Origin of the sequence: Phocaeicola vulgatus ATCC 8482, from assembly GCF_000012825.1 — a bacterium.
In the GTDB taxonomy this organism is placed as follows: Bacteria; Bacteroidota; Bacteroidia; order Bacteroidales; family Bacteroidaceae; genus Phocaeicola; species Phocaeicola vulgatus.
Window position 1 is genome coordinate 1,672,467 of sequence record NC_009614.1, and the last position, 115,343, is coordinate 1,787,809.

Genomic DNA, 115,343 nt, shown 5'->3' on the forward strand with positions numbered 1-115,343 from the left:
CGAATACTGTATCCGTAACACGCCTTATAAAGACGGAAAAGGGGATATAGTGCGTGATCTTTCGGAAGCTTGCAAGAAGTATGGTATAAAATTCGCTGTCTATCTCTCACCGTGGGACAGGCATCAGGCCAATTATGGAACTCCGGAATATGTGGATTATTTCTATCGACAGTTGTACGAGTTGCTGACCAATTATGGTCCGGTGTTTGAAATCTGGTTTGACGGGGCCAATGGCGGTGATGGCTGGTATGGCGGAGCAAAAGATTCCCGTACCATAGACCGGAAGACTTACTATGACTATGCGCGTGCCTATGAAATGATTGACAAGTTTCAGCCGCAGGCTGTTGTATTCTCGGATGGCGGTCCCGGATGCCGCTGGGTAGGTAACGAGAATGGATTTGCCGGAGCGACAAACTGGTCTTTCTTGCGTGCCGGAGAGGTTTATCCGGGATATCCTAAGTATAGGGAACTGCAATACGGACATGCGGACGGCAATCAGTGGACGGCTGCCGAGTGTGATGTGTCTATCCGTCCGGGCTGGTTTTATCATCCGGAGGAGGACGACCGGGTGAAGACGGTGGAGCAATTGACAGACCTTTATTACCGCAGTGTGGGGCATAATGCGACTTTATTGCTTAATTTCCCCGTAAACCGGGATGGATTGATTCACCCTACAGATTCGGCGAATGCTGTTGATTTTTATAAGAATGTACAGAAACAGTTGGCAAACAATCTGTTGAAAGGTGTTCTTCCGGTAGTTTCCAATGAACGGGGTGGAAAATATACGGCAAAGGCGGTGACGGATGGAGAGTATGATACATATTGGGCTACGGAGGATAGCGTCACATCGGCTGTTATCGAGTTTGAATGGCCGGCCCCGCAGAAGGTAAACCGTATGCTGTTGCAGGAATACATTCCGTTGGGACAGCGTGTACAGTCCTTTGTGGTGGAATATAATAAGGAAGGGGAGTGGCTGCCTGTGAAACTGAATGAAGAGACTACTACAATCGGTTATAAACGTTTGCTTCGTTTTGAGACTGTCACTACGGACAAACTTCGCGTGAACTTTGAGAAATCACGCGCCTGCCTGTGTATCAATAATATAGAGGCTTATTATGCAGGAGAAACCCTTGATGTGTTTACAGCAAAAGCGGAGGAACTGAAAACATATCCGTTTACATTGCCGAAGGTAGATGAAGCGGAAGCCGGAAAATGTGCGGATAAAGATGCCGCCACTACTTGCTTTGTGGACGGCAATACGCTTCTGGTGGATTTAGGTACGGAACAGACTGTTTCTTCTTTCCATTATTTACCCGACCAGAGCGAGTATAACAAAGGACTGATAGCTGCCTATGAGATTTCAGTCGGCACGGAAGCCGGTGCGGTGAACCAGGTGGTGAGCAGCGGGGAATTCTCGAACATCAAGAACAATCCGATTCTCCAATCGGTCTACTTCAGTCCGGTAACAGCCAGATATGTGCTGTTGAAAGCAGTGCGGATGGTGGAAAATGACGGACCGATGGGCTTTGCCGAACTAGGAGTGCAATAACCATGCATCAATATACTCATGTACCCGTTCACGGTACAGCTACCGTATGTCAATGGGTATATGAGTATCTTGATACATGGTTACATTATTAACCGGTACACTCCTCCTGCCAGTGCTCGTATCACCCCTTTCATTTCTAATTCAAACAGTAATGCACTCATTCGGTTTACAGGTATGTTGGTGTCTATCACCAATGTGTTGATTTGTAATCCTTCCGACATTTTGCCGAGTCGTTTTACTATTCGTTCCTCTTCCTCGCTTAAATCAGGGAACAATTCCCGTTGTACTGTTTTCTCGGTTTTGGGGCTGCTTTCCCATCCCATGGCCTTCACTAAATCTTCGGCCGATGTGATAAGCACTGCCTGGTTTTTTCTTATCAGATTGTTGCAGCCTATGGAATATTCGTCGTTGCATCGTCCCGGAAAGGCAAAACAGTCCCGGTGATAACTTTCCGCCAGTTCGGCGGTGATGAGGGCTCCCCCTTTGGCGGCGGATTCGATAACGACGGTGGCGTCACTCATACCTGCCACAATGCGGTTTCGTTTCACGAAATTCTGCCTGTCGGGATTGGTTCCGCTTGTAAATTCGGTCAGCAAACCTCCCTGTTCCAACATGCTGACGGCTGTCTTCCGATGTTCGGCAGGATAAATACGGTCCAGTCCGTGTGCCAGCACGCCTATGGTCTTGAAATGATTCTGCAGGGCGGCGCGATGCGCATGGATATCAATGCCATAAGCCAGCCCGCTCACTATCAAGGCGTTTGGGCACAACACCGACAAGTCGGCAAGGAAACGAGTGCAGATATCCTGTCCGTAGGGGGTGGCATGACGGGTTCCTACCATATTGATGACATGCAGTGCATTCAGATCGGCATTTCCCCGGTAAAATAAAGCTAGCGGAGCATCATCACATTCACGCAAACGGCCGGGATAACCTTCATCATTTAAGGTGAGGCAGCGGATATGATTTTTCTCACAGAAAGTTAGTTCCTGCTCTGCACGCCGGAAAGCTTCGGAGTTATTCAACGCAGTAATGATCTTTTCGCTTACTCCGGGGACCAGTTGTGACAGCTCTTTGCGGTGTTCGAAAACACGGGTGGCGCTTCCCAGACTGCTCACCAGTCTGAATGCGCCTGTCGGTCCCAATCCCGGTATCCGGGTCAGGGCCAGGCTGCAAATTTGTTCGTCTTGTGTCATTCGCTCAGATAGGGGGCGAAAGTCTCGTCAAATAGAGCGCTGTCCCCTAATCTGCCGTTTACCACGCATACTGATTCTACAGTGGCCTTGACAGTCACTTTCATGTCGGGCAGACGGAAAATGTCCTGATAGAACACATATTTAATACCTTCTTTTTTCAGATAGAGCTTGGACACGAATTCGTCACCGCTGCGCAGCGGAGTTTTGAACGCCATGGTGAGCCTCGCCACTACCGGGTCCACTCCTTCTTCGTGCAAGCGTGCGAAACTGATGCCCACCGATGTGAGAAACTCATGGCGCGTATGTTCCAGATAATGTTGATAGTTGGCATTGTTCACAATACCCTGCAGGTCGCATTCATAATCGCGTACCTTCATCTTCAGTTCATAAATATACTTTTCCATAAGGCAAAGGTATAAGAAAAATGTGTTACTTTGCAGATAAACTTAAAAAAAGAAACAAATGAAACTGTACGCTGCCCCTTTGCAAGGTTTTACGGAAGCCCCCTGGAGAAATCTTCATCAGGAAGTTTTTGGTGGGATAGATGCTTATTATACCCCCTTTGTGCGGATGGAGAAAGGAGAGTTCCGTAACAAGGATGTACGGGAGATCGCTTCTGAAAACAATACTGTGTCCCGGCTGATTCCCCAGCTTATCGCTTCCACTCCTGCCGAACTGGAACGGCTGGCCGGTTTGTTTATAGAGAAAGGGTACAAGGAAGCGGATATCAATATGGGTTGTCCTTTTCCCCTGATGACAGGGAAACATAAGGGTTCGGGCATATTGCCGTATCCGGCCGAGGTGGAAGCTTTATTGAAAGAGCTGGTGCACTATCCGGAACTGGGTTTCTCCGTCAAGATGAGATTGGGATGGGAGTGTGCGGATGAATGGCGGCCGTTGTTGCCTTTGTTGAACGCTGCCCCCTTGCGGCGGATCGTTCTGCATCCTCGTATCGGGAAGCAACAGTACAAGGGAGAGGTGGACTTGGCTGCGTTCACCGCTTTCTATGAGGAGTGCGCCCATCCGTTGGTGTATAACGGTGACTTGCTGACGGTGGAAGATATCCGGAAGGTGGACGAGGAGTTTCCCCGCCTGGAGGGGGTCATGCTGGGACGCGGGTTGCTGGCCAATCCTGCTTTGGCTTGGGAATATGCAAACGGAACCGTTTTTTCTCCCGATGAGCTGCATGAAAAGGTGAAGGCGCTTCACGCACGCCTTCTTCAATATTATGAAGCCCATTTACAGGGAGAGGCGCAATTGCTGAGTAAAATGAAGCCTTATTGGGAATACCTGCTGCCCGATGCGGACCGGAAGATAAAAAAAGCGATAAAGAAGGCTACAACGATGGATAAGTATTTGACAGCGGTGAACCAGCTGTAATGATGGAAAAGGGGCTTCGGTACATGAAAACCGGAGTGTTTCTTCAGTTCATTCAGCCGGTCTAACAGCTTGTAAAATAGAGAGGTATCCTGATAGGAGAACCTTCAGTTTCCTGTCAGTTACTTCCAGCCCATATTTTTGTTCCTACCTGTTAGATGAGAGGTATGTCCGTCATGCCTGTATTTTAAGAAATACTTAGCTGTCTTTTCTTGGAGCATATCCTTTATCTTCCTTGTTATGCATCCAGTTGCTTCCTGATAAGTTTATCGTTTCACTAAAGTGATGAAACCTTATCACCCTAGTGATGAGCTTGTACCACTTGGGTGATGAAACTTCATCACTTAAGTGAAACACTGTACTTGTCAAGAAGAGAACACGAACTTGTCCTGATGAAAACCCTTTTACATAAGGATGTTTACGCTTAGTCACTTTTCATCCCGAAACGCCGGAAATCCCTTGACAAAGGCTTTTCAATGTGCTATCTTTGTGGAAACAACAACTAAAAAAAACAATAAAATCATGATGAAAGAAATGATTCGGAAGGTGATGGAATGGTGCAAGTTATGGAACGGTGAAACTGCAACGGCGAAACAGGCGGACCCTTCTTCGGATAAAAGGGAAAAAGAACAGGCTGCGGATAACCGGGAGGTGCAAGACCGTCTGGAGAACTACTTGTGGAAACACTATGAGTTCCGTTTCAACGTGTTGACGGAACAACCCGAATATTGCGCGAAGGGGCAAGGGACGGACACACCTTATAAGATAGTGACTCAGCGTACCTTGAACACCTTGTGCCTGGAAGCGCACCGTCATCGCATCAATTGCTGGGATAAGGATGTGAGCCGCCTGCTCCATTCGGAACGCTTGGAAGACTATCACCCTTTCCTTACTTATATGGATACACTGCCCCAATGGGACGGGGTGGACCGCGTCACTCCGCTGGCGCAGCGTATCTCGAAAAAAGCCTTCTGGATAAACGGTTTCCACCGCTGGATGCTGGGAATGGCCGCCCAGTGGGCAGGACGCATGGACCGTTGCGCCAATGCAGTGGCCCCTATGTTGGTGAGCCGTATGCAGGGCAAGTGTAAATCTACTTTTTGTCAGTTGTTGATGCCCGACGGGTTGAGAGATTATTATACGGACAGTTTTGAGTTGACGGGGCAGTCGGGATGCGAACAGAAACTGGCGCAGTTCGGGCTGATTAACCTGGATGAGTACGACCGTCTTTCTCCTCAAAAACTGCCGTTGCTCAAGACACTGATGCAGATGAAGAAGTTGGATTTCCGTAAGTCGCACCGTTCATCCTACAGTCACCTGCCCCGCATGGCTTCGTTTATAGGAACCAGTAATCATAAGGATTTGCTGACCGACCCCACGGGCAGTCGCCGTTATCTTTGTGCCGAGGTGAAAGAGAAAATAGACTGCACGCCACTGGAGCACAAGCAATTGTTTGCCCAATTGAAGGCGGAGCTGGAGGGTGGCGAGCGTTATTGGTTTTCGGCCGAAGAGGAAGCGGAACTGCAATTGCGCAACCGCGAGTTCTATGCCATGCCCGTAGAGCAGGAGGTGTTCTACCGTTGTTTTCGTCTGCCTGAGGCGGGAGAGGAGTTCAAACTCTATTCGGCCTCGGTCATTTTCACCATTTTGCAGAGCCGTTATCCTGCGGCTATGCGCGGCATGACGGTGGTGCGTTTCGGCAAGATGATGAGCGCCATGGGGGCGGAACGGATGCATACGGAGAAAGGAAATCTGTACAAGGTGGTGCTGGCGGCATAATTCCCGTCCATCAGGCCGGCTGAAAGGACTGACAGGAGGCTGAAGGGACTTCTGTCAGTCTTATTTGTTGTGCGACAGCGTGTTAACCGTGCTGAATGGACTGAAGGCGGGGTGCATGAATGCCAAAAAACATACTATAAGAATCTTTTTAAAGAGCCGTTTTCTCAAGAATTTGTACTAAGTTTGCAACCAAACTACATAATTAAAAAAACTATGATTAACAGATTTGTATTGAACGAAGTATCTTACTTCGGTCCGGGTGCGCGTGAAGTGCTTCCACAAGAGATTAAACGTTTGGGCTTGCATAAGGCGTTTGTTGCTACAGACAAGGACTTGATTAAGTTCGGTGTGGCTGATAAAGTGTTGAAAGTCTTGGAGAATGCAGGTATTCCTTATGAAATATTCAGTGAAATCAAACCGAATCCTACTGTAAGCAATGTAAAGGCGGGAGTTGAAGCTTTTGCAAAATCAGGAGCGGACTTTATTCTGGCTATCGGCGGCGGTTCGTCTATCGATACTTCGAAAGCGATTGGTATCATCACTAATAATCCAGACTTCAGTGATGTGGTGTCACTGGAAGGTGTGGCTCCTACAAGGAAAAAGTCAGTGCCTATCATTGCACTGCCCACTACCGCCGGTACTGCCGCCGAGGTGACTATCAACTATGTCATCACGGATGAGGAAAACCATAAGAAGATGGTTTGTGTAGACCCGAACGATATCCCCGCCATCGCTATTGTGGATGCGGAACTGATGTACACTCTGCCTAAAGGGCTGACTGCTTCTACCGGTTTGGACGCACTGACCCACGCCATCGAAGGGTTGATAACCAAAGGCGCTTGGGAAATGAGTGATATGTTCGAGATCAAGGCGATCGAAATGATTGCCCGTTATCTGGAAACCGCTGTCTTCGAGCCTACCAATGCGGAAGCCCGTAACGGTATGGCTGTGGCACAGTACATTGCAGGTATGGCGTTCTCTAATGTAGGCTTGGGCGTGGTTCACGGTATGGCTCATCCGTTGGGAGCTATCTTCGATATTCCTCACGGTGTGGCTAATGCACTGTTGCTGCCTGTCATCATGGAGTTCAATGCTCCGGCTGCTTTGTCCAAATATGTAGATATCGCCAAGGCGATGAATGTGTACAAGGATGGCATGAGCCGGGAAGAGGCTGCGAAGGCTGCTGTTGAGGCGGTGAAGGCATTGTCTGTCAAGGTGGGTATCCCTCAGCATTTGTCTGAACTGGGTATTAAGGAAGAAGACTTGCCCCGTCTGGCCGCTTCGGCTATTGCCGATGTGTGTACGCCGGGCAATCCTCGTGAAGTGACGGAAGAAATTATTCTGGAACTTTACAAGAAGGCTTTCTAAGCGTAATTCTTTTGTAATAAAAGCATAGGTGGTGTGTGGATGTGCAGGGCATATCCACACACTTTTTTTATCTCCTTTCTGTTTTTTGAATTGTTATGTGAGTTTCATTTTTTTGTATTTGGATTGAAATGTGCAGTTCGTTTCTTTGCGGCAGAAAACAATAAACTTAAAGTTATGAAAAAGAAGTTCATTTTAACCGTTGCTTTTTTGAGTATCAGTTTGTTTGCCCAACAGATGTGGGCTATGCCGTTTTGTCCGGTGCGTGACAAAAAAGAGAATGTGAAAACGGATGCATCTTCGGCTAAGGTGGAAACATGGGAGTTTTACTCTACTGTTGAAACCCCTTCTTCCGAAGAGCTGGCTGCATTGGTTTCTAATCATAAATTAGGTAAGAAGGTAGCCTTCCTGTATGATTCATTTAAAGATACTTATGTGGTGAAGGAAGAGGTGGTACCCGGAGATCCGACGCGTCGTACGGTGATTCGTAAGCCGGAAATCTACAATGCGGTACGTACCATTGAAAAAGAACTGAACCGTCAGGTAAGGAAAGACCTGCTGCCGCAGGATAAGGCGGAGCAGGAGTTTACAGGGGTGCTGAAAGTGGCGTTGGCCGCTATCGACTCGGATACGGAGTCTTTTGAGACTGCTTTACAAGAGAATAAAAAGGACGTATCTCATTTGTTGGGTGTATTCCGCCGTGTCAGCCTTAAAAGTATCTATTGAATTCTTTCTTTTCAGGATAAACTAACAATTATATATAAATGAAAACTAAACAGTGCTTGGTCATTGTTATGACCTTGCTATGCCTTTGCGTGAAGGCGCAGAATCTCAGAGTGACCGGTGTGGTGCGGGATAAGTCGGATGTGATTATCGGTGCCAGCGTAATGGTTAAAAACTCAACAGTGGGTACGGTGACAGATATGGATGGGCGTTATTCAGTGGAAGTGCCCGCCAATGGTGTATTGATTTTTTCTTATATCGGATATACTCCGGTAGAGAAACAAGTAGATGGACAAACGGTGATTAACGTGACGATGAATGACGATGTGCAGGCCATTGACGAAGTAGTGGTAACTGCTATCGGTATCAAGCAGCAGAAAAAGAAGTTGGGATATACTACCCAACAAGTCAATACCGAGGCTTTAGACCAGCCGGGTACGGTGAATGTTGGTAATGCCCTGTCGGGTCAGGTAGCCGGTTTGACGGTAAATAATCCTACCGGTATTTTTCAGGCTCCTTCGTTTTCCTTACGTGGAAAGACTCCGTTGATGGTGATTGACGGTGTGCCTGTGGAGTCGGATCTTTTTGACGTATCTCCCGAAAATATAGAAAGTATTAATGTTTTGAAGGGAACTGCCGCCGCTGCTTTGTATGGTTCGCGGGGTAAAGACGGTGCTATTTTGATTACTACCAAACTGGCGAAAGAGGATGGATTGACTGTTACGGCCGGATTGTCCAGTATGGTTTCTGCCGGATTTACGGTCTTTCCTGAAACTCAGACAGAGTTTGGTTCGGGCTCTAATGGTCAGTATGCCTTTTGGGATGGAGCAGATGGTGGTATCTCGGATGGAGACATGACCTGGGGACCTCGTTTTGCCGGGCAGAAAATAGCACAGTGGAATAGTCCTATCCGTAATAAAGAAACAGGAGAAACGATTCCTTGGTGGGGGGATGTTTCCGGTACGATTTATGATGACCAGTCTAAGTACGAACGGGTGCCCATCGCATGGGAACCTCATGATAACCTGAGGGACTTTTTACGTACCGGAATTATTACAAAAGCGACTTTTTCAGTGGCAAGCAAAAGTAAAAAAGCTAACTATAATTTTAACGGTGATTTCTCCAATCAGCGCGGACAGGTTCCCAATACTTCGGTTTATACGGGGGGATTGAACTTTAACAGTATGTATAACCTTAGTAACTCGGTTACTTTATCAGCCAATCTTTCTTATAACAAGGTATATTCTCCCAATTATCCACGTTATGGATATGGACCGAAAAATCATATGTATACCATTTTGTTATGGATGGGAAATGATGTAAATGGAAAGGAGTTGGCCGAGCATTATTATCGTCCGGACTCTGAAGGTACACGTCAGGCCAACTACAACTATGCGTGGTATAATAATCCTTACTTTGCTGCCAATGAACTGACGCAAAAGCATGACCGTAATACAATGAATGGACAACTGAAACTGAACTGGGATGTAATACCGGGGCTGAGTTTGCAAGGACGGGCTGCGGGACGTTTGGAAAGCACATTTGAAGATATGTCTGTTCCTAAGTCTTATATGAACTATGGTGATTCGCGGAATGGCGACTACAAAACGTGGAATACTGATCAGCTGGACATCAATGCGGATTTTCTTGCTACTTACACACGTGCTTTCAGCAGGAATTTTACGTTGACTGTCAATGCCGGTACTTCACTGTATTACCGTCAGATTCGGAAGCAAAGCCAGTCTACAGACGGACTGATTGTGGCGAAAGTATATAATTTGGGTAATAGCCTGAATCCTGTAAGCGCTACCAACTCGATGAACGAAAAAGCTATCGAGAGTGTTTATGGTTCTGTGAATGTAGATTTGTTTGAGTCTTTGTTTCTTACATTTACCGGGCGTAATGACTGGTCTTCTACTTTGGCAAAAGGGAATAACTCCTATTTCTATCCTTCTGTGTCATTAAGTACATTGGTTAATGAATATGTGAAACTGCCTTCATGGATGGATTATCTGAAAGTAAATGGTGCATGGGCGCAAGTTTCCAGTGACCTTGATTCTTATTCTTTGTATGCTACTTATTCCAATGGCACACTGTATGGCAGTATTCCGTCCGTGACTTATCCGGGTACGTTACTCAATGCGAATATATTGCCGCAAAAAACAACCTCGTATGAGGTGGGGGTTTCTACTTCGTTTTTGCATAATCGCATTGGAATTGATCTGACCTACTATCATATGCTGGATGAGAACAGTATTATAGAACTGCCCATATCATCTGCCTCGGCATTTACCAAACGTTATGTGAATGGTAACGAATACACAACAAACGGTTTCGAGCTGATTGTTTCCGCCACTCCGGTAAAAAACAAAAACTTTACCTGGAATGTAGCTACCAATTGGAGTAGTAATATTCGTAAGCTGACCGGGATTTATGGAAACCAGGAGAAGTTCGGCGATTTGAAAAAAGGTGACCGGGCTGATGCTATGTATGCTACCGAGTGGGAAAAGACACCGGATGGCCGGTTGATATTGGATGCGAATACGGGTTTGCCCACTCAGAGCGCTTTTAAGACCAAAGTAGGAAACCAGTCTCCTGATGTTCGTTTCGGATTGCAGAATACTTTCAAGATAAAGGATTTTACTGTCAATATAGATATGGACGGAGCTATCGGAGGAACGTTGATATCTACTACCACGCAGAAAATGTGGTGGGGAGGAAAGCATCCCAAATCTACCATGTATCGTCAGGAAGAATATGATAATGGTGGCAAGCCTGTTTATGTGCCCGAAGGTGTCAATATAGTAAGCGGTGAGGTGACTTATGACGTGAATGGGAATATTGTTTCCGATACCCGTGTCTATAAAAAGAATGAAACAGCGGTAAACATACAGACTTGGGCCCAGAATTATCCTTATCGTGCCGTGGTGCGTACAGAAGAAAGCGAGTTGTTTGCTAATACGTTCAGCCGTTCTTTCCTAAAACTGAGACGTGTTGCAGTGACGTATGATTTGACTAAGTTCATTCAGTCACAGTTTATAAAAGGGCTGGATGTCACAGTGTTTGGAAACAATCTGGCCGTGCTGAAAAAGACTCCTTATTTGGATCCGGACTTTGGTGCCAGTGATGGAGATTTGCAGGATCCGTCGGCCCGTTATGTAGGAGTGAGTGCTAACATTAAATTTTAACGTTTATTCAAAATATGATGAAGAAGTATATCAAATACATGGCATCTCTTCTTGCCGTATCCTTTGCAATGAGTGCTTGCATTGATTTGGAAGAGATGAATGTGGATCCTAATAATGCCACTACTACCAATCCTTCCCTGTTGTTGACCGGAGTTGCTTATAGTGCTTTCAATCAAACCAGTTCGGATGCTTGCCATGCAGCCAAGATGCTGATTCTGACTTCGGGAGAAAGCAAGTATCAGGTTTATAAATGGACGCGTGGGGATTTTGATTATTATAGCAATTTGCGTGATGTGACCAAAATGTCAGAAGAGGCCGGAGAAGGAAGTGCTTATCAGGCTTTGGCTCATTTCTTCCGTGCCAATTATTTCTATCAGTTGACTCTGGACTTTGGAAGTATCCCCTATACGGATGCGCTTAAGGCAGAAACAGATGCGAATTACCAGCCGGCATACGATTCGCAGGAAGTTGTGCTGGCCGGCATTTTGAAGGAACTGGAAGAGGCCGATAAAATGCTTGAAGGCAGTGATGAGATTATTTCGGGAGATATTATCTACAATGGCAACTTGGTTAATTGGAGAAAATTGATTAATGCTTACCGCTTACGTATTTTGATGTCTTTGTCGGGAAAAGAGAAGGTAGGTGATATAGATGTTAAATCGGAGTTTTCAAAGATTGTAGCCGACGGACCTTTAATGGAAAGCTTGTCGGATAACGGGCAGTTGATCTATCTTGACCAGCAGGATAACCGTTATCCGTATTTTAATGACAGCGATTTCGGTTCGGGGCGTTTTATGGATTCCACTTATATTGCTGAATTGGCTACACGGCAGGATCCGCGTTTATTTGCTGTTGCCACGCAAACTCCGAATGCTGAAAAAGCCGGAAAAGCGATTAATGATTTCAGCTCTTATGACGGGGGTGATCCGGCTGTTCCTTATAGTTTGGTTAATGATAAGGCGGTGGCTGGAAACTGTTCCAAGCCTGCTCCCCGTTATTACCAGACTCCGACCAATGAGCCTATGGTCTTGTTAGGTTACGTTGAACAGCAGCTTATATTGGCTGAGGCTGTAGTAAGAGGATGGATTCAGGGAGATGACAAGATTTATTATGAATCGGCCGTCAAGGCGTCTTTTGAGTTTTATCAGAAATATGCTGTGTCGGTAGCTGATTATCTCACTCAGGATGCAGCGGCAGAATACCTTCGAAATGACAAGGTGGCTTATTCCTCTTCCCTTTCTACTGATGAGAAGATAGAGCGTATTATTATGCAAAAGTATTTGCCGACATTTTTGCAGGGAAGTGTATGGCTACCCTACTATGAGGCGCTTCGTACGGGGTATCCCGATTTCCGCCGTGCCGCAGGAGTTAGTCTGCCTTATCGCTGGATGTATCCGCAGGATGAATATAATAACAATGCCACTCATGTGGAGGCTGCTTTGAATGAGCAGTTTGGTGGAAGTGATAAAACCTCGGATAAGCCTTGGTGGTTGCAGTAATCAGTTTAAATAAATTTTTAGGATGATGAAAAAGATAAAAACATTATGTGGTGTGTTGGCTCTGCTTTGTGTAGGGATGATGCCGGTAAGCGCGCAAAATGTGCTGAAATTCAATGCAGACAAGAAGTTTAAGATTGTTCAGTTCACTGATGTTCATTGGGTACCGGGAGACTCTGCCTCGGAAGAAGCGGCGGAGCGAATGAATGAGGTCTTGGATGTTGAGAAACCGGATTTGGTGATTTATACAGGTGATTTGGTGTTTGGCAAGCCGGCGAGCGAGGCATTGTCTAAAGCTTTGGAACCTGTTGTTTCCCGCCGTTTGCCTTTTGCCGTGACTTGGGGAAACCATGATGATGAGCAAGATATGACCCGTATTGAGTTACTGGAATATATCAAAGATATGCCGGGTAATCTGACCTCTACCACGGCAGGGATTTCGGGAGTTACTAATTATGTACTTCCTTTGAAGTCGGAAGACGGAAAGAAGGATGCAGCTGTGCTTTATGTCTTCGATAGCAATGCGTATTCGTCTTTGAAACAGGTAAAAGGGTATGATTGGATAAGGCCGGATCAGATAAATTGGTATGTTGAGAGCAGTGTGGGATATACGGAACGTAATGGTGGCAAGCCACTGCCCTCGTTAGCTTTCTTTCATATTCCTTTTCCGGAATATAATGAAGCGGCGCAAGATGAAAATGCGTTATTGATAGGAACACGTAAGGAAAAGGCTTGTGCTCCGTTGATTAATACAGGTTTGTATGCTGCTATGCTGAATGCAGGAGACATAATGGCTACATTTGTGGGGCACGACCATGTGAATGATTATGTGGTTGATTGGAAAGGGATTTTGTTGTGCTATGGACGGTTTACCGGAGGGAATACCGTTTATCACGATATTCCGGGAGGAAATGGGGCACGGGTCATTGAACTGACACAAGGAGTGCGCTCTTTCAAGACATGGGAGCGTTTGGAGGGAGGAAAGATTATTAATGAAGTAAATTATCCGTCTGATTTCCAAAGAGAATAATAGTCAGTTGGGCAGGATAGGGGGATTCTCAGTACCTGTCCTTCCGGTGACAAGACTGTTTCGTCATTTGTTATACATAAATTATTGTCACAGCTTCATACATCCCTGTCGGCATTCTATGGATATAGTTAATAATGGCCGGCAGGGTGATAGAATATTATGACCGTTTCAGATATTCGTACCCTATCCGGCAATACAGGCATTTTTTCTTATCGCAATATTCTTTCTTTAATTGTATCAAAGCTTGGCTGTCGGCGGCATTGGAGGCTTTCATTCCGCATTGTTCCCACATGCGGGTGATATAATTGTTCTCCGCTTTCAATTCTTCCAGAAAACAGCCGGCACGTGCACAAAGTACACGATTCCCTTTATGCAGTCCGTAAGCATAGAGAAATGTCACTACCGTGTTGATAATGAGTAAATCCAGTGAGGTGTTACTTAGAGTCTTCGGACGGGAAGGGGAAGAACCGCCAAATGTATAATGAGTGAGCCAGTATTCTGACGTTCCTCCTTTCAGAATATCTCTGACACCTTGTAGTGTTTCCGTTTCCATGATGCGAGAGAGCAGTCCGTAGGCACGATGATAAAGACATGCCAACTGTGCAATCCGTATATGCGGAAAATTAGCAGGACGTAGCCGGAGAAAACGCCATAGGGAAGCATCCATCGGGATAAGTCCGAATTTATGCTGTAGATAGGTGTACTCTTTTTTTAGCCGGAGATAGTATCCGTCTCCATCAGAATCTTCCAGAATGCCGGCTTGTCCAAAGAAGATGGCTTCTATCTGGAAAAGGTCGTTCCGATGCTTGTCTACTGCCCGGAAGGGAAGCCGATGAGCCCAGGTTTCGAAAGCGTCTCCGTTCAGCCCGAAACCGAAATTACGTGCCAGTGTGATAAAAAAAGCATCTTCCCAATTGCCTTGACAACGTTTTAACCGTTCATTCAATAAGGTCGCTTTTTGCTCGAATCTTTCCATCTGTAAGGCAGTCATCCATGAGTGGGCGGTGAAAGGGGGGAGTGAAGGAATGATGCGGTAACAAGGGGGGTAGCTGTCTGTTTCCAACAGTTCCTTGTAGTTGGTGCGGACCGCTTCCGGGCAGATGAGTTGTATTTGGGGGATTCTTTCTCCATTGCTCCTGCTGATTTCCGTATCTATTTCGGAGGCTATATGCAGAATGACAGAGTTGTAACCGGCATCTGCATGATGTCCGTGTTTGAACCAGTCTGAAGATCTTTCATGTATCTCGATATTGCCTATCCAAAGCACACCGTCCAGCTTGAGCTTGGCATTAAAAAAATCGGGACCGGCGTCGGTATTCGCCAGTCCCGTATCTATAACTTCCACTTGTTGGCCGGTTGTTGTTTTCAGTTCTTTGAGAGGAAATATTTTATGTTTCCATACATAGTGTAATAGTTGTTCCATGTTAATGAGGTGTAAATGTTTGGCAAATGTAATGGTTTACAACGAAAAACGCTATCTTTGTGGCTGAAATAACATTCGTAATTATGAAAATAGCATTAATAGGATACGGAAAGATGGGCAAGGAGATTGAAAAGGTTGCAGTTGCCCGCGGACATGAGATTGTGAGTATTATAGATGTTGATAATCAAGATGATTTTAATTCGGAAGCATTTAAATCAGCAGATGTGGCTATTGAGTTTACTAACCCGATGGTGGCATATGATAACTATATGAAAACTTTTGCTGCCGGTGTCAAATTGGTATCGGGCAGTACCGGATGGATGGACAAACATGGTGATGAGGTGAAAGAATTATGCACGAAAGGTGGAAAAACCTTGTTCTGGTCGTCTAATTTCAGTCTGGGTGTCGCTATATTCTCTGCTGTAAATAAATACTTGGCTAAAATAATGAATAACTTTCCCGCTTACGAGGTTTCCATGACCGAAACTCATCATATTCATAAACTGGATGCGCCCAGCGGAACAGCCATCACGCTGGCCGAAGGAATTCTGGAAAATATGAACCGCAAGAGTAAATGGGTGAAAGGGACCATGGTGGCACCGGATGGAACCGTGTCGGGAACATCGGAATGTGCCGAGAATGAGTTTCCTGTAAATTCGATCCGTGAAGGGGAGGTGTTTGGTATTCATACTATCCGCTATGACTCTGAGGCGGACAGCATCTCAATTACCCATGATGCCAAGAATCGGAAGGGGTTTGCCTTGGGAGCTGTTTTGGCGGCGGAATATACATCCAGGCATGAAGGGTTATTAGGAATGAGTGATTTATTTCAGTTTTAAGATATGATAAGAGCAACACGTACACAGTGGATTAAGTTTGCCGTTGTTCTGGCGCTTTACCTGATATTTCTTGTCTGGTTGAGAAGCTGGCTGGGATTGGTGGTTGTACCGTTTATCTTCGATGCGTATATCACAAAGAAGATTCCATGGACTTGGTGGAGAGAGTCCAAGAACCGTCATGTAGTGACTGTCATGGGATGGGTGGATGCTATTGTATTCGCACTGGTGGCGGTATACTTTGTCAACCTCTATTTCTTCCAGAACTATGTGATTCCTTCTTCTTCGCTGGAAAAATCATTGCTGACGGGTGATTATCTGTTTGTGAGTAAAATGAGTTATGGGCCCCGTGTGCCTCAGACTCCGCTGCACATGCCGTTGGCACAACACACACTGCCGTTTTTTAATTGTAAATCATACCTTGAGCATCCACAATGGGATTATAAACGGGTGAAAGGTTTGGGGGATGTACAGTTGAATGATATCGTTGTCTTTAACTTTCCGGCCGGAGATACAGTTGCCACCGGTGTGCCCAATGATGATATTTACCGTCTGAGTTATGGCGCAGGCAAGGAGCTGGCAAAACCGGTGGATTTGGCTTCCATGACTCCGGAGCAGCAACGGGTGGTCTATGATTATTATTATCAGTTGGGACGGGAGTACCTGAAAGAGAATCCACAGAATTTCGGTGAGATAATCAGCCGTCCGGTAGACCGCCGTGAGAACTACGTGAAGCGGTGTGTGGGTTTGCCCGGACAAACGCTGGAGATAAAGGATCGTATTATTTATTTGGATGGTAAAGCTAATAAAGAGCCTGATAATGTGCAGTATCGTTATCTGGTGAAAACCAAGCGTCCTATTCCCGATGACCTGGCTCATGAACTGGGTATCAGCAAGGAGGATATGATGATGTATTATACGGATGCTTCTGTTTATAATATGCCTCTGACGGAAAAAGCGAAAGCGGGTTTGTTGGCGCGTAAGGATATTGTAGTCAGTATTGAGAATACACCGGCTGATGATGCGGGGGGCTTGTACCCGCTGAATATGTATAAGAACTGGACTACGGATAACTACGGACCTGTATGGATTCCCAAAAAGGGAGAGACGGTGAAACTCACGATAGAGAATCTTCCTGTTTATGAGCGTCCTATTCATGTTTACGAGGGTAATGAACTGGCGGTGAAAGATGGAAAGATTTATATTAACGGCAAGGAAACCGATGAGTATACTTTCAAGATGGATTATTATTGGATGATGGGAGATAACCGTCATAATTCGGCTGACTCCCGCTTTTGGGGATTTGTTCCTGAAGATCATGTGGTGGGAAAACCTATCTTTATCTGGTTGTCATTGGATAATGACCGTGGCTGGCTGGATGGAAAAATACGTTGGAACCGATTGTTTACCTTTGTAGATAACATTAAATAAATTGCGCATACCCTGTATTCCTGTATGGATAAAAGCAATGCTTACTGCTGTCATTCTGGTACTGTTGGTAAAGACATTTGCTTTCACCTCCTGCACCATTCCCTCTACCGGTATGGAGAATAGCCTTTATCAAGGGGAAAGGGTTTTGGTGAATAAGTGGAGTTATGGGTTTCGTGTGCCTTTTTCTATCTGGCGGTGGCTGGGAAAAACTGCCGGGAAAGGGGATATTGTGTTGTTCAACAATCCTAATCCACGGTCTCCTCAGACGTCGGTGGGCAATCGGGAAGTGTTTATAAGCCGTGTGGTAGGAGTACCCGGAGATACGTTGATGTTGAATGATGAACTGTGGGTGACCGACGAACAAGTGTTGAGCCCGGATAGTAAATCTTTGTATGTCTATTCTCATACGGAAGAAGAAACGATGCAGGCTGCCATGCAGCAAGTGAACATTCAGGGAAACAGGTTGGTGGGGTATGCCGAGGGGAAGTATATACGTACCTTCAGTCATTATGAATATTACCTGTTAAAACAAAAACTGGCGGGAAAAGTGGATTTGATTCCTCTTTATCATAAGGATATAAGCAAGAGCCATCCCTTTGTGATCCCGGAAAAAGGGAAACCTGTCAAGGTATATCCTTGGAATGTGACCTTGTTGTGCAATACTATTGTCCGCCATGAAGGGAGAGTGGCTTCTGTCAGGGGAGATACCCTGTATGTAGGGGAAAAACCTGTAGAAGCCTATACATTTAATAAAAATTATTACTGGATGGCATCCAATAATCCGGTGAATCTGTGTGATTCGCGTTTATTCGGCCTGGTGCCCGATGACCATTTGATCGGTAAAGCTTGGCGCATTTGGTTTTCATCCAGAAAAGGGCGCATTTTTCAACGAGTGCAATAATGGAGAATACGATATATTTAAGTTCGGCCTATCTGGCCCCGGTGGAATATTATACAAAACTGTTTGCCTGTGAGAAGGCCTATGTGGAACAGTATGACAATTATGTGAAACAGACTTATCGCAACCGTTGTGTCATTGCGGCAGCCGACGGTCCGCTGGCACTGACTATCCCTACGGAAAAAAGCGGTACACCTAAATGCCTGATGAAGGATGTCCGCATTTCGGATCATGGCAATTGGCGTCATATACATTGGAATGCTTTGGTGGCTGCATATAGAAACAGTCCTTTCTTTGAGTACTATGCTGATGATTTCCACGTCTTTTATGAAAAGAAATATGCCTTCTTGTGGGATTATAATCAGGAAATTTGTTCTTTAGTATGCGATTTGATCGATATTCATCCCCATATGGAAGGAACAACGGAATATTGCATGGAATTTGTTCCGGGTGAGGTTGATTTTCGTGAGACTATTCATCCGAAGCGTGACTGGCGTGAGGCGGATGCTGACTTTTGCCCTAAACCTTACTATCAAGTTTTTGATGCCAAATACGGTTTTCTGCCGAATTTGAGTATCGCCGATCTTTTGTTTAATATGGGGCCGGAGAGCCTGATTGTTTTGCGAGATAGTGTTAAAGGTATAAACCATAAAGAATAATATCATGAATAATTTGTTTAGTGTAAAAGACCAGGTGGTGGTAATCACCGGTGGAACAGGGGTTTTGGGAAAGGCTATTGCCGCCCATTTGGCAGAAGAAGGTGCCAAGGTTGTTATATTAGGTCGTAAGGCAGAAGTAGGAAATGCCATTGTAAACGAAATCAAGGCCAAAGGCGGGGAAGCCATGTTTCTTGTAACGAATGTGTTGGATGAGGCTATATTGGAGCAGAATCTGAAGGATATTCTCGCAGCATATGGTCGTGTAGATGCATTGCTGAATGCAGCAGGAGGTAATATGCCGGGTGCTACGATTGCTCCTACAGGAAATTTCTTTGATTTGAAAGTTGATGAGTTTCAGAAAGTGCTTAATCTGAATCTTACCGGAACCGTTCTGCCTACACAGGTATTTTTGAAGCCGATGGTGGAACAGAAGAAAGGGGCTATTGTGAACTTCTCTTCTATGGCGGCATTCCGTCCGATGACTCGTGTATGTGGTTATGCGGCTGCAAAGGCGGGAATCTCTAATTTCACTGCGTTCATGGCCAATGAAGTGGCTACGAAATTTGGTGAAGGCATCCGCGTGAATGCCATTGCTCCGGGATTCTTCCTGACCGAACAGAACCGTACTTTGTTGACAAACGAAGATGGTACATATACTCAGCGTGGTAATGATGTGATTCGCCAGACTCCGTTCAAACGTTTCGGTAAAGCAGAGGAATTGTGTGGAACCATCCAGTATCTCATCAGCGATGCCAGCAGCTTTGTAACCGGTACAGTAGCCGTAGTAGATGGTGGCTTCAATGCATTTGCCATGTAACAAGTCTTTAGTCTTTAATTCTCAATTTTTTTATTTGATATGATTTTATGTGAGCAAACATGGCGCTGGTACGGACCGAATGATCCCGTATCATTGTGGGACATCAAACAAGCCGGAGCAACCGGTATTGTCAATGCCTTACATCATATTCCCAACGGTGAAGTATGGACGGTAGAGGAAATAATGAAGCGCAAGAAATTGATTGAAGAAGCAGGATTAACTTGGAGTGTCGTAGAATCCGTGCCCGTACACGAACATATTAAGACACAGACAGGAGATTATCTGAGATATATCGAGAACTATAAACAGAGTTTGCGTAATCTGGCAGCATGTGGTATCTATATTGTGACTTATAATTTCATGCCTGTATTGGATTGGACCCGTACGGACCTGGCATATACGTTGCCCGATGGTTCCAAGGCATTGCGTTTTGAGCGGGCTGCTTTTGTAGCGTTCGATCTGTTCATCTTGAAACGTCCGGGAGCCGAAAAGGAATACTCGGCCGAAGAGATAGAAAAGGCAAAAGCGCGTCTGGCACAAATGGATGAGGAAGAAATTCATCGTCTGACACGAAATATGATTGCAGGATTGCCCGGTTCGGAGGAAAGTTTTACATTGGAGCAATTCCAAAATGAACTGGACCGTTACAAGGATATTGATGCGGACAAACTCCGCAATAACTTGATTTTCTTCTTGAAAGAAATTTGTCCGGTAGCCGATGAAGTGGGAGTAAAGCTCGTTATTCATCCGGACGATCCGCCTATGTCTATTCTGGGCTTGCCGCGCATTATGAGTACGGAGGCGGATTTCAAGCTGTTGGTGGAAGCTGTACCTAATCCGTCAAACGGACTTTGTCTGTGCTGTGGCTCATTTGGCGTATCTGCACAGAATGATTTGCCGGGTATCATGGAACGTTGGGGAGACCGTATCAATTTTGTTCATTTGCGCAGTACCCAACGTGATGCTGAAGGGAACTTTTATGAGGCGAATCATCTGGAGGGTGATGTGGACATGTATCATGTAGTTAAGAACCTGTTGAAAGTGCAGCAACGTCGTGGAATATCTATTCCTATGCGTCCGGATCATGGTCATCAGATGATAGATGATTTGAACAAGAAAACAAATCCGGGCTATTCTTGTTTGGGACGTATGCGTGGCCTTGCCGAGCTTCGTGGTTTGGAAAAAGGAATAGCGATGAGTATGGTGGCAGAGTAACTTCTTTTTAACATATAAAAATAAGACCTGAATGTCTTCCGGTATCCGGAGATCTTCAGGTCTTATTTTGTTTAAAGGCTGGATAATAGGGGCTTTCTAGACAAATACAGATATTAATTAGGGACATTCATTAAATATTACAAAATCAGCCAACTAATTCATACACAAAGTATTGCGAATTAGTTGGCTTTTTTGTATCTTTAGGTATTCCCCCGAAAATAAGATTTGACGGCCAAAACGGGGGAAATATCCAAACTAATAAGATATGGCAAAGATAGTGAATATTTCAGAAATTCACCCTACTTTGGGTTTTACAGAATTTGATATTCTGGAAAAATACCGCAAGAGTTTTAATGAGAGTGAGCTTGGCAAGCTTCATTCGGTCTTTCCGTTTGAATGTATGGCAAAAGCCGCCGGCCTGTCGGACCGGCGCCTGGGACGCAGGAACAGATTCAGTCCTTCCGCAAAGATCGCCCTTATGGTCCTGAAGGCATACACCGGATTCTCCGACAGGCAACTGGTGGAACATCTGAACGGGAACATACACTACCAGATTTTCTGTGGAATTATGATTCCCCCGTCCCTTCCCATAACCAACTTCAAGATAGTCAGTGCCATCCGTAATGAGATAGCATCCCGCCTTGACATTGATTCTTTCCAGGAGCTCCTGGCTTCACACTGGAAACCTTATCTTGATAACCTTCACGTCTGCATGACCGATGCCACATGCTATGAAAGCCACATGCGTTTTCCTACGGACATGAAACTCCTTTGGGAAAGCCTCGAATGGCTCTACAGGCATATATGCCGGCATTGCAGGGAGTTGGGCATAAGGCGTCCGCGCAACAAATACAGGAATGTGGCGGAATCCTATCTGTCCTACTGCAAGAAAAGAAAGAGGAGAGCTTCAAGGACAAGAATGCTTAAGCGCCGTATGATCAAGCTTCTTGAAAAGCTCCTCAGTCAAAGGGATGGGATCCATAGCGAGTACGGTGCTTTACTCCGATATACCCAGGATTATCATAAGCGTCTTTCCATCATCAGAAAGGTGCTTGTACAAGAAAAGGAAATGTTTGAAGGGCGGAAAGTCAGTGACCGCATCGTCAGCATTGACCGTCATTATGTACGTCCCATCGTCAGAGGCAAGGAAACCAAGTCCGTCGAGTTCGGTGCAAAGGTCAATAATATACAGATAGACGGCATATCGTTCATCGAACACCTCTCGTTCAAGGCATTCAATGAGGGTATACGCTTGAAGGACTGTATCCGTATGCAGCAGAAGCTTATGAATGTAAGGGTAAGATGTGTGGCTGCCGATTCCATATATGCCAATAATGCCAACAGAAAGTTCTGTACAAAATATGGGATATCCACATCCTTTGTGCGCAAGGGAAGGGCGGCCAAAGATGAGCCTTTGAGGAAGGTGCTTAGAAGCGAACTCTCAAAAGAAAGGGCAACACGGCTTGAAGGAAGCTTCGGCACTCAAAAGCAACATTACTCGCTCTCAAGGATAAAGGCCAGAAACAGGAAGACGGAAATACTGTGGATTTTCTTTGGAATACATACGGCAAATGCCATACTGATGATAGAAAAAATCAGAAACAAAACAGCTAAAGCAGCATGATATGATTTTACTCACAGAATCAGAAGAGGTCATCAGACTTCTTCCGGAACGTCATGTCCTGTCGGATAGAAGTATGTGAGAAAGCACGGAAAAATGACAATAAGAATGGCATATGAAATGGTCATGCCCTATCATCTTCATATGCCATCTTATTTTTTAGAGACATTTACTGAATATCCCTAATTAGACAAATAAAGAGGTGCTGGCGGAATGGGAACGCCTATATTTGCAACAGTTTTTAATCTAATTAATCCTTAAATTCTTTTATTATGAATAAAAAAATGAAACTGCTTTCAGTCCTTGGATTGGTGACAGCTATTCTGTTTTTGTTCTCGCCGATGGTGACAGCTCAATCCTTATCCATCAGTGGTAAGGTAATTGACAAAAACAGTCAGGAGCCTGTAATTGGGGCCAGTGTTTTAATTGAAGGAACCTCAAACGGTACGATAACCGATTTGGATGGTAATTTTATGCTTTCCAATGTTCCATCCAAAGGAAATCTAGTCGTGTCTTATATTGGTTATGCTACGCAAACTCTTCCAATCAATGGAAAAACTAGTTTCAGTATTGTCTTGGCTGAGGATACCGAAACGTTGGATGAAGTTGTTGTGGTAGGTTATGGTGTGCAGAAAAAAGTGAATCTTACCGGATCTGTCGCTTCTGTGAAAGGAGATGCGTTGGAACATCGTCCGGTAGTGGATGCAACACAGAGTTTGCAAGGTTTAGTTCCGGGTTTGTCAGTAAGCAATGGAGGATCGGGACGTCCTGGCGCTACCGGTTCGTTGAGTTTGCGTGGTCAAGGCAACTTGTCTGGAAATTCTGCTCCTTATGTATTGGTAGATGGTGTGGAAATGTCTCTTTCAGATGTAAACCCGAATGACATCGAGAATATTTCTGTATTAAAAGACGCGGCGGCTTGTGCTATTTATGGAGCACGTGCAGCTTACGGTGTGATTCTGGTGACAACTAAACAAGGTGAAGAAGGAAAGATGCGTGCCAGTTATCAAGGTACATTAGGATGGAGTGCTCCAACTGTGCTGCCGGATATGGTGAATTCACTTGACTTTGTGAAGTTTTGGAATGACGGTGTCAGCAATACAGGAGCTGCTAACCGTATGTATAGTGAGCAAAAAATAGCTGATTTGGAACAATATATGAGAGATCCGTCCAGTATTGACCCGTGGGGAGATTTGGCACCGGGTGAATCATTGAATGCCGCATTCGAAAACTCGGAACGCGGATTGGGAAATACGGATTATTTTGATCTGCACTATAAAAATTATAGCTTTAAGCATAACCATAATCTCAGTTTTAGCGGGGGTAGCAAGAAAGCACAATATTATGTTTCCGGAGGCTATTATAATGAGGACGGTATTTTGCGCTATGCTGATATGGACTATACACGCTATACGGTTAATGCCAATATCACTTCAGAATTGACTAAATGGTTGAAACTGAAATTCAACACTAAGTTTATGCATTCGGATAATAGGACTCCTTTTAATAATGAAGATCCGAAAACTGGACTTGACGGTGGTTTGAGTGAAGGATTTTATCATAGTTTGGCACGTTTCCGTCCTACGGTATCGGTTATTGACCCTAATGGACATTTTACGGAATTGTCTATGATTCCTTATTTGCAGAGTGGAACGTATACAGATACGCAACGTGACCGTTTTAATATCACTGCAGGTTTTGAATTGCAACCGCTGAAAGACTGGTTTATTTTCTTTGATTATACTTATAAGCAAATGAACTTGGAGTATGAAGCATTGAATGTGGCTCCCAGTATTTATGAGCAAGATGGGGTGACAATGACCAAAGTGGCGCGTTCTGAATTGGGAGTAGTGGAAGACGGTAAGTTTACACGTACTTATGGACGTACCCGTTATCAGACTATCAATCTTTATACAAACTACCAGTTCACTCTGAATGATCATCATAACTTTACATTAATGGGGGGGTATCAAGAAGAGGATAATGATTATAGCTATATGAAGAACTCTATTACAGGCTTGTATTCTACAAATAACCCTAATTTGGGTATGGGTACAGGTGATAAAGTGGTAGTGGATACTCGTAACGGATGGGCTACACGAGGCTTTTTTGGGCGTATCAATTATGACTACGACGGTCGCTATCTGTTGGAATTGAACGGCCGTTATGATGGGTCTTCTCGCTTTGCTAAAGGAAACCGCTGGGGATTCTTCCCTTCCGCATCTTTGGGATGGAATATTTATCGGGAGAAATTTATGGAACCGGCAGCCGATTTCCTTTCTAATTTGAAATTGCGTGTATCATATGGTTTGTTAGGTAATCAGGCAGATGCCGGTTTATATACTTTTGCTTCCAATATGTCACTGAATGGTGGTTTGGGAGGATATATATTTAGCGACGGTCGTCATATTTATACCAATCCCGCTCCTGTTATTGACCCGAATACTACTTGGGAGAAGGTGGAAAGCAAAAATATCGGATTGGATTTTGGTTTCTTTGGAAACGCTTTGACCGGAACCGTAGATATATTCCAGCGTGATACAAAAGATATGTTGGGACCGGGGCTGGAGTTTCCCGATATGTTTGGTGCGGTAGCTCCACAGGCTAATAACGCCCGTATGCGTAACCGTGGTTGGGAGTTGTCTTTGAATTATCGTGGAAAAATAGGTAACGATATTGATTATAGTGTCGGAGGGTCGGTTTCAGATGCTGTTTCCGAAGTGACGGAATATGCTAATGCTAAAAAGAATGATCCTTACGGAAGCTGGTATACAGGCCGTAAAGTAGGTGAAATATGGGGATATCGGGCCGAAGGTCTGATTCAGACACAAGAAGAAGCTGACGCTTACAATGCGGAGTATGATTTAAGCTATATCAGTGGAAAACTGTGGGAACCGGGAGATGTGAAGTATATAGATCTGGATGGCAATAAAGTCATTGACAGGGGAGACAATAGACTGGTGGATGGTGATATGGGAGACCAGACTATAATTGGTAATACAACCCCACGTTATCAGTACACTTTCAATGGATATATCAGTTGGAAAGGATTAAGTCTGAGTGTTATGTTCCAGGGTGTGGGCAAACGTGACTGGGTTGCCGGTGGCGCATATTTCTGGGGATTTGGACCTTATGCTCAAGTTACTGTTTTCAAGGAACATATGGATTATTGGAGACCGGACAATCCGGGAGCTTATTATCCGAAACCTTATATTAATTCTGCGGGTGGAGTAGCTCCTTATCAGGATAAAAATATACAGCGTACTGATTTGTATTTGCAGAATGCAGCTTATTGCCGGTTGAAGAATCTGACTTTAAGCTATGACCTGCCTAATGCATGGGTACACAAAGCTGGCTTGCAGAAAGTGCAGGTGTTCTTTTCCGGAGAGAATCTGTTGACATTTACCAAACTGAAAGGTATGTTTGATCCGGAAGCCATTTTTAGTTCCAACTCATATACAAGTGAGGGAGGAAAGAACTATCCGATGAACCGCGTATTGTCCTTAGGCTTTATTGTTAATTTATAATTTTGATATCTTATGAAAAAAAGAAATATATTATTGGGGCTGGCTTTGGCATTCTGTTTTACGGCTTGCTATGATTTGGATAAAATGCCCGAGGGAGTATTGTCTACGGCCGAACCGTTTCGCAGTACAGGCGAAATAAGAAACTATATAGACCGCTATTATGAATTTGGTGTCCGTACGCAAGGGTTCATGGCTGGTGGTGGAGGTGGTATTGCCGGTAATGATGTTAACAGTGATAATTTGGCATCTGCTGCTGTCAATTCGCGCCTGATGGGATTAACTTCGTTGAGCAATGCGGTGGCTTTAGATAATTATACACATATTCGTAACATTAATTTTTTGATAAATAATGCCGGTGACTGTCCGGAAAAAGGCAGTGTAGAGTATAATCATCTGATGGGTGAGGCCTATTATTTCCGTGCTTGGTTTTATTATTCCATGTTTTCAGACTATGGTCGGTTGGCATGGGTAGACACCCCGCTAGAACCAAATCTGGAAGTAATGATGTTGCCTCGCGAGAGCCGTACATTTATTGCCGATAAGATTTTGGCAGATTTGGATATGGCCATTTCACTGATGAAGGAGCAGAATAATTCGTCATCCATGCGTCTGCACAAGGATGTAGCCCGTGCGTTGAAGAGTGAAGTCGCTCTCTTTGAGGCTACATGGGAAAAATGGCATTATGCTAAGGAAAAAAACAAACCCGAAAAGTTTTATGATACGGAACTTGGAGAGGCAGAGTTAATGGCAAAGATAGACAACTATTTGGATCAGTCTATCGCTGCTGCTGAAGAAGTGCGTCAACGGGGAGTATGGAAAATATATAATACCGGAAATGTGGAGAATGATTATAGGAGCATTTTTGAAACTCCTGATCTGACTGCTAATCCTGAAATTCTTTGGTTTAAGATGTATGATGGAGATCAAGTGGGCAATAGTGTCACTCGTTATTTGAATACAGGTGGAGGTAATGTGGGGGTTACAGCATCTTTAGTAGATGATTATTTGACGATAGACGGCCGGCCTTTGGTTGGGAAAGAGCTTCTTGATGCCAAGCGTGTCTATCCTACGGAGTTGCTTCCTACTGTCCGAGACCCCCGTTTGTCGCAGACTGTGGCCTTGCCTGGACAGCGCATGCAACCTGCTGGGGCTGGTAATCCGTACGTTGTCGGTTTCCCCTCGTTGGCTGGCGATGGTTCAGCATTTGGAACGAACATGACCGGTTATGTGATGTTGAAACATGTACAGATAGATTATACTGGAGATTATATCTCGGAATATAAAGGCTCTACTCCTGCCATTCAGTTCCGTTACGCTGATGTTTTGTTGAATTATGCGGAAGCGCTGGCCGAGAAGAACGGGGCGGCTAATGCGGGCAAGATTATAGAGATATTGCATCCTTTGCGCGAGCGTGCCGGTATGCCGGATATTGATTTCGACCGTGAATATAATACTTCTGCGGAGTATCCGTTTAGAAATCTGGATAAATATATCCAAGCTGTACGCCGCGAACGCCGGGTGGAAAAAGCATTGGAAGGTCGTCGGGTATTTGATATCATGCGCTGGGCCGCTGCCGAGGAGTTGATTATAGGTAACCGCGCACATGGTGCTTTGTTTATAGGCAGTAACTTGCCGGAACAATACGGGCCAGAGTTGAAATATGACCAGGCATCTGGAAATAATATGTTTTTGACAGGCAGCCCTGATGATGCTGAACGTTACATATTACCGGTGCCTCCTTCTACAATGCCGAATGGATGGCAGTTTAAACCGAACCGGGATTATTTGTTGCCTATCCAGGAGCGTATGATTAATGTAATGGATGGCATGTGGGAACAGAATCCCGGTTGGTAAGGAAGTGATGAATGAATCCAAAGTTATATAAAAATGAATAGAATAACCAGTAGTGTATTGTATTCTTTGACGGGAGCAGCGATGTTGTCATCGCTGCCTTCCTGCAAGGTAAAGAAAGAGAGCGACGGGAATGAGAAAAAAAGCATGAATATTGTGTATATCATGTGTGATGACCATTCTTTTCAGACTATCAGTGCATATGACCAACGTTATATGCAGACACCCAATATTGACCGGATAGCCAATGAAGGGGTCCGTTTCACAAATAGTTTTGTGGCAAACTCCCTGAGTGGTCCCAGCCGTGCCTGTATGCTGACCGGTAAACATAGTCATGCCAATGGATTTACGGATAATACCACCACATTTGACGGTAACCAGCAGACTTTCCCGAAACTGCTTCAGGCTAATGGCTATCAGACTGCTATGATCGGTAAATGGCATCTGGTATCTGAACCTACCGGATTTAATTATTGGGACATCCTGATAGGACAAGGGGATTATTATAATCCGAAATTTATTAAAAATGGCGAACGGGTACAAAGGGAAGGCTATGCTACCAATATTGTGACAGATTTGGCAATAAATTGGATGGACAGCATCCGGGACAAGAGTAAACCATTCTGTCTTTTTATTCATCATAAGGCGCCTCATCGTACCTGGATGCCTGATCTTTGTGACCTTGACTTGTATGATGATGTAACTTATCCGATGCCAGAGAACTTCTATGATAAATATGAAGGCAGAATTCCTGCATCCAAGCAGGAAATGAGCATTATAAAGGATATGGATTTGGTGTATGACCTGAAGATGGCGGACAAGGAGAATGAGATCCATACCACAACGGGACTGGAAGAAGCGGGCAGAAATATGTATAATGCTCTGAATCCGGAACAGAAGGCTGTTTGGGACAAGCATTATGATCCTATCATTGCCAAATTCAAACAGGATAAGTTAACGGGTAAGGCTTTGGCTGAGTGGAAATATCAGCAATATATGCATGATTATATGCGGGTTATCCATTCCATAGACCGTAATGTGGGGCGTGTTTTGAAGTATTTGGAAGAGAACGGATTGATGGAAAATACGATGATTGTCTATACTTCCGACCAGGGATTCTATATGGGAGAACATGGTTGGTTTGACAAGCGTTTCATGTACGAAGAGTCTTTCCGTACCCCCTTGCTGGTCCGTTTGCCGGGAGGAAAGAAAGGTGATGTTGATGAAATGGTGCAAAATATTGATTATGGTCCTACTATATTGGACCTTGCAGGGGTGGAGGTACCGGCAGATATGCATGGAGTTTCTTTCTTGCCTTTGCTGAAGGGGGAGAAAGTGCCTGACTGGCGTAAATCATTGTATTATCATTTTTATGAATACCCGGCTGAACATGCTGTCCGCCGCCATTATGGTGTACGTACAGAACGTTATAAATTGATGCATTTTTATAATGACATAGACTGTTGGGAACTATATGATTTACAGGAAGATCCTATGGAGATGCATAATATCTACGGACAACCTGGAACGGAAGAGTTGGTTAAAGAATTGAAGACGGAATTATTACGTCTCCAAGTTCAGTATGATGACCCTATTCGTAACATTTACAAGGATTGACAACCTAATCTGACCTAAATTTAACATAGCATGAAGTATTCCCGGTCTTTCTGTTTTCAAGAAGGTCGGGAATCTTTTTTTCTATAATCGGACGGACTCATTCCCATTGCATTTTTGAATACAGTGCTGAAATTGCGTGAATGCTTGAATCCTGACTGTTCTGCTACTTCGCTTATGGACAGTGTGGTGGCATCTAGTAATTTACGGGCATATTCCAAACGGCATTTTATGATGTATTCACTGATGCCTATATCCATCATTCCTTTAGTCTTGTTGTAGAGTGACGCACGGCTCATTCCCATTTGCTTTGCTATGAAATTGACATCCATATCCACATTGCTGATATTTTCATTGACAATGCGGCTGAATTGAAGCATCAGCTGCTCATTGATGTGATTCAGATTTTCTTGTTTGGGTATAGGGATATCTATGGTGGCATAGTGCTTTTTCACGATGTTGTGATTATGCATGATATTCTGTATCTGGATAGAAAGTAAATCCATGTCAAACGGTTTGGTTATATAGGCTTCTGCTCCTGTTTTGTATCCTTCTTCTATACTGGCGTCATCGACACAGGAAGTAAGCAGTATCACAGGCATATAGTTTAAGTCTGGTTTTTGTTTGATATAGCGGCATAGTTCAAATCCGTTCATGCGGGGCATTTTGACATCACTTAATACAATTTGGGGGCGTTGTGACGTAAGGATAGGAAGAGCTTCCATGCCATCATGAGCTTCATACACTTCTTCAAACAGAACTTGTAGGTTGCAAATCAGGTAATTACATAAGTCGCGATCATCTTCCACTATTAGAATAGAATGAAATTTCTCTATGCTGTCTTGTTGAGGTTGTTTGTAATCGATGTCGGCTGATAGATGCAATGCATCATTCAAATAGGTTTGAGGTGTAGATTGAATGTCGGCGGCTTCCTGTCTATACGGTAATGTGAAAAAGAAAGTCGCTCCTTTGGTTTCATTATTTTGGGCTCCGATGATGCCTCCGTGCATTTCTACCAGTTGTTTGGCGTATGACAAGCCGATTCCGTTACCTTGAAAGCTATGTTTACCCTGATAGAAGCGAGTGAATAAATTGGCTATATCTTCTTCTTGAAGACCTATTCCCTCATCTTTTATAGTTACCCGTACACGGCTTCCATTACCTTCGAGGTAAGTGGAAACAGTGACAGTAGAATTTTCTTCGCTGAATTTATAGGCATTTGTCAATAGGTTGTTAACGACGATTTCACATTGACTGCGGTCAAAATACATAGTTTCTATGGTAGTGTCAGGAGTAAATGCCAATGAGATATTACGTAACGAAAGTTCATCCTTGAAATCATTTAGGATACTTTGCAACCATTCGTTGAAGGGCGTGGAAGACATGCGCAGGATATTTTTCTCTACTTCCATCTTGCGCATATTCAGAATCATGTCAATGATGTTTTTCATTTGTCGTGCTTGCTTGAACGCACCATATAGTTTGCCACGGAGTTCATAGGGGATTTGTTTGCTGTTTGTAAGTTGTTTCAACGGTGTATAAATTAAGGTTAAAGGGGTACGCAGTTCATGGTTGATATTGATCAAAGCTTTCACTTTTTCCTTGTAGATGGTACGTTCCTGTTCCTTGTATTTCCGTTTCAGTTGACGGTCGTGAGCTTTTATGATATAGATAATGAAAAGAATGATGATGACCGCACATAATAGGATGAACCAGGATTGTTGCCACCACGGAGGAAGGACAGTGAATTTCAGCAAAGTGAATTCAGGACTCCAGCTACCATCGTTCTGTGTACATTGAACCGTTATTTTATAGTCGCCCGGAGAAATGGTATGTAAAACAAGATGGGGACGGGATGTTTCTGTGTATTCTGTGTTCAGCCCTTTTATACGGAACCGGTAGATGCGCTTGTGAAATACATTTCCCCCTTCCAGTTGTGTATGTATTTTTAGGGAGGAGAAATTATAAGGAATTTCCATAGTTGATCGGGGGATGAAGTGAACTGTTGTGCCGTTCAATGCTATTTCTTGTAACTTAAGTGTGATGAGAGGTGGAGCCGAAGCTGGTTTTAAAGCTTTGTTGATTCGTACCAATCCCTCGGAGCCACCCATGTATATGTTGCCGTCACTTGCCACCAATGCAGGTTTGGCTAAAAAGTCGTTAGGTAATATGCCGTCCATCTCATTGTAGATGACAAAATGATTTTTATGTGGATTATAAGCGTATATGATTCCCAATGACCCCATCCATACGATGCCTTCATGGTCAATGACTAAAGAAGTGATTACGTCATTTCCATCGGGTAGCTTTAATGGCTCTTTACGGTTTGAGGGCAGGTGAATTCTGGTGACTCCATTAGGTTCGGCTATCCATAGAGTCCCTAAAGAATCAATGCTTGCAGCTAATATCTGGTTATTTTTCTCATAAGCTATGGTTTCGTATTCGTTTTTCTCTTTGTTGTATTGGAATACATTGTTTCGGTCATGAAAAAATGGATAAGTACGGTATTTTCCAATATAGATCCAGGAATATTGTAATTGTTTGTTCTTGAAGTGGATGGGAATAAGTTGTTGGCTTCCGGGAATATATCGGTAAAAAGCATTACCGTATAGTTCTATTTCGTTCCGATCATTAACTCGTATATTGGTGGGTGCACTGGAGCTTGCCAGCTTTGCTTCTGCATCTTTGTCCGGAAGAGAGAAGCGCTGGTAGTTTCCTGTCTTTTTATTGAAGCGGAAGATTCCTTTTGAAAAACTGGATGCTAGCAGTTCGGTTTCGGATAAAGGGCAAATGGATACTATTTTTTCTCCCAATGTTTGCGGATAGTGGGTAAAACGTTCCGTTTGCGGGTCAAAGCAGTTGATACCGCCTCCGTCCGTACCAATCCAGATCCGTCCGTCTTTATCTTCCCATAGGCATAAGGGGCATTTGTCGGACAAGCCTGAGGCTGGGTTTTGTGCAGCTTTGGTATAGGTAGTGATAAAACCTTTTTCTGCTCCTAGTACGCCTTCCCGCACCATACCTATCCACATGTGGTTGTTGCTGTGGCATAGGCATGTGACTGAATTGGCAGGGAATTGCCGGTTTTCTTTGTTTGATAAGATTTGAATATCATGAGTGTCCGGATAGATTATATTCACTCCGCCGCCATCTGTTGCCAGCCAAATGGCTTTATCCCATTCTGTTATATCAAGAACGATATCGTTGCTCAAGTTTGAATTACGGGTATTATAGGAGGTCAGCAGTTGTCCATCCTGATTATAACATTTTACTCCTTGCCCGTAGAAGGAAACCCAGTAACGTCCGGAGGAATCCTTATATAGATCGTATGCATTGGATGATTCACCGAATGGAGAATCAGTTATTTCTCCTGTATGTTTATTTAATAGCTTTATTTCCCATGCATTGTTTATTATCAGGTAATGAGTGGAGTTGAAAGGCTCCATCTTGATAATATGGATTCCTGTTGTTTTTAAAGGGATTGCTTTGGAATGTTTTAATTCTTTTTCATATACAAGCAATGTGTCGGTTACAGGTATCAGCAGCTTGCTTCCTTCAGTTGTTATAATGGAAGCTTTTACCGGCTGATTATGTCGCAGAAAAATTTGCAGGGAATCTTTCTCATATTCATAATAACTGATTCCTTGTGAGGTGACCGCCCATATCCGCTCTTCATTATCTCCGAAAATATCGTTGATGTAATGGCTGTTTTTACGTAATAAATACGGTAGATTATATTTCTTGATTTTTTCTCCATTGAAACGATATATTCCCTGAGTGGTTCCGACCCATAATGAACCGTTTTTGTCATCGTATAGGGATATAATAGAGGTTGGAAGCCCTTCTTTAATAGAAAGTTGTTTAAAATGATAATAAGGACGGTTGATGGAATAAGCTTTTATGATAAAACAACATAGAACCAGGATTACATAGACGGTTTTTCTCATTCAGATAAGGTCTTAAAAACAAATATTTGTACAAATATAAGAAATAGGTTTTGAAATTCAAAGCGAAAAGAGGATATTGATAACCGAATGGCTGTGATATTATATATAATTTGTCATTCTGAACAGATGTAAAAGATAACATAGTGTTCAGAATGACAAAATAGATTGAAAAATGAGGGGGGATTTGTCTGACTGTTTTTTGTTCTTATAAGGGGATTTTTTTCAGTTTTTCATTCTCAACCATTACTTTATATGTCTTTCCTTTAGTTGTCTTAAAGGTAAAAGTCAGGTTACCATATCTCAGATTGCAGGGCTCACCGGCTTTGGACAGAATGACGGCTTCTTTTAATTTCCCATCCTGCCAGATAATGTCAATTTCAAAGTTACCTTTGGCACAAAGCCCTTTGACAGAACCTTCTTTCCATGCGTCTGGCAAGGCTGGGAGTAATTGGATGAATCCCATGTGACTTTGCAACAACATTTCTGTGATACCGGCAGTTCCGCCAAAGTTACCGTCAATCTGGAAAGGCGGATGGGTATCCCATAAGTTGTCCAAAGTTCCATTTTTTAGTAAGTTGCCAAATAGTTTGTAGGCGTGGTTGCCGTCTTGCAGACGTGCCCATTGATTCAGTTTCCATCCCATGCTCCAGCCGGTAGCTCCGTCACCGCGGTGTTCTAAAACAACTTTGGCGGCATTGGTTAATTCGGGAGTAGTAATTGGTGAAAGGGTGTGGCCCGGATGCAGTCCGAATAAATGGTTGACGTGACGATGCTCGTCTTTGGGATCGTCTATGTCTGTTGACCATTCCATTAACTGACCATAACGTCCTATTTGATAGGGTACAAGATGTTTCAGTACATATTGCCATTGTTTACGGTCTTTGGAATCGACACCCAGTGCTTTGCTGGCATCAATGGCGTTGAGCAATATTTCGCGGACTACAGCGTGTACAAAAGTAGCTCCTTGGTCTACAGGTCCATGCTCGGGAGAAGTTGAAGGAGCAGCAGTGTAGGTCCCGTCCGGTTTATGCCATAAATAGTCTACAGCAAAGTTGGCACTGCTCTTGATAAGATCATAGCCTACTTCTTTCAGGAATTTTTTGTCTCGGGTGTAATCATAGTATTCCCAAATGTGAGTTGCCAGCCAGGGACCTGCCATCGGGTTAAAGTTCCAGGACATATTTTCATCGGTCAAAGGGGAGGTAAATCCGAAAATGTTTCCGGATATGGAGGCTGTCCATCCGCGTGCGCCGAAATAGGCTTGGGCTGTTTTTTCTCCCGGTTTTACCAAGGTACGGATGAAGTCTATCAAAGGCCATACACATTCGTTCAGATTGGTGGAGCAAGCAGGCCAGTAGTTCATCTGGATATTGATATTATTATGGTAATCTACATGCCATGGGCCATCTACCCCGTTGGCCCACATTCCTTGCAGGTTGGCCGGGAGATTGCCGGGGCGTGAACTGGCAATTAATAAGTATCGTCCGAACTGATAATAGATTTCTTCCAGCCGGTAGTCCGGATTTCCTTTGCGATAGCGTGCCAGACGTTGATGGGTGGGAAGATCTGTAACGGCAGGATATTGCAAGGTCATAGGAGCATGAGGGTTCAGTTGTAGTTTGACTCTGCCAAACAGTTGGGTATAGTCCGTTTTGTGTCGCTCGCATAATTCGTTGTAATTTTTGGCAGCGGCAGCGTCTAGCATGGCCAGGGTTGTTTGGTCCGGATCAGGACCGACATACGTCTTGGGGTCTTTGAAGTCTGGATTGAAGTTGAGTTTATAATCGGTATCTGCGGTCAGCAGAAAAATGACTTCATCCGCATTGCGGACAATGAATTTGCCATCAGTCGTGTTCAGGCTTCCTCCTTTGTTTATGGCTTGTATGCGGAGAGCAAATTTCATTTGGTTGTTTTTGAGGCGACCGGTATAGAGCAAACGATTGGGACCGTCTGTTTTGATATCACCTATGGCTTCAGGGTTGCTGCCATAGCTGAATATCAGGTTTTGCATGCCGGGACGGTCGGCTGTGAACTTCAGTACCATTACGCTGTCGGGGTAGGAAACGAAGTATTTACGCTCGTAGTTCACTTCATCTTTGCGAAAACTGACTATTGCCATGGCCGAGTCAAGAGACAGGATGCGTTTATAATCGGTCATACCGATTTCACTTAAACCGGTTTCGATGTAAGCTTCTCCCAATGTAGTAAAGGAGCCGAAGCGAAAAGGTGTTTCACGGCTTGGCTCATAATCGGCCAGTCCGTTGAAGTTTTTGCAGGTAAGTTCTTCTGCTTTTTTCTGGTTACCGTCTGTGAATGCTTGGCGGATTTCGGATAACAGGTGTGCCGACTCTTTATTTACGTTCCAATAATAAGCTGCTCCCTTTTCTGTGTTCGGCCCTCCGCGCCATAGTGTCTTTTCGTTTAAAGTGATTCGTTCTGCCGCTATAGATCCCATAACATTACCTCCCAAACTGCCGTTTCCTATGGGGAGTGAGTTGTTTTCCCATGCTTTGTCTGTTGCAGGAGAATACCAGGAAGCGCGTCCGTCCAAATTATTAGGGGTATCAAACCAGATGCTCAGTCCTTTGGTGTAATCTGTACTCTGTGCTTGTAAGGAAGCTGCGAATAAGCTTCCTAAAATGCATAGTTGAAGTTTCTTCATAAATTAATGATATTAGTTAAAGGTATTTTTACAAAAATACAATTAGATTTTTATTTGTGAGAAATGTAATGTTTGAAATTTAGGGTGATTTCCTGTTTTTATAGGTATATCAAGGTTGAAAGATAATTTTCATCGAACATTTCATTGGCGATATCCCACAGATGTTCTGCTGTCAGCATTTCTATCCGTTTGAATACTTCTTCCGGACCTTCAAATTTACCATAGTGCAAGAACGTTTTTCCCATATCCAATGCATTGTTCTCAAAATTGTCTCCGGCAACTCCTATTTGTCCGATGATCTGTTTTTTTGCTGCACTCAGTTGTGAGGAACTTAGTTTGCTGTCACGCAGTTTTTTCAATTCTTTATGAACTAGTCCGATGCAACGGTCTGCATCTTCCGGATCTGTTCCGAAATAGATGCAGAACACTCCTGTGTCTGTGTATGAGGTCAGATTGGCTTCTACGTTATAGACCAGCCCCCGGCGTTCGCGCAAGGAAACGTTCAGCCGGCTGTTCATACCGGGTCCTCCCAGCAGATTGTTCAGCAGGTAAAGTCCGGTTCGTTTTTCATTATATGCATTATATCCCCGGCTACCTATCATTACATGGGCTTGATGTGTTTCTTTATTCAGTGTCAATGTCTTAGGAATATAGAGAAAAGGTTCTGTCCGTTGGCGTTCGGTAATGGAAAAAGGGATGTCGGCTGTCACTTTCTCTATGGTGCGTATCACTTTCTTAAAGTCTATATTGCCTTGAATGAAAAAGATCATATTGGTAGCTTTGTAAAAACGGGAAGTAAAATTCAAGGCGTGTTCACTTTTGAAACTACGCAATAAGTCCGGTTTGCCCAAAATATTCCTTCCCAAAGGATGATTGGGAAAAATCAATTCCTCGAAATCATCAAAAATCAGTTCTGACGGACTGTCTTCATAACTTTGTATTTCATCAATAATCACTTCCACTTCTTTGTCAATCTCATGTTGTGGGAAGGTGCTGTGAAATACAATATCTGCCAGCAGTTCTGCTGCCCGTGAGAAGTGTTCTACCAGAAAAGCACTGTATATCACTGTTTCTTCCTTATTCGTATATGCATTTAAATCTCCGCCTACATTTTCCATGCGGTTCAGGATGTGCCATGCATGTCTTTTTTGTGTTCCTTTAAAGATAAGGTGTTCCACGAAATGGGCCATTCCCTGTTCCTGTTCGTTTTCATCACGGGTTCCGGCATCGACGGCAAAGCCGCAATAGGCTACATTAGACTGATTGGGAGCGTGAATAATGCGCAGTCCGTTAGGCAAGGTGAAAGTATTGTATGACATTGTTTTTTTGCTTCAAATAAGTTTCGGTTGGCAAAAATACAACAAAAGTTATTGCCGTTCTTCAAAAAATGCAGATATTTGTATTTACTAACAGAAAACAAGATGATGGATAAAATTGCTATTTTCTGTTCCGCATCCGAGAATATAGAGCCTGTGTTTTTTGAAAAAGCACGTGAGTTGGGCGTTTGGATGGGACAAAACAAGAAGACGTTAGTGTATGGAGGTGCTAATATCGGATTGATGGAATGTATTGCCAAGGCAGCCAAAGACAACGGTTCGATGATAATGGGAGTTATTCCGACCAAGCTGGAAGAACGTGGACGAGCCAGCGATTTGGTGGATGTGACTTTCCGTACGGATAATTTGAGTGACCGTAAAGATGTGATGTTGAATGAATCGGATGTAGTGATAGCTTTGCCGGGAGGAGTGGGTACACTGGATGAGGTTTTTCATGTAATGGCGGCCGCTACGCTGGACTATCATCGTAAAAAAGTAATTTTTTATAATATAAATGGCTTTTGGAATGGCATTATCGACTTTTTGGCCGGATTGGAGAGGCAGCATTTTGCCCATCATCCGTTGAACAGTTATTTTGCTGTTGCCAATGACTTGAGAGAACTAACCGAACTACTTAAATAATATTCATGTAACCTATTATGATGACATCTATACACGAATTGTTGCAGAAAGAGGCTCAGGCTGTTTTGAATATTCCTATAACTGATGCTTATGAGAAAGCAGTGGAATTGATAGTTGAGCAAATACACCGTAAAAAAGGAAAGCTGGTGACTACCGGTATGGGTAAGGCCGGACAGATAGCTATGAATATAGCTACGACTTTTTGCTCTACAGGTATTCCGGCAGTGTTTTTACATCCCAGCGAAGCCCAACATGGGGATTTGGGGATTTTGCAGGAGAATGATTTGCTGCTTCTGATTTCTAATTCAGGAAAAACCCGTGAAATTGTGGAACTGACACAACTTGCACATAATTTGAACCCAAATTTGAAATATATTGTTATTACCGGAAATGCGGATAGTCCATTGGCCCGGGAGTCTGATATTTGTTTATGCACCGGGCATCCTGATGAAGTGTGTGCTTTGGGTATGACCCCCACAACTTCAACTACAGTTATGACCGTGATAGGTGATATTTTGGTAGTGGAAACCATGAAAAAGACCGGTTTTACCATCGAAGAGTATAGCAAACGCCATCATGGAGGGTACTTAGGTGAGCGTTCACGCGAGTTAAGTAAGTAAAATAAAATAGAACCGGAACGCAAAGGACACAAATAATACAAATAAAATTTTATTAAAGGATTTGTGTCCTTTGTGTTCCGGTTCTATGTATATAAATTGTAAATATAAAAATGAGAAAAGTAATAGGTATAGGTGAAACCATTCTGGATATTCTTTTTAAAGATAGCCAACCTACGGCAGCTGTTCCCGGTGGCTCGGTTTTCAATGGAATTATTTCATTGGGGCGTTTGGGAGTCAATGTAACTTTTATCAGTGAAACGGGAAATGACAAAGTGGGCGATATCATTCTGAAGTTTATGCGAGAGAATGGAGTAAGCACAGATCATGTGAACGTGTTTCCTGAAGGAAAGTCACCTGTGTCTTTAGCTTTTCTGAATGAACAGAATGATGCTGAATATCTTTTTTATAAAGATTATCCACGGTTGAGGCTGGATGTGACAATGCCTGAAATACATCGGGATGACATTGTGATGATCGGCTCTTATTATGCTGTAACGCCTCAATTGCGTGATAAGGTGAAAGAACTGTTGGATAAAGCTCGTGAAAAAGGGGCTATCATTTATTATGACGTGAATTTCCGCAGTACTCACAAGAACGAGGCGATAAAGCTGCTTCCTGTTATTCTTGAGAATTTTGAATATGCTGATATCATTCGCGGCTCCGTTGAGGATTTTGAGAATATGTTTGGTTTGACAGATGCGGATAAGGTTTATAAAAGTAAGATTGAATTTTATTGTCCGCATTTTATTTGCACGCATGGTGGAAGAGGAATTCGCCTGTATACAAAGAATATAAAAAAGCATTATGAAGTGGATCCTTTGCAGACTGTCAGTACGGTGGGAGCCGGAGATAATTTTAACGCCGGAGTAGTTTTCGGATTGCTAAAATATCGTATCCGCCGGGATGATTTGGATGAACTGTCGGAAGATGACTGGGACCATGTGATTCGTTGTGGAAAGGATTTCAGTGCCGATGTTTGTATGAGTTTGAATAATTCGATTTCAAAAGAGTTTGCTGCCGGTTACAGATAAATCGGATAGCTCTCATTGTTTTAAACTCTTTTATTATGTATGAGAACCTTTAAATTAATAGCAGGTCTTTCCTTTTTGCTGCTGATGGTTGCCTGTCAGGACAAAAAGCGGTCTTCGCAGATTGAGGTAGCGGAGAATGAATCGAAATATGTGGTTTTGGCATATGTCACCTCATGGGGAGAAAGTACGCCTGATCCGGCATGTTTGACTCATATTAATTATGCGTTCGGGCATGTTACAGATAATTTCAAAGGAATACGTATAGATAATGAACCACGTTTGCAAATGGTAGTGGGGCTGCGTGAAAAAAAACCGTCTTTGAAAGTTTTGCTGTCCGTAGGCGGGTGGGGAAGCAGTCGGTTTAGTGAGATGGCACAGACAGATAGTACACGTATGGCGTTTGCCGCAGATTGTAAACGGGTGATAGACCAGTTTGATTTGGACGGAATTGATATAGATTGGGAATATCCCGGTATAGGAACTGCCGGTGTATCTTTTTCGCCGGAAGATACTGATAACTTTTCTTTGTTGATGAAGGATATACGCCATGCTATCGGTAAAGACAAACTGCTGACCATTGCTACACAGGCAGGTGCCAAATATTACAACTTAAAGGCTGTCGAACCTTATGTGGATTATGTCAATATCATGACATACGATATGGAGGAATCTCCTAATCACCATTCGGCCTTGTACCGTTCGGAAATGACTGAGGAATGGTCTTGCGAGGATGCGGTTGCCGCCCATGTTGCCGCAGGTTTTCCTGTCGGACGCTTGGTATTGGGTATTCCGTTCTATGGGCATGGGACTAATGAAGCTCCAGAATTATTGGATTATCGTCATATTATCGTTTTGGATTCTTTACAGAGTTGTTGGGATAGTGCGGCACAAGTTCCTTATATGATAAATTCGCAAGGACATGTGGTCGTTAATTATGAGAATGCCCAGTCCATCGCATTCAAGTGCCAGTTCCTGCATCAGAAAGGGATGCTGGGGGCTATGTACTGGGACTATGATAGCGATGATGAAAAGGGTACATTACGCCATGCTGTCTATCAAGGTGTAATGAATCCTTGATTCTTTCAGTTTATTTTTTCTTATCTGCATATTTTCTGTAAAGAGGATAAGCCGCTTGCAGTATTTTGTTTTTTAATAAAGGCGGATAGTCGGGATAAACCGATAAAAAAGCTTCTACTTCTTTGTAGGCCGCTTCGCTATCGTGATTCCTTAATAAAGCCCCGACCCAATTGCGAGGGAAAAAGATATCTCCGGTGCGTTGAACTTCTGTCAGTTTTTCCAATGCCGGACGGATATATTTCACCGCATAATCTTGTCTTGTAGGATGATTCAGATAGCTTAAGGTTGTAGCTGCCCAAGGCTCAATCCTTCTGTTTTCCGCTTGCAATAAAGATCGGAATAAACTGTCCAATTTTAAAGTATCGGCAGTCATCGCACGTGATATGAAATCGAATTGGCGTAGACGGTCCGGATTGTGGATGCGTTGGCGTTGTGTCTGAAGTATTTCTTTTCCTTGCTCAGGTATGCGCAAGGCCAGTTCGTAGGCCAATGCAGTGTAATCTCTTTCATTTAATTGTTGGACTCTTTCGGTTTCCCATAAGGAATAGAGGCACTGAATCATAGTCGGACTTGCTGCTTCTGTAATCAGAAGGCGTAATAACTGGATGCGACAAGAAGGAATCGGATGAGAATGGTTGAGTTTATAAAGCTCATTTTCTATTTTATCACGTTCTGCCGAAGATATCTCTTGCAGAGGAGAGGACAGGTAATTGGTTAATGTTGAAGCTATCAACGGGTTCTTTTCACAATGTATTCCGTTGAGTAATGCATTCATCCATGCAGTATTCGGAATTCCTTTTGCTTGATAATTTTCATGCATCATCATTAAAACTGCCTGTCGGGTTGTTTCATTGTCTATTTCTTGCCAATGTTCCAGCAGCCAATGGAGACTGTTGTTGTCAGGAACAAACAAACCATATCCTCTCCCGTCCGTATTGGGCAGAATACGGGTGGGGGTAAAGGGTAACGTAATACGGCATAAGCTGTCTGTCAGACTGGCTTCTATCGTTGTGTCCCTTGTTCCGCAAAGGGTGATATTGAATTTTTGAGGCCAGTTTAATCCTCTTTGATATGGATCTTGCTGATGTATGGTCAACTGTTTGTCTGATATTTCGAATTTGATTATCGGCATTCCTTTTTGGTTTACCCATACATCGCTGAAAGCGGCTAGATCTTGCTCTGTTTTACTGTCTAGAATTTGTATCAAGTCATCCCAAGTAGCGTTGGCGTAAGCGTAAGTTTTTAAATATTCTTGAATCCCTTCCCGAAATGCTTCTTTTCCCATTGATTCCACCAGTTTTACCATCATGACAGGAGCTTTGTTATAAATGATCTGTCCATAAATTAATCCTGCATTTTGAAGGTTATCTAGCGGTTGCCGGATAGCAGTGGTTCCGGGTGTACGGTCTTCTGACAAGGATGCGGCTGTATAAGTCTTCATCCAATTCAGCTGGTGATTGACTTGCGGGAATAATGGTTCGGTAATCAGAGCTGCAAAATAATTGGCGAATACCTCTTTAGTCCAGACATCATCAAACCAGTTCATCGTTACTAAATCTCCGAACCACATGTGGGCGGTTTCGTGGGCGATTAATTGGGTTCGGCGAAGTTCTTCATCCGGAGTGGGATTTTCGCTTAGGAACATTTGCGTGTCATTATATAAGGTGGCGCCTGTGTGCTCCATACCTCCATATTGGAATCCCGGCAAGATAATAAAATCGTATTTGGCAAAAGGATAGGGAACATTGGTATATTCTTCCAGCCAGTTCAGCGAAGCGGTCACTTGTTTGAAGATGGTATCTAATTGAGCTACTTTTTTAGAATCTGTTTCGCGGTAATATGCTGAGATTTTCCGGTTACCTTCTATATATTCTTGATGTTCTAATTTACCGGTGACAAAGGAAAAAAGATAAGTGCTTAATGGTTCAGTTGGGGCAAAAGTTACTGTTTTGCAGTTGCCTTTTGTTTCTTCTTTAGTAATATAGGTATTGGAAACAGCTTTCCATTCTGTTGGTATATCCAGTCGTAAGGAAAATGTGGCTTTCAGATTCGGCTGTTCGAAACAAGGGAATAAGGTACGGGCACGGTCTGGCACTAATAGCGTATACAGAAATTCATCATTTCTGTTTAGCGACTGGTTTCCGGCAATAAATTTGATCGTGATATTATTTTTTCCTTCTACTATGTTTTTTTCAGGTAGGATGATGTGCTCGTTATGGAATTCATAACGGGCAGTTTGTCCATTGACGGATACCGATTTTATTTTTTCAGGCTTTTCTCTGAAGTCGAGAATAATTTCTTGCGGTGCATCCAGATTAAATTCAATGGTAATCTCTCCATTTACCGGTACTGATTTCTGTTCAGGAATGGAGAAATATAGCTTATACTTCAACTCCTTAATCTCCTGTTTGCGCAGTGTTGCCAGTTCTTGCGATACGCCCTCGTCGTAGAAACGAGGATTGCTTGTGGTCTGTTGGCAACTGCATAATAATAAGCTGCACATGAAAATAAGATATCCGATATATGTTTTCATCATCTAAAATTTATCTTGGTTATCTGCGGCAATTTTTCGGATGCCGCGCTGTGAAGCTATGAATGCACCTCCCAATACTCGTTTCCCCTCGTAAAAAACGGCTGATTGTCCGGGAGCGATGGCGGATGCTTCGGAAAGGAAACGGACCAATAGTTGTTTTTCATCTAATACGAGCACTTGACACGGAATAGGCTTGCTGCGATAGCGGATACGTACTGACAAGTCCTTGCATTGCAGTAAATCCTGCATTTCTGTGATATGATAGTCCTCTACCAACATATATTCTGCTTTAAGTTCCTCGGCATCTCCTAACATGACTGTATTCTTTTCTGCATTGATGCGTAGTACGTATGCTGGATGCCCCAAAGCGATTTCCAATCCTTTCCGTTGGCCTATTGTATAATAAGGAAAGCCTTTGTGCTGACCTATCTTGACTCCTTTACTATTTACAAACCATCCCGGTCCTACTTGGGTGTCAATATCCGGGCATTGCGAACGCAGAAAGTTTCGGTAATCCCCTTCTATAAAGCAGATTTCCATACTTTCACCTCCACGGGCTTTCGCTTCGAATCCTTTTTGTCGGAGATATTCCCGTACCTCCTGCTTGGTATAAGTTCCCAGTGGAAAGAGAAAACGTTGAAGTATCTCCTGAGGAAGTTTCCATAGAAAATAGGATTGGTCTTTTGTCTGGTCATCTCCCGCTACTATATACAGTTTTCCCTTCCGTTCTTCCAGTCTGCAATAATGCCCGGTAGAGATATGGGCGCAATTCGTTTGGTCTGCCCATTCACAGAGAATTCGCTCTTTGAATAGCGGATTGCAAAGGACACAAGGATTGGGAGTTCTTCCTTGCATATACTCATCTATGAAGTGTTTTACAATAATCTGTTTGAACTCTTTCCTCACATCAGCTACATGGTGTTCTATTCCCAACCGTTCTGCCAAGGCCCTTGCTTCCAGTACATCATCAGGTTCATCTTGACCGGGGGTGGAAAAGCGGGAAGGGACATCCCACGTTCTCATGGTAACTCCTACCACTTCATATCCTTGTTCTTGCAGCATGATGCACGTGGCGGAGCTGTCTATTCCGCCACTCATTCCTACCAGGACTCTTTTATCTCTGTTATTCATTATATAAATAGTTCAGGTTCACGGCGTGCCGCACATTTTTGGTGTAGCATGGGGGTGTAAGGAGTATCAAAAACTCGTGCACCATTAGGGCATTCTTTTACGCAAGCGCAGCACTTGATGCATTTGGTAATCTCTGTTTCTATTTTTCCTTCATCGCTTAAAGCAATGGCATGAGTAGGACATACTTCGATGCATTCGCCACAGGCGAAGCATTCTTCAGTGCAGACTGGAGCGGCAGGAGTAGAGGGGCCAACAAAGCGATAAGGTATGTTTCCTTTTAGGTAAAAATCGGATAATGTTTCATCCTTCTCCAGTTTTGTCAGACAGTCTTTTCCAAATTGTTCCGCAATCTGTAAATCGGTAACATCCGGACGGCCTTCTGCAATGGGCATATTAGGACGGCTGTAGCTGTGTTCACCAATAAAGGCACCGGCAGCCAGTGGGGTGAATCCCAATTGAATAGTTTCATCTCTCAATTCGACCAGTGCATCTTCGTAATCGCGGTTACCATATACAGCGACTAAGATAGCCGGAGCATTGTTGCCTTTTAATCTTCGTAGCCGTTGCAATGCTATTGGGGCTACCCTGCCTGCATACACAGGAACTGCAATGATCGTGATAGAATCTTTGATTTCTATCGGGCTACTATTCTCATCCGTAGTGAGATCTATTTCTATTCTTCTGCCCATACCTATACTTTCTCCGATGGCACGGGCTATTTTCGCAGACGTATGTGTAGGCGAAAAAAATACGATGTGATTGCTTGTATATGTTTTCATAAACGCAAATATAGTGACTTTTGTCCAAAGGTAGCCAAATATATAGATAAGATGTGTAAAGGTGATAAAAATTGTCTTTATATGAATGTAAAAAATGATTATTAAATATCTTTTTTTCTATTTTAGTTAATAGAAGTGATACGGTAAGCTATATTAGTTAAAATGTATTTAGGGGTGAACAAAAAAAATCCCATGTTTAGGGAGTTTGAATAATTCTTAATTAGAAAATGAATGACATATTTATATTGGATTATTTTGTTCTTTTCTGGTTTGTTTTGTTGAATAAAGGGATAATTTACAAGTTCTGGATTCCGCTTTATAGAGACTAAGCTATATTTTGACTGTTATAAGTTTAACTTCTTCGGCGTACTTATGCTATTATATTAAGGTGTATAGTGAAAGTAATGTCTTGTTTTAATAGGTCTATGGGGCTTTCTATGGTTGTTTGTAAGGTAAAGAATATAGAGATATTCCTATTTCTTAAAATATTCCTGTATTTTATAAAGATTTTTAGTGGAAAGTCTTGCAGAATAGAGTAAAATGGGTACTTTTGTCCGATGAAATTATGGCTATTATAGAAACTGACTAAAATATGGATGCTCTATTTCAAACGCAAAGCAATGAGCTTTCTACTACAACGCAGAAAGAAAAGCTGTTTAAAGATGCAGAACGGCAGTGGAATACACTGTCTACCGAGAAAGGAGCGCCCGGAAGAAAAGTTGATTTTGAGATCTATAAAAGCATTTTGTATAACCTAGAAATCAGAAAAGTATATTTGGATTCAAAACTCTCTTTAGAAAAGTTTAGTTCAATAGTCGGCACGAATACGACCTACCTGAGTAATGCGGTGAACAACTACTTCGGATGCAATTTCAAGCAGCTCCTTAACAAGTATCGTGTTGAGTATGCAAAGTCCTTATTACTAGAGGGTACGTATTCAGCCAGTTCTCTTTTTAGGAAGTGTGGTTTTGCATCCCAAAGTGTTTTTTATGCCGCATTTCATAAAATTGTAGGCGCATCTCCCTTGCAGTTCCTATATAAAGCACCATCCGGACACAGAAAAAGATTTAAAGTCCTTTTATAACAATAACATTTTGAGTTTTTAAATTTATAAATTTAAAGTTTTTCTATTATGAACAAAAAATTTTTAAGTGCAATCCTGTTTGGAGCCCTTATGGTCACTTCAACAGGAACATTTGTATCTTGTAAGGATTACGATGACGACATCGACCGCTTGGATCAAGAAATATCCAATGTGAAAGATGCAATCAAGGCCCTTGAAGACAAAGTAGGCTCAGGCAAATATGTCGAAAGCTGTACTCCGTTCACTGATGGTAATGGTGGTTATGAAATCAAATTCAGTGATGGAGAGACCATTAAATTATACAATGGTGCAAAAGGAGAACAAGGTGAACCGGGCAAACCAGGTACTCCGGGTACTCCAGGTACTTCTGCTGATGATTATGTAGTATCAGTAGAAGAAGGTGAATCAGCTTATGAATTAGTTATTACTTATGCTGATGGCACTAAAAAGACTATCAGTATGCCTAAAGCTACTTCTGTAGTTAGCGGAGTTAAGTTTATCCCTACTTTCCTTTCTGAAGGTGAAGCTGCCAGAATCCATTTCCCTACCATCGTTACTGATAGTGTGGCAGGTAAAACAGAGATTACAGGTGCAGATTGGGGTACAAATAACTTTAGCACATTTAAAATCGTTTACTCAGGTAAGGCAGACGTGAAGTATCAGGTAAATCCTAACAGCGTATCATTCAAAGATATGGAAGTGGTAGGATTTGTTCGTGATACTGCTGAAATATGGAACTACAATACGAATAACAAGAATTGGGAATTGTTCAACGCTGGACAAAAACTGTACACTGATGGAAAAATTACCGTTGAATCTTATAAAGAAGGACATGGTATGTTAAACTTCCGTGTAAAGGACTGGGCTTTTGCTGAACAATCTAATCTGGACGAAAGAACAGTATATTCATTGAGAATTAAGAACAATGACCAAATCGTTCATTCTGATTTTGTTCCCGCCAAGCATGAAGTAATTTTGCAGAAAAACGTACATTTGGTTAAAGTAGCTGATGCATTTGACCAAACTAACGCTCCTGCTCAGATTAAAAATGCAATTGCTCCTAACAAGGTAAATTATAGAGAATTCATCAAAGATGAATATTATCTTAACACCTTGAATCCGACCGGTACTGAAGAGGCTAAATTGAAGGCTTATCAAGCAGATAAAGCTAAGTTCGAAGCCAATGCTGAAAACCAGTTATATAAAGGAGATGCTGAATCTAAAGATGATGCAGAACGTATTGTTGTAGAATTGAACTATACAGGTGATGGACATTCAAAAAATTTGAAGGACATCGTAACTTCATTCTTTGACAAACGTATGGGTAGAGCCCAAGACGCTCAGTATCCTTTGATGGAGAATGGTTTTGATGACTATTCATTGGTGTTTGAACCGGTTGACTTCTATTATGATGGCGTTAACCAGACAAAACGTTATTTGGATGTTACCAAAGATGGTGTTGCTACAGTAAAACAAACTCCGGACCCGATTTGGGGCGCAGAAACTGATGCCAGCCACACAGCTGCTATAGACAGAACTCCTATTGTTCGTGTGAAACTGGTAGCACCGGGTGAAGACAATGGTAATGTAGTTAAAACAGCAATCATCAAGATTCACATTGTACGCAAGACAGTTGTTCCTGAAATTAATATTACAGAAACAAAAGACGTCACTCTGAAACATATCAATCAAGTTCTTGACATGGATATGGATAAGATATTCAACCATAAAGATGTACAGTTGAGTAAAGACGAATTCCGTAAGACTTATGATTTCGTTCCTGAATTTGCAACAGCAGATGAGGCTAAACAACACGCTGTATATGCATGGGATGGAAAAGATAATGCAGACTATTCATTAGATCCGAACTTTAAACCTGAAGAATACAATCAGTTGTTCGTTACAGTGAAGAATACAGCATTCTCTCGTCATGACGATCACGACGTTTACACTGTTAAGGGTACATACAAGCCAAATGCTGATCATAAGGGATTATCTGACATCCATGTTACTTATACTATCAATGTGAAGTATCCGGATGTAGTTGCTCCTGAAAAGACTAAGTTGAACTGGGTAGATGATTCTTACTTCATTGCTCACGGTAGATACGATAACTTTGATGCTCCTACAACTTATGAAATGGTTGCAGTATTGAATGACGAGTTCGATTTGATCAACTATAATCCTTATAAGGGTCAGACTCATGATAAGGATTGGGCTAGAGCTACCTTGTCATTCGAATTGGTTGACCAGCATAATAACGCATCTAAGATAGTTGACGGTCACAATTCCGGCATCCGTTTGTATCAAGGTAAAGACAACAAGTGGTATATCGCTTTGGAGGCTACAGACGAAGGACGTGCTTGGATCAATGCTGCTGACGCTAAGGATTTGAAGAAGATCAAAATGCGTGCCGTAGTAAGCTTCAATGAAGATGTTGACGGATTGTATGGTACTTGCAACAAGGAAGCCAATGCTCATAACAAGTATGCTAAAGAAGATTACAATAACTTCTCTTGCGATACTATCAATATGGTAAACAATACTCCTTGGGCTAAAGATCATACTACTACTTATACTGGTGCTCCTGCTCCTGAAAATGGACGTTCTACAGTGGTTATCGATGAATTTGAAGTTGCATTTGTAACTCCGATGGTATTCCACGCTTACGAAGCAGGTCCTTTGTATGACAAGTATCAGGAAGCTGAAAATACAGTATCATTGAAGGATGCATTCTTCTTGTCAGATTATCTGTGGTCTGAAGGTGCTCAGGCACAATTCAATAACAACCATGTTATCTATGATCACAAAGATATGGCTAAGAATAATACTTTGGTTCAGACAGGTGATCAAGCTGGTTGGTCAAAGAAACTGGTAGTTGACCATAATGTATTCGATGTTAATACAACTGTTAACTTCAAGGTTTCTAAGGCATACTTTGCTGACGGAAGTGAACTGGATGCTGAAAACATGAAGAAGATCAAACTTGATAATGCTAAGCAGACTATCACATGGATCAACAATGGTGAAGATATTGCTCAACCATTTACTATTGATGTAGAAGTTTGTGTAAATCACAAGTGGGGCGGTATCTGCGACCATACTTGGAAGAATGATCGTGGACATTCTGTTGGAACTATCCAAATCCAAGTTAAGAAGCACAATGACAAGTAATTAATACGCTCATTGTTTATAAAAAAAGAGGGGGGCAAAATGTTCCCCTCTTTTAGTTTTTATAATCGTTTATCCAATTATATTGTGTATGAAGTATATATATGCTGTCTGTTTTCTGTTATTAGTATGTGGCTGTCATAAAGAAAATGACACCCCTGTTGTTTTACCTGCACGGACACTATTGGTTTATCTGGGAGGAGATAATAATCTTGATGCCGAAACCTATGACAAACTTGTTCAAATTAAAAATGGATGGGAAGACGGGACAGATGGAAATATAATAGTGTATCAGGATACACCATTTAAGGACTCTCCACGATTGATGGAAATTGATGGAAAAAGTGAGAAAGGCTATATTACCATACATACCTATGACCAAGAAAACTCAGCCTCCCCCCAAGTGCTTAAACGAGTTATAAACGACGTAACTCGGCTTTATCCTGCTAAAAGCTACGGTCTAATCGTGTTTTCCCATGGCAGTGGCTGGCTTCCTCCACATACATTGGTTAATGGCTCGCGGTCTATCATCATCGATAATGACAATGAAATGGAAATAACAGATTTTGCCATGGCCCTCCCGGACCATTTATTTGAATTCATAATCTTTGAAGCATGTAATATGGCAGGTATTGAGGTGGCTTATGAATTAAGAAATAAAGCAGCATATATCATGGCTTCCTCTGCCCCAGTAGTATCTCCGGGATTTACTCCTATCTATGCCGGCAGTATTTCCTGTCTGCTTGAAGAAAATGCTGATTTGCAAAAATTTGCAGAAAATTATTTTCATTATTGGAATTTGATGGAAGGCGATAAACGTTCTGCTACCATTAGCATAATAAAAACTGCCGGATTATCAAATTTAGCGAATTTGATACGACAGATCAATACAGAAGCATCCGGCTCTTTTCTCCCAGTCGGTAACCTTCAAAATTATGATGGAGTTTTAAAAGCCCCATTCTATTTTTTTGATTTCGCTCAATATTATCAATCATTATCAGATGAAAATACATACAATGCACTTCAAGAGTGTATCAGCCAATGTGTGGTTTACAAAAGAAATACTCCTTTTTATGCTACGGAAGAAGGAACATTCCCTATCACCGCCTTTTCAGGTATGACCACTTTTATCATGCAGAGAGAACTTAATGACTTGAATGAAGAATATACAAAACTACAATGGTATAAAGATATTAATACACATTAGAGAATATGTATAACACTGACAAACAATGATATAGCAAATTCAGTAGAAGAAGTATATCTTATTGCAGAATAGATAGATTCTAAATACTTTTCAAAGTATCCTTTAAAGGACAGAATGCCAATATATATGGACAGAAACAGGTGATTATCCATTAATAAGAAACGGAAAAACTTGTCATAAGCAGAAAAAACAAATCCTTTATTTGCTTTGTTTGTCATTTACTAATATCTTTGTTTTATCATTCATTCTAGAACCGCAACAAAATATGAAATACCCTATTGGAATACAGAGTTTTGACCAAATCCGTGAAGATGGCTATGTATATGTGGATAAGACCGGTTTGATTTACAACTTGGTAACACAAGGCAAGACTTATTTCTTGAGCCGTCCACGCCGTTTTGGCAAAAGCCTGCTGGTAAGTACCCTTGCCTGTTATTTCCAGGGACGCAAAGATTTGTTTGCCGGACTGGAAATCGACGGATTGGAAAAGGACTGGTATGAGTATCCTATCTTCCGTATAGACTTTAATGGAGGACTGTATACACAACCCGGAATTCTGGAGGCTACCATTGAAGGCTATTTAGGAAACTGGGAAGATATTTATGGCAAGAATCCCAATTATACAACCATAGGAACCCGTTTCATTGAAATACTTCGCCGGGCTTATGAACAGACAGGGCGGCGTGCGGTGGTTCTGATTGATGAATATGACAAACCTATTTTGGATGTATTAGATACGGAAGCTTGTTTTTATGATGATTATGGAAAGCAAGTTCTGTTGGAGAACCATAACCGGGAAATATTGAAATCCTTTTATTCTACCTTTAAAGGAGCCGATCAATACTTGAGATTCGTATTGTTGACCGGAGTAACAAAGTTTTCCCAAGTAAGTGTTTTCAGTGGATTTAACCAGCCTAAGGATATCAGTATGGATGAACGGTACGAAGCCTTGTGCGGTATCACCCAGAATGAGCTGGAAGCATTTTTCGAAGAACCCACCATACAGTTGGCTGCTAAATATCAGTACACAGTGAAAGAAATGAAGGAACTTCTCAGACGGCAATATGACGGATATCATTTTGGAGAGAGGATGACTGACATTTACAATCCGTTCAGCATTCTTAATGCTTTTGACAGTATGGCAATTCGTGATTACTGGTTCTCTACAGGTACTCCCACCTATTTGGTTCGTCTGCTGCAACACAGCCGCGAGCAGATAAACGAACTTGCCGGACGTTATTATGTTCCCTCTTTGTTTGTGGATTATAAGGCTGATGTGGAACAGCCTCTACCCATGATTTATCAGAGCGGATATCTCACTATTAAAGAATATAATAGACGTATGGGAACTTATCTGCTCGATTTTCCCAATAATGAGGTGCGTAAAGGGTTCTTGTCCGTATTGGCAGCACATTATTTGAAACCCGGAGGTGGAGAGGTCAACAGCTGGATTATCGATGCTGTTACTTGCCTTGAGCAAGGGAACACCTCCGCTTTTTGTGATTCTCTGACCGCCTTTCTTGCAAGCATCCCGTATGACTCTCACGCTTCCTTGAAGGAATTGGATATGACTGAGAAACATTTCCAATACACTTTTTATCTGATTCTCCGTTTGATAGGAGTTTATTGCCGTGCAATCCATTGTGAGAATCGCCAGAGCTTCGGACGAGTGGACTGCATATTGGAAATGGACGAATATGTTTACATTTTCGAATTCAAGATGGACGGAACAGCAGAGGAGGCTTTACAGCAAATAGCAGAGAAAGGCTATGCCCGATCTTATTTGACCGATGACCGTAAAATAGTCTGTATCGGGGTGAATTTTTCTTCCCTTACACGTACTGTGGAAGAATGGAAGGAAATAATTTACAGGTAAGATTTAGTCATAGTCAGCCTAAAGCGTTAAACAAAAGATTGCCTTCCACTATTTTTTATGGGAATATACCGGTAAGAATGTTCATGCTGTTGCCGGCATAACACATTTAATTTTCATCTTTTTATCATTTTGTTTTTCTTTTTGCTAAGAATGAATTATTTTCGCAGCCGAACACAAGTTTAATTTCTTACCGACAATAAGCAGACATGCTTTAATCCTCGACCAATTCAACTTGTCCTCATTTTAATTTTAACGGATAAGCTGATGTTTTGTCCCTCACTATTATAAAATAAAAGAATGAAAAGATCACTGTATGTATCGCTATTGACGATCATGTACTTCTCTGCCTGCCAAGGTAGTGAGGAACTAGAGCAATCACAAGAAAAAGAGTACACGGTATCCATTATGGCAAGAATCGGGAAAACAGTTTCCGGAGCACGCTACTTGCAAGATCATGAAAATGCCATCGCTAGTTTTAGTAAAACCGATGATATAGGTGTTTTTATGGACAATGACAGCGCCGTCCGCTGGATATTCGATGGAACTTCCTGGACTACAGAAAAGAGTGTCTTTTGGAAAGATAAAAACCAGGAACATACTTTTTACGCATATTATCCCCACTCCGGTTCCAAAGCCGAAAGTAAGGAAAATATAAAAATGCCTTCTCTCGACAGCCAGAACGGGACTTGGGAAAATATTGACCAATATGACTTTCTAGTAGCATCCAGGAAGCTTTCCTACGATACCGACCTTGGCAATGTGGCCTTTTCGGGCGATTATTCATTTAAGCACGTTTTGTCACTATTAAAGATAAACATAAAGGGTGAAGGAGATATGGCACAGGCCGTTATTGACAAAATCAGACTTGAAGGAAATGGGTTGACGACCCAAGGATACTACTCCTTTGAAACGAACAGCATCACCATCAGCGAAACTCCCAAGGAAACCTTCCAGATTACTCCGTCACACACCATGAACAATCAGGATGCTTCTTTTTATTTTATCCTGAACGGGGACGAGAATGACGGAAACATTGATCCGAAAGCCGTGAAAAACCATTCTGTTAATCTCACCATTGAATATACCCGTAACAACAAATATTACATAACACGACGAGACGACCTGTCTCCGGGCTTATTGTCCGGATGTATTCATAAATACAATATTGTAGTAAAAGACGGAAATGTAATTATAACGGGAGGAAGTATTTCGGGTTGGACTCCGGGAAATGAAGAAGAGGATATAGTTATAAATGGAGAAGAAATAAACCCACAAACAAATAATATGTTATGAATTATAGATTAACCGAATTAAAGGTGCTTCTGTTTCTATTGCTGCTGTCTGCTGTTTCTTGCCAACGCCCGATGTATGATGAAGAAGACGATGAAGACGGAGTCTCGCAAACAAATCTTCCTTTAAAGATATCTGCCAGGTCTAGCGGAGAATCCCAGATTAATTATCCGGCCTATATCTATGCGTTTGCAGAGGACGGCAGCTGTTCTGCCAGTCTGAAAATGACAGATAACGCCCAGATTGAAATGAAGTTACCTCCTGCCCGATATACTATTGTTGCAATAGCCGGTTTGGGAGAGGAATATATCGTTCCGAAAGATCCTAGCCTTGATGATGTAATTGTTATGAAAGAAAATAACAGAAGCTCACGCGCGCTAATGATGGGCACTTCAACTGTGACAATTGCCAATAAGAAAAATATATCTGTTTCTGTAACCCTCTATTATGCTGTATCTTTAGTTAATATCAGTTTGGAAGATATACCGGCAAACGTTAAAAAGGTGAGTTTGCAGATTTCGCCTTTATATTCTTCCCTGTCGTTTACAAGGGAGTATTCCGGCAAAGACAAGAGTACGGAAATTATTTGTGAGTCTGAGCCGGGTGGAATTTGGAGTGCAAAGCCTTTTTATATTTTTCCGGGGAGCGGCTCTCAGACCGTTTTTTCCATAACCTTGGAAGATAATAGTCAGACAAAGACGTTTGGATACACTTTCAAAGGAAAGCCGGAAGCGAACGTGCCATTGAATATCGGGGGCAGCTATTCGGGTGATGTCACGGTAGGAGGCAGTTTGATATCAGGTGAATGGAAGGCTCCGGTAGATATCAAATTCAATTTTGGCGGTGCTGATGAAGGTAATGGCGGTAGTGAGCCGCCTCCCATTAATCCGGATCTTTCCGGGCTACCCGAAATTGGCGGTATCTGGAACGGCGGTATTGTAGCTGGCATAGAGGATGCAAGTTCCACAGGGGCGGATATTTTGTTGATGAGTCTGGATGAGTGGAGTGGATTCGCTTCCGATGTGCGGAATATCATACAGGAGGAGGAAGCAGACGGATGGCATCTTCCGACTGAAGAGGAGGCAAAAATATTGCATAAGACGTTCAGCGGATCATCACTGGATGAACTGAATGAAACCATAGAGGGATTAAGAAACGGAGACCCGTTATTGGATATTGAGAAACGGTATGTATATGATCATAACGGGAGCATATATGCATTCGGATTTAAAACCTCATCCAAATTTTTACAGGCAGGGAGTACGGTGAAATACAAAATACGTTTGGTATGCAGCGCTCATTATGATGCCGGATGACCCATTCATATACTAGAAAAGGGCATTCACACTTCTTGACAATATATGCTTGAGAGTGTGAATGCGTCTAATCGACTTCCATACCGGGAATCTCATTTCCATAGATAAATTCTCAATTAATTGAAAGTTAACATTCTACCACCCGGTATACATTTCCCTTGGTGGTATGTACCCGTTCGCCCAGCTGGGGCAGGATACGGCTCAGGCTGTAGGCGGTCATCCCTCTCATGATCGAAGGATGAGCGGCCTTCATGCGTTCAAACAGTTGGGTGGCGGAGAGGCTAAGCACTTCCTGCGGATTGTCCTCTTCTGTAGCAAAGCGAAAGCAAAGGCGGAATACCTCTTCTTCGGGTACATGCTTGTAGAATAAGGCATTATGTTGCTGTATAGTCTGTTCCTCTTCTTTATTGAACCAGCTTCGTTCACCGGATAGAAGTTCTGTTTTAAGCTGGGCGTACAATTGCTTATGCTCTACGGACGTGGTGCAGTCTATGGCATGCTTCAGACTGACGCAAAGAAAGCGGCGTGAGCCGGTGCGGTCTACCAGCAAATCCTCCCGGTTGCTGGTGCCGATGAACGAGGCAATACGGGGAAGCGATGAAGCGCTGTGTTTGTAAGCCTTGCGGATATTCAGTGCGGAGGCTTGCATCAGGTTCTTCAGCAAAGGCATTTTGGACGCACCTAGTTTGTCGAATTCATCCAGGTTGATTAATCCGTAGGCAGCCAGCTTGGCTTCGGCGGATGTCGGGGAGCTTAGGTCGTAACTTTCCGTGTAGTAGGATTTCAGCCTATCGGGCATCAGCAGACGGCAGAACGTACTTTTCCCCAATCCCTGGCGACTGCTCACCAGCAGGGGAGCCACACTGTTGGCGCGGTTGTTATCCGGATTGAGCTGCATCCATTGGGCAGAGAGTCCCAGCATCCAACGGTGGAAACCGTTCACCCATACCGGGTCGTCGGACACCCTGCGTGCCAACGCGGACACCCGGTCCGTGCCGTCCCATTCGGGAAGCTGCTCAAAATAGGCAGTAAAGGGATGGTATTCACTGATGCGGCGTGAGCGCACAAAGCGTTGAATGTCCCTGTCCCAACAGTCTATGCCCGTTTCAATAGCCTCCAGACTTAGTGAGTTCATCCATCGTTCGTCCACCTTGGCGTAACGCAGATGAGTATCGGGAATGTTGTTTTCTACACTTGCCACTTCAGTTTCTTCAGTAAGCACATTGAACCGGAAGCGGTAGCGGGAGGTGAGGAAAGCGGTCACTTCCTGCATCAGGGTATGTGATTTCGCCTTCTTGCCAGTATCTTCTGGGGAGGTTGGTCCCGCTTTTTTCTGAACATCTTTTTTCAAGTGAGCGGAATCCTTCTCTGTCTTTTCAGTTGAGACTGTCGGATGTGTCCGAGAATCGTCCATACTCCCCGGCAGGTTATCCTTACCGTTTTCAGTGAGAAGAACCTGTGAGTCGGCCATCTCTCTTACTCCGTCTTCGTCCGACACGATGTAGTGGTAACTGCCCGTGGGAGCATTCCCGTCGGTGCGCGGAGTCCAGTTCAATGCCAGAACTACTTGACCCTCGCGGATATCCAGCGCCAGACGCACGCCGGGTATAGTCCGGCAAAGCGGCATCAGCCCGTTGAGAGCGGATACGAGATCACGACGCGGTGTTCCGTCAATAGGAACAGGGCTTGACAGGAATTTGCTTCCGAAGAAGACTGTTTTGAGAGTAGCGAATACATTCATGAGTTACTTTTTTAAGTTTGGCAAACTACAAATATACAACATAAAAAGGCGTTTGTCAAGAGGGGGCGGAAATATGGCAGATCTTGGTGCAGGATTCGATGAAACTTGGTGCAAGATTTAATGGAACTTGGGGCAAAATTCAATGGATACAGGGCGCAATACATACGTATGTGTGACCCGATGCTTATGTACGTGTGGGCTTACACGTTACTAACATACGAGCTGACACGTTACTAATGTTGGGGCTTATACGTTACTAATGTTATTGTTGAATACGCCTTTATGTTTTTAAAATACACCTTGAGCTTTAAAAAATACGTCTTCAACTTTTAAGAAAACATCTTCAGGCTTTTAAAAAACAACTATACGTTTTTAAAACACGCCAGCTTGTTCAGTGCACAGACTTAGCCTGTTCAGCTTACAGACCTAGTCTGTTCCGTGTATTACTCCCCCACTAATCCGATACGCTCCCTTTTCCCCTCATCCTGTCATCTTATGTAATATGCACAGAAAATCAGCCGGTTAAATCTGAAACCATTTCCCCTCACTTCCATTTCAGCCCGTATCGTTTTATTCCTTCACAAAAAATGTGAAAGAGCAGGCTGAAAGGAGGCTGACAGAGCAATGACAGGAGCCCCTTCATAGCCGGAACGCTTATGGGCAGGGAGTTTCAGCGATAGATGAAAGGAGAAAAGGAACAACCGGATTTTATCGCTGAGGCATTTAAAATGAAGATAATCTCAGCATTTCCACCTGCGAATGAACAGATGATCATCCATGTTTTGAGCCTGATTTATGATTGGTATGAAAGATTTATATCTTTCAGGCTATGTAACAATAATCCTCCCGGTATTTCTATACTCAAGATAAATTATATCACAATTCTTGCTGCTCCAAACAGAAGGTATATTTGCAAAATATACAAATGATGCTTCCGGCAACGGAGTAATTCTTTCTTCGCTTTCTTTTTAGGAATTCATCTAACGAACAATTTTATTATATGCAAAACAATTGCGAGGCCTGTTTATGAAACATGTGTTGATATTAAAATAGCAATTACTGTGGAAAATCAACTGTCATCCAACACATTAAAAACACATTAACCAATGCCACTATAATAGCATTACATGATTTCTATTATCTATATGTACTAAAACAATATATTCTGTTAGAAAATCTGACCAGTAAAAAAGAATATTCACACCTGAAAGCCGAGTTCTGTTCCAATTATTAAATAAAATATTAAGCTAATTCAATTTAATAGAAGGTGTGTCGTAATGCACGATGCACCTCTTTTTTGTTCATCACTATACAAATCTGTTCATTTTCTTTAAGCTGCGATCTTTTGAAGATTTCTTTGATTTATGTGTTCCCAGCATCTAAAAACAGCAGTTGTAAGCTTATAAAACAGTCTAATCAGCCAGTTCATACCTTCTTTTGTCAGTTTTGCACACATCTTTTTTATATTGAAGGCAATGGCTAGGAAGGCAAAGTCCATGAAGACCTTGTCCTTTCCAAAATGTCGGAAACGTTTGTAGTTCATATTGTTTTTAATTTGTCCGAACACGGCCTCCGGTTCTATGCATCTCTGCCCTCTGTGTTTCAGTCCTTTCTCAGAGCAGAGCAGTTCTTTGGCTCTCCGCTTGTATTGTCTAAGCCTATGATTCAGTTCTATCGTCCTGTTTCCTTTTGCTTTAAAACAGCGGCATCGCAGGGGACAGCCTTCACACCTGACAGCTCTGTACCGTGCATTTTCGCTGACATATCCGGATGCTGTTTTCACATTCCTGGTGCCTATCCTCCGCATCCTTTGCCCCATAGGGCAGATGCAGAAGTCATGTTCTTCATTGTAGTAGAAGTTTTCGGCCTTGAACGGGTCCGGTTTGAATCTCGGCCGCTGCTCCATGTGGAAATAGTTGTACTTTACGTAGGCTTCCATGCCGTTTTCGGACATGAAGCGGTAATTCTCTTCGGAGCCATAGCCGGAATCAGCAGCCACCGTATGGGCCATCCGGTCATACCTGTTTGAAAAAGATTGCAGGAAAGGAATCAGGGTCAGTGTATCCGTAGGGTTCGGGAAGAGTGCAAAATCGGTGATGAACTGATTTTCGGTGCCGATTTGAAGGTTGTAACCGGGCTTCGTCTGTCCGTTGCGCATGGCATCCTCCTTCATTCTCATAAAAGTAGCGTCCTTGTCCGTCTTGGAATAGGAATTCCTCTCTTGCAGCGTTTCCGGATGGCAGTCGTATTCCTGCAGTTTGTCCCTGTGTTCTTCCAGTTCCTTCAACTGTTTGCGTTTCTTTTTCAGTTCAGTCTTTTCCTCTTTCGCGGATGGCTCGGAAACCTGTTCCAGTGCATGACGCAATTCTCCTGCCATTTCAGTCAGCATGGCCGGAGTGAACCCAACCTCCTCATTGTTCTCTGATGACTTCTCCCGGGCAATGACATCGTCTATCTGCCCTAACAGGACATGTATCTTCTTCATCAGGCGTTCACGGTTCCGCTCAACCGTTTTTCGCCAGACGAAAGTGTACTTGTTGGCTTTGGATTCGATCTTTGTCCCGTCAATGTATTCCACATTCAGGCTGATGAAGCCTTTGGAAGAGAGAAGAAGTACGGTTTGCGTAAACACCTCGTTGATTTCCTTCTTCACCCGGTTGCGGAAACGGTTGATGGTAATGAAATCCGGTTTCTCATATCCGGCCAGCCAGATATAATGGATGTCACGGTGAAGGAGCTTTTCAATTTTCCGGCAGGAGTAGATGTTGTTCATATAGGCATACAGAATTACCTTGAGCATCATCCTGGGGTGGTAAGGGCTGCGGCCGCATTCCTTATACAGCTTTCTGAAACTTTCAAGATTCAAGCCCTCAACCAGGGCGTCAACCATGCGCACCGGATCGTTTTCTGCAATATCCTCATCAATTCTTTGAGGAAAAAGAACGGTTTGGTTGGGATTGTAAGGACGAAAATGTATCTTTGTCATAGTAAAGAACTTATGCTTAAAGATACAAAGTCTTTAGGTAATAACAAAGCCCCAGCTTGTGAAAGTCGGGGCTTTGTGCGTAAAAAACAGAAGGTGTGCATTTTGACACACCTTCGTTCTTTATAGAGTAATAGAAAGAATATACATTTAAAGCATAATCTATTCTTCTATGTTATCGTTTGTTAACAGTCATAGCAACTTTAATTATTACATCGTGACCATACATATCCTTGCACTTGATAGTCAATGTAGAAGGAACAGCAGCAGTCGGATTCGTTTCAGAAGACAAAGCAGTAGCCTTGAAACCTGTAATATGCTTATTATTATCTATAATTACATCAAAGTATTCTTCTTCACCATTTGCATCACTGGTCAAAGTCGCATCTGTAATAATCAGACTTGATTCATAAGGTGTACTTAACAGTTTGCTATATCTGCTATCTTTAGCACTTGTTCCAAAAATGAAGCTGTCAGCAGCAAAGTCAAGACGATCTGTACCATAAGTTAATTTTGTAGACGGCATTGCAGTGGTATAATTACCGTCGCTATCCTTATCTGTATACGGAGCGCCTAATTGTTCGCGAGTAGCCCATGCCCAAGTATAAGTGCTATTATAAATACAGTTGTAGATAGTTTCAAATCTTTCAGCTTCTCTAGTTACATCATCATAACCACCTTCAGAATTCTTCACTGAAGAAATCTTACCATAGTTGTAAACCACTGTAGTGGTATGTTTAACTGAGTTGTTGATGTAATCTTTAGCAACTTCTAATGTTTTGTCTCCGGCAACTACTACAGCAACATCTTTATTTCCATCTTTCTTAGATGTAGCGAATGTTATGTTATAGTTAGCGGCAGCACCTGTACCATAGTTGAATACTTCAGACATCTTCATAGAACCCTTTGTAGCTGTTTCAGCTGTCCAAGCGATATCATTGGCGTCATTCATAGGAATCATGTAACAATTATAGATGCCATCAGTAACCTGTGCAGTTTTAACAGAGAATCCCGCAGGAATAGTAGTAGGCAATACCTTAGTCATAGAAACTTTCATAGTGGCTAATACATGTCCTGAAGCATTCTTGATAGTCAATGTTCCATTATAAGTTTTGTTATCTTCATACTTGGTCCAGTCATCAACAGTCGGAACAGTATAAACTTTGGCAACCTTGCTGAAATCTGCCGGGAATGTATTTGGAGCAGCTGTATTGTACAGTACATTATTATTAGCATCAACAAAGATAGCATTGAATGCAGGATTTACATTATTAACCTTGTCTGTAGTCCAAGTAGCAGCAGTCGGAGCAGTTAACTTAGTCAAAGACACAGCAACCTTATCTGACTGAGTGTCAGTAACAGCTTTGTCAGTCGGATTAAGTGCAGTAACAGTAGTGGCAGTAGCATTCCAATCTGTAGCAGCATTACCTAACTGCACATAAAACGCTTTACCATCAGGATCAACTAAAGTACCATCAAAGTTTACAGCATATACACGGAAACCAATAACATCATTAATAGCCGTAGTGCTGTTGATGGTAATTTCTGTAGAAGTACCTTCAACCACTGTATTCAAACCAGAATAAGTATAGCTATTCCATGCATTCAATTCAGACGGTGCAGATTCTACCGCATTAGCCTTATCTAAAACTACATAAATACCACGGATATTTACCGGAGCTGTTACTTTATCATCGGCTGTAGACAAAGCAATTTTGATAGCCTCTCCTTGTACTGCAGGATATAATTTTTGAGTTTGACGGTCGTCTCCGTTATCTACTTTAACATTTGTATTAACCTTATCTAAAGGAATAATGGTAGTAGCCGCATCACTCTTCCAAGCTAATTCTTGATATGTTACATTAGTACCATCTTCTGCTTTAGTGAAACGATTATGAATATCCTTGACGTTTGTTGCATCAACAAAATAGTTTAAAGACTTTTCACCTACATATTCAGTCCAATCCAAAGTTAAGTCATAAGATGAAATAACTTCTCTTGTTTCAGCAGTAGACAAGGTGTTATTTACCTGTACAGCAAAGAGAATAGATTCAGTATCATTGCCAACTTTGGTTTCTGTTACAGCAGAAAAAGCTTTTTCATCATAATTCTTCAAAGCAACTGTAACTTCCCACAATCCGTTGTTTCCTGCCGCACGGCTTAATAATCCATTATATTTCTCAACTTTCTGAACAGATAAAAATTCATTCAAGTTCTGTCCTTGGCTATTAGTCAAAGAAATCATATCAGGAGTAAGAACCGCATTTGTCGGAGATACACGTACTACAAACTTGTCACCAGTCTGAACTTGTTTACCCTTAGTAAATGTTATAGCATTTGTAATACCTTCACTAAATACGTTTTCTTTTTCAATAGCAGTGGAGAAAATCAATTCATCGCCTGTAGGATTAGCAGAATACGAAGCCACCAGTTCTACACTAGTAACCATATCAGCAATCTTGCCTACAATGTCTTCTACTTTCTTAGTGGCAGCATCAACTTTTTCTGCCATTTCTTTCAATGCTGCGTCAGTGGATTCTTCTACTTCTTTTTTCAATGTCTCAATTTCTGCTTGTACAGCTTTGATTGCTTCTGCCTTTGCATCTGCAACAGCTTTGTCTGCAGCGGCTTTTGCAGCAGCGGCAGCATCACCAGCAGCTTTTGCAGCGGTTTCAGCGGCAGTTGCTTTAGCAAGAGCATCGCTTGCATCTTTTGCAGCAGTAGTTAAAGCAGCTTGCAAAGTAGCGATCTGAGAAGTCATGTCCTCCTTAGTCGCCAGTTTGTTAATTTGTTCCTGCAAATTGTCTATGTCATCATCATAGTCTTTACAAGATACAAATGTTCCTGTCGAAGAAACCATCAAGGCTCCGAACAGGATTGCACTTAAAAATTTTTTGTTCATAATAGAAAAACTTTAAATTTATAAATTTAAAAACTCAAAATGTTTATTGTTATAAAAGGACTTAATTGCGTTGAACCATAAAAGGATTCCGACTCTGCGATATATATTGCAGGGGAGTCATGCCAACCACTTTTCTGAACGCCACATAGAACACGCTCTTGGAGGCGAACCCGCAACGGCTGAAAAGCTCATTCACCGGGCAATCTTTACCGTCCAGCAACTCCTTCGCGCGAACCACCCTGTAAGAATTTATTAACCGCTTGAAATTGCATCCGAAGTAGTTGTTCACCGCATTACTCAGGTAGGTCGTATTCGTGCCGGATACTATACAGTAATACTAATTGTTTGAACACCAGTTATATGTGTGACAACTTTAATGATGCAAGGGCCGTTTCAGGTCCTTTTTTATTTATAATTGACAATAATATCCGGTAAACTATCTACTGCTTTTTGTTTGAGTTCATCTATGATATGAACATATTTTTCAGTGTGCCGGGTAGTAGAATGTCCTGCAAGGCTGGCGGCGGTCTTGATATTAGCTCCATTTGCCATAATGTTGGTGATAAATGAGTGCCGGGCACAGTGGAAGGTGATGTGCTTGTGTATATTAGCCCTTTTGACCCATTTGTTTAAAATTCTTAGTGTGTAAGAATAGGAGGGGAGCCCGAATACCAACTCCTCGTTAATGCCTTTATGTCTTTGCAGGAGCTTGATGGCAGTGTGGTTTAAGTTTAGATGCAAGATTGCGTTTTTGGAGTGTGACTGTACTTTCTGTTGTAGAATAGTAAGGCGGTTTGATGAGAAATCTATGTCTTTATATTGCAGTTGGTGCACATCACACCAGCGCAGCCCGCAATAGCAAGAGAACAAGAATGCCCTTTTTACTTCGTTGTTGGGGCATGGAGTGATAGCAAGTTTCTGAATCTCTTTTAAGCTGAGGATTGCTTTGGTTACCTCATCAAACTGCATCAGGCGGATACCATCTGTAGGGTTAGAGGTCATTAACTTTTTTTCTATACATTTATTGATGCACATTTTGAATTTCTTGAAATATCCGATGGGAGTGTTACCTCGGAGATGATCCCTGAGATACTCAAGAAAATTTATACAAAAATCTTTTGTGAGAAGGGTTATAGGTAAGCTTTTCTTTCTTGTAAACAGTCGCAGATGGGTGATACATGCCCTGACCATTTTCTTGTCTTTTTTGTGATAGGTATCCAGGTATTGTCCTATCAGAATATAGAAATCGGGAACATTGCTTTTATCTGTTGGAAGTATATCATCGAATGTATTTTCTATATCGTTCAGATGATATTCAACAGATAAGAATTCTAGTTCCTTCTTTGCTTTTATCTGCCTGGCAATTAGTACCTTGTTTCTGTTTTCCGCTCTTCGCTCTGCACTGGTAGGAGCGTCCAGGATGATGCCCAAATACTCTTTGCGGCGTTTCCCGTTATAACTGTAATTCAAATAAAGCGAAACTCTTCCTTTGTTCAATTGTTTCTTTCCTAATGTAATTCCCATAATGAATAATAATTAATACAATAATAATGTTGAAAAGAAGGACCAGAGAGGGACTGAAAATGAATTCCTCCATCTTTCTTTCTATAATAATAATATCTTTTGTACCTTTGTGTCATAAACAAAAAAATGGAAGAAAATTTTGATATACGCGAGCAACAGCTCACAACTAAAGAACGCGATTTTGAGAATGCCTTACGTCCGCTGAATTTTGAAGATTTCAGCGGGCAGGATAAGGTAGTGGATAATCTGCGCATCTTTGTCAAGGCGGCGCGTCTGCGGGCCGAGGCGTTAGACCATGTTCTTTTGCACGGACCTCCCGGCTTGGGCAAGACGACCTTAAGTAATATCATTGCCAATGAACTGGGAGTAGGTTTTAAAGTGACCTCAGGACCGGTGCTGGATAAACCGGGTGATTTGGCGGGAGTACTGACCAGCCTGGAACCCAATGATGTGCTTTTTATTGATGAAATACATCGGTTGAGCCCTGTGGTAGAAGAATATCTGTATTCTGCCATGGAGGATTATCGTATCGATATAATGATAGACAAGGGACCTTCGGCGCGTAGTATCCAGTTGGAGTTGAGCCCGTTTACTTTGGTTGGAGCCACTACCCGGAGTGGGTTGCTGACTGCGCCTTTGCGTGCCCGTTTTGGAATTAATCTTCATTTGGAGTATTATGACGATGATGTATTGACAAGCATTATCCGTCGTTCAGCTACTATATTGAATGTGCCTTGTGACGTGAAAGCGGCGGGTGAGATTGCTTCGCGCAGCCGTGGAACGCCCCGTATTGCAAATGCGCTGTTGAGGCGCGTCCGTGATTTTGCCCAGGTGAAAGGTTCCGGAAGGATTGATGTGGAAATTGCCCGGTTTGCTTTAGAAGCCTTGAACATTGACAGGTATGGACTGGATGAGATAGATAACAAGATTTTATGTACTATTATAGATAAGTTTAAGGGAGGCCCTGTGGGGCTGACTACTATTGCAACCGCTTTGGGTGAAGACGCCGGAACAATAGAGGAGGTTTATGAACCTTTTTTGATTAAAGAAGGTTTCTTAAAACGTACTCCGCGTGGACGTGAGGTCACGGAACTGGCCTATATGCACCTGGGACGGAGCATTTATAATAGTCAGAAGACATTATTTGATGATTAAAAGATGGCAGGATTAAAAGCATTAGCCAAGGAAACAGCCATATATGGGATGAGTAGTATCATCGGGCGGTTCCTGAATTATTTGTTAGTACCGATATATACCAACGCTTTGCCTGTGGAATCGGGGGGCTATGGTATCATTACCAATATGTATGCTATAACTGCCTTGCTGATGGTGCTTTTAACATATGGTATGGAAACCGGATTTTTCCGGTTTGCCAATAAGGGGGTGGATGATCCGATGCGCGTCTATTCCACTACTTTGCTTTCGGTAGGGGCGACTGCGCTCTTGTTTTTAATCGTTTGTCTTTCTTTTCTGCATCCCATAGCAGGTTTCTTGGGATATGGAGAGCATCCGTGGTATATGGGGATGATGCTGATTGTAGTCGCAATGGACGCTTTCCAAGCTATTCCTTTTGCTTATTTGCGATATAAGAAACGCCCTGTTAAGTTCGCTGCATTGAAATTGTTGTTCATTTTTGCCAGCATTGCCTTGAATATCGCTTATTTTGTAGGTATGAAAGGAGAGAATGTCGGAGTGGCTTTTGCTATAAATCTGGCTTGTACTTCTTTGGTGATGCTGTGTATGTGGAAAGAATTGGTGGGCTTCAGGTATGTGCTGGACAGGGAGTTGTTGCGGCGTATGCTGCATTATTCTTTCCCGATATTGATTCTGGGTATTGCCGGAATCTTAAATCAGGTAGCCGATAAAATTATTTTTCCGTTTGTTTATCCTGATAAGGCGGAGGCGACCATCCAGTTGGGTATTTATGGGGCTGCCAGTAAAATAGCTATGATAATGGCCATGCTGACACAGGCTTTCCGGTTTGCATACGAGCCGTTTGTTTTTAGTAAGAGTAAAGAAAAGGATAGTCGGGAAATGTATGCCAAAGCGATGAAGTTTTTCATTATCTTCACTTTGCTGGCCTTTTTGGCTGTTATGTTTTACCTTGATATATTGCGTTATATTTTAGGACGTGATTATTGGGTAGGGCTTAAAGTTGTACCTATTGTCATGGCTGCCGAAATGTTTATGGGTATTTATTTCAATCTTTCTTTTTGGTATAAGCTGATTGATGAAACAAAATGGGGAGCTTATTTTTCATTGGTGGGATGCAGTATCATTATCCTGATAAATATTTTCCTTATTCCGGTATTTGGCTATATGGCGTGTGCGTGGGCAGGTTTTGCCGGATATGGAGTAGCTATGCTTCTCTCTTATTTTGTAGGGCAGAAAAAATATCCTATTAATTATGATTTGAAAGCGATAGGTAACTATGTGGCGTTAGCGCTGGTACTTTACATTGTTTCAGTTTATCTTCCTATTCAAAATATATTCTTGTTGTTGGGTGTTCGTACATTACTGTTGTTATTGTTTGTGGCATATATTGTGAAAACGGACTTCCCCTTGCAGCAGATACCTGTTATAAACCGATACATAAAGAAATAGCTATGAGTGACCTGAAGAATGATTTGAAGAATGTGCCTTATATAAAGCAGTTCTTTGGTGAATATCTTGATTTGCGCAAGGATAAGGATAATGAAGCCTTGATTGTAGAAAGTATTCGTAACGGTGTTGAGTTCAAAGGAACTAATTTGTGGATTCTTATATTCGCAATTTTTATTGCTTCATTGGGCTTGAATGTGAATTCTACGGCAGTGATTATCGGTGCTATGTTGATATCTCCGCTGATGGGGCCGATTATGGGAGTGGGGCTGGCTATCGGACAGAATGATTTTGAACTGTTGAAACGTTCTCTGAAAAGTTATTTGGTGGCGACTGTATTTAGTGTGATTACATCCACGATTTATTTTTCGCTGACTCCGTTGGATGAAGTGCAATCGGAGTTGCTGGCACGTACTTCTCCTACTATATATGATGTGCTTATAGCTTTATGCGGTGGCTTGGCCGGTATTATCGCCTTGTCTACAAAGGAGAAGGGGAATGTTATTCCGGGGGTAGCTATTGCTACGGCTTTGATGCCGCCTTTGTGTACTGCCGGATTCGGGCTTGCTACCGGAAATTTACTTTATTTTTTAGGTGCGTTCTATTTGTATTTTATCAATTCAGTATTTATCAGTCTGGCTACTTTTATCGGGGTGCGTGTCATGCATTTCCAACGTAAGGAGTTTGTGGATAAGGAGCGTGAGAAATTGGTAAAGAAATATATTATTTTTATTACTTTGGCTACGATGTGTCCTGCTGTTTATCTGACTTATGGCATTGTAAAAAGTACTATTTATGAAGCTTCTGCCAACAACTTTATCAACGAGGAGCTGAATTTTAATAATACCCAAGTAATAGACCGGAAGATTTCTTTCGAGAAGAAGGAAATACGTGTTGTGCTAATAGGCAATGAGGTTTCGGAAACAGAAATAGCAACCGCAAGGGATAACTTGAAACTTTTTAATCTGGCAGGAACCAAACTGGTTGTTCTTCAAGGAATGAATAATGATGCGATGGATATTGGCAGTATAAAGGCGCAAGTGATGGAGGACTTTTATAAGAATAGTGAGAAACGTTTGCTGGAGCAGCAGGAAAAGATTAAGTCTTTGGAAAACGAACTTAATGTATATGCCGCATACAATACCGTAGATAAAAAGATAATTCCCGAACTTAAAGTACTTTATCCTGCAGCAGAAGCTATAGCCATGGCGAAGACTGTGGAATTGCAGGTAGACTCAACCCAAACGGACACATTGACAATAGTCTTGATGAAATTCAGTAAAAAACCTGTAGGAAAAGAACAGGAAAAGATTTCCGAATGGTTGAAGGCACGTGTCGGGGCGAAAAAACTTAAATTAATTGTAGAGTAAAACCATGAAAAAACTACTATTGCTGCTGTCTTTCCTGCCTTTATGTATATGGGGTAATGAGGGAATGTGGCTTCCTTGTTGCCTTAGCAAACAAACTCAACAAGTGATGAAAGAAATGGGATTGGAACTTTCATCTGAACAATTGTATAATCCCGGAGGAAAAGCATTGGCTAATGCTGTTGTTAGTTTTGGAGGTTTTTGCTCGGGGGTTGTTGTATCTCCGGATGGCTTGGTTTTTACTAACCACCATTGTGGGTATGATGCCATTCAGCAGCATAGTTCTGTGGAGCATGATTATTTGCGAGATGGTTTTGTAGCCGACTCCTTAAGTAAGGAGCTTCCTAATCCGGATTTATTTGTCAGTTTCCTGATACGCACAGAGGATGTGACGGAGCGTGTGTTGCAAGCTATTCCAGTCGGGACAAAGGAAAATGACCGTGCGCTGATTGTGGATTCTATTTCCACATTGCTTGCTCAGGAAGCTGTGGCGAATGATACGTTGCTGCGTGCTGAGATAACTCCTTTTTATGGTGGTAATGAGTTTTATCTGTCTGTGTATAAAGATTATTATGATGTTCGTCTGGTGTTTGCTCCTCCCTCTTCTGTAGGCAAGTTTGGCGGGGATACAGATAATTGGGTATGGCCCCGCCATACCGGGGATTTCTCTGTTTTTCGTATTTATGCTGATCAGAATAATCAACCGGCAGCTTATTCTCCGGAGAATGTGCCTTATCATCCGGATTATTTTGCTCCTGTTTCTTTGGGCGGGTATGAACAAGGTTCATTTTGCATGACTATGGGATATCCCGGTTCTACCAGCAGGTATTTGTCTTCATTTGGGATAGACGAAAGGATTAATACGGATAATGCCGCTATGATTAATGTCCGTACCATCAAGCAGGCTATCTGGAAAAATGCAATGGAAAAAAGTGATGATATCCGCATTAAATATGCTTCCAAGTATGCACAAAGCTCTAACTATTGGAAGAATAGTATAGGCATGAATCAAGCGGTAAAAGAGTTGAAAGTGATAGAGAAAAAACAAGCTTTGGAGCGCCAGTTGCAAGAATGGATCCGTCGGGAACCTGATAAGCGAAGCAAATATGCAAGGGTTCTGACTGAACTGGAGCTGAATTATCGTAATCGTAGAAATGCGGCGCGGGCTATGGCATATTTTGGAGAAACATTTGCTAATGGACCGGAGTTGATTACGGCAGCCTTGGCTGTACTGAATTTTGATTTTGAGGCAGAGGAGAGTGATTTGGAGCGTAATATGCGGCAATTGTTGGAGATTTATGCCAATATGGATATAAGTGTGGATAAACAAGTCTTTGTGGCTATGTTGAAAGAATATGCGGCTGAGGTAGGCAAGGAGTTTTTACCTGATGTTTATCCATTGATAGAGAAAGATTTTAAAGGTGATTACCAAGCTTATGTAGATGATTTGTATGCTCGTTCCTCTTTAAAGACACCGCATGGGTTTGAACAGGTGGTGAAGGGAGATACCACTTATGTCTTGTTTGATGACCCTGCGGCTTCTTTTGCTATTGATATGTTGGTGAAATTTTATGAATTCAATCAGTCGGTGGAAGAAGCTAGTATGAATATTGAGAAAAATGAACGTTTGCTGAATGAAGCAATGCGTGAGATGGAGGCAGATAGGGTGTTTTATCCGGATGCTAATTCTACTATGCGTCTGAGTTTTGGCATGGTGGGTGGTTACTCACCGAAAGATGCTATTGAATATTCTTACTTTACGACGACAAAAGGTATTTTTGACAAGATAAGGCAGTATAAGGGAGATAGTGATTTCGATGTGCTTCCTTCTGTAGTCGAATGCTTGAGAAGGAAGGATTTCGGACGTTATGCTACCGGAGATGGTAATATGAATGTTTGCTTTATTTCGGATAATGATATTACGGGAGGAAATTCCGGTAGTGGAATGTTTAATGGAAAAGGGGAATTAATAGGTCTTGCTTTTGACGGGAATTGGGAAGCAATGAGTGGAGATATTGTTTTTGAACCTAATTTGCAGCGTTGTATCGGGGTGGATATCCGCTATGTTCTTTACATGATTGAAAAATATGGGAAAGCTTCCCGTTTGGTCGATGAACTGAAATTGACAGACTAAAAGAAAAATATGAAATGACAGGAAGCTTGGGTATGTCAAAGTTCCGATAGTTTGTCATATAATCTTTCATCCGGAAAGATGGCAAAAAAACTGTTAATATTAATTCGATGTAAACAAGGATATTCGGCAAATCTTTTTTTGAATAATACGATAAATCCAACTGATTCATTATGAGTCAGTTGGATTTATCGTATTATTTGCGGAATGTCCTTGAAATGACAGGTTGTTTCAATTCTGCCTGCTCCGCTATTATTCGAGAGAAGTGGATGTTATTTGCATATTTCTACTATGCTCAATTCTCTTTCATGAAGTTGGCTTCCTCATTTCTTGGATTTCTTTTTCTTATTGTTATCGCTGTTAAAGAATTGTTTCCAGTCGTCTTTCGTTTTGGGACCGCGTTCTTCAATGTAGCCACGTTCCGCACGGCTGGGTCTTCCTTCTTTTGAGGTCGTTTTTTTATTGGACCTGTCACTTTTTTTGCCGAATGAAGCATTCCTTGCTGCACTGCTTCTGCGTTCGCCATTGTCGTTTTTGCCATTATTGTCACCGGCAACTTCTACTACAATTTTCCGGCCGCCATTCAGATTAACCTTGTTCAATGCTTTAATCACGTCCTGTGCCTGATTTTCTGCTACTTCGAAGAAAGAGAAATTCTGCATCAGGTCTATTCGTCCGATGGTAGTACGTTGCTTCTTCATGTTGCGGTTAATCAGTTCTATGATTTGGTTGGCATAGAAACCGTCTGTCTTTCCTACATTCAGGAATAGACGGGTGTATCCTTTTTCTGCTTTACGCTCTGTCTTTTCACGAGCACTGCCATGATCCTTGCGTTCTTTGGAGCCACGTTCGCTGCGACGGTCATTTGTGCTGGGAATTTCTATTTCCGGAGCGTTACTATAGTATTCCAAGAAGCGGTTAAATTCCATTGACACCACGCGCTTTATCAGATCTTCCTTTGAAAGCCATTCCAGTTTACGATAGATTCCGGGTAGGAAGGATTCAATTTCTTCATCGTTTACTTTTACCTTTTCTATGTCATCTATCAATTTAATCAATTGCTGCTCGCAAATTTGTTTACCACTGGGCATCTCACCCATGATAAATTTTTTGTTGATGATTCGTTCTATCTCACGCATCTTGCCTTTTTCGCGCAGGTTGATGATGGCAATAGAAATACCTGTTTTTCCGGCACGTCCTGTACGACCACTACGATGAGTATAGCTTTCTATATCATCGGGCAAGCCATAATTAATGACATGAGTAAGGTCATTTACATCTAGGCCACGGGCTGCTACGTCGGTAGCAACTAAAAGCTGTAAATGGCGTTGGCGGAATTTTTGCATCACTAAGTCGCGCTGGGCTTGTGAGAGCTCACCGTGCAAAGAGTCTGCGTTATAACCGTCTTGTATTAATTTATCTGCAATTTCCTGAGTTTCTTTACGGGTACGACAGAAAATGATGCCATAAATCTGTGGATAATAATCCGCGATACGTTTCAATGCGGCATATTTGTCTTTAGCGTGTACTAAATAGGCTATGTGATTGACGTTTTTACTGCCCTCATTTTTGGTACCGATAGTGATTTCTTTTGCGTCATGCAGATATTTTTTGGCGATGCGTGAGATTTCCGGACTCATGGTAGCCGAGAACATCAAGGTATTCCGATCTTCAGGAACTTTTTCAAGGATAGCATTTATGCTATCAGTAAATCCCATATTCAGCATTTCATCGGCTTCGTCCATTACTACATCTGTAATTGTTTCTAGTTTGGCAACCTTTCTTTCTATTAGATCAATCAGTCGTCCGGGAGTAGCCACAATAATATGTACGCCTGTTTTCAACATGCGTATTTGGCTTTCGATGGATGAACCACCATATACGGGAAGGATTTTCAGCCCGTCAATGTACTTGGAGTAATCGTTCAGATCGCCTGCAATCTGCAAGCACAATTCGCGTGTGGGGCATAAAATTAGTGCTTGAGGTGCACGGTGTTTTACGTCAACTTTTTGGATAAGCGGCAGACCAAATGCGGCTGTTTTTCCAGTCCCTGTTTGTGCTAGGGCTACTACATCGTTGCCGTTTCCCAATAAATACGGTATTACTTCTTCTTGTACCGGCATGGGATTCTCATATCCCATTTCTTTAATCGCTTTTAGTATTTCCGGGGAAACGCCTAACTCTTCAAATGTCTTCATTTATTTTCAAATATCTAATTCGCTGCAAAGATACGGATAATCATGGGATTATATGGTGCTTATGCAATATTTGTTTTTATCAGTAGTGTATTTTTAGGGAATATTGGCTAAAGCGTGTCGGGAAGTGATAAGAAAATTTTAGGTATAAGGTGAAAATACTCTGCCGGTATGGCAATTGAAATGCTTTATCGGTCAGAGTATCCGGATTAAAGATATGAGAATTTTATGGTATCAGAGTGTTTGTATATGTGGCTGTTTATATTATTCACCTTCTTCTCTATATTCTAAAATATCTCCGGGCTGGCAATTTAGTTCCCTGCAAATAGCCTCAAGGGTAGAGAAACGGATGGCTTTCGCTTTCCCGGTTTTCAATATGGAAAGGTTAGCAGGAGTCAGGTCTATCTTCTCGGCTAAATCTCCCAGCGAAATTTTTCGTTTCGCCATCATTACGTCTAAATTTACTATAATTGGCATAGATCAATTCATTTTGGGTTTATTCGGGTTCTCATCTACTGCGCGCCACCAAAGGGTGTGGCGTTGCGTCAGTTTCTTAAAGGCATACAGACAGAAGCAAGTCCATCCAATGTTGATCGATATCCTCACTATTTTGTTGTCCAACAATGGATGTAACACAAGGAAATAGATGAATGAACTTACAAACAGAGTAGCTATCAGGCAAAGTATCAAATAAAAGATGCTTTTTCTTTTTGAGGGGAAAGTATTTTTTTCTTTCATGGCATTTTTCTTAAATGGTTAAATCCTGTTCTTCTTTCATTTTTGCCCCGATAGCAAATATCTCGGCAAAAAGAATGGGAATTATCACAGCTACCCAGTCGGGAGAATAACCGGCGTAGCTGATGATTTTGTAGCCCGGCAGACTGATTTGCTCAACTGCTGCGTTTCCTACAATCCATTCGTCAACAGCTATGAGGATTTCCAAGCTTGCACTGGTGTATGCAAACCAACGGAGGCGCCGTACATTGGCAGATGTAAATACTTCGCGGCGTGAGATGGAAATGAGCAACCGGATCAATGAGCAGAAACCGATGAGAAAAAGGAATATTCCGGGTATGGCAAGTCCCATGACAAGGATGTGCCAGGCCGATGGCTTGGCATACGTTTCTATTTCAGTCACTGTGTAGGGGAGTGTCCAGTCCACGCGGTTGTTGCTCAGTGAATCGACAGTAGTTTCAGGTAACGGCTCTACATTCAGTTTGACTGAGGTTGCATGATGGGGTATAATGTGGCGTCCAGGCTCATATATTTCCATTGCACTGTTATGTCCATCTTCAAATCCTTTCTTGAAATCTCTCCAATTTTCATCCAATCCTCCAAAGAAGTTTGCAATGATGGCTATAATGGCTATGACACCTAATATTCTGAACTTGTTCATAGTCTGCTCTGTTTTTTTAAATGGTTAAATCTTGTTCTTCTTTCATCTTCAGTCCGATGGCAAATACTTCGGCTACCAGCAATGAAATGAATCCCAGAATGAGAGTCGCATCGGAAAAAGCAAAGGTATAGGAGAACTCGCATCCGTTGAGTTGCAACACTTGCGAAGCTTCATAATTTCCAATCACGATGGTAGCCAGCGTGCAGATAAACAAAAGTATCAATGCCCATCCTAACTTGCGCAGAAACTTCACATTCTTCCAGCTGAAGATATCACCGCGATTGATATTTCTGATCAAATAAAAGAACTGCAACAGGCAGAAAATTCCCGCTATCACCGAAATGAATGAGGCAATCCTGTTTAGTGCATGGAAGGTATCATTTTCTTTCGTTGGCGCCTCTACCATGCTTATAATCGGTATGATAGATGCCTGTTCTCCTGTCCTGACATTGGTTACACTTCCTGTCTTTTCAAGTAGATCGGTAGGAAGGGTGCAAATCATCTTATAATCGGAAATGTGGATATCCTTTCCTTTTTCTACACTTTCGTATCCGGCTTTAAAGGCACTTGTGAAAGAATGGAACATGATGCTCACTGTCGTTGAGGTGGAAAGGAGCAAGGCGATAAGTACGCAGACGCAAAAGAGGTTGAGTTTTGTTTTCATTGTTACATTTATGCTTGTGTGTTAGTAATTTCAGAGGGTGTTCCCGGCTGTGGCAAATGTTTGTTCAGATAGAAATACATGCCGACTAGGATGATTATGGCGGCTGCCAAAAGGATGTAAGTAGGTGTGGCGCCAATCATATCAACCGTTTTTTCATTCAACTCTTCTTGGGTTGATGTAGCCATGGCAATGGTAGCCAGGGAGTTATTTAGAAAATGCCCTATCATTCCCGGCATAATGCTTCCTGTGCGGTAATAAAGCCATCCGAATACCAATCCCAGACAGAAGGCGAAAGGTACTTGCGCCGGATTGACATGGATGAGACCGAAAATGAGTGCTGACAGGAGGATTGCCATACCGGGTCTTTTTCCGGTTTGCAGGAAATGCCCTTCAATGGCTCCACGGAACAGCAACTCTTCTACCAGAGGTGCCATGACGGCAATGGCGATGATGCCGAATACATTGCGGCTCATTCCTATGAATGTGTCTTCCACTAGGTTGGGCAGTTCTATGAATTCGCTGGCTACATTGCAGATGAACATGGCTGCTATAATGAAGGGAATACTCAATAAAATGGTTTTTGCAGGTACTTCAGTCCAGCTTGTCTTGTTGAATTGAACGTATTTAAAGTAGATCAGGTGCCAGATCATGGCTATTCCTGCCAGTACCATAACGAGTCCTGTCATAGAGGCTGTATTCTTACCTACGGCATAAGCCAGATTATCATTTTCTGAAATTTCGTTCATCACTTTAATAATTCCCGCCGGAAGTCCTACCAGGAAGGTGAAAGCTAACTGATAAGCGAAGTAATAAAGTACTAATTTAATTGCGCGTCCCATAATAGAATGTTTATTGGTTTAAAATGGATTTGAATTAAGGGGTAGGACGGACTTCCGTATCCGTCCTGAGGGTATCTGTTTCTTTAAGTAAGCATCCTTGGGTTTCTCCTTGGTGCGATCAAAATCATGGTTGTTTTCATCTGGTTGTCTTTTAAATTTGGTTGATTTGTTTTTAGTTCATCAAGTGAGCAATGGCATGTTTGCATGGAACGTACCAATGGTTCATGAATAGGATAAGAAATGCTAAAATAAGGATAATTGCGCTTTTTTGTTGTGCTCTTTGGGCCAGTGGGGTGTTGACAGGAATCTTGGTCAGGACCAGTCTTCCCAAAGCTATTCCCAAAAGCATACCCAAGCCTAATCCTATTTGCGGATATAAAAATCCGACCATCATTCCTATGTACATTCCTATGGTTTGCCACAGGCTGGTCGCATTCTTATTTTGGGTTTGTGTTTCATTCAAAGTTTCCATTACTTTTTGTTTTGTGTGTCGGCCAACAAGTTTGCGTTGTTGCCTTCACGGTAAATACTTTCTTGTTTGTTATGGTTGAAAGTGCTCTCTTTGGCGTTCCATTCAGCGTAGTTGAGTTTGATTTCATAGACTCCGGGAGTTACGGTAAGCAGATAGGCCGGCTTCCACAGTTCCCGGTAAGCATCCCAGCGATAAGCTTTTTTCTCAATTACCTGACCATTTTCATCGTGTTTGTACTCATACTTCAGTTTGCGTGTCAATGTTTTGCCGTCTTCATTCAGTGTGTACACGGTTGTGTTTGTGTCATTCTGACCGTAGATGTACTTTGTGTTTCCTGTTTGTGCGTTTGCTGTTGTTGTACAACTCATCATTACTACTGCAATTGCTGCTAAAACTGATTTTAATACTGACTTTTTCATTTTTACTTCGTGTTTTAATGTTTGTGTTTATTCTTTCTTGTTTCTCGATATTCATTTATCGTTTATCGATATGCAAATGTATATCTTATTTTGATACTACAAAAGAAAAACGAAAAAAAAATATCGAAAAACGATAAAAATATATCTTTTTTCGTGCTTTGTAGGATGGAAGTGTATGAAGAAACAGATTTTATGCAAGAAGTGACTGGTATCGGTGAATTAATTCTTCCGATAGCGTTTGCGTTCACTGGCAGGGGCGATTTTGTCTGCCCTAATACATGGAATGAACTGTTTTCGAGCAGGCAAAACTGACTGTAAACGAAGATGTGTAGAAAGAGTAGTTTGAAAGGGGGAAGGCTGTACAATGCTCCCTTGTATTTAGAGAAGAATTCTGGCCGTTTTTTCCCGGTCTTTATGCATTTGGGCAATGAGTGCATCTATAGTGTCATATTTTTCTTCAGGGCGAAGATACTTTACGAACTCAATGCGCATTTCTTTGTGGTAGATATTCTCCGAAAAATTGAGGATGTTCACTTCAATACTTAAATTGTTGCCGTTATTGATAGTAGGGCGGTGTCCTATGTTCAACATTCCTGCCCATTTTTTTCCTTCCACATATACATATACTGCATAAACTCCTTCCGAGGGAATTAACTTGTCGCTACAATCCACTTGCAGGTTAGCTGTAGGGAATCCTATTTTTCTGCCTACTTTGTAGCCATCTACCACTGTTCCATCCAGATAGTAGTTATACCCCAGGAATTTGGCAGCCTGACTTACTTCACCTTCTTTTAATAGTTGGCGGATGACTGAAGAGCTGATTTTGCCCTCTTTGTCTGTGTAAGCTCGCGCGCGTACTATATATATGTTCAGTTCCTCACCATAACGGCAATAATCTTCAAAATTTTCACTGCGGTTGTGACCGAAACGATGGTCGTAGCCTATAACTAATGTATGGATATTGAACTTGTTACGTAGCAACTGCATAAACTCTCGAGCCGAAAACAGTGAAAGTTCCTGTGTAAAAGGGAGAAGAAAGCAGTAATCTACTTGCATCGTTTCCAATAATTCGAGTTTCTCTGTTGGTGAAGAAAGTAATTGCGGACGATAAGCGGTTTGTATCACTTGTCTGGGATGTACAGGAAAAGTGATCAATGCAGAATATAACCCATCCTTGGCAGCGACCTCTTTTACTTGATTAATAAGAAAGCGGTGTCCGCGATGCACTCCATCGAAGAAGCCGATAGTGGCAACTGAAGGAGGCAATGTTTGATGGTTTATATCTGATATTATTTTCATTATTCAAAAAGTGAACTTAAATCTTCTCCAATATGGTAATGATAGGACTGTATGCCAAGCGATATTGCTGCCTGGCAATTGATTGCCGAGTCATCTATAAAAAACGTTTCTTCGGGCAAGATGTTTGCTTCTTTCATCATTTGCTCATAAATGTCTTTTTCCGGTTTGGCCTTGTGCATTTCAAAAGACAGAAAAATATCTTCAAAAAAGTCATTTACACGGAATCCCCGATAACAGAACATTTGCTCACAGGCATAATCCCAATGTATCCGGTTGGTATTACTAAGCAGGTAAACCATATAATGTTCGCGTAACTTTAGCAATAAGTCCAGCTTTTCACGAGGAATATCAAGTAGCATCAGGTTCCACATATCATCAATTTCATGGTCGGACAGGGCTTCGCTGACCTCCTTACGAATGGCTTTCCGGAATTCTTCCGGGCTGATTTCACCCAATTCAAATTGGGAAAAGAAACCTTTTCCCCTGAACTGGCATGCCTGTTTCTCTATATCTCGAAATCCTGCTTTACGAAAAGCATTCAGGCAATTGTCAAAATCCAGATTTATTAATACTCCTCCTAAATCAAAAACGACATTTTTAATCTTACTGTCCATAACTCTTTATGTGCTTTATTCTCTTTTTTAGTCTTTTTTCTGTATTCGTTTTATCCAACGGTAGATTTCACCAATCCACAATACGAATGACGTTCCTGCGATAATATAAACCCAAGTCATGAAATTCATAGGTTCGGTACGGAACACTTTACCTCCGAACTCGACAATCAGAATTTGTCCGACTAAAATAATGATAGCCACACTTAGCATGCCTAATGCATGACGGGAATCCTTGAATACAGAATGGTTGGTCCCGAAAACACTGGCATTAAATAGATTCCAGAATTGCAGCATCACGAAGATCGTGAAGAATTGCGTCAAAGCTTGTCCTACTAAATCTGCTGGCATCTGTTTGATAATGACAATTAATGTCATCAGTATGGCAAGGAAGCAGAAGCCTACACCTAGTATATTTTTACGCATGGCTTTAGTGATGATGAAATCATCGGTCTTGCGTGGCTTTTCATTCATGACGTCTGCACTGGGGGGAATAGATGCTAAGGCCATGGCGGCAAAAGTGTCCATAATAAGATTTACCCAAAGCATTTGTGTTACGGTCAGTGGTAGTTCTGTACCAAAGAAAGCCCCTAATAAAACACTGGCTAATGCGACTACGTTGATAGTCAGCTGGAATACGATGAAACGCTGAATGTTTTTGTAAAGAGAGCGTCCCCACATTACTGCGGTAGCGATACTGTGGAACGAGTCATCCAATAGGGTTATGTCACTTGCTTCCTTGGCTACTGACGTACCGGTTCCCATAGAAAGACCTACTTGAGCGTGATTCAGTGCAGGAGCATCGTTTGTTCCGTCTCCGGTTACTGCTACTACGGCTCCTTTTTGCTGTAACAGTTGGACCAGACGTTGCTTGTCCATAGGACGCGCACGACTCATTACTTTCAAGTCAAGTACGCGGTCCAGAGCTTCTTCATCGCTTAATGCAGCAAACTCTACCCCTGTTATGCGGTTCCGGTCTGTATCTTCAGGTTTCCATAGCCCTATTTGGCGGGCAATTTCGGTAGCTGTTCCCGGGGTGTCGCCTGTAACAATTTTCACACCGATACCTGCCGACTGACATTTCTGTACGGCTTCCGGTACATCCGGACGAATAGGGTCGCTGATAGCTACGATACCTAGGAAAATCATATTCCCTTCATTGACTAGTTCGGCACAATCGTTACCGGAGTCTTCGGGGATAAATTTATAAGCTAATCCTAAAGTACGCATTGCCTTGTTCTGATAGGCCAGCAGATCGGCATTGTAATGAGCCTGTTCCTCGGAAGAGAGGTTGCATTTTCTCATCACAATTTCGGGAGCTCCTTTTATATAGAGTACCTTTTTCTGCTGGATAGGTGAATCTACTAATGTAGCCATATACTTACGTTCTGTAGAGAAAGTAAGTTGATTGATAACTTTTGCATTTTCACGTAATTCCAAATAGTTCTTGCCCTGTTCATTTAGCCAAAGCAATAAGGCTATTTCAGTAGGATTACCTACTCCGGATGGTTTCTTGTTTTCTCCTGTTTCTTCAAGGAAAGCTGTGGAGTTGGCACTGATCCCTTCAGCTATTAAATCTGCTTTGGTGGCATCAAGTTTCGCTTCATGTACCTGCATCAGGTTTTGTGTCAATGTACCTGTTTTGTCGGTGCAGATCACAGTAATGGCCCCCATTGTTTCACAAGCATGCATTTTACGTACCAGATTATTGGTTTTCAGCATACGGCGCATATTTAGTGCAAGACTTAAGGTGACACTCATCGGTAAGCCTTCAGGAACGGCTACTACAATTAAAGTGACAGCCATCATGAAATATTTCAATACAATGCGGGCTATTGCCATCCACCCATGCCAGTCTGTTATTTCATTTACGCTGAGGTAGGAGTAAAGGTCTTTAGCTGTGAAAACGATAAAGGTAAGCGTGGCAATGGTAAAACCTATTTTTCCGATGAAACCCGCCAATTTTGTCAATTGGATATTCAATGGAGTCTCTTCTTCACTTTGTTCGGTGGCCTGACGTGCTACCTTACCTATTTCGGTGGAATCACCCACACGTTCTACCTTCATTATTCCATGTCCGTCAACTACTGTGGTGCCACGCATCACTTCATTGCTGGGATAAGTGGCTTCTTCATCAAATAGTTCTTCATGGATGGTTTTATTGACCATTAATTCTCCTGTCAAGTTGGATTCATTCACTTGCAGGGAAATAGCTTCCAGCAAGATTCCGTCGGCAGGAATCTCCTCACCGGTATTCAAAACTACGATATCACCTACTACAATCTCCTTACGGGGAATTTCCCGTACTTTCCCATTTCTGATTACTGTAACTGGTGTTTCTTCGCCTACAGCGTTCAGTAAGTCAAACTTCTTATTCGCATCGTATTCAAAGTAGAATCCGATACCGGTTGCCAGAAAAATAGCAAAGAAAATGCCGATTGTTTCCGCATACTCATTTTCAATAATGGCAATCACTAAGGAAAAGAATGCTGCGACTAAAAGAATACGTATAACCGGGTCGCGGAACTTTTCCAGATAAAGTTTCCACATGGAAGGACGTTTGGGAGGTGTCAAGAGGTTATTCCCATACTTCTCTCTACTGATAAGGACTTCTTTGTCCGAAAGCCCTGTTAGGGCTGTTTCCTGTTTTTTTTGTGCCATACGGCTTAGCAAAATTAATTAATGGTGCACAAAAATACAATTTATATCCTTACGAATAAGGGAATTAAATCTTTTTATCAAAATTTGGGCGATAAATCTTGCAAGTTTCAAGGGAATATACTACTTTTGCACCTGCTAACAGGAAATTGTGGCACGGACTTGTAGCTCAGTTGGTTAGAGCAACAGACTCATAATCTGGAGGTCCCTGGTTCAAGCCCAGGCTGGTCCACAAACTAAAAGGCTGATTCCTAACGGAATACAGCCTTTTTTGTTTGCAGACCCTCCAGATATAAATCTGTTGCTCTTGGTTGATTTACTCCTAATATATAGCTGTTGTTTCACTATTGTTTCTCTATCTGATACCATGCCACTTCCATTTTCTCTGTTTTAGAGGTACGCCATTTCATAAAGTCCAAGTCTTCACTTTGCCGAGTTCCCATTTGCAATGACAAGGCAGTGCCACCTACCAAGAGATAGGATTTGATGCAGTCCAACTTAGAAACAGCTTCAAAAACTTGCAGCGTGTGTGGAGCTAAACCTTTCATGCAAACATTTTAGTAAATTTACATAATAAATTCAGTGTTGATCTCAGAACTTACACAGAAATAATTAGCGTGTTGATAATGAGTTAGATTTACATTTGTTACTCTTGTTACAGGAATCATGAACAGAATTTCTTTCTCTTAGTATAAAATCATGAGCACATTATATACTCTAAAACTGAAAATGTGGATATTACCCTTAAAAAGTAGGATGAAAATTTGTACGAAACGGGAAGATGGCTTTATCTTTGAAGAATATTAAAGATAGCCGGACTTTTTATTTCGGTGGAATATAGAGGTTGTTAGTATAAAAATAAAAAATTAAATTTAGGTTGTATGGTTAAACGTTATGGTTGTGCAGGCATTTTATTGTTTGCAATGGGATTATTTCCTTTATTGGCACAGGACAATGCTGTGGCTAAAGAGATGGCTATAAAGATAGCCGATCGTATTGTTGCTTCTACGGTTTATGAATTCAAGGATGTAAAAACAGGTAAAGTATACACTTCTTTGGATAATGTTTCTTTAAACCCGGATATGCGTGTCAATAGTAAATATTTGAATTGGCATTACACAAACGGAGTAACAAATATGGCTTTGATGGAGTTGGGTGATAAAATACAGAACCGGAAATATGAGGATTATGTGCTGAAGAATATGAAGTTCATTTTTGATAAGACTAACCAGTCCTATTTTCATCGTTTGTATGATAAGACTTTCCGTGAAGGAGGATGGAGAGCGGTTCCCCGTCTTACTTGGCATATGATTTATAGAAACAAGCGTTTGGATGACAACGGTCCTATGGGGGCTAGTTTGATAACTTTGAACCAGCGTCATCCGGATGATGCTTTCCAAAAATATATTGAAACAACCAATCATCATATTATGGTTTCAGAACCTCGTTTGGCCGATGGAACCATAGCCCGTTTATGGCCTCATGAAAATACAATTTGGGCAGATGATGCGTTTATGGCGGTGTCTTTTATTTCCCGCATGGGAGAGGTTACTGGTGAAAAGAAGTATTTTGATGATGCTGCCAATCAGATATTGAATTATACACGATATTTGTGGTGTCCTGAAAAACAGATTTATTATCATTGCTATCATACAGATAATAAGGAACATGGAGTGGCGCATTGGTCCCGGGCCAATGGATGGATTTTTATGGCGACAGCCGATCTGTTGGCAAGAATGCCGGAAAATCATCCTATGCGTGGGGATGTGATAAAGAATTTCCAGATGCAGGCTAGTGGGGTAGCGCGGTATCAAGGGAAAAACGGTTTGTGGCATCAGTTGTTGGATAAAGAAGATTCTTATGAAGAAATTACCGGTAGTTCTATGTTTGTATTTGGCATAGCTAAAGGTGTGAAGGAAGGATGGTTGCATCCGGATTTCATTTATGTAGCATGGCAGGGATTCAAAGGAATGTTGTCAAAAATTTCAGAGAATGGTGATGTGACGGCTATTTGTGTCGGTACAGGTATTATGCCTTCCACCGTATTTTATTATAATCGTCCCACTCAGGAAAATGATCCGATGGGTGAAGGGCCTGTGTTACGCGCTTTGGTGGAAATGATTGATGCGCCTAAATACACGGAGATTAGTGCGAATGATCAGTATGATAAGATAAAATAAGAAAGAGATTAATTTACCCGTTGGCAAGCTGGGTCTAATTTGTCAACGGGTATATGTTAGAATGTTAAATCAAAACGCCCTTCTGTCACTCTTCCTCCTTCAAAAGTTCCGCTGATTATTCTGTTTTTCAAATCAAAGCGGGTAATATTGACAATGCCGTCTTCCAGTCTTTCTTCTTGTTTATTACCATCTTTGAATACGGCGTCGGTATAGATGGTCTGATCATTATTCATCCTTTCAAGAGCACTGTAAACAGTGATATTTTTTTCTTTCGGGTCAATGATATTGAAAGAAATAGACGTATTGTCATCTACCCAAACGTATACATGGACTGTTGCTTTTTCATCTTCATTATAAGCAGGATAGTAGGATGCTTTATGGTCCGGCCCATAGCGTTGTCCTGTATATATCCAGCCGTCTATCAGACAGCCAAAGGTATTGGCACCTGTCTGAGTGGCAGGCGGCATGAGAGTAGGATCTGCTGAAAAGTCTTCTCCATCGCAGGCACAGCATAACGCGACAGTTAATATTATTGTAATAAGATATTTAATCATAGTCTGAATCTTTTAAAAGTGATAGTTAATACCTGCCGAGAAAGATAATTGAGAAATGTCATCCGAACCGTTCATCGGATAATGTGGTTGTACCATCCATTCTTTATGATGATAGCGGACGGAATATTCACCGGAATACGCCAGGATATAGCTTATCCTTGCACTGATCCCCCAATGGGTGAAAAGGTGGTATTCTCCGCCTACTCCAAAGTTTGCCGCCCATTTGTTCATGGATACTTTTCGTGGTTTATCATATACCATACTGTCGTCTTTATATAACTGGTATCCGGTTCCGGTAGTAAAATACCAATCGAATTGTTGTTTCAGCCAATGCAGGGAGAACTGTGGAGCAAAATAATGTGTTTGAATCTTGTCTGTGGTATTTGTCGTGTTGCCTGTATATCGGCTGCCTTGATAAAGTATTCCGAATCCGGCTCTAATGGCAGGCTTGTTTCCTACCAGGTAAGTATAACTTCCTGACCAACCTATGCCGTTGCGCAAATTCGAGGAATATCCTGCTATTCCTATCAGCTTTCCGGTGTAGAGGGTAGGACCTGTCTGAAAGGATAGAACGGATCGTTTGTCAGTGCCGGATTGTGCATATAGCGATGTTGGACACAGCAGCGTGGCTACTATAATAAAATATAGTTTGTTTTTCATGGTCATTGTGTTTATCTAGGTGGGTACAAAAATAATAAATCATTGGAAATAACAGCATTAATAGTTTTCTTATTTTAAGTAATCCGTGAAAAATGTGATAGATTAACACTTTCCTGCCATCTTTATTCCATTCATTCTGTTTTCTTATGAAGATTATTCACTTTAAAACCTTATAGTTTATGAAACCAGTAGAATCAGACCGGTTGGATGCCGAAGAGCGTAGAGAACTGAGCAGTTCTGATTTCGGAATTCCTGAAGAGCGTGCTTTCCCGATGCCCGATGCGGCACATGTGCGGGCGGCGGAAGCCTATTTCCGTTATGCTAGTGATGATCAGAAGCCTGAGTTGGCGAGGAATATACTGGAAAAAGCGGCTGAATACGGAGTGCGTGTAGAGAGTCCTGTGGTGCTGTCTTGGGCCGGGAAATAGTTGTTGTATAATGATTTGACCTTTTGTGTTGCTGAATATTGTGTAAATGTAGGTGCCGAATCGTGAAGGAAAGTTATTATTTAAATATTTTCCTAAGGAAATTTGTTATATAGGAAAGTATGGAATATATTTGGAAAAAGTTTCCTGAGGAAATAATTAAAGGAGATAACATAACAGAGTCCGGTTTTAATTATGAAGAAGAGTATGAAAAAAGAGTTTATAAAAAGGTATGGATGGACATTGCTTGGTATTGTGGCAGGAATGGTAGGAGGATATTTGTATTGGCGGTATGTAGGTTGCACCACTGGGACTTGCCCTATCACTTCTTCTCCTGTCAACAGTTCCATTTGGGGGGCGGCAATGGGGGGATTGTTGCTCAGTTCATTTATGCCGGAGCATAAAAAGATAAAGAAGGAGGAATAAGTATGAATAAAACGATTTTATTTTTTTTAGCCCTTGTGCTGGCTGCCACAACAGCTTGCGGCAGAGGAAGCAGTAATAATAACCCTGTAAAAGAAGAAACTATGGCAACAGAAGGAAATGGAAAGGTCATACATTTGACTAAAGCTGAATTTTTGGCGAAAGTATATAATTTCGAGAAAAACCCGGAAGAGTGGAAATATGAAGGTGACAAACCGGCTATTGTGGATTTCTATGCTGACTGGTGTGGTCCTTGCAAAATGGTAGCTCCTATTTTGGACGAATTGGCAAAAGAATACGATGGCCAGATTGTGATTTATAAAGTGGACACGGAGAAAGAACAGGAACTGGCAGGCGCGTTTGGTATACGGAGTATTCCGTCCATTCTGTTCATCCCCATGGAAGGAAAGCCGGAGATGGCACAGGGGGCTATGCCCAAAGCGTCATTTAAAAAGGCTATTGATGAGTTTTTATTGAAAAAATAAGTACTTTTGTGCAATAGCATCAAGAAGAAAGAGCAATATGGAAACTTTATGTAAAATAAGAGATCTCTATCGCGCTATTGCAGAATTTGAAACACGGTTTGAAAAGGCGCACCACCTTTGTCTGAACGAAGGAATGTTGCTGTGCTGTCTCTCCAGAAAGAAACGCCTGTCCTCGGGAGAGATAGCAGAGCAATTGGGGCTTTCTAATTCGAATACTTCTAAGGTTATCAGATCTGTAGAGGATAAAGGCTATATAGAGCGTAATTTGGGAGATTGTGACAAACGCCAGATGTATTTCTCGCTTACGGCGGAAGGAAAGAAAATACTGAAGGAGATGGAATGCTGTAATATTGAGATTCCTGAGTTACTGAGGTCTGTATTATAATAGTAAGAAAGATACCGCCGTAGATGAAGTCTGTTTTTATTTTTATATCATTGCTGATAATGCTCTGTCCCGCTTTCTCGCAAAGCAGGATGGAGCATTATCTTGATTCTTTGGGATTGGTGAATGTAGGCCGGATGGACCCGACATTGAAAATAGATTTGATGTATACCCGTGCCGACAATTTTACCGGGAAAGTCCTTTATGAGGATTTGCAGGAGGCCTATCTTCATCCTGAGGCTGCCAAAGCCTTGTTGCAAGCGCAAAAGCGGTTGAAAGAGTTGTATCCCGGTTATTCTCTGATTATTTATGATGCCGCCCGTCCCATGTCCGTGCAGCAGAAAATGTGGAATGTGGTAAAAGGTACTTCCCAAAATATATATGTATCCAATCCGGCCCGGGGAGGAGGGTTGCATAATTATGGTTTGGCGGTGGATGTGAGTATTGCAGATGAAAAAGGAAATCCTTTGCCTATGGGGACCAAGGTGGATCATTTGGGCAAGGAAGCACACATAGATACCGAAGCGGCAATGGTACAGCAGGGAATCATTACAGCGCAGGAACGGAAAAACCGTTTGCTGCTGCGCCGGGTCATGACGGATGCGGGTTATAAACCTTTGCGCAGTGAGTGGTGGCATTTCAACTTCCGCAGTCGTGAAGAGGCAAAACGGAACTATAAAGTAATTAGATAAAGGATGGAAATATCAACAAAAACACTCCATTTCATCGAAGAACACAGAGAGGACGATACGCGTACACTTGCTTTGCAAAGTAAGAAATATCCCGATGTAGACATGGCGGCAGCTGTCACACAAATTGCCGGACGGCAGGTGGCGGCCCGCAAGATACCTTCATGGTATCCGGTTTCTGCATTATGGTATCCCCCTCATTTGTCTATGGAGCAATGTTCTTCCGAAGCAACTGCTTTGTATAAGGCCTCTTTGTTGGAAGGCGATACTTTTGCCGATTTAACCGGAGGTTTCGGTATTGATTGCAGCTTTATCTCCCGGAATTTCAAGCAGGCTGATTATGTGGAAAGGCAGTCAGGACTTTGTGAACTGGCTTTGCATAATTTCCCTTTGTTGGGGTTGGGGCACATTCGGATACACAACCGGGACGGGATATCCTATTTGCAGGAAATGCTTCCGGTAGATTGCTTGTTTTTAGACCCTGCCAGAAGAGACGGACACGGTGGAAAGACGGTTGCCATCTCTGATTGCGAGCCGGATGTTACTGTTTTGGAGCCTTTGCTGGTTGATAAGGCAAAGAAAGTGATGGTGAAATTATCGCCTATGCTGGATCTGTCATTGGCATTGAACGAGTTGAAAACAGTTCGTGCGGTACACATTGTCGCTGTGAATAACGAGTGCAAGGAGTTATTGCTGATACTGCAAAAAGAGTCCGTTTCATCGGAGGTAAGCATCCATTGCGAACATATTGCAGGCAACGGGGAGAGCCGGCATTACACCTTTACCTTGAAGCAGGAAAAAACATCGCCCTGTCTTTTGGCCGATGAAGTCGGAACTTATTTGTATGAACCGAATGCCGCTATACTGAAAGCCGGTGCTTTTCGTTCTCTCACACAAACCTATCCTGTGGCGAAACTTCACCTCAACAGCCATTTATATACCTCTGTTTCTTTGGTTCCGGATTTTCCGGGACGTCGTTTCCGGGTTGAGGCCGTATCGGGTTTTGGAAAAAAGGAACTGAAAGCGTTCTTGATGGATATGGATAAGGCGAATATTACGATCCGCAACTTTCCATTATCGGTTGCGGAACTTCGCAAACGTTTGAAACTGAAAGAGGGAGGAGATGATTATATCTTTGCCACTACCTTGTCCGGCGGGCAGAAAGTCTTGATTAGAGGGAAGAAGTGTTAGTTTATAATCAGTTTGTAACCTATTCCCCTTACATTCACAATCCGTATGCTTTGGTCTTTGGACAGTTTATGGCGTAATTTCGTAATAAATACATGCAGGCTGCGTGAATTGAAGAAGCTGTCATCTCCCCATAGCTCCAACAAGATGCTTTGGCTGTTCACCACTTCATTCCGGTTCTTACACAGGCGTTTTAGGATTTCCGATTCCCGGTGGGAGAGTTCTTGTATGTTCCCTGCAAAATCCAGTTGTTGGGTGACGGAGTTGAACTGATATCCTCCGATGGTGTAGGTATTGGTTATTTCTTTTTCCACAAAAGCTTTGTGCATCAAGGCTTTGAGGCGTACAATAAGCTCCTGCATACCGAATGGTTTTTTCAGATAGTCATTAGCTCCCAGTTCAAATCCTTTTACTACATCATTGATGGCAGACCGGGCGGTGAGGAATAATACCGGGGTTGCTTTATCCGATTGGCGGATGCGGCGTACCATTTCAAAGCCATCCATACGGGGCATCATGACATCGGCTACCAATACGTCCGGTTTCTGTTCGAAAAACTTTCTTAAGCCTTCTTCACCATCTCCGGCGGTAGTAATGATAAAATCCTGTTCTTCCAGTGTGTCCTTGATAATCATGGCAAGAGTCTGTTCATCCTCTACTAATAAAACGTGTATCTTTTCCATTTGCTTATTCGGGAATTTTAAGTGTAAAGGTACTGCCTTTTCCTGTGCTACTTTCCACGGAAACAGTTCCTTTATGCTGTTCTATCATTGTTTTTACATAATAAAGTCCTAATCCATATCCTTTTACATTATGCAGATTACCGGTCGGAACCCGATAAAACTTATCAAACAGATGTTTTTGTCTGTCGGCAGGAATACCTATTCCTTTGTCTTGTATCTTTAGCATCACATAAGCGTTACGGTCACCGTTGCATGGATTGTTGCAGCGTATTGCAGAAATGTAAATATATGCCTTTTCATCGGAATATTTTATAGCATTGTCTATCAGATTGCTGATCACGTTATACAGGTGCAAGCGGTCTGCACGTAGGGTTATGTTTTCTTCCATAATGAGTTTGAACTCAGTCGGCTTATCAGCTTTCAATCTATGTTGGCTGATCAGATTTTCCAACATAGGCCTCAGTTCGACAGGTTCATAGTTCAGACGGAAGTTCTTCCGTTGCTCCATACTCATGGAAAGGATCTGTTCCACCAGTCCGCTGAGCTGTTTCAGCTGGGTTTGGATAATCTGAAGATAGTTCTGTCGTTTCGTCAGGTTTTCTGCTCCGTTGAAGTTCAGTAATGCATCGTTGGCGGCGTAGGCTACGGCTATCGGAGTTTTCAGTTCGTGAGTAATGTTATGCGTGAAGTCCTCTTTCATTTCTTCTACACTTTTCTGCCTTAAGATGATACGGATAAGAAACCAGAATGATACCCCCAATATAATAATGATAAAGAAAGAGGTATAAAGTATCCCCTTCATTTGTTGCAAGACGATGGTATTTGTCGGTTCCACCCATAACCGGTATGCCATTTTGTTGTACAAGTCATAATTGTAATAGTAGCTCACTGCTTCTTTGCCCGGCCTGTATTTTTGAGGTGAGCTGAGTCCTTGTACGACCGTGCTGTCTTGACGTAAATTCACTATTTCGATGCGGTGAGGCAGGTAGATGATTCCGCGCATGGCAAGTGTCCTTGTAAAAAGGCTGTCGAAAGTGTGCAGGTTGATTTCCGTGAAAAGGTCCAGCTGGCTGTGGATACCCCGTTGGAAGTATTTGGTGAGCAGTTCCAGTGTACCGTTTTTGTCGATGGTAGTAGATACCGGTTCATTGATTTCCAGACCAAATCTTTTTTGCTGTTTGAAAGGCTCGGTTTCTATAACTTTGGTAATCAAAGCACTGCTGTCCAGATTGATACTGGATTCGATATAGCCATTTATGGTTTCGTTGCTTCGTTTCACGGAATCGCACCGTTCCATCATTTCATTGTAGTCACTCACCTGTAATGTTTCTATCAGGCAATTGTCCATATCCTTCTTCATCGAGGTGTATAATCCTGTCAACCAATATGCCTGATAGGCAAAGACGCCTATCAGCGAAAGGATAATCAATGCGGCTATGGCTTTAAACGGTATCTTCATGGTTTGGCAAAAATAGGCACAAAATAAGTATTTTCTTTCTTTTGATAACACTAAATAAGACTTCGTAAGCCGGTGGTAACACATACGGCACATTTTTCACCTTTACTTTGCATGGACACTAAAAATAAAACGATGATGAGGACAGTGATTATCTTTTGTTTATGCTTGTCGGCATTTGCGGCACAAGCGCAGAATGATGTGAATTATACCTATATGGACAGCCTTTTCCAACAATTGCCGGAGGTGTTGGTCAAAGGGGAGCGTCCGGTGGTAAAGGCCGAGCGGGGAAAGCTGGTCTATGACTTACCCCGTATGGTAGAGCGGCTTCCGGTGAATAACGCCTACGAGGCGGTAAAGGAACTGCCCGGCATCGTGGAACAAGATGGCAATCTCACTTTGGGGGGGCGCAGTATTACTTTGGTAGTAAATGGAAAAGTAAGTACACTGGACAAGGACGATTTGAAGTCCGTGCTTCAGAATACCCCTGTCAGTCGTCTGGAGAAAGCAGAAATCATGTATGCTGCTCCGGCACGTTACCGCATTCGTGGAGCCATGGTGAATGTTATTCTAAAATCGAATATAGGGCAGAAGCCTTCTTGGTCCGGTGAAGTGGCGGCTATGTATGAACAGTCCCGCAGGGAAGACATTGCAGGCCGTGGAAATTTGCTCTACACTTCCCGGCGCTTTTCGGCGGATGTGATGTATTCATACGGGTTCAAACATACCACTTTCGGATTGGACAAACAGTCATGGCACACTATGGCGGGGGACGTACACGAGTTGGATTTGAAAACAGAGGCTAAGGGGTATGGCGGCCGGCATAACCTCCGCTTGGGGGCGGATTATGATTTCGGGAAGAAGAACTTGTTGAGTGTGGTTTACAATACACAATACCGCTATGGGCAGGACTGTACAAAAATGCGTGGAACAGCCCACAGTGATAAAACGGATGACGGTGACCGCCAGTTACATAATGTGGCGGCCGATTATCAATCTTCTTTCGGCCTTTCGGCAGGAATGGATTTCCTTTTTTTCTCCAATCCGTCACAGACCTTTCTGGAGAAAGATATGCAGGATGTCAGCCGGACATTGAATTATGACAGCAACCAACGTATCAACCGCTGGTTATTCTATGCCAACCAGCTTCATTCCTTGCAAGGTGGAACCGAGATAAATTATGGTGTAAAGTACACTGCCACACACGATAACAGCTACCAGTTCTATCGGGATGGTGAAACAGGAGCCTTGATTCCCGATAATTCCGAGAAACTGCTTCGAAAAGAATATACTCTGAATATGTACACCGGCGCTTCACATAGTTTTGGGAAGAAGTTCTCTGCCGAAGTTTCCTTGGCCGCAGAGCTTTATCATGCCGGGGAACGTCATAGCTGGATGCTGTATCCCACTGTAAACACAACTTATACTCCGGCAGATGGCCATACCTTGCAAATGTCTTTCACCAGTAATCGTAAATATCCCGCTTACTGGCAGTTGCAACCTATTATACAGTATGTGGACAGCTATACCGAGGCTCATGGAAATCCCGACCTGAAGCCAAGTTCCAATTATTCGCTCGACTTGAATTATCTGTATAAGAATAGATATATGATAGGGGTGAATTACAATTACACACCCGATTACTTTGTGCAGCTCCCTTATCAATTGCCCGACCGTCTGGCGGAGGTGAATCAGTTTGTGAATTATGATTTTCAGAAAAGATGGACCATACAGACTATGGCTTCTTATAAAGTGAGTACATGGTGGAACGGGCGCATTTTTGCTTTCGGCCTGTTCTCTCATGACAAGAACAGCCATTTCCATGATATTGCATTCAACCGGCATAAATTCAGCGTCATTCTGAATACCACAAACACATTCATCTTATCGAAGAAACCGAATATCATAGGTACGTTGGCTGGTTTTTACCAATCACGTGCCATACAAGGGGTGTATAACTTAAGTCCTATTTGTAATGTTTCGACTTCACTTCAGTGGGCTTCTCCGGATGGAAAGACGAAGGTGATATTGAAAGGAAATGATATTCTTAATACATCGAATATGACCACCCGGCTGGCGTGGGGGCAGCAACGGAACCGGACAGAAATGAATTGGGACAATCGTAGCTTTACATTTTCATTCCTCTATAAATTCGGCGGATACAAAGAGAAGAAACGTACCGATGTCGATACCAAGCGGCTGGGACGATGATTTTTTAGTGGTTAGTAATCACTAACCACTAATCACTAGTTCGCCATTTTTGCCTTGAAAGCCAGCGCATACATACGCATCTGTTTTACCATTGCCAGCAAGCCATTGCTGCGGGTGGGCGACAGATGTTCTTTCAAACCTATCTTCTCTATAAAGTATAAATCACTGCTTAATATTTCATCCGGAGTATGTCCGCTGACTACTTTGATAAGCAGGGCAATGATACCTTTTACAATCAAGGCGTCACTTTCCGCCTGGAACACCACTTTGCCGTCTTCCATATCGGCTTGCAGCCATACGCGGCTCTGGCAACCGTCTATCAGGTTTTGTTCTGTTTTATATTCGGGGGCGAGTGGTTCCTGCTCGTTACCCAAATCTATGAGCAATTGATACTTGTCCATCCAGTCATCAAAATCACTGAACTCTTCTATCACTTCGTTCTGAAGTTCGTTTATTGTTTTCATTATTTTATCATTTATTTCTCATTATAAATCACATCCATCACTGTTTGTCCTACCGCTTTCAGCGTGTTACGGTCAATGTTTTCCATCGTATCGTTTACCGTATGCCAGAAAGAGCCGAAAGAACTTTGCGGATTACCGGCATCATAGTTAATGATGTCCACACACGGGATACGCGCCAACTTGTTGACATAGATATGGTCGTCCACCGTCTCACCGCCGTCTTCTTTTACAAAATATTTGCCATATCCCAACTCATGTGCCTTTTTCCAGATTTTCTTCATTTCGGAACGGGCGGTGCGGGCCGAGTAACCTTCATAATAGAACGTGGCATCTTTTCCTCCTACCATATCCAGCAAGATTCCATAGCGTGCATTATAGTTCTGAACATGTGGGGTACGTGCCCAGTATTGTGATCCAAGACACCAAGTGTCCTGTTTGTACTTGCCGTCATAAAATTCGGGAATTCCATAATCCTCCGAATCGAAAAATACGATATCTATACCTAGGGCAGGTTGTTCCTTCTGTATCTGACGGGCGATTTCCAGCAGCACCCCCACACCGCTGGCACCATCATTCACTCCCAGTATAGGAGTATGGTGATTCTTCGGGTCGGGATCATTGTCGGCATACGGGCGGCTGTCCCAATGGGCGCAAAGCAGGATACGTTTTTTACTTTCGGGCTTGTAAGCACCGATAATGTTGCGTGATTTCAGTATCGTACCGTCGTATGCTATCAGATCGGCATATTGATTGTATACCTTGGCGCCGAATTTTTCCAATTGTCCTGCCAGATATTCCCCACATTCTTTGTGCGCCTGTGTGTTGGGAACACGGGGACCGAAGTCTGCTTGTACCTGAATGTACTGGTAGGCGCTGTCTGCATCGAATTCGGGAGCCTTGATCACTTCTTTGTCTACGGTTTCTGTCCGGTCGTTTCTGCTTTTACTGTTTCCGCACGAAACGGCTGTCAATACAAGCAGCAAGAACGGGATTACTAAAACATTTCTTATCTTCATACTTATTCTTCTGTTATTTATTTGTGCATTATCCTTTATATGGAAGGGGGCTGCGCCGCAAAGTTACGTTATTTTCTTTGTACTTCTTCCATAACGCGCAGGAAGTTTCCACCCCAAATGAGGCGGATATTTTCTTCACTGTATCTTTCCAACAGCAGCCGGCGTGTAAAGTTTATCAATTCTGATGCCGAAGCGCAGCCTGTGATGCCGCCGTCACCGTCAAAATCGGTTCCTATCCCTACATGTTCTATGCCCATGACATTTACCATGTGGTTCAGATGCTCGATGGCATCCTTGATGGTAGCTTCTCCGTTCTTGCGCAGGAATCCGCCATACATACATACCTGTGCCACCCCCCCCTTGGCTGCCAATGCTTTCAATTGGTCATCCGTCAGATTGCGCGGATGGTCGCAAAGGGCACGGGCCGAAGAATGAGAGGCTACGATCGGTTTGCCGCTGATTGCCAGTGCATCATAGAAACTTTTCTCTCCGGCATGAGAAACATCTACCATCATTCCCACACGGTTCATTTCTTTTATCACCTGTTCACCGAATGTGCTTACGCCCAGTCCTTCCTCATTATAACGGGCAGAGCCGCAGATATCATTATTTCCGTTGTGGCAAAGTGTCATGTACACCACGCCACGATGGCGGAAACGTTCTACATTCGTGATATCCTTGCCAATGGCATATCCGTTTTCAATGCCCAGCATGACAGCCTTTTTCCCTGCTTTTTTCAAACGGCACAGATCAGCGGGAGTATATGCTATATCTACGGCTGTACAGTTCTTGGCAACCATCTCCTCTATTTCGTTCAGGATGCGGTCTGCTTTGGCAGTAGCGGCCGATAAGGCTTCATCGGTACGTTCCAATTGCTTCAGGTAAGCCACCATGATGGTTGCGTCCAGATGTCCTTCCGTCATCTTATGCAGGTCTACCAGGATTTTCTTGTCACGGGTGGCGAAGTTTATTCCTTGATCGAAGAACATGGGAGTGTCGCAATGTGAATCCAGCGTTATCATGCGGTTGTGAAGTTTTTTGGCTTCTCTGAAAGAAGTGGATTCCTGTATAAGCCAGTGGAATACCGGCATCATACAGGTATTGTTTTCCAGAATGAAACATTCCGGATGCCATTGCACTCCCATCATGGACTTGCATTCGGTAGATTCCATCGCTTCAATGACTCCGTCGGATGAGCGGGCAGTTACCCTGAAACCCGGCGCAACCTCCTTTACCGCCTGATGGTGAAACGAATTGACCGGCAATATTTCTGTTTCAAACAATTTATAGAGTAAGGAATCTTTCTCTATCCGGACCGTATGCGAGGCATATCCCCGTCCCAAATCCTGATCGTGTTTGATCCGTTCCCCTTCCATCTGTACGTGGATATCCTGATACAGGCTGCCTCCAAAAGCGGCGTTCATCACCTGTATGCCGCGGCATATTCCCAGAATCGGTATCTGCCGGTCGGCGGCCAGTTTGGCAAGCAATAACTCCTGACGATCCCTCCGGGGATTTATGCTGTGTAATTCCTTTATCGGTTCTTCTCCAAGGAACAAGGGATTGATATCCGCACCGCCGGTCAGTAGCAAGCCATCCAATGCATTCAGTGAGTTTATCAAACTGTTAGTTTCGTCAACAGGAGGAATAATGAAAGGAATACCTCCTGCTTTCAGAATGGAAGTGAAATATCCTTCCAGCAAAGTACATGCGCCTTCCTGGAAGTTTCCGGTAAGCCCTATGACTGGAGCATCTTTGTGGCAGGGAAAGGTGCGGTGTATGGCATCGTACTCGGCTGAAATGTCAAATGTTTGAAACGTTTTCATAAGTTAAATTATTCGTAGAAACTAAGCAAAGATAGGGATAAATTCAGATTTATTTTTCATATTTGCTAAAAATCTAATGACCATGGAACCTATACAAGACTTCGCCGGCCTGATATGCCGTTTGCGTTCGTTGAAGGAGCGGAAACGTGTGGTGGTTGTTTGCCCCAATGACCCTCATACCGAATACGTTATAACCCGCAGTTTGCACGAAGGCTTTGCCGATTTCTTATTGGTGGCGGATACGCCCCATTTGCTGAACTCGGAATATATCCGCCTTCAATATCCGGATCATGTGAAAGTATACGAGGCGACAAGTCCCGATAAAGCAGCCCAGGAAGCTGTTTCGCTGATACGTGAGGGACATGCGGACGTGTTGATGAAAGGGATTATCAATACGGATAATTTATTGCGGGCCGTGCTTAATAAGGAACATGGTATCCTGCCGAAAGGGAATGTGCTGAGCCATATCACGGTGGCACAGATCCCGATGTACAAGAAATTGCTGTTCTTCTCGGATGCGGCGGTCATTCCCCGTCCTACCTTGGAACAATTCGAGGCGATGCTGCGGTATGATCTGGAGGTATGCCGCCGCATGGGAATAGAAGCTCCCCGTGTGGCCTTGATTCATTGTACGGAAAAAGTAAACGAGAAATTCCCTCATACACTGGATTATGTGACTTTAAAGGAACGTGCCGCCGCCGGTGCTTACGGAAACATGTACTTGGACGGGCCCATGGATGTGAAGACGGCATGTGATGCGCATAGCGGTGAGGTGAAAGGAATCAGCTCGCCGGTGGTGGGACATGCGGATTTGTTGATCTTTCCCAATATCGAGTCGGGAAATACATTCTATAAAACGGTGTCATTGTTTGGTGACGCCAACATGGCAGGTATGTTGCGAGGTACGGCCTCTCCCGTAGTGGTTCCGTCGCGTGCCGATTCCGGTAATTCGAAATATTACAGTCTGGCATTGGCCTGTGTGGCCGGATAAATAATGTGGCAATGTGCCAATTTGCCGGTGTGTCAATTGGCTGTGCTGTGTTGCCGCATGGTTTTGGCTCATTCGCAAATTGATAAATTATTGAAACTATGAAAATATTTGTGATTAATCCGGGCTCTACTTCTACCAAAATAGCCCTTTTCATCGATGAAAAGCCGGTGTGGGCGGCAGGGGCCCATCATACTGCGGATGACTTGTCGGAGTTTCACCACGTCAACGAACAGTATGCGTACCGTAAGGACTTTGTATTGCGATTGCTTGCCGAGGCGGATATTCCGTTGGATTTTGATGCCGTCATTGCCCGTGGCGGTCTGCTGAAGCCTACGCCCGGCGGGGTGTATGCCATTAACGAACAGATGAAACACGATTTGCTCAACGCCCGGATGGAGCACGCCTGTAATTTGGGCGCGCTGATTGCCGATGAAATAGCCCGGGAATGCCATTGTCCCGCCTACATTGCCGATCCCGAAGTGGTAGACGAGCTGCAACCGGCCGCCCGCCTGACGGGAATACCGGAGATAGAGCGCATTTCCATCTTCCATGCCTTGAACAGTAAGGCGGTATCGCGTAAATATGCCGCTTCCATCGGGAAACATTATGAAGAGTTGAATCTGATTGTGGTGCATCTGGGGGGTGGCATATCGGTGGGTGCCCATTGCAAAGGACGGGTGATTGATGTTAACAATGCCTTGAACGGTGAGGGGCCGTTTTCTCCCGAACGTGCGGGAACCATTCCTGCCGACCAGTTAGCGGAATTGTGCTTCAGCGGTAAGTATACGTTAAAGCAGATCAAGAAGATGCTGAATGGCAAAGGGGGGCTGACTGCCCATCTGGGTATGAATGATGTGGTGACTATTGCCCGGAAAGCTTCCGAAGGCGAGGAGCCTTATAAAGGGGTATTGGATGCGATGCTCTATACGGTGGCGAAACAGGCAGGGGCCATGTATGTCACGCTCCGTGGGCAGGTGGATGCCATTATTCTGACGGGAGGCATTGCCCATAGTGATTACTGTGTAGGGATTCTCAAGGAACAGATTGATTATCTGGCGCCGGTTGTGCTGATGCCCGGTGAAGACGAGATGGGCTCGCTGGCTTATAATGCGTTGGGAGCCTTGAAAGGTGAGCTGCCTTTGCAGGTTTACCGGCCGGAATAAGAAGATGGTGGTACATCGGAATTAAAATAAGCGATAAAATTGTTCAAATCCTTCATGGAAGGGTAATGTGTTGATATACAGAAGGCTATTATGAAGGAATCATTATAAATTCCTTCATAATAGCTTCAGGGATGTTTTTACCCGGCCAGTGCTACCAGTTTATACATATTTCCTGTTGTGGTATGCATGCGTTCCGCTCCCAGGGAATTCATGATTCTTCCCATTTTGTTTATCGTGATGCCGCGCATGGCTGCCGGATATCGTTTCAGCAGGATATTGAACAAGCATACTGCCGAGTAAAGTTTGAAGTCTTCCCCTTTCTCCGGCAGTCTGAAACAATGGAGAATCATTTCCGCTTCGGTAGGCAAGGCATAATAGGCCTGGTTGCGCAGTTTCAGCTCGGATTCCTCCGCCGCCGAGAACCAGTAACGCTTTCCCTCGTCCAGTTCTGCTTTCAGCTGGGCGAAAAGCTGTTTGTGCTCCAGTGGCGAGCAGTCTATCTTCTCCTTTACCTCGGCAAAGAAATAACGGCGGCTTCCGCTGGGGTCGGTGAGCAGCGCTTTCCGGTTACTGGTGCCGATGAACGAGGCCATCCGGGGCAGATGGCTGTAGGACGAGCGGTGCGACTTGCGGAAATCCAGTTTTTTCATCTGCATCAGATTTTTCAGCAATGGCAGTTTCTGTGGTGAAAGACGGTCGTACTCATCCAGATTAATCAGTCCGAAGAAAGCCAGCTTCTGCTCGCATCCTGCCTGTCCGGTCAGTTCGAAGCTGTCCGTATAGTAGTCTTTCAACGAATCGGGCATCAGCAATTCGCAGAAAGTGGATTTGCATCTCCCTTGCTCGCTGCTCACCAGCATGGGGGCCACAGCGTTGGCGCACCGGTCCATGCGTCCGCTCCACTGGGCAGTTACGCCCAGCATCCAGCGGTGGAAACTGTTCACCCAGAAATCTTTCGTAGATATGCGTTGTGCCAGCGGAGTCACGCGGTCCTTGCCGTCCCATTCGGGAAGGGTGTTCATATAGGAAAGTAACGGATGATAGTCCGGCATCTGCTCCGAGTTCACGAACCGGCTTACATCCTTGTCCCAGCAGTTGATGTGACGTGCACGTGCTTCCAGGCACAGGCTGTTCAGGGTGCGCTGGCTTATTACCTTATATATAGGTGTGTCAGCGTCTTTTTTGCAACATTCCGTTTGTTCCGTCAGTAGGTTGAAGCGGAAGTGGTAGCGGCTCAGCAAATATTGTTCCAGTTTTTGCTGTACTTGTTCCGTTTCCGGTTTCTTCTGCATTGATAATGAGGTAGATGAACTCTTCACTGTCGGACTTATCACTACATTCGAGGAAGCAAGCTTCTTCATTACTTTGTTCAATAACTTTTTATTCATTATTTGTTGTTTTAGGTTTCCGTTGGAACAAAGATACTGTGTAAAATAGCGTTTTGCAAGTGTTTTTCGTGGGGTTTTAGAGAAAAGTGACTAAGCGTAAACATCCTGAATAACAAGCTGTTTCGTCCGGTTGATTACACGATATCTTCCTTTTGATTCAGTTGTTTCACTTAAGTGATGAAGTTTGAGCACTCTAGTGATGAAAGTTCATCACTAAGGTGATATAATATCATCACTTAAGTGAAACAATTTACTTGAAGGGAAGATACAACGACTTCGACCGGATGATACACCTTATTCGTCCGGTTGTTGTCATTTGATGAAATGTGAGTGTTTTGCCAGACAGTCATCACCTTGGGATGCGTTTTTGGAGATGGAACGGGGCTGAAGGAATATGTAAGCGTCTCCGCGCTTCTATATTGTCTCTCTTTTTTTGTTCTTATATCTTGGGTATAAAAACGAATCATTATGGATTTGGCAGAAAATAGATTTAGAAAAACCTGGGAACGTTTCCTTGAAGTATTAAAAGTAGACTGTCATGGTAAGCGTCTCCGCGATTCTATATAGTATATTAAAAGTAAAAAGTCTAATGATCCCTTTTTAGTCATTAGCCTTTTCCCATCTGTCGGGAAGCAGTTGCCTGTATTTTTCCAGTGGTGTATTCGGTTGCCATTCGGCAGTTCTGTTTATGATATCCGTGAGATACTCAAACAGATTCACTTTATTCATCCTACAAGTAAGTGCTATCGTGTAGAGTATGGCGCCCCGTTCGGCTCCCTTATGGCTGCCGAAGAACAATGAGTTTTTTCTTGATAAGGATATGTAGCGGTTCATCCGTTCAACTATATTGTTGTCCAGGTAAGTGTCACCATAATTAAAGATGTCCACCACGGCATTCCACTCATTGCGAAGATAGGTGATAGCTTCCTTCAGTTCGCTCTTAGGCAACAAATCTCCCCGTTCTTCTATATCATCAAGCACATCTTTTATTTCTCCGAGTATGTCCGGCGCATACTTTTTCCGATGGACAAGATTCTGTTCTACCGTCCATCCGTCAACCCCGATCTTATGCTTATGTTCATTTTGATAAAGTGTGTTTATCATCTCCACGATTCTTTTTGCATCCGGGTCATCCTCACCGCAATCTATAAATTTCCGTTTTATATGTTGCAGGCACGGAATGCGTGTGATATGGGGATAAGCATCGCTTTCGAGTTTCCGGTAAGGTGAGTATCCGTCGCTTTGTATGATACCTTTGCAACCGCCTAATTCGTTAAGAATAACTTTTTCAGAGCGGGAGCCGTCATCATAGAGCAGGTATATCATCCTGGTGTTTATGCCCACAACCACCCAGAGGTATCCCTTGCGGACTCCTTTTCCCTTGCTGTTCTTTTCCGGGACGAGTATTTTGTAATAGGTTTCGTCGGCTGCCTTATAAGGATCACTCAAAGCTGTCTGCCGGATACACTTATAAAGATTTTCAAAGAGGCTTGAGGCTTTTTCCATCAACTTATGAGCCGTAGGTTTCTTCAGCGTAAAGCCATGACTTTCGAAGTAGTTGATGATTCTTTCAACCGGTAGCGATTGTATATAACGCAATTCCATCAGCCCGGCAATGAATGAGCCGTCATAGCTGGAATTCAAGAAAGCCGAGACCGGTGTTTTTCCCTCAAAGAGACAACCGTCTTGCGCGTAGGTGTGTATCTTGTAGACGTGCTTGATGAAGCGCATGGGTACACATTCATAGCGGACACATATTCTGGGAGCGGTGGTAACCAGCCGGGCTTTATTGATGTCAAAATCAGGATCGTCGGGATAAACGTCATGTTCCTCCTGCTCCATCTCATAATGCATGTCACGTTTGGCCCCATTGTTCTTTCTGGCTTTACGCTTATCTGCTTTTTCTGCTTCTCTCTTCTGCCGCTCTTCCTCCGGCAATGCAGGTTGAGGGGGTTGTTGCTGTTCGGATGTGTTTGATACAAGTTTGGCGATCCCCTTGGTAAGACGCTGTTGCTTGCCAAGAGATTCGCCTTTTTGAAGGAGTGCCTCTTTAAGGGAAGAAACCTCCTTTATCAAATCATCTATCTGGTCCAGGAGTCTGTTGTTATCATCCCGCAACTCCTTGATTTGCTCCTTCAATAACTCTATGACCTCATCCTTTTTCATGGCGTAAAGATACAAAAAATCAATGAGTCGGCCAAAATAATCGGATGGTAATTTAAAATCAAACAGTTAATATACAGTATATTACATTAAATCCTAAAACGTTTTCGCAACCGTACAGACTTCAATGACACTCCATTTAAGATAAAAGACAAAACCTGATAAGAGATCTCATAATTGCCTGTATGGGGGTTAAATGTCGGCAACTCAAAACTTCCACCTTCCAGACGCTTGTAGTACAGGAGAAAGCCATCACCATCCCAACGCAGTATTTTTACACTCTGCCGGTTTTTGCCAAAGAATAAAAATATATCTCCGGAAATGGGGGACAGCTCCTTCATTTGAGAGCGTATGATTTTGAATAAACCGTCAATGCCAAGGTTCATACGGACAAAGCCCTGGTACAGATAGTAGCGATTGGCTGATGTTAGAGAATACATGGATCCCCCTCCTTTCTTTCGTAATCGCGTAACATTTTAATAATACCCCCGGGAGTGGCCCGTTTGACCGAAATGGTCGTTCCGCTGTTAAAGGTGATTGTGATCCCGGAAAGACTAAACTCTTCTTCCGACAACATGACGGGGGCTATTTGAGTGAACGAAGGAGAGGAAGTTGTCGGTCGGGAGGGTTCAACGCCGCCATAATAATCACGGACCACATCCGCCTTGGCTTGTTTAACGCTATAACCCCGTCTGGACATCCAGGAACTCATACCTCCAAGAGTGGTATGCTGATCACGGCAAACATCGGCTAAAGAACAATTGTAGTCTACTTTCAATACTTCAAGGAAATGTTTCCAGGTTTTTCCAAATCGATTTTCTGCTAAATCCATAATGCCTCATTTTTATATATGGCAAAAATATAAGAATGAAAAAAGGGCGACAAGATAGAATCGCGGAGACGCTTACCTGTCATGAAGAATAGATGAAGGATATCTATAGCGATCCTTCATTGCAACTTATTTATATTCAGCAAGTAATGCGCTGATGAAGGATTTGAAGGAAATAATTCCTTCATTGTATCTTGACGTGTGGTTGAGATGGGTGCTAAAACTATCTGTCGGATAAATAGATCAATGTACTAGAATTGACAATTTCCTGATCACTATTTGCGCAAATAACTATCGCTTGTTGTCTGTATGCTTTTCGCACGTTTTACTTTTACTTTCTTGCCAAAGTCAAACTTATATATAAGGTTTAAGCACGCTCCTTGATAAGGGGTTTTATTATTTTCTTCTATTCTGCTTAGATTGTTATTGGTAATTGTGGTCAGATTTCTTCTTTTATTCAAAATAGCGTAAACTGATAAATTTATGCAGAACTTTTGATCCAGGAAATATTTGTAAAGGCCGGCATTCATATTGTATACACTGTGATATATTGTTTCGCTTCTACGTGTTCTTCTTTCTGCCATCCTTCTCCACTCTGATATGCGTAATACATTTGGTTGTTGGTATGGTTATTATAATAGTCGCCACCCCATTTCAACCTGGAATGTTTGTTGAGCAAGAAGATATAATTTATTTCTGCTTTCCATAAATCAGAAACAGTTCCGGTGTTGCTACATTTATTATCCTCTTCGTTTTTCTCCGGATACTGATAAAGATAATGGTGATTCAGTTCTTTCGTTTCATCACTTCTCAAATAATCAAGAACTGTTTGCAAAGTATTCTTTCCGTTTTTTGATTTCCAATTATAGTTCAAACTAGCCTGATATATTTTGTCATCCCCTTTCCCTTTACTATGGTAGGAAGAGGTATATTCCTTTTCTGTTTCTTGTGTTTCGGAAAAAGAAGAAGATTTTAGTGTGCTTCCAGCCTGTTTTACCATACAGTTCAGTCCGATGCTTTGCAGGGTAGTTATATCATATAACATGCTGAATGTTTCATTGATTCTTCTTATATTTTTACGGTCTATATTTTGATTTACAATATGGATATTCTGGTGGCTGTTATGGGTTATATTTTCCGTGATGTAAGGATCTCCTGCATTAGAAAGGACCAGATTGTTGTAAAAGTTCCATTTCCCAAGCCGAAGGCTTAATGGAAGGCCCAAACGTTCCCAATGACTATTTCTTTTTCTCATCTCTCCTAGCAAAGAGGGTGAACCATTGCCTCCGCCATCTGCATTTGGTGGAAATATAGGGTATGATACTCATTTCTATACTCATCAGCATGGAAAGGGCTCTCTTTATGTTAATCTTAATACGTATGGACATTATAAAAGATTGTCATGGAATCTTTATGGGAATTATCGGCCTTTCAGCTATGGTGTGAATAACAAACGGAAACATTATGGGTCTGAATCGGAACTGACGGTAACTTGGCGTGTGAACAAACATTTGGGAATTACTGGAAATATGAGGTATTTGTTGGGCACTTTGGGGTATGATTCCACTACGCACGAAGGAACTTATTACAATTTCTCATCCGGCAGGATGAAGGACCGAAGTTTCTGCTTTTCATTAGGATTCAATTATTATATGCAAGGAAAGAATTTCAAATATAGGAATAAGAAGAGTTTGCAGAGTACGGAGCAGGGGATAAAGTTGTGAAATAATTTTTGTTTGATATGTTGCAGGCACGGGATGCGTATGATATTAGAATCGCGGAAACGTTTACGAAGAGCGCATGAGGAATGCGCGAAACTTGAGAGTGTCATCTGATGTCATAGTACAGGCTACAGGGCTTCCTGAAGAAGAAATAAAAGCCCTTTAATTGAATTGCAAAGGGTTTGGCCGGAAAGAATAGTTTCTATTCGTATTCGTGTTTCCGTTTCGGATTCATCGGAAACCAGCCTTTCAGCACGCGTTCGCGTTGCTCGAATATCTCCTTGATAGTCCAGAAAGAAGAGAAGGAGAAGACACCCAATAAAGAGGAAATCAGGATGTCACTGATAAGCACAGTCCCTATAATGCCTGCTATGCCCAGTACCAAAAATATCCACCAGCACCGTGTACCCCAATAATATTCGGCCTTGACCACGATGGGGTGGAAAAGACCGATTATTAAAAAGGTACAAATGCCGATGGCAATACCGCCTAAATGGTATTCATTCAGCCATTCCATTCTTTCTTAGCTTTGAATGGGTATTTCTTTTTTGATGCTCTGCTCCAGAGAGATCAGGGTCTCGGTAGCCGTAACGCCGGGAATTTCCTGAATCTTTGAGTTCAGCAAGTCCATCAAATGCTCGTTATCGCGTGAATAAAGTTTGGTCAGCATGGTATAGGGACCTGTAGTGAAGTGGCACTCCACAATTTCGGGAATCTTCTTCAGTTCTGCCACTACGTTTTTGTACATGGAACCTTTTTCCAGCTTGATTCCTACGTATGTACAGGTTCTATACCCTAAACTCTTAGGGTTCACATGATATCCTGAACCGATAATAACTCCCAAATCAATTAATCTTTGCACACGCTGGTGAATGGCTGCGCGTGAAACTCCACATTCTGCTGCGACATCTTTAAACGGGATGCGGGCATTTTGGGATATAATTTCTAGAATTTGTCTGTCGAGACTATCAATTTTCTCCATAATATACCGATTTTAATGTTATCAATCTGTAAGCAAATATAGGAATACTTTTTAATTTATCTACTATTTTGCAAGAAAAAACAGGATTTCTTTGAAAAAAAGTGCAATAAGAGGAGCTAATCACCTATTTTCTTCTCTATTTCGCCGATTTTCCCTCTTCTTTCAAATGAGAAGGTATCGCTATGTGTATCTAAATAGTTCAACAGGAATAGCGATTTTCTTAACAAATATTTTTGTTCTTCGGACTCTTTCAACAAAGCATCCTGATAGAGCAGTTCGGATAACATGTCGATGCGCGTGAGCAATTCCTCGCCACCATAGTTCTGTCCCATCTCGTTCAGTATATATTCCGCATCCTGATCATAATAGAAGGTGGAAGGATGATTGAAGTAGGCACGATAAATGCTTTGAAGTTGCAATTGCAGCTCGGGACCGTCCTTTTTATCTCTTTCTTCTACCAACTTTTCCAATGCTTCGAAAAATTGTTGAAGCAACCGCATAATGTAATCTCTTTGCAGCATGTTAATTGTCCTCTTCGTTTTTATGGGTTAGTGTTACTAATACTTTATCTATCCGGGCTCCGTCCATGTCGACTATTTCCAGTGTGAAGTCATTCCATTCCATGGATTCACCGGTCTTGGGAATGTGGCCTAGTTGTTGCAGGATGAGGCCGCTCAACGTGTTGTAATTATAATCGGGGTATAAATCCTCCATTTCGAAATGACTCAGAAAGTCATAGAAAGAACATTGGCCGTCTATCAACCAGCTTCCGTCCTTGCGGGGAACGATATCGGGGTCTTCCGAGTCACTGGGCAAGGTGCCTACCAGGGCTTCCAGAATGTCCTTCATGGTGATGATGCCTTGCAGACTGCCGAATTCATCACAGATTAATCCGTATTTGATGTTGTGCTGGCGTATTTGTTCCAATACTTTATATACATCCATGTTTTCGTGGAAGTATTGTGCCGGACGGATTACATCACGCAGATTGAATTCGCAACTGTTCAGCTTCCCGAAGAGGTCTTTCAGGTAAACTACTCCGATGATGTTGTCCAGGGTGTTTCCTTGAGTTACAGGGTAAACTTGGTACAGGTGTTGGCATACGATGTCATACAGCTGCTTGTTGTTCATGTCTATGTCAATGGATACGATGTCGCTGCGATAGGTCATGATGGTGTTGATACTGCGGTCGCCCAGGGAGAAGACGCGGTCCACAATATCCTGTTCCACTTCCTGCACTTCACCGTTCTCGGTTCCTTCGTCTATCATGGATTTGATTTCCTCTTCAGTCACTTTTTCTTCCGCTGTGTTGATATGCAGCAGGTTGAAGATAAGTGAAGTGCTTTTGGCAAGTATCCATACAAAAGGAGAGGCGATGACGGACAGCCAGTACATGGGACGTGCCAATAGCTTGGCAGCACGGGTGGAGGCACTCATGCCAATGCGTTTGGGCACCAGCTCGCCAAAGATAATAGTGAGGTAAGTGACCAGGATGACAATCAGGGTTTGAGCCAATAAATAGGCATATGTGGCGGGTACGCCGGCGTCAGTCAGTATGTTCCCAAAATCGGTGGCCAGCACGTCGCCGGAGTAAATACCGGTCAATATACCAATCAGGGTGATTCCGATTTGGATGGTGGATAAAAACTTGTCCGGGTCATTGGCAAGCTTTAAAGCGATACGCGCTGTAGAGCTTCCATGACGGATATCATTGGACAAACTACTTTTACGCGCTGAGATCAGGGCGATTTCGGACATGGCGAATACCCCGTTTAATAAGATAAGTGCGATAATAATGGCAATTTCCATGTAAGAATTTACGTTTTGTTTTGCTAACAAATGTACTAAGAATTGTGTTTTCTCTTTCTTCTTTTAGATTTAATTAATGAATTATCTGTCATTTGCGCTATCTTTGCGGTGTCTATACTTAGAAAGGAGTAATTATGCATCCGTTGGAACTATTCAAATATTGTCCGAAGTGTGGTTCGCCGCACTTTGAAGTGAACAATGAGAAATCAAAGCGTTGTGCCGATTGTGGCTTTGTGTATTATTTTAATTCCAGTGCCGCTACTGTAGCTTTTATCTTGAATGATAAGAATGAGTTGTTGGTGTGCCGCAGGGGAAAAGAACCGGCGAAGGGAACATTGGACCTGTCCGGCGGGTTTATTGATATGCATGAGACCGGCGAGGAAGGTGTGGCACGCGAGGTGTTGGAAGAAACCGGTTTGCAGGTGGAGGAGGCTGTTTATCAGTTCTCATTGCCCAACACTTATCTTTATTCAGGATTTCTGGTACATACATTGGATCAGTTCTTTCTTTGTAAGGTGAAAGATACCAGCCGGATAAAGGCGATGGATGATGTGGCGGAGTCTTTCTGGCTTCCCTTGGATGAAGTGAATCCCGAAGAATTCGGGCTGGATTCTGTGCGTGAAGGAGTCCGGCGTTTTTTGAAAGAACATAAACTTTAATGATAAGATATGAAAAGAAAAACCTTATTGATGGCCGCATTGATGGGAGGCTGTTCCTTGCAGGGAATGGCGCAGCAGATCACTCCCAAGGATGTGGCAGGTGACAAGGAATATAACCGGGTATGCCGGGAATATGAGTTGAAAGGCGGGGACAGCATGGAGCTGTTACAGGCTTATTTGGACAAATATCCTGATTCCCGCCATAAAAACAGGGTGCTGTCACTGATTGCCTCTGCTTATTTTATGGAGGGAAAATACAAGGAGGCCATTGCCCTGTTCCGGTCGTGTGATCTGGAGGCTTTGCCTGATAAGGAAAGAGATGATTGTGCCATGCGTCTGGCCACCTCTTATCTGAAAGAAGACAATCTGCGTGAAGCGGCTGTATGGTTTACCTTGCTGAAAGAGGTAAGCCCATTGTATCAGGATGACGCTGTCTATAATCTGGCTTATATTGATTATGTGGAGAAACGCTATGACAAGGCGCTGAAAAGTTTCCAGTCTTTGCAGAATGATGCCGTATATGCAGCATTGGTTCCTTATTATATAGGAGAGATTTATTTGGTGAAAGGAAATTATCAGCAGGCCCGTACTGTGGCAAAAGCGTATCTGGAGCAATATCCGGCTAAAAAGGATGTTCCTCAGATGGAACGGATTTGGGGAGAGGCTTGTTTCGGATTGAATGATTACCAAGCGGCGATACCTCCTTTGGAAAGATACCGTGAAAGTGTTTCCCACCCGCAGCGTAAGCCTTTGTATGAACTCGGTATGAGTTATTATTATACTGGTGTTTATTCCAAGGCTGCCGCTACTTTGGGGGAAATGGCTTCGGTACATGATGCCTTGTCACAGAATGCTTATCTACACATGGGGCTGGCTTATTTGAACTTGAAGGAGAGGAACAGGGCACGCATGGCATTCGAGCAGGCTGCCAATTTCAGTTTTGATCCGAAAGTAAAGGAACAGGCTCTTTATAATTATGCTTTGTGTATTCATGAAACCTCTTATTCTCCATTTGCCGAATCGGTAACCGTGTTTGAGCGTTTTCTGAATGAGTTCCCGAATTCACCTTATACGGAGCGTGTCAATGATTATTTGATAGAGGTGTATATGAATACCCGCAGTTATGAAGCTGCTTTAAAATCTATAGCAAAGATTGAGCATCCGGGCACACGCATTATGGAGGCCAAGCAGAAGATTTTGTTCCGGCTGGGCACACAGGCATTTGCGAATGCCCGTTTCCAGGAGGCTCTGGAGTTCTTCAACCAATCGCTTGCTGTGGGGCAATACAATCAGGCGACAAAGGCGGACGCTTATTTCTGGAGGGGGGAATCCAATTATCGTCTGGACCGTTTTCCGCAGGCGGGTAACGATTACCGCTTGTATCTGGAATTTGCCACCAGCAAGAACGGACAGGAATATGGTTTGGCGCTCTATAACTTGGGATATACTTATTTCAAACAGAAAAATTATGGAAATGCGGGCACTTGGTTTACCCGTTTTGTGGACAGGGGAAGTATCAATGAACGCACCATGCAGGCAGATGCCTATAACCGCATAGGTGACTGCAACTTCTATGACCGCCGTTTTGAACAGGCTCGTCAGGATTATGCCCGTGCGGTGGAGATTGATCCGTCACTGGGGGATTACTCTTTGTATCAGGAGGCGTTTGTGCGTGGTTTGCAACGTGATTACAATGGAAAAGTGCAGACGTTGAACCGCTTGATTTCGGATTATCCGGAATCACAATACATGGATGATGCCCTTTACGAGCAGGGACGTGCTTTTGTGCAGATGGAGGATAATGCCAATGCCATTGCCCGTTTCAATATTCTGGTGAAGAAATTTCCGGAGAGCAATGTCGCACGGCGGGCGGCTAACGAGATCGGTTTGCTATACTATCAGGATGACAAGTATCCTGAAGCCATCCAGGCTTATAAGCAGGTCATAGCCGGTTATCCGGGCAGTGAGGAGGCGCGTTTGGCGCAGCGTGACTTGAAATCGATCTATATTGATTTGAATAAGGTGGATGAGTATGCCAATTTTGCTTCAACTATCCCCGGCGGTGCCAACTTTGATGTGAATGAGCGTGACTCATTGACCTATGTGGCTGCCGAAAGGGTATATATGCGGGGTGAGGTCGCCGAGGCCCGCAACAGCTTTACCCGTTATTTACAGACTTTCCCCGAAGGTGCTTTCAGTCTGAATGCCAACTATTATATCGGTTTGATAGACTATAATCAGAAAGCTTATGAAAGTGCAGCCCGGCATTTGGATAAAGTATTGGAATATCCCAACAACAAATATTCTGAAGATGCCATGTTGATGGGGGCCGAAATGGCTTATACGGCGAAGGATTATGAAAAAGCCTTGCATATTTACAAGCAATTGAAAGATAAAGCCGCTTCTATGGAGCGTCGCCGGCTTGCAAAAACCGGAATGTTACGCAGTGCGCATATGCTGGGAAATGAGGAAGAGATTATCTTTGCCGCAACAGATTTGCTGGCCGATACTAAACTGGCGCCGGAATTGTCTAACGAGGCACATTATTACCGTGCAAAAGCTTATTTGGATGCCGGCAAGACGGATGGAGCTATGGAAGATTTGAAGGTCTTGGCGAAAGACACCCGTAATGTATATGGAGCGGAGGCCAAATATAAAGTCGCCCAGATTTACTTTGACGGCGGACAAACGGATAAGGCGGAGCAGGAGGTGCTGAATTACATTGAGGTAAGTACACCGCATACCTATTGGCTGGCACGCAGCTTTGTGTTATTGGCTGATGTGTATATGAAGTTGGGGCGTAACTTGGATGCTAAACAATATTTGCTTTCATTGAAGCAGAACTATCAGGCCGATGATGATATTGCCGGAATGATTGAAAGCAGACTGGAGAAATTGAAAACAGAGAATTAAAAATTAAAAAATAAGTGCTGAATATGATAAGTAAGAAATTGTCAATTGTCCATTGTCAATTGTCCATTATATTGGCTTTTTTGCCTCTGTCTGTTGCATATGCGCAGCAAGATAGTACGTTGAACCGCACTGTGGTGGTAGAGAATGAGTATAATCCCAATATCATGGATGCCTCAAAGATTAATGTCCTGCCTAGGGTGGAGGAGCCGGCTGTAATGAAGAAAGGCATAGAATATGCTACAGCCTTGCGCCCTGTTTCGGCCTGGACGTATGAAAGTATGTCTCCTATAACCCGTGAATGGGCTATGAACCGCGCGAAACGTGGATATGTTCGTGCCGGATATGGAAATTATGGGAATGTGGATTTTAAGGCTGGGTATCTGTGGGATATCACCGGAAAGGACCGTCTGAAAGTCGGGGTATCTCTGGATGGCATGAACGGAAAGCTGAAGCATTGGAATGCTGAGGATTGGAAATCACGTTTTTATTCTACTGAGTTCCGTTTGGACTATTCTCATGATTTCAGCAAGGTAACTTTGAATTTAGGTGGCGGCCTGCAATCACAAGTGTTTAACTATATGCCTGATTCCGAAATGCATACGGCTTCTGCCAGAGCTACTGATAAACAGCATCATACTTTAGGCGATTTTCACATAGGTGTTTCTTCCAGAGATGAATCGCTTCCTTTGCAATTCACTTTGCAGACCGGATTGAAGTATTTTGGTATCAAATATCCGCTGGATTATTCAGGCAATGCATCTACAGGTAAGGAGAAGATTGTCCACACCGAAGGAGATGTATGGGGCAAGCTGGATAATGAGCAACGGGTAGGCATCCGTTTCGAGATGGATAACCTGTTTTATTCTTCGGACAGTTTAATGGGCAACTATACTTCACTGGGTTTGAATCCTTATTATATGTTGGAAAGTGATGACTGGCGGGTCCGTGTCGGTGCTCATGTGGATTGGCAGTCGGGAGAGGACAGTGGTATTGATGTGTCTCCTGACGTGAAAGCCGAATACTTGTTCTCGGAGAGTTATGTGCTTTATTTACATGCGCTGGGAGGGCGTGAACTGAATGATTATCGCCGGTTGAATGCTTTTTCACCTTATTGGTCTTTAAACGCCCGGATGCCTTCTACCTATGTGCCACTGAATGCTACATTGGGTTTTAAAGCATCTCCGGTAAATGGTTTGTGGTTTAATGTCTTTGGTGGATATCGGATCAGTAAAGATGAGTTGTTTTGCAATCTGGTGGATGCGGACGGGTATTATTTTACTCATTTCTTGCAGGATAAAGCGAAAACCGCGTATGGAGGTGCTGAATTGAAATACGGTTATAAGGACTGGTTTGACGCTTCATTGAAAGGTACATTTTATAGCTGGAAGACAGACAATGAAAATGAAGAGCTGTATTTAGTGACCAAGCCCAAGTTTGAATTGAATTTCTATGCTGAGGCTAAGGTTTTTGAAGGATTGAAGGTTAATTTGGGCTATGAATATGTACAGCGGAAAGAATATGTGATAGAAGAAGGGAATAGCAGCAAGGATTTTGGTTTGGGCAATATCAGCAATTTGAGTGTGGGAGCCAGTTATACTTTCCTGAAAGATCTGTCTGTTTTTGGGCGTGTGAATAATCTGTTGAATAAACAATATTATTATGAGTACGGCTATCCTGCTGAAAAACTGAATGTTCTAGCCGGGCTTTCTTTGGCTTTTTAGTTAAATAGGCACTCGGAAAGGACTTTTTTAAGAAAAAAAAGCAGAAACATACCTTATTATATAGGTGTGCTTCTGCTTTTTTTCTACTTTTGCCCCAAAATAAAATGGAATACATAGTATTATGCAAAAAAATCTAGTAATAGTTGAGTCACCCGCCAAGGCTAAAACCATTGAGAAATTCTTGGGCAATGATTATAAAGTCCTTTCCAGTTACGGGCATATCCGGGATTTGAAAAAGAAGGAGTTTAGTATCGATGTAGAGAATGGGTTTGAGCCGACTTACGAGATACCGGCAGATAAAAAGAAATTGGTAGCCGAATTGAAAGCGGAGGCAAAGAAAGCTGATATGGTATGGCTTGCATCCGATGAGGACCGTGAAGGAGAAGCTATTTCATGGCACTTGTTTGAAGTCTTGGGGCTGGACCCTGAGAAGACCAAGCGCATTGTATTCCACGAGATAACCAAAACAGCGATACTAAAGGCCATCGAAAATCCGCGTGACATTGATGTGAATCTGGTAAATGCCCAGCAGGCACGCCGTATTCTGGATAGAATTGTAGGTTTTGAACTCTCACCGGTATTGTGGAAGAAGGTAAAGCCTGCTCTTTCTGCCGGACGTGTGCAATCTGTTGCCGTTCGTTTGATTGTGGAACGTGAACGTGAGGTGCATGCTTTTGTCAGTGAGCCGTCTTATCGCGTTACAGCAGTGTTTGAAGTACCTGATGTCGATGGAAATGAAGTTGAAGTGAAAGCGGAATTGTCCAACCGTTTCAAGACCAAGGAAGAAGCACAGGCTTTCCTTGAAACTTGTAAGGATGCGCAGTTCTCTATTGAAGATATAACAACCCGCCCTGTGAAGAAATCGCCGGCGGCACCGTTTACTACTTCTACGTTGCAGCAGGAAGCTGCCCGTAAGTTGGGATTTACAGTAGCGCAGACCATGATGGTGGCACAGCGTCTGTATGAAAACGGACAAATTACCTATATGCGTACGGATTCGGTGAACCTTTCGGACCTGGCTTTGAATACCAGCAAGCAGACTATCTTGTCCCTGATGGGAGAAAGATACGTCAAAGTCCGTAAGTTTGCCACCAAGACTAAAGGAGCACAGGAAGCGCATGAGGCTATCCGTCCTACCTATATGGAGAATGAAACGGTGAACGGAACCGGTCAGGAACAGAAATTGTATGAACTGATCTGGAAACGTACCATCGCTTCACAGATGGCAGATGCGGAGCTGGAGAAAACAACGGCTACTATTGTAATCAGCAACAGTAGCGAGAAATTTATCGCTACCGGCGAGGTGATTACTTTTGACGGTTTCCTGCGTGTATACAAGGAATCATACGATGATGACAATGAGCAGGAAGACGAGGGCCGTCTGTTGCCGCCTCTGAGCAAAGGGGAAAAACTGATAAGAAAAGAAATCCTGGCGACTCAGCGCTTTACCCAATGTCCGCCCCGTTATACGGAAGCCAGCCTGGTACGCAAACTGGAAGAGTTGGGCATCGGTCGTCCATCTACATATGCACCTACCATTTCTACTGTGCAGCAACGCGGTTATGTAGAAAAAGGAAACAGTGAAGGTGTGAAACGCCCGTATGATATCTTGAAACTGAAAGGCGGCAAGATTACGGAAACTACCAAGACAGAGATGACGGGAAATGAAAAGGCCAAGTTGTTGCCTACTGATACCGGTATCGTGGTAAACGATTTCCTGATGGAATACTTTCCTGAAATCATGGATTTTAACTTTACAGCGAATGTGGAGAAAGAGTTCGATGAAGTGGCGGAAGGAGAAAAGGAATGGACTGGCATGATGGACAGTTTCTATAAAGGCTTCCATCCGTTGGTAGATAAGACCATTCACTCTAAGACTGAGCATAAGGTGGGTGAAAGGGTATTGGGAACAGATCCTGTAAGCGGTAAGCCGGTATCGGTTAAGATCGGTCGTTTCGGTCCGGTTATTCAGATTGGTACTGCCGATGATGAGGAAAAACCGCGTTTTGCGCAGTTGGCAAAGGGATTGTCGATGGAAACCATTACGTTGGAAGAAGCATTGGATGCGTTCAAGCTTCCCCGTACGTTGGGGGATTATGACGGCCATACGGTAACGGTAGGAGTAGGGCGTTTCGGACCATACGTGCGCTATGACAAACTGTTTGTTTCTATTCCTAAAGGAACGGATCCGATGGAGATTTCTTTGGATGAGGCGGTAGAGTTGATCAAGAATAAGATAGAAGCGCAGGAAAAGAAGTTTATTAAAGTATTCGATGCTGACCCTGATATGCAGGTCTTGAACGGACGTTACGGCCCATACATCAGTTATCAGAAAAAGAATTATAAGATTCCTGAGAATGTAGAACCGGCAGATTTAAGTCTGGAGGCTTGTTTTAAGGTGATTGAATTGCAGAAAAGCAAGGCGGAAACGCGTAAAACGAAAGCGGCTTCAAGAAACAGGGGAACCGTGAATATGGAAGAGGAGTCCGAAAAGCCCGAAGAATCCGCAAAAAGTAAGGCGGCTTCCAAGGTAAAGGGCACTGCAAAAGCAAAAAAATGACACGTATATTTTTAATAGGATATATGGGCGCGGGCAAAACGACTCTAGGTAAGGCGTTTGCCCGTGAAATGAGTCTGAATTTCATTGATTTGGACTGGTTTATCGAGGAACGTTTCCATAAAACCGTTCAACAGCTGTTCTTGGAACGCGGAGAAGACGGATTCCGGGAACTGGAACGGAAAATGTTGCACGAAGTGGCCGAGTTTGAAGATGTGGTTGTTTCGACCGGTGGAGGAACACCTTGTTTTTTTGATAACATGGAGTATATGAATGATTGCGGTGATACGGTGTTTCTGGATGTGGAACCTGCCGTATTGTTCCGCCGTCTGAGAGTGGCCAAGCAGCAACGTCCATTGTTAGCAAATAAAAGTGATGAGGAACTGATGGATTTTATCTGTGAGGCGTTACAGAAAAGACATCCGTTTTATTCAAAGGCGAAACATCTGTTTAAGGCTGATGAGCTGGAGGATAAAAGACAAATTCAAGCCTCTGTTGACAGCTTGAGAAAGAAATTGAATAAATAATTATATATAGTAAAATACACACTCTTTGTACAGAAGAAGAAATGAGAAAATGGCGTATTGAAGATTCGGAAGAACTCTACAACATAACAGGGTGGGGAACTTCGTACTTTGGTATCAATGACAAAGGTCATGTAGTGGTAACTCCTCGTAAGGACGGCGTTGAGGTCGATTTGAAAGAATTGGTCGATGAGTTGCAATT

Annotated in this window: 90 protein-coding genes, 1 tRNA gene and 2 pseudogenes (2 of these 93 cut by a window edge); 50 read left to right on the forward strand and 43 right to left on the reverse strand. The window is 42.9% G+C overall.

Annotation, left to right across the window (positions count from 1 at the left end; translation table 11 throughout):
* Nucleotides 1-1,549 carry the 3' portion of an alpha-L-fucosidase gene (locus BVU_RS06300; protein ID WP_011965104.1) on the forward strand. It extends 335 nt beyond the left edge of the window, so only the last 1,549 of its 1,884 coding nucleotides appear in the window; its start codon lies off the left edge, out of view; the stop codon is at nucleotides 1,547-1,549.
* Between the two features lie 80 nt (nucleotides 1,550-1,629).
* Here BVU_RS06300 and dprA read toward each other — a convergent pair whose 3' ends face one another.
* Entirely contained in the window at nucleotides 1,630-2,745 is a 1,116-nt protein-coding gene (dprA, locus tag BVU_RS06305; protein ID WP_011965105.1) for a DNA-processing protein DprA, read from the reverse strand.
* The gene (locus BVU_RS06310) at nucleotides 2,742-3,149 is read right to left on the reverse strand and encodes an acyl-CoA thioesterase (protein WP_005843849.1); all 408 of its coding nucleotides are present in this window, start codon (nucleotides 3,147-3,149) and stop codon (nucleotides 2,742-2,744) included. Before BVU_RS06310 ends, dprA begins: the two co-directional genes overlap by 4 nt.
* A gap of 58 nt (nucleotides 3,150-3,207) precedes the next feature.
* Here BVU_RS06310 and BVU_RS06315 point away from each other — a divergent pair, with 58 nt between their 5' ends.
* The 7 genes from BVU_RS06315 to BVU_RS06345 all read left to right on the forward strand — a co-directional run bounded on the left by BVU_RS06315 (nucleotide 3,208) and on the right by BVU_RS06345 (nucleotide 13,703).
* Nucleotides 3,208-4,125, forward strand: coding sequence for a tRNA-dihydrouridine synthase family protein (locus BVU_RS06315; protein ID WP_011965106.1), 918 nt, complete (start codon nucleotides 3,208-3,210; stop codon nucleotides 4,123-4,125).
* A 519-nt stretch (nucleotides 4,126-4,644) separates the two neighbouring features.
* Nucleotides 4,645-5,901 carry a DUF3874 domain-containing protein gene (locus BVU_RS06320; protein ID WP_005838705.1) on the forward strand — a complete coding sequence of 419 codons (1,257 nt, stop codon included), beginning with the start codon at nucleotides 4,645-4,647 and terminating at the stop codon, nucleotides 5,899-5,901.
* 213 nt (nucleotides 5,902-6,114) lie between these two features.
* Nucleotides 6,115-7,269, forward strand: a complete 1,155-nt coding sequence (gene fucO / locus BVU_RS06325) for a lactaldehyde reductase (RefSeq protein WP_005849825.1) — start codon at nucleotides 6,115-6,117, stop codon at nucleotides 7,267-7,269.
* 174 nt (nucleotides 7,270-7,443) lie between these two features.
* Nucleotides 7,444-7,992 (forward strand): hypothetical protein, encoded by a 549-nt coding sequence (locus BVU_RS06330; RefSeq protein WP_011965107.1) that lies wholly within the window; start codon nucleotides 7,444-7,446, stop codon nucleotides 7,990-7,992.
* A gap of 38 nt (nucleotides 7,993-8,030) precedes the next feature.
* A complete protein-coding gene (locus BVU_RS06335; RefSeq protein WP_011965108.1) occupies nucleotides 8,031-11,177 on the forward strand; it encodes a SusC/RagA family TonB-linked outer membrane protein in 3,147 nt (1,048 codons plus the stop codon).
* A 17-nt stretch (nucleotides 11,178-11,194) separates the two neighbouring features.
* Nucleotides 11,195-12,676 (forward strand): SusD/RagB family nutrient-binding outer membrane lipoprotein, encoded by a 1,482-nt coding sequence (locus tag BVU_RS06340; RefSeq protein WP_011965109.1) that lies wholly within the window; start codon nucleotides 11,195-11,197, stop codon nucleotides 12,674-12,676.
* 25 nt (nucleotides 12,677-12,701) lie between these two features.
* Nucleotides 12,702-13,703 carry a metallophosphoesterase family protein gene (locus tag BVU_RS06345; protein WP_011965110.1) on the forward strand — a complete coding sequence of 334 codons (1,002 nt, stop codon included), beginning with the start codon at nucleotides 12,702-12,704 and terminating at the stop codon, nucleotides 13,701-13,703.
* A gap of 157 nt (nucleotides 13,704-13,860) precedes the next feature.
* Here the strand turns inward: BVU_RS06345 and BVU_RS06350 are convergent, their stop codons facing one another.
* Nucleotides 13,861-15,126: a DUF2851 family protein gene (locus BVU_RS06350; RefSeq protein ID WP_011965111.1), complete on the reverse strand. Its 1,266-nt coding sequence runs from the start codon at nucleotides 15,124-15,126 to the stop codon at nucleotides 13,861-13,863.
* An 83-nt stretch (nucleotides 15,127-15,209) separates the two neighbouring features.
* Between BVU_RS06350 and dapB the strand changes: the two genes are divergently transcribed.
* From dapB to BVU_RS06400, 10 genes are all read left to right on the forward strand, one after another.
* Entirely contained in the window at nucleotides 15,210-15,965 is a 756-nt protein-coding gene (gene dapB / locus BVU_RS06355; RefSeq protein ID WP_005849815.1) for a 4-hydroxy-tetrahydrodipicolinate reductase, read from the forward strand.
* A 3-nt stretch (nucleotides 15,966-15,968) separates the two neighbouring features.
* On the forward strand, nucleotides 15,969-17,393 hold the full coding sequence (locus BVU_RS06360) for a S26 family signal peptidase (RefSeq protein ID WP_005849813.1): 1,425 nt from the start codon (nucleotides 15,969-15,971) through the stop codon (nucleotides 17,391-17,393).
* A gap of 37 nt (nucleotides 17,394-17,430) precedes the next feature.
* A complete protein-coding gene (lepB, locus tag BVU_RS06365) occupies nucleotides 17,431-18,294 on the forward strand; it encodes a signal peptidase I (protein ID WP_005849811.1) in 864 nt (287 codons plus the stop codon).
* Nucleotides 18,294-18,950, forward strand: a complete 657-nt coding sequence (locus BVU_RS06370) for a WbqC family protein (protein ID WP_011965112.1) — start codon at nucleotides 18,294-18,296, stop codon at nucleotides 18,948-18,950. The genes lepB and BVU_RS06370 overlap by 1 nt, the downstream gene beginning before the upstream one ends.
* 4 nt (nucleotides 18,951-18,954) lie before the next feature.
* The gene (locus BVU_RS06375; protein WP_005838725.1) at nucleotides 18,955-19,767 is read left to right on the forward strand and encodes an SDR family oxidoreductase; all 813 of its coding nucleotides are present in this window, start codon (nucleotides 18,955-18,957) and stop codon (nucleotides 19,765-19,767) included.
* A gap of 39 nt (nucleotides 19,768-19,806) precedes the next feature.
* A complete protein-coding gene (gene uxuA / locus BVU_RS06380; protein WP_005849805.1) occupies nucleotides 19,807-20,982 on the forward strand; it encodes a mannonate dehydratase in 1,176 nt (391 codons plus the stop codon).
* Between the two features lie 265 nt (nucleotides 20,983-21,247).
* Nucleotides 21,248-22,606: a transposase gene (locus BVU_RS06385; protein ID WP_008667781.1), complete on the forward strand. Its 1,359-nt coding sequence runs from the start codon at nucleotides 21,248-21,250 to the stop codon at nucleotides 22,604-22,606.
* A 269-nt stretch (nucleotides 22,607-22,875) separates the two neighbouring features.
* Nucleotides 22,876-26,130, forward strand: coding sequence for a SusC/RagA family TonB-linked outer membrane protein (locus BVU_RS06390; protein WP_005849803.1), 3,255 nt, complete (start codon nucleotides 22,876-22,878; stop codon nucleotides 26,128-26,130).
* Between the two features lie 12 nt (nucleotides 26,131-26,142).
* Nucleotides 26,143-27,984 carry a RagB/SusD family nutrient uptake outer membrane protein gene (locus BVU_RS06395; RefSeq protein ID WP_005849802.1) on the forward strand — a complete coding sequence of 614 codons (1,842 nt, stop codon included), beginning with the start codon at nucleotides 26,143-26,145 and terminating at the stop codon, nucleotides 27,982-27,984.
* Between the two features lie 33 nt (nucleotides 27,985-28,017).
* Complete coding sequence (locus BVU_RS06400; RefSeq protein ID WP_008666399.1) at nucleotides 28,018-29,598, forward strand: sulfatase family protein; 1,581 nt, start codon at nucleotides 28,018-28,020, stop codon at nucleotides 29,596-29,598.
* Nucleotides 29,599-29,654: 56 nt separating this feature from the next.
* Here BVU_RS06400 and BVU_RS06405 read toward each other — a convergent pair whose 3' ends face one another.
* From BVU_RS06405 to BVU_RS06415, 3 genes are all read right to left on the reverse strand, one after another.
* Nucleotides 29,655-33,542, reverse strand: coding sequence for a hybrid sensor histidine kinase/response regulator transcription factor (locus tag BVU_RS06405; protein WP_011965113.1), 3,888 nt, complete (start codon nucleotides 33,540-33,542; stop codon nucleotides 29,655-29,657).
* Between the two features lie 205 nt (nucleotides 33,543-33,747).
* On the reverse strand, nucleotides 33,748-36,204 hold the full coding sequence (locus BVU_RS06410; RefSeq protein WP_011965114.1) for a glycoside hydrolase family 95 protein: 2,457 nt from the start codon (nucleotides 36,202-36,204) through the stop codon (nucleotides 33,748-33,750).
* 98 nt (nucleotides 36,205-36,302) lie between these two features.
* Nucleotides 36,303-37,523, reverse strand: coding sequence for a M16 family metallopeptidase (locus BVU_RS06415; protein ID WP_005849793.1), 1,221 nt, complete (start codon nucleotides 37,521-37,523; stop codon nucleotides 36,303-36,305).
* A gap of 105 nt (nucleotides 37,524-37,628) precedes the next feature.
* Here BVU_RS06415 and BVU_RS06420 point away from each other — a divergent pair, with 105 nt between their 5' ends.
* The 4 genes from BVU_RS06420 (at nucleotide 37,629) to BVU_RS06435 (ending at nucleotide 40,890) form a co-directional block, all read left to right on the forward strand.
* The gene (locus BVU_RS06420; RefSeq protein WP_011965115.1) at nucleotides 37,629-38,162 is read left to right on the forward strand and encodes a TIGR00730 family Rossman fold protein; all 534 of its coding nucleotides are present in this window, start codon (nucleotides 37,629-37,631) and stop codon (nucleotides 38,160-38,162) included.
* Between the two features lie 17 nt (nucleotides 38,163-38,179).
* Complete coding sequence (locus BVU_RS06425; RefSeq protein WP_005838734.1) at nucleotides 38,180-38,782, forward strand: SIS domain-containing protein; 603 nt, start codon at nucleotides 38,180-38,182, stop codon at nucleotides 38,780-38,782.
* Between the two features lie 110 nt (nucleotides 38,783-38,892).
* A complete protein-coding gene (locus BVU_RS06430) occupies nucleotides 38,893-39,813 on the forward strand; it encodes a carbohydrate kinase family protein (RefSeq protein WP_005838735.1) in 921 nt (306 codons plus the stop codon).
* A 39-nt stretch (nucleotides 39,814-39,852) separates the two neighbouring features.
* Complete coding sequence (locus BVU_RS06435; protein WP_008666392.1) at nucleotides 39,853-40,890, forward strand: glycoside hydrolase family 18 protein; 1,038 nt, start codon at nucleotides 39,853-39,855, stop codon at nucleotides 40,888-40,890.
* 10 nt (nucleotides 40,891-40,900) lie between these two features.
* Here the strand turns inward: BVU_RS06435 and BVU_RS06440 are convergent, their stop codons facing one another.
* Genes BVU_RS06440 through BVU_RS06450 form a run of 3 tightly spaced genes read right to left on the reverse strand, consistent with a single transcriptional unit; the run spans nucleotide 40,901 to nucleotide 45,333 of the window.
* The gene (locus BVU_RS06440; protein ID WP_041174520.1) at nucleotides 40,901-43,423 is read right to left on the reverse strand and encodes a M1 family metallopeptidase; all 2,523 of its coding nucleotides are present in this window, start codon (nucleotides 43,421-43,423) and stop codon (nucleotides 40,901-40,903) included.
* Between the two features lie 3 nt (nucleotides 43,424-43,426).
* Entirely contained in the window at nucleotides 43,427-44,554 is a 1,128-nt protein-coding gene (gene mnmA / locus BVU_RS06445) for a tRNA 2-thiouridine(34) synthase MnmA (protein WP_011965117.1), read from the reverse strand.
* Nucleotides 44,554-45,333, reverse strand: a complete 780-nt coding sequence (locus BVU_RS06450) for a 4Fe-4S binding protein (RefSeq protein ID WP_005849784.1) — start codon at nucleotides 45,331-45,333, stop codon at nucleotides 44,554-44,556. Before BVU_RS06450 ends, mnmA begins: the two co-directional genes overlap by 1 nt.
* Before the next feature lie 592 nt (nucleotides 45,334-45,925).
* Here BVU_RS06450 and BVU_RS06455 point away from each other — a divergent pair.
* From BVU_RS06455 to BVU_RS06465, 3 genes are all read left to right on the forward strand, one after another.
* On the forward strand, nucleotides 45,926-46,417 hold the full coding sequence (locus BVU_RS06455; RefSeq protein ID WP_005849782.1) for a helix-turn-helix domain-containing protein: 492 nt from the start codon (nucleotides 45,926-45,928) through the stop codon (nucleotides 46,415-46,417).
* Between the two features lie 48 nt (nucleotides 46,418-46,465).
* Nucleotides 46,466-49,591 (forward strand): PL29 family lyase N-terminal domain-containing protein, encoded by a 3,126-nt coding sequence (locus BVU_RS06460; RefSeq protein WP_011965118.1) that lies wholly within the window; start codon nucleotides 46,466-46,468, stop codon nucleotides 49,589-49,591.
* An 88-nt stretch (nucleotides 49,592-49,679) separates the two neighbouring features.
* On the forward strand, nucleotides 49,680-50,795 hold the full coding sequence (locus tag BVU_RS06465) for a clostripain-related cysteine peptidase (RefSeq protein ID WP_005849762.1): 1,116 nt from the start codon (nucleotides 49,680-49,682) through the stop codon (nucleotides 50,793-50,795).
* Here BVU_RS06465 and BVU_RS23010 read toward each other — a convergent pair.
* A complete protein-coding gene (locus tag BVU_RS23010) occupies nucleotides 50,792-51,013 on the reverse strand; it encodes a hypothetical protein (RefSeq protein WP_008666385.1) in 222 nt (73 codons plus the stop codon). The two genes, BVU_RS06465 and BVU_RS23010, sit on opposite strands and share 4 nt — an antisense overlap.
* 47 nt (nucleotides 51,014-51,060) lie before the next feature.
* Between BVU_RS23010 and BVU_RS06475 the strand changes: the two genes are divergently transcribed.
* The 3 genes from BVU_RS06475 to BVU_RS06485 all read left to right on the forward strand — a co-directional run bounded on the left by BVU_RS06475 (nucleotide 51,061) and on the right by BVU_RS06485 (nucleotide 55,277).
* Nucleotides 51,061-52,671 (forward strand): ATP-binding protein, encoded by a 1,611-nt coding sequence (locus BVU_RS06475; protein WP_011965119.1) that lies wholly within the window; start codon nucleotides 51,061-51,063, stop codon nucleotides 52,669-52,671.
* Nucleotides 52,672-52,968: 297 nt separating this feature from the next.
* Nucleotides 52,969-53,964 (forward strand): fimbrillin family protein, encoded by a 996-nt coding sequence (locus BVU_RS06480; protein WP_005849769.1) that lies wholly within the window; start codon nucleotides 52,969-52,971, stop codon nucleotides 53,962-53,964.
* Nucleotides 53,961-55,277, forward strand: a complete 1,317-nt coding sequence (locus BVU_RS06485; RefSeq protein WP_011965120.1) for a FimB/Mfa2 family fimbrial subunit — start codon at nucleotides 53,961-53,963, stop codon at nucleotides 55,275-55,277. Before BVU_RS06480 ends, BVU_RS06485 begins: the two co-directional genes overlap by 4 nt.
* 127 nt (nucleotides 55,278-55,404) lie before the next feature.
* Here BVU_RS06485 and BVU_RS06490 read toward each other — a convergent pair whose 3' ends face one another.
* From BVU_RS06490 to BVU_RS06510, 5 genes and pseudogenes are all read right to left on the reverse strand, one after another.
* Entirely contained in the window at nucleotides 55,405-57,018 is a 1,614-nt protein-coding gene (locus tag BVU_RS06490) for a VapE domain-containing protein (protein WP_011965121.1), read from the reverse strand.
* 1,330 nt (nucleotides 57,019-58,348) lie between these two features.
* Nucleotides 58,349-60,004 carry an IS1182 family transposase gene (locus BVU_RS06500; protein ID WP_011965123.1) on the reverse strand — a complete coding sequence of 552 codons (1,656 nt, stop codon included), beginning with the start codon at nucleotides 60,002-60,004 and terminating at the stop codon, nucleotides 58,349-58,351.
* A gap of 172 nt (nucleotides 60,005-60,176) precedes the next feature.
* Nucleotides 60,177-62,903, reverse strand: a complete 2,727-nt coding sequence (locus tag BVU_RS06505) for a hypothetical protein (protein WP_008666378.1) — start codon at nucleotides 62,901-62,903, stop codon at nucleotides 60,177-60,179.
* Between the two features lie 61 nt (nucleotides 62,904-62,964).
* Nucleotides 62,965-63,228: pseudogene (locus BVU_RS21375) on the reverse strand (helix-turn-helix domain-containing protein); the annotation flags it as partial.
* 80 nt (nucleotides 63,229-63,308) lie between these two features.
* On the reverse strand, nucleotides 63,309-64,427 hold the full coding sequence (locus tag BVU_RS06510; protein WP_011965125.1) for a site-specific integrase: 1,119 nt from the start codon (nucleotides 64,425-64,427) through the stop codon (nucleotides 63,309-63,311).
* Between the two features lie 126 nt (nucleotides 64,428-64,553).
* On the opposite strand from BVU_RS06510, the gene ruvB reads away from it, so the two are divergent.
* From ruvB to BVU_RS06530, 4 genes are read left to right on the forward strand one after another with little or no spacing between them, the layout of a single operon-like run.
* Nucleotides 64,554-65,582 (forward strand): Holliday junction branch migration DNA helicase RuvB, encoded by a 1,029-nt coding sequence (ruvB, locus tag BVU_RS06515; protein WP_005838742.1) that lies wholly within the window; start codon nucleotides 64,554-64,556, stop codon nucleotides 65,580-65,582.
* A gap of 3 nt (nucleotides 65,583-65,585) precedes the next feature.
* Complete coding sequence (locus BVU_RS06520; RefSeq protein WP_005838743.1) at nucleotides 65,586-67,031, forward strand: lipopolysaccharide biosynthesis protein; 1,446 nt, start codon at nucleotides 65,586-65,588, stop codon at nucleotides 67,029-67,031.
* A gap of 2 nt (nucleotides 67,032-67,033) precedes the next feature.
* Nucleotides 67,034-68,398, forward strand: a complete 1,365-nt coding sequence (locus BVU_RS06525) for a TIGR00341 family protein (protein WP_005838744.1) — start codon at nucleotides 67,034-67,036, stop codon at nucleotides 68,396-68,398.
* A 4-nt stretch (nucleotides 68,399-68,402) separates the two neighbouring features.
* Nucleotides 68,403-70,529 (forward strand): S46 family peptidase, encoded by a 2,127-nt coding sequence (locus tag BVU_RS06530; RefSeq protein ID WP_005838745.1) that lies wholly within the window; start codon nucleotides 68,403-68,405, stop codon nucleotides 70,527-70,529.
* Nucleotides 70,530-70,849: 320 nt separating this feature from the next.
* On the opposite strand, the gene BVU_RS06535 is transcribed toward BVU_RS06530, so the two are convergent.
* The 10 genes from BVU_RS06535 to BVU_RS06590 all read right to left on the reverse strand — a co-directional run bounded on the left by BVU_RS06535 (nucleotide 70,850) and on the right by BVU_RS06590 (nucleotide 81,082).
* Entirely contained in the window at nucleotides 70,850-72,724 is a 1,875-nt protein-coding gene (locus BVU_RS06535; protein WP_005838746.1) for a DEAD/DEAH box helicase, read from the reverse strand.
* 261 nt (nucleotides 72,725-72,985) lie between these two features.
* The gene (locus tag BVU_RS06540; RefSeq protein ID WP_011965126.1) at nucleotides 72,986-73,198 is read right to left on the reverse strand and encodes a helix-turn-helix domain-containing protein; all 213 of its coding nucleotides are present in this window, start codon (nucleotides 73,196-73,198) and stop codon (nucleotides 72,986-72,988) included.
* A gap of 271 nt (nucleotides 73,199-73,469) precedes the next feature.
* Nucleotides 73,470-74,117 (reverse strand): DUF2975 domain-containing protein, encoded by a 648-nt coding sequence (locus BVU_RS06550; protein WP_005838748.1) that lies wholly within the window; start codon nucleotides 74,115-74,117, stop codon nucleotides 73,470-73,472.
* A gap of 16 nt (nucleotides 74,118-74,133) precedes the next feature.
* Entirely contained in the window at nucleotides 74,134-74,781 is a 648-nt protein-coding gene (locus BVU_RS06555; RefSeq protein WP_011965127.1) for a DUF2975 domain-containing protein, read from the reverse strand.
* Nucleotides 74,782-74,789: 8 nt separating this feature from the next.
* Nucleotides 74,790-75,620 (reverse strand): CPBP family intramembrane glutamic endopeptidase, encoded by an 831-nt coding sequence (locus BVU_RS06560; RefSeq protein ID WP_011965128.1) that lies wholly within the window; start codon nucleotides 75,618-75,620, stop codon nucleotides 74,790-74,792.
* A 172-nt stretch (nucleotides 75,621-75,792) separates the two neighbouring features.
* The gene (locus BVU_RS06565) at nucleotides 75,793-76,092 is read right to left on the reverse strand and encodes a hypothetical protein (RefSeq protein WP_005838751.1); all 300 of its coding nucleotides are present in this window, start codon (nucleotides 76,090-76,092) and stop codon (nucleotides 75,793-75,795) included.
* Nucleotides 76,092-76,511: a DUF3836 domain-containing protein gene (locus BVU_RS06570; RefSeq protein WP_008666359.1), complete on the reverse strand. Its 420-nt coding sequence runs from the start codon at nucleotides 76,509-76,511 to the stop codon at nucleotides 76,092-76,094. Before BVU_RS06570 ends, BVU_RS06565 begins: the two co-directional genes overlap by 1 nt.
* A gap of 378 nt (nucleotides 76,512-76,889) precedes the next feature.
* Nucleotides 76,890-77,810 (reverse strand): bifunctional riboflavin kinase/FAD synthetase, encoded by a 921-nt coding sequence (locus BVU_RS06580; RefSeq protein ID WP_011965130.1) that lies wholly within the window; start codon nucleotides 77,808-77,810, stop codon nucleotides 76,890-76,892.
* Nucleotides 77,810-78,424: an HAD family hydrolase gene (locus BVU_RS06585; protein ID WP_008666357.1), complete on the reverse strand. Its 615-nt coding sequence runs from the start codon at nucleotides 78,422-78,424 to the stop codon at nucleotides 77,810-77,812. The genes BVU_RS06580 and BVU_RS06585 overlap by 1 nt, the downstream gene beginning before the upstream one ends.
* Nucleotides 78,425-78,451: 27 nt before the next feature.
* Nucleotides 78,452-81,082, reverse strand: coding sequence for a calcium-translocating P-type ATPase, PMCA-type (locus BVU_RS06590; RefSeq protein ID WP_011965131.1), 2,631 nt, complete (start codon nucleotides 81,080-81,082; stop codon nucleotides 78,452-78,454).
* Between the two features lie 155 nt (nucleotides 81,083-81,237).
* Here BVU_RS06590 and BVU_RS06595 point away from each other — a divergent pair.
* Nucleotides 81,238-81,311: transfer RNA gene (locus tag BVU_RS06595), tRNA-Ile, on the forward strand.
* Nucleotides 81,312-81,426: 115 nt separating this feature from the next.
* Here BVU_RS06595 and BVU_RS06600 read toward each other — a convergent pair.
* Nucleotides 81,427-81,627: pseudogene (locus BVU_RS06600) on the reverse strand (nucleotidyl transferase AbiEii/AbiGii toxin family protein); the annotation flags it as partial.
* Nucleotides 81,628-81,960: 333 nt separating this feature from the next.
* Here BVU_RS06600 and BVU_RS06605 point away from each other — a divergent pair.
* Entirely contained in the window at nucleotides 81,961-83,259 is a 1,299-nt protein-coding gene (locus BVU_RS06605) for a glycoside hydrolase family 88/105 protein (RefSeq protein WP_011965132.1), read from the forward strand.
* A gap of 56 nt (nucleotides 83,260-83,315) precedes the next feature.
* On the opposite strand, the gene BVU_RS06610 is transcribed toward BVU_RS06605, so the two are convergent.
* Nucleotides 83,316-83,813 (reverse strand): hypothetical protein, encoded by a 498-nt coding sequence (locus BVU_RS06610; protein WP_011965133.1) that lies wholly within the window; start codon nucleotides 83,811-83,813, stop codon nucleotides 83,316-83,318.
* Nucleotides 83,814-83,825: 12 nt separating this feature from the next.
* Entirely contained in the window at nucleotides 83,826-84,473 is a 648-nt protein-coding gene (locus tag BVU_RS06615; protein ID WP_005838759.1) for an outer membrane beta-barrel protein, read from the reverse strand.
* Between the two features lie 179 nt (nucleotides 84,474-84,652).
* On the opposite strand from BVU_RS06615, the gene BVU_RS06620 reads away from it, so the two are divergent.
* The 6 genes from BVU_RS06620 to BVU_RS06645 all read left to right on the forward strand — a co-directional run bounded on the left by BVU_RS06620 (nucleotide 84,653) and on the right by BVU_RS06645 (nucleotide 88,068).
* Nucleotides 84,653-84,901, forward strand: a complete 249-nt coding sequence (locus tag BVU_RS06620) for a hypothetical protein (protein ID WP_008666330.1) — start codon at nucleotides 84,653-84,655, stop codon at nucleotides 84,899-84,901.
* 204 nt (nucleotides 84,902-85,105) lie between these two features.
* On the forward strand, nucleotides 85,106-85,324 hold the full coding sequence (locus BVU_RS06625) for a DUF6132 family protein (RefSeq protein ID WP_005838761.1): 219 nt from the start codon (nucleotides 85,106-85,108) through the stop codon (nucleotides 85,322-85,324).
* A gap of 2 nt (nucleotides 85,325-85,326) precedes the next feature.
* Nucleotides 85,327-85,806 carry a thioredoxin gene (gene trxA / locus BVU_RS06630; RefSeq protein WP_005838762.1) on the forward strand — a complete coding sequence of 160 codons (480 nt, stop codon included), beginning with the start codon at nucleotides 85,327-85,329 and terminating at the stop codon, nucleotides 85,804-85,806.
* A 37-nt stretch (nucleotides 85,807-85,843) separates the two neighbouring features.
* Complete coding sequence (locus tag BVU_RS06635) at nucleotides 85,844-86,191, forward strand: winged helix DNA-binding protein (protein ID WP_005849722.1); 348 nt, start codon at nucleotides 85,844-85,846, stop codon at nucleotides 86,189-86,191.
* Nucleotides 86,192-86,214: 23 nt separating this feature from the next.
* A complete protein-coding gene (locus tag BVU_RS06640; RefSeq protein ID WP_008666328.1) occupies nucleotides 86,215-86,880 on the forward strand; it encodes a M15 family metallopeptidase in 666 nt (221 codons plus the stop codon).
* A gap of 3 nt (nucleotides 86,881-86,883) precedes the next feature.
* Nucleotides 86,884-88,068 carry a THUMP-like domain-containing protein gene (locus tag BVU_RS06645; protein ID WP_011965134.1) on the forward strand — a complete coding sequence of 395 codons (1,185 nt, stop codon included), beginning with the start codon at nucleotides 86,884-86,886 and terminating at the stop codon, nucleotides 88,066-88,068.
* On the opposite strand, the gene BVU_RS06650 is transcribed toward BVU_RS06645, so the two are convergent.
* Together BVU_RS06650 and BVU_RS06655 are read right to left on the reverse strand one after the other, a co-directional pair.
* Nucleotides 88,065-88,748, reverse strand: a complete 684-nt coding sequence (locus tag BVU_RS06650; RefSeq protein WP_011965135.1) for a response regulator transcription factor — start codon at nucleotides 88,746-88,748, stop codon at nucleotides 88,065-88,067. The genes BVU_RS06645 and BVU_RS06650 overlap by 4 nt on opposite strands.
* Nucleotides 88,749-88,752: 4 nt before the next feature.
* Nucleotides 88,753-90,291, reverse strand: a complete 1,539-nt coding sequence (locus tag BVU_RS06655) for a sensor histidine kinase (RefSeq protein ID WP_049764436.1) — start codon at nucleotides 90,289-90,291, stop codon at nucleotides 88,753-88,755.
* A gap of 51 nt (nucleotides 90,292-90,342) precedes the next feature.
* Here BVU_RS06655 and BVU_RS06660 point away from each other — a divergent pair, with 51 nt between their 5' ends.
* Nucleotides 90,343-92,415: an outer membrane beta-barrel family protein gene (locus BVU_RS06660; RefSeq protein WP_005838773.1), complete on the forward strand. Its 2,073-nt coding sequence runs from the start codon at nucleotides 90,343-90,345 to the stop codon at nucleotides 92,413-92,415.
* A gap of 35 nt (nucleotides 92,416-92,450) precedes the next feature.
* Here BVU_RS06660 and BVU_RS06665 read toward each other — a convergent pair whose 3' ends face one another.
* The 3 genes from BVU_RS06665 to BVU_RS06675 all read right to left on the reverse strand — a co-directional run bounded on the left by BVU_RS06665 (nucleotide 92,451) and on the right by BVU_RS06675 (nucleotide 95,721).
* Complete coding sequence (locus tag BVU_RS06665; RefSeq protein ID WP_005838774.1) at nucleotides 92,451-92,879, reverse strand: SufE family protein; 429 nt, start codon at nucleotides 92,877-92,879, stop codon at nucleotides 92,451-92,453.
* 11 nt (nucleotides 92,880-92,890) lie between these two features.
* Complete coding sequence (locus tag BVU_RS06670; protein ID WP_011965137.1) at nucleotides 92,891-93,895, reverse strand: M20 family metallopeptidase; 1,005 nt, start codon at nucleotides 93,893-93,895, stop codon at nucleotides 92,891-92,893.
* Nucleotides 93,896-93,963: 68 nt separating this feature from the next.
* Nucleotides 93,964-95,721 (reverse strand): gamma-glutamyl-gamma-aminobutyrate hydrolase family protein, encoded by a 1,758-nt coding sequence (locus BVU_RS06675; RefSeq protein ID WP_011965138.1) that lies wholly within the window; start codon nucleotides 95,719-95,721, stop codon nucleotides 93,964-93,966.
* A gap of 82 nt (nucleotides 95,722-95,803) precedes the next feature.
* Between BVU_RS06675 and BVU_RS06680 the strand changes: the two genes are divergently transcribed.
* Together BVU_RS06680 and buk are read left to right on the forward strand one after the other, a co-directional pair.
* Entirely contained in the window at nucleotides 95,804-96,712 is a 909-nt protein-coding gene (locus tag BVU_RS06680) for a phosphate acyltransferase (RefSeq protein WP_005849704.1), read from the forward strand.
* 98 nt (nucleotides 96,713-96,810) lie between these two features.
* Complete coding sequence (gene buk, locus BVU_RS06685) at nucleotides 96,811-97,875, forward strand: butyrate kinase (RefSeq protein ID WP_005838784.1); 1,065 nt, start codon at nucleotides 96,811-96,813, stop codon at nucleotides 97,873-97,875.
* 137 nt (nucleotides 97,876-98,012) lie between these two features.
* Here buk and BVU_RS06690 read toward each other — a convergent pair whose 3' ends face one another.
* The 6 genes from BVU_RS06690 to BVU_RS06715 form a co-directional block, all read right to left on the reverse strand.
* Entirely contained in the window at nucleotides 98,013-99,263 is a 1,251-nt protein-coding gene (locus BVU_RS06690) for a DUF3874 domain-containing protein (RefSeq protein WP_005838786.1), read from the reverse strand.
* Nucleotides 99,264-99,863: 600 nt separating this feature from the next.
* A complete protein-coding gene (tnpC, locus tag BVU_RS06695; protein ID WP_011964764.1) occupies nucleotides 99,864-101,429 on the reverse strand; it encodes an IS66 family transposase in 1,566 nt (521 codons plus the stop codon).
* A gap of 86 nt (nucleotides 101,430-101,515) precedes the next feature.
* On the reverse strand, nucleotides 101,516-101,866 hold the full coding sequence (gene tnpB / locus BVU_RS06700) for an IS66 family insertion sequence element accessory protein TnpB (RefSeq protein ID WP_011964763.1): 351 nt from the start codon (nucleotides 101,864-101,866) through the stop codon (nucleotides 101,516-101,518).
* Entirely contained in the window at nucleotides 101,854-102,258 is a 405-nt protein-coding gene (locus BVU_RS06705) for a hypothetical protein (protein ID WP_011964762.1), read from the reverse strand. Before BVU_RS06705 ends, tnpB begins: the two co-directional genes overlap by 13 nt.
* A 272-nt stretch (nucleotides 102,259-102,530) precedes the next feature.
* Nucleotides 102,531-102,839, reverse strand: coding sequence for an outer membrane beta-barrel protein (locus BVU_RS06710; RefSeq protein WP_011965139.1), 309 nt, complete (start codon nucleotides 102,837-102,839; stop codon nucleotides 102,531-102,533).
* Nucleotides 102,782-103,510 (reverse strand): hypothetical protein, encoded by a 729-nt coding sequence (locus BVU_RS06715; RefSeq protein WP_005838791.1) that lies wholly within the window; start codon nucleotides 103,508-103,510, stop codon nucleotides 102,782-102,784. Before BVU_RS06715 ends, BVU_RS06710 begins: the two co-directional genes overlap by 58 nt.
* 25 nt (nucleotides 103,511-103,535) lie before the next feature.
* Here BVU_RS06715 and BVU_RS06720 point away from each other — a divergent pair, with 25 nt between their 5' ends.
* On the forward strand, nucleotides 103,536-103,979 hold the full coding sequence (locus BVU_RS06720) for a hypothetical protein (protein ID WP_005838793.1): 444 nt from the start codon (nucleotides 103,536-103,538) through the stop codon (nucleotides 103,977-103,979).
* A gap of 199 nt (nucleotides 103,980-104,178) precedes the next feature.
* On the opposite strand, the gene BVU_RS06725 is transcribed toward BVU_RS06720, so the two are convergent.
* The 4 genes from BVU_RS06725 to BVU_RS06740 all read right to left on the reverse strand — a co-directional run bounded on the left by BVU_RS06725 (nucleotide 104,179) and on the right by BVU_RS06740 (nucleotide 106,767).
* A complete protein-coding gene (locus BVU_RS06725; RefSeq protein WP_005838797.1) occupies nucleotides 104,179-104,493 on the reverse strand; it encodes a DUF4491 family protein in 315 nt (104 codons plus the stop codon).
* A gap of 6 nt (nucleotides 104,494-104,499) precedes the next feature.
* Nucleotides 104,500-104,958: an Lrp/AsnC family transcriptional regulator gene (locus BVU_RS06730; RefSeq protein WP_005838800.1), complete on the reverse strand. Its 459-nt coding sequence runs from the start codon at nucleotides 104,956-104,958 to the stop codon at nucleotides 104,500-104,502.
* 116 nt (nucleotides 104,959-105,074) lie between these two features.
* Nucleotides 105,075-105,458: a hypothetical protein gene (locus tag BVU_RS06735; RefSeq protein ID WP_005838801.1), complete on the reverse strand. Its 384-nt coding sequence runs from the start codon at nucleotides 105,456-105,458 to the stop codon at nucleotides 105,075-105,077.
* Between the two features lie 22 nt (nucleotides 105,459-105,480).
* The gene (locus tag BVU_RS06740; protein ID WP_005838803.1) at nucleotides 105,481-106,767 is read right to left on the reverse strand and encodes a hemolysin family protein; all 1,287 of its coding nucleotides are present in this window, start codon (nucleotides 106,765-106,767) and stop codon (nucleotides 105,481-105,483) included.
* Nucleotides 106,768-106,901: 134 nt separating this feature from the next.
* Between BVU_RS06740 and BVU_RS06745 the strand changes: the two genes are divergently transcribed.
* The 6 genes from BVU_RS06745 to speA form a co-directional block, all read left to right on the forward strand.
* On the forward strand, nucleotides 106,902-107,426 hold the full coding sequence (locus BVU_RS06745; RefSeq protein ID WP_011965141.1) for an NUDIX domain-containing protein: 525 nt from the start codon (nucleotides 106,902-106,904) through the stop codon (nucleotides 107,424-107,426).
* Between the two features lie 9 nt (nucleotides 107,427-107,435).
* Nucleotides 107,436-110,339: a tetratricopeptide repeat protein gene (locus tag BVU_RS06750; RefSeq protein ID WP_011965142.1), complete on the forward strand. Its 2,904-nt coding sequence runs from the start codon at nucleotides 107,436-107,438 to the stop codon at nucleotides 110,337-110,339.
* A gap of 23 nt (nucleotides 110,340-110,362) precedes the next feature.
* The gene (locus BVU_RS06755; RefSeq protein WP_005838810.1) at nucleotides 110,363-112,060 is read left to right on the forward strand and encodes a TonB-dependent receptor; all 1,698 of its coding nucleotides are present in this window, start codon (nucleotides 110,363-110,365) and stop codon (nucleotides 112,058-112,060) included.
* A gap of 121 nt (nucleotides 112,061-112,181) precedes the next feature.
* Entirely contained in the window at nucleotides 112,182-114,620 is a 2,439-nt protein-coding gene (gene topA / locus BVU_RS06760; protein ID WP_005838811.1) for a type I DNA topoisomerase, read from the forward strand.
* Nucleotides 114,617-115,144, forward strand: a complete 528-nt coding sequence (locus tag BVU_RS06765; protein WP_005838813.1) for a shikimate kinase — start codon at nucleotides 114,617-114,619, stop codon at nucleotides 115,142-115,144. The genes topA and BVU_RS06765 overlap by 4 nt, the downstream gene beginning before the upstream one ends.
* Nucleotides 115,145-115,185: 41 nt before the next feature.
* Nucleotides 115,186-115,343, forward strand: partial view of a biosynthetic arginine decarboxylase gene (gene speA, locus BVU_RS06770; RefSeq protein ID WP_005838815.1) — the beginning only. The gene runs 1,735 nt beyond the window's last position; only the first 158 of its 1,893 coding nucleotides appear in the window; it begins with the start codon at nucleotides 115,186-115,188; its stop codon lies off the right edge, out of view.

Coding starts and splice junctions, on each gene's coding strand:
- dprA (WP_011965105.1), bottom strand. CDS start 2,745: ATGACACAAGACGAACAAATTTGCAGCCTGGCCCTGACCCGGATACCG.
- BVU_RS06310 (WP_005843849.1), bottom strand. CDS start 3,149: ATGGAAAAGTATATTTATGAACTGAAGATGAAGGTACGCGATTATGAA.
- BVU_RS06315 (WP_011965106.1), top strand. CDS start 3,208: ATGAAACTGTACGCTGCCCCTTTGCAAGGTTTTACGGAAGCCCCCTGG.
- BVU_RS06320 (WP_005838705.1), top strand. CDS start 4,645: ATGATGAAAGAAATGATTCGGAAGGTGATGGAATGGTGCAAGTTATGG.
- fucO (WP_005849825.1), top strand. CDS start 6,115: ATGATTAACAGATTTGTATTGAACGAAGTATCTTACTTCGGTCCGGGT.
- BVU_RS06330 (WP_011965107.1), top strand. CDS start 7,444: ATGAAAAAGAAGTTCATTTTAACCGTTGCTTTTTTGAGTATCAGTTTG.
- BVU_RS06335 (WP_011965108.1), top strand. CDS start 8,031: ATGAAAACTAAACAGTGCTTGGTCATTGTTATGACCTTGCTATGCCTT.
- BVU_RS06340 (WP_011965109.1), top strand. CDS start 11,195: ATGAAGAAGTATATCAAATACATGGCATCTCTTCTTGCCGTATCCTTT.
- BVU_RS06345 (WP_011965110.1), top strand. CDS start 12,702: ATGAAAAAGATAAAAACATTATGTGGTGTGTTGGCTCTGCTTTGTGTA.
- BVU_RS06350 (WP_011965111.1), bottom strand. CDS start 15,126: ATGGAACAACTATTACACTATGTATGGAAACATAAAATATTTCCTCTC.
- dapB (WP_005849815.1), top strand. CDS start 15,210: ATGAAAATAGCATTAATAGGATACGGAAAGATGGGCAAGGAGATTGAA.
- BVU_RS06360 (WP_005849813.1), top strand. CDS start 15,969: ATGATAAGAGCAACACGTACACAGTGGATTAAGTTTGCCGTTGTTCTG.
- lepB (WP_005849811.1), top strand. CDS start 17,431: ATGCTTACTGCTGTCATTCTGGTACTGTTGGTAAAGACATTTGCTTTC.
- BVU_RS06370 (WP_011965112.1), top strand. CDS start 18,294: ATGGAGAATACGATATATTTAAGTTCGGCCTATCTGGCCCCGGTGGAA.
- BVU_RS06375 (WP_005838725.1), top strand. CDS start 18,955: ATGAATAATTTGTTTAGTGTAAAAGACCAGGTGGTGGTAATCACCGGT.
- uxuA (WP_005849805.1), top strand. CDS start 19,807: ATGATTTTATGTGAGCAAACATGGCGCTGGTACGGACCGAATGATCCC.
- BVU_RS06385 (WP_008667781.1), top strand. CDS start 21,248: ATGGCAAAGATAGTGAATATTTCAGAAATTCACCCTACTTTGGGTTTT.
- BVU_RS06390 (WP_005849803.1), top strand. CDS start 22,876: ATGAATAAAAAAATGAAACTGCTTTCAGTCCTTGGATTGGTGACAGCT.
- BVU_RS06395 (WP_005849802.1), top strand. CDS start 26,143: ATGAAAAAAAGAAATATATTATTGGGGCTGGCTTTGGCATTCTGTTTT.
- BVU_RS06400 (WP_008666399.1), top strand. CDS start 28,018: ATGAATAGAATAACCAGTAGTGTATTGTATTCTTTGACGGGAGCAGCG.
- BVU_RS06405 (WP_011965113.1), bottom strand. CDS start 33,542: ATGAGAAAAACCGTCTATGTAATCCTGGTTCTATGTTGTTTTATCATA.
- BVU_RS06410 (WP_011965114.1), bottom strand. CDS start 36,204: ATGAAGAAACTTCAACTATGCATTTTAGGAAGCTTATTCGCAGCTTCC.
- BVU_RS06415 (WP_005849793.1), bottom strand. CDS start 37,523: ATGTCATACAATACTTTCACCTTGCCTAACGGACTGCGCATTATTCAC.
- BVU_RS06420 (WP_011965115.1), top strand. CDS start 37,629: ATGGATAAAATTGCTATTTTCTGTTCCGCATCCGAGAATATAGAGCCT.
- BVU_RS06425 (WP_005838734.1), top strand. CDS start 38,180: ATGATGACATCTATACACGAATTGTTGCAGAAAGAGGCTCAGGCTGTT.
- BVU_RS06430 (WP_005838735.1), top strand. CDS start 38,893: ATGAGAAAAGTAATAGGTATAGGTGAAACCATTCTGGATATTCTTTTT.
- BVU_RS06435 (WP_008666392.1), top strand. CDS start 39,853: ATGAGAACCTTTAAATTAATAGCAGGTCTTTCCTTTTTGCTGCTGATG.
- BVU_RS06440 (WP_041174520.1), bottom strand. CDS start 43,423: ATGAAAACATATATCGGATATCTTATTTTCATGTGCAGCTTATTATTA.
- mnmA (WP_011965117.1), bottom strand. CDS start 44,554: ATGAATAACAGAGATAAAAGAGTCCTGGTAGGAATGAGTGGCGGAATA.
- BVU_RS06450 (WP_005849784.1), bottom strand. CDS start 45,333: ATGAAAACATATACAAGCAATCACATCGTATTTTTTTCGCCTACACAT.
- BVU_RS06455 (WP_005849782.1), top strand. CDS start 45,926: ATGGATGCTCTATTTCAAACGCAAAGCAATGAGCTTTCTACTACAACG.
- BVU_RS06460 (WP_011965118.1), top strand. CDS start 46,466: ATGAACAAAAAATTTTTAAGTGCAATCCTGTTTGGAGCCCTTATGGTC.
- BVU_RS06465 (WP_005849762.1), top strand. CDS start 49,680: ATGAAGTATATATATGCTGTCTGTTTTCTGTTATTAGTATGTGGCTGT.
- BVU_RS23010 (WP_008666385.1), bottom strand. CDS start 51,013: ATGACAAACAAAGCAAATAAAGGATTTGTTTTTTCTGCTTATGACAAG.
- BVU_RS06475 (WP_011965119.1), top strand. CDS start 51,061: ATGAAATACCCTATTGGAATACAGAGTTTTGACCAAATCCGTGAAGAT.
- BVU_RS06480 (WP_005849769.1), top strand. CDS start 52,969: ATGAAAAGATCACTGTATGTATCGCTATTGACGATCATGTACTTCTCT.
- BVU_RS06485 (WP_011965120.1), top strand. CDS start 53,961: ATGAATTATAGATTAACCGAATTAAAGGTGCTTCTGTTTCTATTGCTG.
- BVU_RS06490 (WP_011965121.1), bottom strand. CDS start 57,018: ATGAATGTATTCGCTACTCTCAAAACAGTCTTCTTCGGAAGCAAATTC.
- BVU_RS06500 (WP_011965123.1), bottom strand. CDS start 60,004: ATGACAAAGATACATTTTCGTCCTTACAATCCCAACCAAACCGTTCTT.
- BVU_RS06505 (WP_008666378.1), bottom strand. CDS start 62,903: ATGAACAAAAAATTTTTAAGTGCAATCCTGTTCGGAGCCTTGATGGTT.
- BVU_RS06510 (WP_011965125.1), bottom strand. CDS start 64,427: ATGGGAATTACATTAGGAAAGAAACAATTGAACAAAGGAAGAGTTTCG.
- ruvB (WP_005838742.1), top strand. CDS start 64,554: ATGGAAGAAAATTTTGATATACGCGAGCAACAGCTCACAACTAAAGAA.
- BVU_RS06520 (WP_005838743.1), top strand. CDS start 65,586: ATGGCAGGATTAAAAGCATTAGCCAAGGAAACAGCCATATATGGGATG.
- BVU_RS06525 (WP_005838744.1), top strand. CDS start 67,034: ATGAGTGACCTGAAGAATGATTTGAAGAATGTGCCTTATATAAAGCAG.
- BVU_RS06530 (WP_005838745.1), top strand. CDS start 68,403: ATGAAAAAACTACTATTGCTGCTGTCTTTCCTGCCTTTATGTATATGG.
- BVU_RS06535 (WP_005838746.1), bottom strand. CDS start 72,724: ATGAAGACATTTGAAGAGTTAGGCGTTTCCCCGGAAATACTAAAAGCG.
- BVU_RS06540 (WP_011965126.1), bottom strand. CDS start 73,198: ATGCCAATTATAGTAAATTTAGACGTAATGATGGCGAAACGAAAAATT.
- BVU_RS06550 (WP_005838748.1), bottom strand. CDS start 74,117: ATGAACAAGTTCAGAATATTAGGTGTCATAGCCATTATAGCCATCATT.
- BVU_RS06555 (WP_011965127.1), bottom strand. CDS start 74,781: ATGAAAACAAAACTCAACCTCTTTTGCGTCTGCGTACTTATCGCCTTG.
- BVU_RS06560 (WP_011965128.1), bottom strand. CDS start 75,620: ATGGGACGCGCAATTAAATTAGTACTTTATTACTTCGCTTATCAGTTA.
- BVU_RS06565 (WP_005838751.1), bottom strand. CDS start 76,092: ATGGAAACTTTGAATGAAACACAAACCCAAAATAAGAATGCGACCAGC.
- BVU_RS06570 (WP_008666359.1), bottom strand. CDS start 76,511: ATGAAAAAGTCAGTATTAAAATCAGTTTTAGCAGCAATTGCAGTAGTA.
- BVU_RS06580 (WP_011965130.1), bottom strand. CDS start 77,810: ATGAAAATAATATCAGATATAAACCATCAAACATTGCCTCCTTCAGTT.
- BVU_RS06585 (WP_008666357.1), bottom strand. CDS start 78,424: ATGGACAGTAAGATTAAAAATGTCGTTTTTGATTTAGGAGGAGTATTA.
- BVU_RS06590 (WP_011965131.1), bottom strand. CDS start 81,082: ATGGCACAAAAAAAACAGGAAACAGCCCTAACAGGGCTTTCGGACAAA.
- BVU_RS06605 (WP_011965132.1), top strand. CDS start 81,961: ATGGTTAAACGTTATGGTTGTGCAGGCATTTTATTGTTTGCAATGGGA.
- BVU_RS06610 (WP_011965133.1), bottom strand. CDS start 83,813: ATGATTAAATATCTTATTACAATAATATTAACTGTCGCGTTATGCTGT.
- BVU_RS06615 (WP_005838759.1), bottom strand. CDS start 84,473: ATGAAAAACAAACTATATTTTATTATAGTAGCCACGCTGCTGTGTCCA.
- BVU_RS06620 (WP_008666330.1), top strand. CDS start 84,653: ATGAAACCAGTAGAATCAGACCGGTTGGATGCCGAAGAGCGTAGAGAA.
- BVU_RS06625 (WP_005838761.1), top strand. CDS start 85,106: ATGAAAAAAGAGTTTATAAAAAGGTATGGATGGACATTGCTTGGTATT.
- trxA (WP_005838762.1), top strand. CDS start 85,327: ATGAATAAAACGATTTTATTTTTTTTAGCCCTTGTGCTGGCTGCCACA.
- BVU_RS06635 (WP_005849722.1), top strand. CDS start 85,844: ATGGAAACTTTATGTAAAATAAGAGATCTCTATCGCGCTATTGCAGAA.
- BVU_RS06640 (WP_008666328.1), top strand. CDS start 86,215: ATGAAGTCTGTTTTTATTTTTATATCATTGCTGATAATGCTCTGTCCC.
- BVU_RS06645 (WP_011965134.1), top strand. CDS start 86,884: ATGGAAATATCAACAAAAACACTCCATTTCATCGAAGAACACAGAGAG.
- BVU_RS06650 (WP_011965135.1), bottom strand. CDS start 88,748: ATGGAAAAGATACACGTTTTATTAGTAGAGGATGAACAGACTCTTGCC.
- BVU_RS06655 (WP_049764436.1), bottom strand. CDS start 90,291: ATGTGTTACCACCGGCTTACGAAGTCTTATTTAGTGTTATCAAAAGAA.
- BVU_RS06660 (WP_005838773.1), top strand. CDS start 90,343: ATGAGGACAGTGATTATCTTTTGTTTATGCTTGTCGGCATTTGCGGCA.
- BVU_RS06665 (WP_005838774.1), bottom strand. CDS start 92,879: ATGAAAACAATAAACGAACTTCAGAACGAAGTGATAGAAGAGTTCAGT.
- BVU_RS06670 (WP_011965137.1), bottom strand. CDS start 93,895: ATGAAGATAAGAAATGTTTTAGTAATCCCGTTCTTGCTGCTTGTATTG.
- BVU_RS06675 (WP_011965138.1), bottom strand. CDS start 95,721: ATGAAAACGTTTCAAACATTTGACATTTCAGCCGAGTACGATGCCATA.
- BVU_RS06680 (WP_005849704.1), top strand. CDS start 95,804: ATGGAACCTATACAAGACTTCGCCGGCCTGATATGCCGTTTGCGTTCG.
- buk (WP_005838784.1), top strand. CDS start 96,811: ATGAAAATATTTGTGATTAATCCGGGCTCTACTTCTACCAAAATAGCC.
- BVU_RS06690 (WP_005838786.1), bottom strand. CDS start 99,263: ATGAATAAAAAGTTATTGAACAAAGTAATGAAGAAGCTTGCTTCCTCG.
- tnpC (WP_011964764.1), bottom strand. CDS start 101,429: ATGAAAAAGGATGAGGTCATAGAGTTATTGAAGGAGCAAATCAAGGAG.
- tnpB (WP_011964763.1), bottom strand. CDS start 101,866: ATGTATTCTCTAACATCAGCCAATCGCTACTATCTGTACCAGGGCTTT.
- BVU_RS06705 (WP_011964762.1), bottom strand. CDS start 102,258: ATGGATTTAGCAGAAAATCGATTTGGAAAAACCTGGAAACATTTCCTT.
- BVU_RS06710 (WP_011965139.1), bottom strand. CDS start 102,839: ATGGCAGAAAGAAGAACACGTAGAAGCGAAACAATATATCACAGTGTA.
- BVU_RS06715 (WP_005838791.1), bottom strand. CDS start 103,510: ATGAGAAAAAGAAATAGTCATTGGGAACGTTTGGGCCTTCCATTAAGC.
- BVU_RS06725 (WP_005838797.1), bottom strand. CDS start 104,493: ATGGAATGGCTGAATGAATACCATTTAGGCGGTATTGCCATCGGCATT.
- BVU_RS06730 (WP_005838800.1), bottom strand. CDS start 104,958: ATGGAGAAAATTGATAGTCTCGACAGACAAATTCTAGAAATTATATCC.
- BVU_RS06735 (WP_005838801.1), bottom strand. CDS start 105,458: ATGCGGTTGCTTCAACAATTTTTCGAAGCATTGGAAAAGTTGGTAGAA.
- BVU_RS06740 (WP_005838803.1), bottom strand. CDS start 106,767: ATGGAAATTGCCATTATTATCGCACTTATCTTATTAAACGGGGTATTC.
- BVU_RS06745 (WP_011965141.1), top strand. CDS start 106,902: ATGCATCCGTTGGAACTATTCAAATATTGTCCGAAGTGTGGTTCGCCG.
- BVU_RS06750 (WP_011965142.1), top strand. CDS start 107,436: ATGAAAAGAAAAACCTTATTGATGGCCGCATTGATGGGAGGCTGTTCC.
- BVU_RS06755 (WP_005838810.1), top strand. CDS start 110,363: ATGATAAGTAAGAAATTGTCAATTGTCCATTGTCAATTGTCCATTATA.
- topA (WP_005838811.1), top strand. CDS start 112,182: ATGCAAAAAAATCTAGTAATAGTTGAGTCACCCGCCAAGGCTAAAACC.
- BVU_RS06765 (WP_005838813.1), top strand. CDS start 114,617: ATGACACGTATATTTTTAATAGGATATATGGGCGCGGGCAAAACGACT.